Source organism: Lacibacter sp., assembly GCF_035299325.1.
GTDB lineage: Bacteria > Bacteroidota > Bacteroidia > Chitinophagales > Chitinophagaceae > Lacibacter.
Genome location: NZ_DATGWT010000004.1, coordinates 57,672 through 173,014 on the forward strand (window position 1 = coordinate 57,672; position 115,343 = coordinate 173,014).

Here is a 115,343-nt window from a genome sequence, read left to right on the forward strand (position 1 = left end):
CAATTACAGCAACCCTCCTTTTTTAATTCCTTGGGATGTGCAATTCACAGAAGGCTTTCTTGTTGACCAGGAACTGGCACAGTTTATACCATTGGGTGATGTAAAGCATCGTTTCAGGTTAGTGGCTTCTATTCTTGGAGAAATTACACCCGATGGAAAAGTAAACGGAAGCGCCAATATAGTTGCCTATGAGTATGCAAAAAATGAACGGCTGTCAACTTTGCGTAAAGGTGAAAAAAATTACCTCGAAGAATATTTTACCAAACCATATCCTGATTTCAAATTCGATTCGCTTACATATAAAAATGAAAAAAATGACAGCTTGCCCTTAGAAAACCTTGTTCAGTTTCAAGGCAGCCTTTCCAGCAGCGGCGACTATTTATTTTACTCTCCTAACTTCTTAATGGAACTGGAGAAAAACGAATTCATTTCTGACAAACGTTTTACTGATATTGAATTTGGCTATATGCAGTATTACAATATGTTCACTACACTACGTTTCCCGCAAGGTTTTGAACTGGAAGAACTGCCAAAAAATATCCGCATGATTTTACCTGATACCAGTATTTCGCTTCAACGTTTTGTCAGCAAGAATGATAACAGCATTTCTATGCGTTATACCCTTGAAATAAAACGCCCCACTTATTATGCCGATGAATACCTCGACTTCAAAGCATTTTACGCCAAATTGTTTGAAATGCTGAATGAACAAATTGTATTCAAAAGAAAAACAATGCCTGCGCCTAAACCATGACCAAACTCCTTTTTCTCTTATTTTTTATTGGAGGGCAGTCTTTCACATGGTTGCAATCACAGCTTCATCATGTTGCTCGTATCAGAATGAAATGCATGATTTTGTTGATGCTGTTTTTTAGTTTTTACAACCAAACGTCGGCACAAAAAATTCCGTCTTTCGGGAAACTTGACAAAGAGGAATTTGCTATAAAGGAATGCAGTTACGACAAAGAGGCAATTGCAGAGTTTTTAATTGATATGGCAGAAGTACGTTATTACGTAACTGGTAGTACTTTCCTGAATGAGACCACTAATCGAATACGTATTAAAATACTGAATGAAAAAGCGCTGGAACTCGCAAACGTGCGCATTGGTTTTTATAGTAAAGATGGCTGGGAATATATTCGTGCAATTGAAGGATACACTTACAACCTAAACACAAACGGTGAAGTGGAGGAAACCAAGCTGGAAAAAAAATCTATACTTACCCAGCGTGTGGATGAAAATGTGGAGATGATGGTATTTTCAATGCCTAACGTTAAAATAGGAAGCATCATTGAATACCGTTACGAGCACACAAGGCGCAACTACTATGAAATTGAAGATTGGGTATTTCAACGCCCTTACCCGGTTCGTTACAGTGAATACAACGTGGAAATACCATCAAGATTTGACCTTGTTTATCACATTCGAAATACTCTCCCTGTTCAGGATACCACAGAAGACAAAATTAAACGCTTTGTAATGAAAGAAATTCCCGGGCTTTCCAAGGAACCTTTCATGAGCAGTTCAAAAGATTATCTGCAACGTATAGACTTTCAACATCGTTCCCTTTATAGACAGTCACTGGAAACCTCTTGGGAAAAACTGTTATCTCTGCTACTTAAAGACGAATCCTATAGCCAAAAGCTAAAAAAGAGTGTTTACAAAAACACAAACCTTTCGAACGAATTAGAAAAGCTCAGCAATCCGATCGATCAACTGAACTGCATTGTAAACTATGTAAAACGGGAAGTGACCTGGAATGGAAAAACATCAATGTGGGTACAGGAAGGAATTAACAATGTGCTAGACAAACACTATGGCAATAGTGCCGACATGAATCTACTACTCACAAGCCTGTTGAAAGAAACAGGTTTTAAAGCGTACCCGGTTTTGGTTAGTACCCGAAACCATGGGAAAGTGGACACTAGTAAACCTTTTCTTCACCAGTTTAACGATGTATATGTATACACCGAAACAAACGGGAATCCGCATATTATTGACGTTACCAACTCAACCAATCCAGTTACTCAAGTTCCTTGGGACGTTCAGTTTACAGAAGGCTTACTGGTTGACGAAAAAATGGCACAGTTTATAAACCTTGGCGATTTAAAACACCGATTTAAACTTACTACTTCAGTTTTGGCCGACATTAAAGATGACGGAAAGATTACAGGTTCTGCAAGCATTCTTGCATTTGAATATGCCAAATCTGAACGCTTGCAATCATTACGGCAAAGTGAGAAGAAATACCTGTCGGATTATTTTAACACACCCCATCCTAATTTTAAATTCGATTCGCTGAAATACAAGAACAACGAAATCGACAGTTTACCCCTTGAGAATGTTATACAATTCAGCGGGAACTTAAACAGCAGTGGTAATTATCTGTTTTACTCTCCCAATTTTCTAATTGAACTTGAGAAGAACGAATTCATTTCCGATAAACGTTTTACTGATATTGAATTTGGATATACCCAGTATTACAACATGTTCACCACACTTCGTTTTCCCCAGGAATTTGAACTGGAAGAACTGCCAAAGAATACCCGAATGATAATGCCCGATACCAGTATTTCGCTTCAAAGGATTGTAAGTAAGAATGAGAATAGTATTTCCATGCGTTATACGCTGGAAATAAAACGCCCCACTTATTATACCGATGAATATCCAGCCTTCAAAACATTTTACGCCAAACTGTTTGAAATACTGAATGAACAAATTGTATTCAAAAGAAAAACAATACCTAAGCCATGAGAAAACTGAAAGCTCTGCTCGTTTTTATTTTAGTATGTGTAACCGGATGGTCGCAATCCCTCCTTAATTACTCCTCATTAACCTTGCCAGACAGCTTAAAGAAAGATGCTGATGCTGTTTATCATTTAGACGAAACTGTATATGAAATAGAATCACCATCTAAGATGACAATGAAAACGCATAACATTGTCACTGTTCTTACCAAAGAGGGGTTACCACGGCATTCAGTTGTGCGTATAGGAGTTGATAAACTACATAAGCTTGATGAAATAACCGTTAAAGTTTACAACGATTTAGGTATTGAAGTATCCCGTTTCAAAAAAAAGGATTTCAAACTGGAAGGCTCTTTCGATGGCATTTCAATTGCTACTGATAACAAACTATACGAACTTGATTTTCCTGTACCAGGCACACCTTGTACCATTGAAACAGAATACAAACTTGACTTCGAAGCAGTTCTTGATATTCAACCCTGGTTTTTTGGCAGCACCACTGAATCATTTAAAAAAAGTCGCTTGGTCATAAAATCAGCAGTTCCCATTAAATACAAGGCTTATAATTTTAAAGGCGAACCCATCGTAACAACAGAGGGTAAAAAAACAATCTACACATGGGAGATGTCTAACGGCCCCGTACAAAAAAATGAAGTTTCATCCTACGGCTCCTGGGTTTCGATTCCCTGGGTTGATGTATCACCTGTTCAATTCAGTTATGATGGCTACCCCGGTTCATTGGAAAACTGGAAGGAATTTGGCAAATGGACTTATCCTTTTTATGAAGAAACAAATCCCTTCAAACCCGAACGTGTTGAGTTTTTTAAGTCATTAATTAAAGATGCAACTACTGAACAGGAAAAAATTGCTACCCTTTACAGCTATATGCAAAAAGAATTTCGCTATGTAAGTATCCAATTCGGTATTGGCGGCTTTAAGCCTTTTCCTGTTTCCTTTGCCGAACAAAAGAAATATGGCGATTGCAAAGGTTTAACGCATTACATGAAAAATATGTTGCAGGCAGTAGGCATTCGTTCGCATGCAGCACTTATTAATGCCGGCACAAACGAATATCCGGTTGATCCTTCATTTGCTTCAAGCATTTTTAACCATGTAATACTTTGTGTACCTCTTAAGAATGATACAGTGTGGCTTGAATGTACAAGCAAACAAACGCTGCCTGGTATGCTTGGCAACTTTACTGAAAACAGAAATGCCTTGTTGCTTACTGAAAATGGCGGAGTACTAACTAAAACACCAAGCAGTAAAAGCATATTCAACAAGTGGATATCTGCTACCGATGCAGATTTATTTGACGACGGCTCTGCAATACTTACCAGCAAATTATTTGTATCGGGTGAATTCTGGCAATATGTAGATGCTTATGTAAACGGACAAACAAAAGAAGATACAAAAAGAGCTTTGGTAAATGCATTTGGCTACAAAGCACCCGATGATCTCGAAGTAAAAATTCTTTCTGATTCGGCCGACGGTCATTTGGTTGAAATAAAATTAGCATACAACCAGTTTTATGATTTCAAAGCAGGAAGTAAGCATTTCTACCCGCTTCGTCAATATAAATTAAACGATGAAAGCATTAAGCCTGCTGAAACACGAAAGCATGACTTTCTCTTTGATTATCCCTATATCAAAACAGACCATATAACATACAAACTGCCTGAAGGCTTTTTAACAGAAACCGTACCTCCGGTAAAAGAGATCAGGAACGATTTTATTAAATACCAGAACAGCATTCAGCTGAATGAAACAAAAACAAAGCTCAGCGTTGCAACAGAACTGCAGCTGCACAAACACATTGTACCACCCGATAAGTTTAATGAAGTGGCTAACAGTTTTGAAGCCATTAAAAAAGATGAAGGACAAAAGATCGTTCTGAAAAAAGGATAAAAGAAAGCCCCCGTAAACCGGGGGCTTTTACTTGTATGCAGTTGGTAAAGGTTCCTTAGAAAGAATAATATCTTATTTATAAGCTGTGATGACGATACTCAAGATCAGCGCCAATGAAAAGAATACAATGAACAAAGCAAACGGAACATCTTTACGTGTGTAAAACGGGATTGTTTTTTCAAAGCGTTTCATAGAAAATGGTTTTTAATAGTTAAAGAGGTGTTCTAAGATAACGCTTTTTTGCTGAAATGATTGTATTTACAGGGGTTTTGATAGGTTGTACTACAAACTCACGTAGAAATACGATGCCTTATAAAGTCTTTTTCAGCAGCCAATCTGTTTGCAGATCTGTCCCCAACAGGAATTGATGTTCACCAAAACGCTCAAAACCCCAGCGTTGGTAAAATGCAAGTGCACGTTCATTTTTTTCCCATACACCCAGCCAGATCGATTTCATCTGCAGTTCATTTGCTTTATTGATGCATTCCTGCATTAACGCCTTCCCTACTCCTTTTCCTATCGCTTTATCCAATGCATAGATGCGTGCAACTTCAATGGCCTGCTCATGTGCAAGGTTATTCTTTACACGCAACCTTGCATACCCAACCGGCTCCTCGTCAATATAAGCAAGCATGAAAATACCTTCGCTTTGTTCTACTTCTTTCATCAGCTCCTCTTTGGTGAACTGTTCGTTCATAAAAATATCCATGTCTTCTTTCGTATTGTCTTTGGCAAAGGCTTCATAAAAAGAAGTGCGGCTCATATCAGCAATCAGTTCTGCATCAGGAGGACCGGCATATCGTATTGTGACTAAACTCATAGCTTTTTGTTGAGAAGTTAAATTACTGGAATACATTTCAATCAACAACAAAAAATTATCTTTAGCGAAAGACCGATTGATCAAATGGACAGAAATTATTGGGAACGCATTGCACCAAACTACAGTGAAGAAATTTTTGATGTGCTGAAAAACGATACCAGTGGAAAAATCGTGGGCGCCATTGAAGAAGTGGCATCAAAAGAGAAGACGGTTACAGATATTGGTTGCGCAATTGGCAAATGGATCCCGTTACTGGCAACGGCATTCAAGTATGTGGTGGCGACAGATATCTCGGCGATCAATCTCGACATTGCCAAAGAGAAATGTAAAGACTATCCCAACGTGGAGTACCAACGCATGGATATGAGCGCTTACACGTTAACCGTTACTCCCTGCGATGTGGCCGTGTGCATCAACGCCATCCTCACCGATAATTTAAAAAAACGCATCAACTTTTTTCAATCGCTCAATATATGTTTAAACCAGGGCGGCACCCTGATCCTTGTTGTACCATCTCTCGAATCAAAACTCTATACCAACATTATAGCCAACCGCTGGAACGTAGATGATGATCATAAAGAAAAAATTGAATCGGTTGAAAAAGCCTATGCTCTTGCAAAAAACATCAAACAAGGGGTTACTGATATTGACAACGTGCCCACCAAACATTACCTCAAAGAAGAACTTGAACTATTGCTGAAGCTTGATGGGTTTACGGTTGACCGGGTTGAAAAGATCAACTACACCTGGAAAACCGAATTCAACAATCCACCCAAGTGGCTCGATGAACCACACCCGTGGGACTGGATGTGTGTTGCACGCAAAGATTAAAACCAAAGCTTATATCTTCCCTTGCCCTTTACCGTTAGTGGAGGGCTGTCAAGTGTGCTTGTACGAAATAATGCAAATCTTTCTCCTTTGATTTGGCAGGGAATTGCTATAACTTAATCTTTCTTCCCACCCTATCTCAACACTACCCTCTCTTTATTCACATTCTAAAACAACAAAACATGAGAAAGATTTTTCTTCTCTGCCTGCTTGTTCCTATAATTGGAATGAGCCAGAACAACGTGGTTAGTACTTTCAGAGCATTTCCCAAAACAGACAGATTACTGGAATTTGAAAAAGCTTTGGCCTCCCATGCGCAGAAGTATCACACCGGCGACTGGAAATGGCGGGTATTTTATATTGAGACCGGGCCCGATGCTGGTGGCTTTCATATAACGGAAGGACCGCTAAGCTGGGATCAGTTTGATAAACGTGGCGACCTGAGTGCAGAACATACACTTGACTGGGCTAAAAATGTTTCACCACATACAACTGAGCGTGGCACTACCGGTTATTCCGTTTACAACACCGAGCTGAGTAATGTTGCCATTACCGATTACAGCGATAAAATTATCATCACACATATGTTCATTAAACCGGGCATGATCAGAGATGCAGGCGACCTGGTGCGAAAACTAAAAAAAGTATGGGCTGCCAGTAACGAAAGTGTGGCTGTCTACAATGTAAGTCTTTCCGGCCCGCCACAAATTGTAACAGTTAACCGTCTGAAAAATGGATTAAAAGAATTAAGTCCCGGCTTCCGTAAACCAATGGCAGAACGTTTTGATGAAGTGCATGGTGCAGGTGCATGGAATTATTACCTGGCCGATTATGCAAAAGCAATTGAAAGCCGTTGGACTGAGATGCTTAGCCTGCGTGCAGATCTGGGCTCAAAATAATTTTGCTTCCCGTGCCATTAAAAAACTATTATAAAAATCAACGATTACTTTTTATCAAAAAAACAAACAGCTGTCGCTGCAGTTTTTCCAATCACATTTTAAATAAATAACAATGAGAAAGATTTTTCTTATTTGCCTGCTTATTCCTTTTATCGGAATCAGTCAGCCAAAAAATATCGTAAACGTCAATCGTGTGTTTCCAAAAGTTGACAAGGTGCTGGAATTTGAAAAAGCATTAACTACACATGCTCAAAAATATCATGCAGGCGATTGGCGCTGGCGTGTGTTTGAAATTACAACAGGACCTGATGCAGGTGGCTATCATATTACAGAAGGGCCAACCAGCTGGGAAGCAATTGATGGCAGAGGTAACCTTGGAACAGAACATAATAACGACTGGAACAGAAGTGTGTCCATTCATTTAACCGATAGAGGTTCCAGTGCTTACTATGCTTTTATTGATTCGTTGAGCACTGTTGCTATTGGTGATTATTCAGATAAAATTAATATCACACACTATTTTCCCAAAATCGGTTGGGCAGGTAAAGTATATGATGGCATCAGAAATTTAAGAAAAGCCTGGCTGGCAGGTGGCGAAACAATGGCAGGTTATTCTTCAAGTTCATCGGGCTCATTGCAATTTGCTGTTGTTACACGTTACAAACAAGGCCTCAAAGAAAGGGCACCAAATTTCCGTAAGCCAATGAAAGAACGTTATGAAGCGATCAATGGCTCTGACTCATGGGATGGCTGGGTTGATGTTCAAAGAAACTACCTGGATAAAGTTTGGAGTGAGTTATTAATCTACAGAGCAGATTTAAGTTCAAAATAGGAAGCCCACTTCCAAAACAATTTTCTTTTATTAAATAATCAATACAATGAAACAGATTTCTTCCCTATACAAAAAGATCATCTTCAGCTTATTGCTGTTTACATTCCTGATTCCATTACAGCAACTGTATGCACAGATATCAGTTTATCAATACCGTCATGTTCCTGCTGATAAAGTTGAAGAGTTTATTAAACGTGAAACAACTTACTGGAGCAAAGTTGCACAGAAAGCCGTTGATGCAAAAAAGATGACGTTCTGGGGATTGTTTGAAAAAGTTGGCGGATACGATTTGCCTAACTCTTCCAATTTTTTATTCATCAATGGATTTTCAAATATGGATTCTGCATGGAGCGGCGATACGTTTGATCCTGCAAAACTGTTTCCGAAAGTTCCGTATGCACAAATGGAAACCAACTCGTTTACAACTGTAACCAGCCAGATATTTTTCCATGGCGAAGACTGGGCCGAAGCAAAAGGAGTAAATCCGGCAAAGGACTTTAATTATGTGGTGATGAACTATCACCTTTCTGAAAACCCGGCCGGTTTTATTAATGCAGAAAAAACAATCTGGAAACCATTTTTACAAACAGCCATGGATAAAAAACAAACACAGCAAATCGGCTGGGGTAATGCAAGAGTGCTTTCGCCAACAGGTGGCGATATGAAATTCAATACCATTTCATACGATCTGTTCCGCACGTTGCAGGATGCATTGCTTACACCCTGGGCTCCCGATCTTGTAGTGCCTGACAACCTTGAGATGATCGATAAGATGAGAACACAGCAAAGTGCAAGGGTTATATACAGGATTGTGAAAGTGATTTCGAATTAACACCCTCTCCGAGCTACGCTCGTAACCTTCATTCTTCGGTTACCCTAAAGGGAGAGAGTCCGCTGCACAGCCCTTGCTATGCAGAACTTATTTACAAATAGAAAGCTCTCCGAAAATCGGAGAGCTTTCTATTATACATACGTTTAAACAAGATAGGGCTGCGTCAAGCAAACTCCCCTTTAGGGGGTCTGGGGGTTTTCAATCACCATTGCACTTGCTCCACCTCCACCATTGCAAATACCAGCAGCACCATACTTCGCATTATTTGCTTTCAACACATTGATAAGTGTAACAATAATTCTTGCACCACTAGCACCCAACGGATGACCAAGTGATACTGCCCCACCATGGACATTTACTTTTGCAGGATCGAGTTGCATACGTTTGCTGTTTTCAATACCAACTACTGCAAACGCTTCATTGAGTTCCCAATAAGCAATGTCGCTCATTTGCAAACCTGCTTTGGCAACTGCTTTTGGTACAGCTAATGATGGTGTTGTAGTAAACCATTCAGGTGCCTGCTCTGCATCGGCATACGATAAAATTTTAGCAATCGGTTTCAATCCCAACTCCTCTGCTTTTTCTTTACTCATCAACAGCAATGCTGCTGCTCCGTCATTCATTGTTGAAGCATTAGCCGCAGTAACAGTTCCATCTTTTTGGAAAGCCGGATTGAGTGTTGGTATTTTATCAAACTTTACATTGTAAGGTTCTTCGTCTTTTGCAAACACAACAGGATCACCTTTGCGTTGCGGAATTTCAACAGGCACAATTTCATTATCAAACAAACCTTTTTCCCATGCTGCCTGTGAGCGTTTATAACTTTCAATGGCAAATGTATCCTGGTCTTCTCTGCTGATGCCACATTCCTTTGCACATAACTCAGCAGCATTGCCCATTGCTTTGCCATCATACACATCTGTTAATCCATCTTTTGCAAGCCCGTCAATAAAACTTGTGTTGCCATACTTGTTTCCCCAACGCATACTGTCAACATAAAACGGAACATTACTCATGCTTTCCATACCACCGGCAATTACAATATCAGCATCGCCGAGCATGATGCTTTGCGCAGCTTGTGAAATAGCTTTCATACCACTGGCGCACACTTTATTTACAGTTGTACAATTTACTTCGTTGGGCAAGCCGGCAAACTTGGCTGCCTGTCGTGCTGGTGCCTGACCGAGATTGGCTTGTATCACACACCCCATTAATACATCCTGTACTTTGCCTGCATCAACACCTGCTTTTTGCAAAGCGCCTTTAATGGCAATGGCTCCTAACTGTGTAGCGGTTAAACTTTTTAAACTGCCGCCGAAACTGCCCATGGGTGTACGAACGGCGGAGATAACATATACTTCTTTCATCTGGCAAATTAATTTGAGGAGCAAAGATAACGATTGTAAGTTTTAGAAATACATGAACTCTTTTCTATCGGAGTGCCGTCATTTCGACGAAGGAGAAATCTCTACATACTCAGAATGTTGCATTTACCAGTTCGACTATTGCCTTGCCGGTTGAAATCGCAGAGATGTCTCGTTACCTCGACATGACGGCGCAGTTTGTTTAAGTAAACGTATGATCTCAACCTTGCTGAGTCTAGTCATTTCGACGAAGGAGAAATCTCTACAGATTCAGAGTACTGCATTTACTCGAACTGAAATATTTTTTATTTTGGCTGTAATGCTTCCCCATCAAAACCAATACCCTCCCAACCTGTAACCATAAAATTCCGGATGTTGGCATGATTACTTGCATCAGGATGCTGCAACACATCAACACGATAGTAATCACCAAAACAAGCCAGCGTTTCTTCTTTGCTCAACTGTTGCAGCTTGGCGAATGCAAATAATTTACATGAACCGGAATTGGTGCCAGCTTCGTTTACAACACTGCCGTTAGTAAAACGCACCGGCGTAAAATGATAGTTGGCTTCAATTGTTTCCATTGTATCGGCAAACGAAATAGCATCGGGCTGAGTACGGAGTTTCTGTAGAAAATCATCAATGCGCATAGCAGAATTAATTTGGCTGCGAAGATGAAGAGAAATGAGGAAATGAAAAAGTCTGGATCTGCTGTTGTTCAGCTCTGGCGAAACGCCTGCACTACTCTTACCGAAGTATTGCCTTACACAATTCTTCGTTTTTCTTGCATCATTCTCACATTACGGCAATCAGAAGCCAACTATTAGGTTGATAAAGTTACCTTGTAAAAAAACATTTATGGAAAAGCGGGTATTAGGTATTATTTTATCCTTGTTAGGTGTTGGTGGTATTATTTATGCAGCCATTAGTTTTATCAATGGAGGATCAGGCACGGGAAACATAAAACTCATTGCAGCATTTGGAATTGTGGGTGCAATCTTCTTCTTTGCCGGTATTGGGTTAGTGCGAAATACGAATGATAAAGCAAGCTGATTTACTATCCATCTGATTATAATGAATAACAGAACTATTCAGATGCCCACATAATAACATCCCTGAAATCTGCCTTTGCGTTTTTTGTTAAAAGGATCACGGCATTAAGGTCACCCTTTGCTAATTTCAAAATGGATAAACGGGTAGCTTCTAAATTTTCTTCAGATTCAGCCATCACATGATTTAATCCGATTGAAGAAAGTTCATCAGCTACAGCTTTTCTTTCTTCTTCCTGAAAATCACGACTGATTATGTCGAGTATATTCTTATTCATTTTGGGAGAGTTAATGATAAAAACTTGCACTATAGACAAGATATACGAAGCATGCGGCAAAACCAAATGGGAATCGATCTTCCAATTAGCTCTTGGTTGCCAACCTTTCTCAAACTGACCGATAATACCAGCAGGCGTTGAAAGGTTGGCACCTCTAAACTCCCACTCCCCCACAATTGATTACCTTCGCCGTTATGCAAAAGAAACCGGTTTGGCTGGAAGAGGTCCTGGCAAACGTAAAAATCAAAGCGTTGAATGAAATGCAGGTGGCTTCTATGGAAGCACAGGCATCAGAAAAAGACATTATCCTGTTATCTGCAACGGGATCGGGTAAAACACTGGCCTTTCTGTTACCCCTGGTGGAACAGTTACAGGCCGCAGGCAATCAAACAAAAGCACTCATTATTGTGCCATCACGTGAACTGGCCATCCAGATTGAGCATGTGTTTAAAAGTATGCAGCTCAACCTGAAAGTAACCTGTTGCTATGGTGGTCATAAACGGGAGATCGAAGAAAACAATTTAAAGCAGGCACCTGCTTTATTGATTGGTACTCCCGGCCGTTTGGCTGATCATATCCGTCGTGGAAGTATAACGGTTGCAAGTATTGAAACATTAGTACTCGATGAATTTGACAAATCGCTGGAGCTGGGTTTCCAGGAAGAAATGAGTTTCATCATTGGTTCGCTTCCTTCCATTAAAAAGAGAGTGCTCACATCTGCGACAAATCTTGAAGAGATTCCTTCTTTTGTTGGTTTGAACGAACCGCAGAAACTCGATTTTCTTGCGGGCAACGAAGATTCTGATACAGGACTTGCGATTAAAGTGTTACCCAGTCCCGAGAAAGATAAACTCGAAACATTGTTTCGTTTGGTGTGTATGTTGGGTAATCGCTCCACCATCATTTTCTGCAACCACCGTGAATCAGTAGAACGCACCAGCGAACTGCTGAAAGAACGTGATATTCTGAATGTATTTTATCACGGTGCAATGGAACAACAGGAACGTGATGCAGCGTTGTGTAAATTCAGAAACGGCACATCAAACATTCTTGTTACGACTGATCTTGCTGCACGTGGTTTGGATATTGCCAACATCCGTTACATTGTTCATTATCATTTACCATATACTGAAGATGCGTTCACGCATCGTAACGGTCGTACAGCACGTATGGATGCAAGCGGAACTGCCATTGTAATTCTCGGTCCGGATGAAAAATTACCGGCTTATATTCCTGCTGATGCTGAACAGATCGTATTACCTGAAACAGCAGAGATTCCGGAGAAGCCAAAATGGAGCACGTTGTTTATTGCAGCGGGTAAAAAAGACAAAGTGAACAAGGTGGATATTGTAGGCTTCCTGAGTCAGAAAGGCGAGTTGAAAAAAGAAGATATCGGTTTAATTGAAGTAAAAGATTTTTTTGCGTTCGTTGCCGTAAAAAAAATAAAGGCCAACCACACACTTCATTTAATTAAAGATCAAAAGATCAAAGGGAAGAAAGTGAAAATTGCAGTTGCCAAATAGGGCAACAAGGCACAAGGTTCAAGAAAGAAAGCAAGGCACAGGCACTTACGCCTACATTCCTTGAGCCTTGCACCTTGTGTCTTGTGCCTTCATCTTGTTCCTTGTACCTTGCGCCTTGTACCTTTCTCTTTCTTGCTTCTTAAACTATACGCATGAACCTGTTTACTACTCCCTCCACCATCATCATCACCTGTCACAAACGCATTGCTCCTTATCTTGAAAATGAAGTAAAGGAATTGGGCTTTGTAGTGGATGAAGCATTTGTAACCGGTGTAAAGTTGACGGGCACCATCAACGATTGTATTAAACTCAATTTGAATCTGCGTTGTGCAAGCCAGGTGTTGTACAGTTTAAAACAATTCATTGCACATGATGGTGATGATATTTATAAGAACCTGAAAGATTTTCAGTGGGAAAACATATTACCTGATCCCGGTTATTTTTCGGTGACGAGTAATGTTAACAATCCAACCATCAACAACAGCATGTTTGCCAACCTTCGGGTGAAGGATGCTATTGTTGATCGAATAAGAGATAAGCGAGGCACAAGACCATCAACAGGTGCTGAGTTAACAGGTACTGTTATTCATTTGTTCTGGAAGAATGAAGATGCAGAAGTGTTTATTGATACTTCAGGCGATTCATTGGCAAGACATGGTTACAGAAAAATTCCCGGACTTGCACCAATGCTCGAAGGTTTAGCATCAGCAACGATTAATGCAACGGTGTGGGATCGTGTATCGCCATTCATTAATCCGATGTGTGGTTCGGGCACGTTGGCAATAGAAGCTGCGTTGATCGCTACGAACCGCAGACCGGGTTTGTACCGCACCAATTATGCGTTTATGCATGTGCAGGGTTATGATGAGAGTGTGTATGTGAAAGAAGATGCGTTGCTGGAAGAACAAATTATTGACGTGCCTGCTTTAAAAATCATTGCTACCGATTATAGCCCGAAAGCAATTGAGAATGCAAAGAAGAATGCGATAGCCGCAGGTGTACAAAAGTTGATTGAATTTGCTGTTTGTGATTTTGCAGATACAGCCGTTCCAGCCGATTCAAAAGGTATAATGATGATTAACCCTGAATATGGTGAACGCTTAGGCGACATTAAAGAACTTGAAGCAACTTATGCACGCATCGGCGATTTTATGAAACAAAAATGCGGTGGTTATTATGGTTACATCTTCACCGGCAATATGGAGCTGGCAAAAAAGATCGGATTAAAAGCAAAACGCAGAATAGAATTTTACAACAGCACCATTGATTGTCGTTTGCTGGAATATGAATTATATAGTGGCAGCAGAAGAGAAGCGAAGGTTGAGCAGTCTTAACTTAGTGCTGTGCCTTTCTCCTCATTGATAAATTTTATACCTTTATAAAAAATCAGTATGGCCCCACAAATCATTACCGACAAAAAAGGAAGAAAGACAGGGATCATCCTTTCGATTAAGGATTATGAAAAACTTCTGAATGAAAGTGAAGAGCTTGCTGCTGTAAAAGCCTACGATAAAGCAAAAGCAAAAAAGCAAACCTACATTCCGCTCAGAGAAGCCATTAAACTACGTAAACGAAAGAAAAATGTCTCAGCGTAGTTATACAGTTATCATTACAAAAACTGTTCAAAAAACATTATCGAAATTATCTGATCGTGTTGCGTCTAAACTCGAAGCTGCCATGTTATCACTTGAGGAAAATCCAAGACCTAATGGCTGCAAAAAACTAAAGGGCAGGGAAGCTTACAGAATTCGTGAAGGAAATTATCGCATCATTTATGAAATAGAAGATAAAATTCTGCGTGTACTTGTTCTAGATGTTGGTCACAGAAGAGATATTTACGATTGACCCCTTCTTTCTCCCTAACCCACCCCACCCTATCTTTGCCTTTCATGCAAACAACACATTTCCCCATCATTATCATCGGCGGCGGACCAATTGGTTTGGCCTGTGGCATTGAAGCAAAGAAAGCAGGCATCCCCTATCTTATTTTAGAAAAAGGTTGTCTGGTGAATTCGTTGTACAACTATCCATCCAATATGACGTTCTTTTCCACATCAGAACGATTGGAAATTGGTGATGTGCCTTTTGTTTCAGTGAATGCAAAACCAACAAGAGCTGAAGCGTTGGAGTATTACAGGAGAGTAGCTGTTGCATATAAACTCAACATCCATTTGTTTGAAGAAGTAAATACAATTGAACGTACTGCAAACAAGTTCAACATTCAAACAACAAAACAAAACTATACGGCCGATCATATCATCATCGCTTCCGGCTTTTATGATATTCCCTATTTGCTCAATGTAAAAGGGGAAAACTTACCAAAAGTTACACATTACTACAAAGACCCTCACTTCTATGCTTTTCAAAAAGTGATTGTTGTTGGTGCAAATAATTCGGCGGTTGATGCAGCTTTGGAAACATGGCGCAAAGGTGCTGATGTAACAATGGTAATAAGAGAAAAAGAAGTGGGCGAACGTGTGAAGTATTGGGTGCGTCCTGATGTAGTGAATCGAATTGAAGAAGGTTCCATCAAAGCTTATTATGAATCATCGATCATGGAGATAAAAGAACATGAAGTGTTCATTCAAACACCTGGAGGAATTAAAACAATTGAAAACGATTGGGTGATTGCAGCAACAGGTTATCAACCCAACTTATCGTTCCTTGAAAAAATTGGCATTACACTGTCGAACGACGATGTCCGCAAACCGGAGTATAACGAAGAAACACACGAAACAAATGTGCCCAACATTTATCTCGCAGGTGTTATTTGTGGCGGCATGAACACCTCCCGGCTCTTTATCGAAAATTCAAGAGAACATGCCGTTCGCATCCTTCAATCAATTCAGCAAAAAAACTGAGTACAGCATTGTTTAATCAATTCTATTTCCCACTCATCATATTCTCCTGATTCCGGGTTCGGCGTCAGTAATCATTCCCTATTTTCGGGACATTCGTAACTAAACCACAACTCTATCAACATGATCCGATTCGTAATTGCTTTGTTGCTGCTAAGTACTGCAACTTTTGCACAGCATAAAGATTCTGTTATGGTGAGCCGCATCATTAAAGAGGCTACCGAAAATTCTCAACTGAAAAAACTTGGTCTTGAATTGATGGATGGCATCGGGCCTCGTCTTGTCGGCACACCGCAAATGCAGCAGGCACATGATTGGGCCGTTGCAAAATATACCGGCTGGGGTATTACTGCACGTAATGAAAAATGGGGCGAATGGCGTGGATGGCAGCGTGGCGTTACGCATGTTGACATGGTGCATCCCCGTGTAAAAACATTAGAAGGCATGCAGCTTGCATGGAGTCCCGGCACAGGCGGTAAAACGATTACTGCTGATGTGGTGATTGTGCCCGACTTAGCTGATTCAATTGCTTTTCAAAAATGGCTGCCAACGGTAAAAGGAAAATTTGTAATGATCTCAATGAATCAGCCAACCGGTCGTCCTGATTATAACTGGGATGAGTTTGGCACAAAAGAATCCATTGAGAAAATGAAAAAAGAACGCACTGAATTAACAGAAGCATGGAGCAAACGCATCAGCAAAACAGGCTGCACTGCAAGAACATTACCCGTTGCATTGGAAAATGCAGGTGCTGTTGGTGTGGTGATGAGTAACTGGTCGAGAGGTTTTGGTGTGAATAAGATCTTTGGTGCAAACACAAGGAAAGTTCCTACTGTTGATCTTGCATTAGAAGATTATGGATTACTCTATCGATTAGCAGAATCCGGAACCACACCAAAGATCAGTGTGCGGGCCGATTCAAAAGAATTAGGTGTTGTGCCAACTTATAATACTGTTGCTGAAATAAAAGGTTCAACCAAACCAAATGAATATGTCATGCTTTCTGCACACTTCGATTCATGGGATGGCGGCACCGGTGCAACAGATAACGGTACAGGCACATTGGTAATGATGGAAGCAATGCGCATTTTGAAACTGGTTTATCCCAATCCAAAACGTACCATTCTTGTTGGTCATTGGGGAAGTGAAGAACAAGGATTAAATGGCTCACGTGCATTTGTAGAAGATCATCCGGAAATTGTTTCAAACATACAAGCATTGTTCAACCAGGATAATGGAACAGGACGTGTTGTAAATATTTCAGGACAAGGTTTTTTACATGCATACGATTATATTGGTCGCTGGTTGGCACGTGTGCCCAACAAATACAAAGCTGAACTTGAAACAAGATTCCCGGGTGCACCCGGTGGTGGTGGATCAGACTATGCATCGTTTGTTGCAGCTGGTGTTCCCGCATTTTCATTAAGCTCCAACAGTTGGAGTTATGGCAACTACACCTGGCATACCAACCGTGATACGTATGATAAGATCGTGTTTGATGATGTTCAAAACAATGCCATCCTCACCGCCATTCTTATTTACATGGCTTGTGAAGATGAAAATAAAACATCACGTGAACGTATTGTGTTACCTGTTAACCAAAGAACAGGTGAGCCGGGCAAATGGCCTACGCAAACAAAAGCAACACGCAGAGGCGGATTAGATTAATCTCTGACATATACCAAAACATCCCGCAATTGCGGGATGTTTTGGTATAAACAAACTCTGCTGTTTTTATTTTACCGTAACCGCATCACCACTTCCTTTCCTGTCTTCAGCAACATGATATTGTTTTCAACTGCATATCCATCAACCTGATTCAGTACTTCAAGAAAACGATCTTCAAATGCCTGATCGGTGCACATCATTCTTGTAGTAGTGATATTTGAAAATTTAATATCCCCACCTTTCTTTAACTCATAAGTACCTGTAAGTCGGTTACATCCACCGGTACCGCTAATTTGTTTTTGAGAGGGTACAAACATAAGATTTGCGTCTTTCTCCGTACCACTCAGCTGAACCGGTACAGTTTTCAGTTCATACAAAGTCCATCGTTTTTGATCCCAGTTATGATCAGGTGAAAGTTTGGGGCTACAGGAAACAAAGACCAATAGTAGAAGAATAGTCGCAAATACACTTTTCATACAATCAATTAAAGGTTAACAATTGGGTAAAGAAACATCAATTATAACAAAGGCCGGTATTAAATGTTCATGTCTTGTTCTGAGTAAAACAAACAAAAGGATGATTTTGGTCAGACAGAGTGATAATCTTACGCATGAAAAGCCGCAATATGTGCTATTACTTTTACAGTTAAATAAAAATCATGTACTCGCATCCCAACCTTTTGAAGCTAAGGTCAGATGTTTCTAAATTCTGTCCGGCTCTACTTATCACGGGCATCTATCTTACCATCAGTATCATTTGGATACTTTGGAGTGATGCACTGGCAGAAAAGCTCGCCCATAATAATTCGGCCTTGCTTGTTGAACTTCAGAATCAAAAAGGGATCGCCTTTGTTTTACTTTCCAGCTTACTTCTTTTCATGATCAGCCACAGCCTTTATAAACGTTTGCGCCATTCAAATAAAAGCAAAACCACTTTAGAGCAAAAATTTGAAGCGCTGAACGTAGCAGCACGTGGAGGAATGATCGACTACGACACAGAAACAAAAACGGCCATTATAAACGAAAAGATGAGCTTCTTTATGCCCGGTGGCAGGCAAAGAATTGAAAACTTTTTTCAGCGTTTTTTGGAACGCATCCACAAAGCTGATATCGCACGTGTAAGATCTGAATTTGAAATGGCAAACGAAACGGGACAGAATGTGTGGACAACAGAATACCGTTTATTAGGGGTTGATGGAATTTATTATTCAGTATTAAGCAGCTTGTTTCTGATCCGTGATACCGAAACAAACAAGACGCATCGGCTGATTGGCGAAATTCAGGATATCACACAACTTCGAAATTTGCAGGCCGAATATTATAACCAACAATTAAAACACAAACAACGGCTTGCCAGCACCATCATCAAAGCGCAGGAGAACGAACGTAACCGCTGGGCCGAAGAGCTGCACGACAATGTTTCACAACTGCTGACCGTAGTGAATCTTTACCTCAGCAATACCGAGGTGATCAAAGAAAAAAACATTTCTATGATCAGCAAGGCAAAGCAGATGGTTACAGAGGCTCAACAGGAAATAAGGATGCTGTCTGCTACAATTAAACCTCCGCAGTTTTCATTAATGACATTACAGCAATCAATTGAAAAACTGATCGCTGATATCAATCGTGTAAAAAATATCAGCATTGTTCTTATAACAACTGATTTTAATGAAAGCGAACTAAAAGACGAACAACTGCTCATGATCTATCGCATTGTGCAGGAACAACTGAATAATATTATTAAGTATGCAGAGGCAACACAAATAAAAATCACTTTACAAACAAAAAATGACGAGGTGGGCATTGTGATCTATGATGACGGAAATGGGTTTGATAAAAACCAAATGAAAACAGGACTTGGCTTCCGCAATATCCAGAGCAGGTTACAACTCTACAACGGGCAAATGGATGTTGAGTCTGCAGCAGGCAAAGGTTGTAAACTGTCTGTTTCATTTCATATTTGAAAAAAAATCACAATTTAAGAGCAGCTGTTTAGCAATAGAAACACCAAGGCTAAAAAAGACTTAACAAAAGCAAAATTCAAAAACAAGCCGGTTTCATTTGGTTTAATTTTTGATTATAAAGATGTCAATGCAAGTCGTTCAACTTACATTTTATTCACATCAAAAATCAATCACCGATCATGAAGCCTATCAACTATCTATTGACAGCAGGTATCCTTTTATTCATTACAGCCTGTGAGCGGCAAAACAATCCCAATGATTCAGAAAATGGATCAACTCCCGTTTTTCTTTTAATTGATGAAGAAAGTATTGACAATGGAAATGAGCCAAACAATTTCTCTGCAAATGATGTAAACGATCAGCTGGCAAGTGTGGGGTTACGTCAGCAACTTCGCTATTTCCAGGATAATGTTGGCAAAACAATTGACCTCTACACCGGCGATGTGGGCGATGAGGGTTGGCATGCATTAAAAACAATTCCTTCCGGCTGGATAAGCACCGGACCTACAACAAATGGCACTAGAAATTTTTTACAGGCAGGTCCTAAACTTGGTGGCGGCGAAGATGACAAAGAAATATTGTTAGATAAAATTCCTGATGTTACTCCGCTGCGTGCAACAGGTTTATCGATGCTCATTGGCAAAACAATACTGGCCGTTGTTTATGATGGTGATATCAGCATCAATTACTCACCATTAAATGGAAATTTACAAGGTGCTAATCTTGGTATTGTTGCCTTTGATGTACTTTCAGTAACAAAACGTACCGATGGCTCAACATCTTCGTTACCAAAAGTAACTGTACGTATCCGTAATGCAGCTCAAACTTCAAGCGGAATTTTGCAACTTTTTTCAAATGCACCCGTTCCTCAATCATCATCCGAGCCATTTGATGTAAATCCCCCTGCTGCTGCACCTGCGGCAATACTTGTTGCAGCACAATAAGTTCAAAACTTACGTTTTATACTCCCGGCTTATCGAAATGAAAAACTGATACAGCCGGGATTTTTATTTCTCCTTCTTAAGCAATTGTTAAGAGACGCAACATCCTGTTTGCACATGTTAAAACAAATCAGCAGCATATACGCTGAAAATCAAGATCTCTTTGTTGCATATAATGATTTCATTAACAATTCTGCTTTATTCTGGCATGGTCTTTCTATCTATCTGTACATAAAACGAAACAATATTTATTCACCGAAAAGCCAGAAATTATGAAACAGATATTTACAATCCTATCGGTAGCAGCAATTGTTGCAGTGGTAACAGTATCGTGCAAAACAAAAACAGCAACAACTGATCAAACGAATGTTTTATCAGCGGTTGATTCTGCAGAGTTTGCAGCTTTCCAGGAATGGAAAGAACAACAGGAAATGAAAAAAATGAAGGAAGCGACTACCGTTCGCTATGTTGAGCGCAGACAAACTTCAGCCAACACTTCACCTGCTGTTGTTACAAACACAAGACCAGCTAAGAAAAAATGGACCAACGCTACAAAAGGTGCTGTCATTGGCGGCGCAAGTGGTGCCGTTATTGGTGGTGTGGTAAGTAAACGTAACCGTGTAGCCGGTGTATTGGTTGGTGGTGTATTAGGTGCCGGTGGTGGTTGGGCTATTGGCCGTTCAATTGATAAAAAACAAGGCAATTATTAAACAGTCTGAACGTTGAATAATAGCGGAGATCTTTCATCTGATGTTTGGTCTCCGCTTTTTTTGATATAGTCATTGGCATATGAACACTGTCGATATTTTTCTGGTACTACTCATTTTACTGGCAGCTTTTATTGGTTACCGGTTTGGTGCACTACGTTTTATATTGGAACTGTTTAAATGGTCGGCAGCTCTTATTGCCGGTATTCTTCTTTATACAAATACGGTTGATGAAGTTTTTCAGAAATTACCTTCACTAAAGGATTGGTACCTGCCGTTAAGTTTGATTGCCGGCTTTGTGGTTGTGTATATTTTTCTATCAGTGCTTCAACGTATTTTGATGAATGCAACCAACAACGAAAACAACATTCATTTTCTCGACAGAATGAGCGGAATTATTCCGGGTCTTGTGTTGGGTATTGTGCTGAGCGCTGTTACCGCCAGGCTTCTTACCTATTCGGTAATCGACAATATTAGTGCAGAAGCAGAAAAAAGTGAAGTGGCTGCTATGCTTTCTCCTTATAGTGAAATTGCAGAGAAACAAATTAGTCCGATACTTGAAAAAACATTTGACGTTGCCCTTTCTAACGGAAAATCAGAACCGGAAGTTTATGCAACAAATTATTACAGCATCAGGCCAGACCTTGAACAACAGATGTTGCAGCTTGTAAATGCTGAGCGAAAGAAAAAAGGATTGAAACCGCTTGTTGCGGATGAGCAGTTGCGAAAAGTAGCAAGGGCACATTCATCTGATATGTTGCAAAGAGGTTACTTCTCTCATATGACACCTGAAGGAAAAGATCCTTTTTACAGGATGAAGAAAGCAGGTATTACCTATAAAAAAGCAGGAGAAAATCTTGCTTACGCATCAACACTTGCAAATGCACACAGAGGTTTAATGAATTCTCCCAGTCATCGTGCAGCGATACTCAACAAATCATTTGGGCGTGTTGGTATTGGTATTGTTGACGGAGGGCAAAACGGATTAATGATATCACAGGAATTCAGGGATTAAACGGCCAGCTTTTCTAAACCTGGTTTTTCAATTAATGGGAAACTCACACAAAGCTTATTTCTCACCATGGCAGTTTCGCCAAAACGAATACGTCCATTCATATTGATAACCCTGTAATAAACCAGGCTGCTGAGAATATTCTTTTCTCTTTCCTGCACATCATGTTTCACTGCATCATCTTCAATACACAACTCAATATCATTATCCACATTAACCTTTACAATTGCTTTTGTAATCTCTTTCTGCATTTGCAATACCCTTAACCAGGTCTCTGCAATTCTCACACAATTCATTGCTTGCGTAAAACCAACCGATGTTGGATTGCCTGTAATTTTCAATTCGATTGTAAACGAATATTCATACCTGTGCAGGAAGAGAAAATTTTCCAGCATGTCCTTAATTGATACAGCTTCAAGCGTTGTAGGGCTGATGCTGTAGGAAAGATTTTTTACTTCTGTCAATGCGTTGCCGATAGCTTCATCAGCATCCTGCATATGCTGTAATCTATCCGTTTCATTTGCCAATGCCATATTCAAATAAAGGCGGCCGGCGGCCAGTTCCTGGGCAATATTTTCATGCAATTCTTTGGCAACCGATAAATTCTCCTCATCCCTCTCCTGAATAAATTGTTGAACAGTTTGATCTTTTATTTTGATGAGCTGGGTAGTTCGTTCTGCAATCAGCTTTGTCTTTAATCTTAACTCCAGCAATTTCGTTACTTGTTTTGATAATATTTCTAACGCACGCAGTTGCTGCTCATTCAGCTTACGTGGTTGCTGATCAAATACACAAACGGTTCCTAAATTCTGACCGTTAGGAGAAATGATGGGCGCTCCTGCATAGAAGCGGATATTGGCTTCGCCCGTTACATAGGGATTATTGAAAAACCGTTCATCTTTCAGAGTATCCTCAATCACCATCAATTCATCACCTAATATTGCATGTGAACAGAAAGATAAATCACGGCTTGTTTCTGTTTCCTCAATACCCTGCCTTGATTTAAACCATTGACGATCCCGGTCAATCAGTGTAATGAGCGACACCGGACAATCACAAATTTGTGCAGCAAGTTCACGGAGATCATCAAACTCCTGTTCTTCGGGAGAATCAAGAATATCGTAAAGCTGAAGATCGAGCAATCTCATCTCTTCCAACTTTGGTCGTTCTGCTATCTTCATAGTTCTGACTTTTTATACGGATATGCGTTCAAAAACACACATACGTATCGGTTTTACAAAAAGGATGTTGCATCCTTTACATGATTTTAAGAAATAAGCAGTTTCACTTATATCACCTAAGCAGCTGATTGGGTTGGATCAAGTTGCGGAAACATTACAGTATCCATTATAAATGGAGTTAGATATTTCCTTGTTGCAAAGCTCTGCCTAATAGACGTTAGAACATGGTTGAAAAAGTTCAAACAAACATATTTTTTTCATAACTAAGAGATAGCACTTATGGAATGCAAAACAAAATGCGACAAAAAATGGTTCATATACTTTTTAACTATCATGCATCAGCTTAATACCGGCGTTTTAAACCTGTTGTATTATAGATTTACAAAAGTTGATTTTAATGAAATGGGTTAAAATCTTTGCTTGAACTTACCGGATTCTTTACCTATCTTATTGGAGCAAACCATTCTACAAACATCAAAAAAACTTACAGTTATGCCAATTGTAAAAATAATTGAAGTGATTGCTTCGTCAGACAAAGGAATTGATGATGCTATTCGCCAGGCCGTGGCCGAAGCATCAAAGACAGTGCGGAATATTGATTCCGTTTATGTACAGGATATTAAAGCACATGTAAAAGATGGCCAGGTAACCACCTTTGGATGCGTGTGTAAAATATCGTTCAGAATTGAATAAGCAGAACTCCCAAAAAAAGAAGCACAGAAAGCTGAATTACGAATCATCTTTCTGTGCTTTTTTATTTATAATCGGCTTGAATTATTCTTCTACTCAATCTCGGTTGAATCTTCCGGCAAATGATCATACTCGCCTTTCAATGCATACCAACCAAAGATCACAAGGCCAATAACGATCGGTAAAAAAATACCGATAATGATAACCCACGGAACAGGATTGTTAATATCCTTCTTTCCGGCGCTGTCAATATTATACCATGCAGCAATCAGGAGTAAAATAAAAATTAACGGACCGGCTATTATCCACACAAGTCCTGCATATCGTTTTAACTTGTTCATACTTCAATCGTTTACGTTTGGATCAATTTTGTTGTTGAGATACAAAGCGCCAATAACAAAACATAATGACGCTACTATTATAGGATACCACAGCCCTACCAACGGATCAGCAGGGAAAGAAGTGGTGAGCAATAAACCAATAAAAGGTACCAACCCACCAAATACGCCATTACCGATGTGATATGGCAACGACATAGAAGTGTAACGGATCTTTGTTGGGAACAACTCCACAAGAAATGCTGCAACAGGACCATACACCATTGTTACAAAAAATATCTGTATAAACACAAGCCATACAAACTTCCAGAACACCGGCTTTGGTAGTTGCCGATCGGTATATTTTGTTATTGGCTTTGCTACAATAGCATCGCCTTGTTGTCTCACAGTATCTCTTACCGTTTCTGTATAAGCCCAGCCATTTGCAGAAGCATACGATGTAGTGATGGTGCGAACAAATCCGTTGGTTGTACCAATTGGTACAGCTTCAATTTTTGGTTTTGCGGTTACTTTAAGATCTACAAATTCAATTTTTGTATGATCAACACTGTCAAGAAAACTCTGATAAATGGGCCGGTAAAACAACACACCCAACAACATACCAATGAGCATGATCCATTTACGACCGATCTTATCACTCAACCATCCAAAGAAAACAAAGAAGGGCGTTGCAAACAGGATAGCCCAGAGCAAAATGGTTCTGCTTTGTCCGAATTCAATCATCACTCTTGTTTCTAAAAAATTCTGAGCATAAAACTGACCGGTGTACCAGATAACACCCTGCCCCATTACTGCACCAAACAATGCCAGCAATACCATTTTGAAATTTGCTTTATGGCTGAAACTTTCTTTTAATGGATTAACAGATGTTTTCCCTTCATGCTTCAATTTGGCAAACAATGGCGATTCCTTCATCTTCATTCGTATGTAGATAGAAACACCCACTAAAAGAATAGATAACCAAAAAGGATAGCGCCATCCACCCCACTCTGCATCAAACGCTTCATTGCTCATGCTTGATTTCACCAACAGTATAACACCTAATGCAACAAACAAACCTAATGTTGCAGTGGTTTGTATCCAGCTTGTGTACAATCCACGTTTATTGGCCGGCGCATGTTCGGCCACGTAAGTAGCAGCACCGCCATATTCGCCACCTAATGCCAGGCCTTGTATCAATCGAAGTAATAAAACAAGTATGGGCGCTAATACCCCAATTGTTTTATAACCGGGAACAAGCCCGATTAAAAAAGTAGCGCTGCCCATCAGTACCAGTGTTAAAAGAAAGGTGTACTTGCGACCGATAAGATCACCAAGACGACCAAATAATAATGCACCAAAAGGACGCACAATAAACCCGGCCGCAAAAATGGCCAGTGTGCTGAGCAAAGCAGCTACATCATTGCCTTCGGGAAAGAATTGAACTGAAATTGTTTTGGCAAGCATACCAAAAATGTAAAAGTCGTACCATTCAATTAAGGTACCCATCGAGGAAGCAGCAATTACTTTCCAGATGGAAGAGGAAGCAGTCGGTTGATTCATGCAAGGAAGATAAGTAAAAAACAGAATTACAACCGTTCTGCAACATCAGCACGGCAAAAGAAAAAACCTTACAAATGTTCGCAGAATCAATTGAAAGTTTAATCGTTATGTGCTCAACTTTGTTTTCACTACGTAAATAACTTTTGCACAAAAGTAGTTTTACATGAACAGATTTTTTGCTTTGGCATGGTTTTTTGAAGTAAACGTTTTAAAATCTCATACTCATGAAAAAAGTAATGTTCATTTGCTCGTTAGTATTAATTTCTTCAGCACTGTTATTTGCTGCATGTAAGAAAAGTAAAAACAATACTGAATTAAAAATTAATCTCACGGATGCACCTTATAATGCACAACAGGTAAACGTTGATATTAAAGAAGTGAATGTAAACTTCAATGGCGATTCTACCGGCTGGATAAAACTTGAAACAGCAGCAGGTATTTATGATCTGTTGAAATTACAGAATGGCGTTGATACATTTCTTGCTGCAGGCACTGTGCCAACCGGTACACTTAAAGAATTACGCCTGGTGTTGGGAACACAAAATACAATTATGATTGATAGCATTATTTATCCTTTAAGTACACCAAGCAGCCAGCAAAGTGGTTTGAAAATAAAAATCAACCGCAGTCTTGCCGCCGGTCTTGATTCTTTGCTTGTAGATTTTGACGCTGCTCTTTCCATCAGTAAGGATGGAAGCGGTAACTATATTCTACAGCCGGTGCTGAAACTAAAATAGGTTTTCCTTCTATATATCAGAAAGCGACACCTGTAAGTGTCGCTTTTCCATTTTCAATACGTTTCTCTTTAACTGTACTCTGAGATTGAAAAGGAAAAGTTAACCGGAACCGATGCATGTGTGAAAGTTGTAAGAGTATCATCAGATCATGTAATGTATTTACAGCTAATGAAACTCATATTTGTAAGGCAACATTAATTTTCACAACAAAACAATTTTATCATGGAAAAGCATCAAACAAACAAAGAAATTAAAGAAGATACAGTCAATGCATTGAAACAAAAGACGAATCAGGATTTTAATGGTAAGAAACCTTTATCGAATGATCCCGATTTAAAAGAAAAAACACCTGAAACAGAAGTACCCGGTATTGGAGATGATAAAAAAAAGAACCCCGGCGAAATAATTGGAGAAAATGACAAGAAAGCTGGTTCTGAAGAAGAGTATAAACCAGAGGCGCCGGTAACTGACGAACCAATCAATCCAAGGCCGGAGGAAGGTATTGATGGTGACTCAGATGCCCCCGCCATCATCAACAAAGAAGACGATACCAAAGTTTTTTGAGCTTTAAATTCTATTTCACATCTGCTTAAGATCAGAAATAAGCAATTACAATAAACCTTAAATATTAAAGACTATGAACATAACAAAATATATAAGCATACTGCTCATTTCAATGACTTCAATGTTGAGTTCATGCCAACTGGTGGAAGGTATTTTTAAAGCCGGGATGGGCTTCGGGATTTTTATTGTAATTGCAATTATTGCTCTTATCGTCTTTTTAGTTTTTCGCTTAGGAAGAGGTAAAAAGTCATAAAAACAGAGTTCAACAAATGAATTCCTTAACCTCTGATTTAGATTAAGTAAATAACGAGTCTTGACATTTAAAAAATTACATTATGCAAAAGAAACCTGACAGTGAGTCAAACAAAAAAAACGTTGCCGCAGACAAAAAACAGCAAAAGGGCATGCAGTCTTCGCAACTCATGAAATTATTTGAAACTGAGTTGAAAGATATTTTCTGGGCTGAGAAAGCTTTGACAGAAGCAATTCCCAAAATGATTGCAAAAGCAACATCAGAAGAATTGATCGTTGCATTGGAAAGCCATCTTGAAGAAACGAATGAGCAGGTTAAACGTCTGGAACAGGTTTTCAAATCAATTGATATGAAGCCAACAGCAAAAAAATGTGAAGCAATGGCCGGACTTATGAAAGAAGCTGAGGCTATTATTGAAGAATGTGAGCCGGGTGCCATGTGCGATGCCGGTATTATAGCAGGTTCTCAAAAAATTGAACATTATGAAATTGCATCCTACGGCACATTGCGTCAGTTTGCAGAAACACTTAAGTTAACAGAAGCAGCTAAACTATTAGAGCAAACATTGGATGAAGAAAAAGGGGCGGATGAAAAATTAACTGAAGTTGCAGTAAGTGCCGTAAATGTTGAAGCAGCCGAACTTGAAGGTGTTGCTGTAGTTTAAAACTGTATACCATTGATATGAATAAACTATTCAGAGGATTAATTGCAGGATATGGCGCCAAGAAACTTGGCGGCGGCTGTTTAAGCACCATCCTGATTTTTATTGTGATTTGGGTAGTACTTGGAAAATGCAACTGATTCTGTTATTGCATTTAAATAAAAGATCCTGCGTTAAATAACGCAGGATCTTTTATTTAAACCAACTCTTTGTTAAGCCATTATTTCTTCCTTCGCTACCTTACTGTAATCATCAGCAAGTTTGCGTTGTACTTCAAATGGCAATGGCTCATAATCGAGAAAATGCATCCGGAATTTTGCACGGCCCTGTGTAAACGAACGCAGGTTGCTGCTGTAATCCTGCATCTCTGCCAATGGAACTTTAGCGATCACTTTTGTGAAATGGCTTTCGGTATCCATACCTTCCACCATTGCACGTCGTGTTTGCAGATCGCCAATAACAGCACCGGTGAGATCTTCAGGACAAAGCACTTCTACGTGATACATTGGTTCAAGTATCTGCGGATCGGCTTGTTGAAATGCCTGGCGGAATGCCTGCAACCCGGCGATCTTGAACGAAATATCATTGCTGTCAACGGGATGCATCTTTCCATCAAACACACATACCCTAACATCACGCACATAAGAGCCGGTAAGCGGTCCTTCGTTCATTTTTTCCATCACACCTTTTAAGATCGATGGCAGGAACCGAACATCGATAGCACCACCAACGATACAATTGTAATAAACCAATTTGCCACCCCATGGTAAATCATGCACTTCCCTGCCCCGGACATTAAGGTCTGCGGGTTCAGGCATTCCTTCATACCAGGGTTCAATACGTAAATGCACTTCGCCAAACTGTCCGTTACCACCACTTTGTTTTTTATGACGGTACATACTATCGGCACTTCGACGTATTGTTTCACGGTAAGGAATGCGAGGACGTGTAAACTTCACTTCAAGTTTATGTTGATGTTCAATTTTCCATTTGGCAACAGCTAAATGCATATCGCCCTGGCAATGGATCAATGTTTGTTTTAACTCTTGTGATACTTCCACTTTAAACGTGGGGTCTTCATGGCGAAGATCGTGTAAAGCTGCAGCCAGTTTTTCTTCTTCACCTTTCTTTACGCTTTCAATAGCCATTGTAAGGTTTGAAGCCGGGAACTCAATGGGAAGTAACTCAATATCTTTTCCTTTTTCGTGCAGCGTATTGTTTACATGCGTGTTTCTAAGCTTCAACGTTGCACCAATATCACCTGCAGTGAGTTCATTTACCTGTGTGCGTTTATTTCCTTCTACAACAAACAACTGGTTCATCTTTTCCGCAACACCGGTTGTTTCATTCACCAGTTCCATTCCTGATTTAATGGTGCCACTGTAAACTTTAAAAAAAGAAAGCTCGCCAACATGTGGCTCACTTACCGTTTTGTAAATAAAAATACAGCCGGGGCCATTTTCATCACAGGGCAATGTTGATCCTGCTTTTGTTTTTTGCGGAGGCATTTCATTGGCACTGGGGCACACATTATCAATAAAGCCCATTAATCGGCCACTACCCATGTTGCGTTCTGCAGATAAACAGAATAACGGAAACAGATCATGATGAATCATTGCTTTTTTCATTCCTGCTTTGATCTCATCTTCATCCAGCTCACCTTTATCGAAATATTTTTCCATTAATGTTTCATCATTACCGGCAACGGCCTCAATCAATTCTTTGTGTAAGTTATCAGCTCTCTCTTTTTCATCATCCGGAATAGGTAATTTTTCCGGTTTGCCGCCTGTATCTTTAAATTTATACATCGTCATGCGCAGCACATCAATAATTTCATGAAACCCTGCGCCCTGTTGTCGTGGATATTGCACCACTGTAATGTTACTGCCAAAATGAGCTTTGGCTTCTGCAACCGTTTTTTCGAAATCGGCCGTTTCATCATCGAGTTTATTCACCGCAAAGATCATGGGTGTTTTAAACTGCTCGGTGTAATCCCAGATAATATCTGTACCCACTTCCACTCCACGAGTGGCATTCAGCAACATTACACCGGTATCGGCTACACGTAATGCACTGATCACTTCTCCAACAAAATCATCATAACCGGGCGTATCAATAATATTGATCTTATAGCCACGCCATTTGCTGTGTAAGAGTTTTGAAAAAACGGAATTGCCTCTTTCCTGTTCAAGTTCATGATAATCGGCAACAGTATTGCGTTCTGCAACTGTGCCTCTGCGGTTGATAATGCCTGCCTCGTATAACATGCATTCCGCTAATGTTGTCTTACCGGAGCCGGCGTGGCCCAGCAAGACAATGTTTTTTACGTGTGAGGTATCAAAGTCTGCCATAACATTCAATTTTTAAAATGTAAACAATCACCTGCTTACATGGGCATGTAAGTACAAGCGTAACCGTACAGGGAACAGATAGAATTTGAATGGGTGGCTGTGAATGTCTTTGATAGATGTAGTAAAGGCAATATGCTTATGCCTTAGCAACGAAATTTCTGAAATCGCTTCTCAGTTCATTTAACGTATGTTCCAGTATTTCGTATTGACCGTGCAGTTCTTCATGTTCCTGCAATGCTGCTTCAGAAGGATGACCGCTTGCCGGATCTTTTTCAACCTGTAATCTTCGGTCGTGGTTTTTGATGGCCTGTTTCAGATCGTGGATGTTGATCTGTTGAATGTAAAACTGGTTGTGATAGTGTTCCACTTCGGTAAGGACTTCCTTGTCTTTTTCTCCGCTTGCCATGAGTTGAAGCTGATCTCTCAGTTGACTCATTTCATTACGGTAGGAACGCAAATGCTCCCTCCAGGAGCTGCATTCCCTGTTAAGCTGTGTTGTGTCTGTTGAAACCATGGGAAACAGTTTTAATAGTGAATAAATAAGATATCATCAAAGAGCTAAATAAATTTAGTCAATACATCCGATAAAACCTATAAAAAAACAGATGATTTACGCACAAAAAGAAAACAGTATTTATGCATAAAATACGGTTTGGAACGTTAATTTAGCGCTCAATTAATTTCTATGAAACCAAACTGCTTACTAACCGCTCTTGCACTGATGTGCATCATTGGCCTGCATGCCCAGGATCAGCAACTGAAAAAACCCGAACTCATTTCGTACAACATCAGTTTTTCTGATTACCGTTTGCCTCAACTCATCAGTGATTCAACAGCCGGCAAAGCTTTCAACCAAGGCGACTGGTATAAACCAGGCAACAAATCATTTGGTGTTGGTTTAAGTTACTGGCGTGGACTCACGCAAAAGATAGATGCTTCAGGTACCATCACAGGAACGTTCTCCAACTTTCCTGCCAACTTTGTAAAAGATGATTCAGTAGGTCAGGCGAAGTTCAGCACACAACTCAATGCTTTATTGCACATAAGGGCCTTTAAAGACAAGGCTCCTGTAAACCCTTTTTTAACTGCAGGGTTAGGCGTTGGTTATTTCCCCGGCAAGATCGCTGCTTATGCACCAGTAGGAGTTGGCTTGCAATTCCGTTTTAAAGAAGGGTCTTATTTTTTCATGCAGGCACAATGGCGAAAGAAATTAACGGATGGCATTAATAACGATTACCTGCATTACAGTTTCAGCTTTGCACAAGACAACCCGTTTGAAAGAAAGAAAAAAGTTACAGAAGCCCCTGTAGTAATTCCGGTTGAACCTGTATTACCCCCTGATGGAGATGGTGATGGCTTTGCCGATGCAAATGATAAATGTCCTGACGTAAAAGGAACACTTAATGGTTGTCCTGATACGGATGCTGATGGAATAACAGACAAAGATGATCAATGCCCGAACGATAAAGGCACATTGAATGGTTGCCCCGACAGTGACAATGATGGCGTGGCTGATAAAGATGATAAGTGTAAAGATGTGGCAGGACTTGCCCGTTATAACGGATGTTTAATTCCTGATACGGATAATGATGGCGTGAATGATGAAGAAGATAAATGCCCCAATGAAGCTGGCATTACTGCAAACAGCGGTTGCCCTGAAATAAAACAGGAGATCAAACAGAAAATAGAATTTGCAGCGAAGAATATTCTCTTCCAGTTTGCCAGCGATGTTCTTTTAAAATCATCATTTGCTTCGTTGAATGAGGTGGCCAAGGTATTACAGGAGAATCCTTCGTTGAAACTGAACATTGAAGCACATGCTGACAATGCCGGAACGCCTGAACGAAACATGATGTGGAGCGAACGCAGAGCAAAAGCAGTAGCAGATTACTTCATCAGCAAAGGTATTGCTGCGGAACGCATTACCTACAAGGGTTATGGCGATACCAAACCAATTGCTGACAACAAAACAGCAAAGGGAAGAGCGCTCAACAGAAGAGTGGAAATGAAAGTAGATTATTAAACTATTATCCCGGTATGAAAGCGACAGGTAATTGCCTGTCGCTTTTTTGTTGATAGATATCTGTATTTAAGCATAATTGGCATAAGGCTTGCACACACTGTCATATCGAACTACAATACAGTTCAAACCTTCCCACTCTGAAGACTGCCTCTATCAATTTCATCATCATTAAAAACAAACAAATGAAAAGAACACTTCAGTTATGTGTAATCCTGTTCGCATCTGTGCTGGTGCTGGGAGCAATGTCCTGTAAAAAGAAATTAAAAGACACCGATATACAGGCAAGTATAGAGGCCGTGCTTTCTGCTGATGCCGATATGAGGAGTACAATGGTAACAGTACAAGATGGCGTTGCCACCATCAGCGGCGAATGTAAAGATGAAGCCTGCAAAGCAAAATGCGAAGCAGCAGTAGCAAAAGTAGAAGGTGTAAAATCAGTAGTGAACAATTGTACCGTTGCTCCTCCTCCAGCCGTTGTACCGCCTGTAAATGATGCTCTTTCACAAGCTGTGGCAGATGCCGTAAAAGATTTCCCGGGTGTACAAACTTCATTAACAGATGGCGTACTTACATTGACGGGTGAAATCAAACGGTCTGATTTGCAAAGTTTGATGCAGCGTTTGAATGCACTCAAATCAATGGGGATCACAAAAATTGAGTCATCAGGTTTAATAAAAAAATAAACAAGGAGGAAACATCTTATGGCATTACAGGATAAATACAAAGAACTTACCGATGCTGCAGCAGCTTCAGGTGTAAACAATCTGCAAATACGTGAGCAGGATAAAGTATTATACATTGATGGCGAAGCAACAGGTACAGTAAAGCAACAGTTGTGGGATATTTATGAGAAGCTGGATCCTGATTACTCATCAGGTGATCTGATGCTGAACATTAACAGCGTAGCCGGAGTTACAGACGGTGCTAAACTGAAAGTAACCACCAACAACAGCAATCTCAATATCCGCAGCGGCCCAAGCACTAATGATGAAATTGTTGGCAAAGCGGCCCGTCATGAGATCATTACATTGCTGCGCAAAGAAAACGATCAGTGGTGGTATGTTAAAACAGATGATGGTGAAGAAGGCTATTGCTATACACAATACCTCACACCTGTGCTGTAACATCCGCAACAAATAAAACAGCAACGGCTTTCAATTGAAAGCCGTTGCTGTTTTATAAAAAAGACAAACGATGCTCTTTTCTTCTGCAGGTTTACTTGATAGTTAGTGATCTGCTGAGATTGAACACTTGCGATGTGAATTTTTAATATAATTCATGTTGAAGGCTGTTTATCGAAAAGAAAACTCTGCACTATTGTTCCTGATCAGTAAATTCATTTTGCCAAAATCGAAAAAATTATCATCAACATTATCTGAAAGTTTTAATGTGAGCTTTTCAACTTTGAATGCGTTAAGTTTATTATTTACGATGTAAGAGATAGTTGGCTCATTAGTCTTGATAAACTTATTCTCCTTTTTAAGGTATCCCGTAAGTTCCAAAACAGGAGTAAGATCTTCTAGTTCCTTTTGCGTAATTGCTAAGTCAATGGAAACAATGCTTTCAAACAGTTTCTTCCCTTTTACAAACTCTCTCGCAAGGAATTGATTCATACTTAATTCTGCAGAATCACCATATCCCCATTTCCGATAGCTTTCAACCGAGTACGAACTCAACATCGGTATAAGATGATTATTCTGTTTTTTACGGAGGTTGCTGTGATGACGATAAATAATCTCTGTCAATTTAAAATCCGGACCTTCGAAATCATAGGAAATAATAGAGTCGTTCTTAACCTTCTGGAAATTCTCTTCCAGTATCTTTCCCTGCCCCGGTCGTCGAGTTTGAAAGATCAAATAGGCAGTGCCAAGCTGGGTAGCAAAATAGCCTCTGGCAGGATTAAAATGAATGAAACTGTTTTGCCCAAAAATATAATAGCTAAGCACCATCGGGGAAGGCATCATGGTATCATATGTAAAAGGAGCAAGCTTATTCCTGATAAAGTCGTTTGCGACCAGTTTTTCAAATGAAGCCGAATCGATGATAATTTCAATGTGGCTAAAGTCGGACTTTATGTTTTGCGTAAAACAGGTAGTACCCGTAAGCAACAGAAGAATAACGATGATTGATTTCAACTTTGTAAGTTTTTTCATTAGTTCTGGTTTAAATGACTGCTAACGTTCGGGTATTTGCGAAGGCAGGAAACTCGTGCACTTTCAATTCCGTCACAAATATCCAATTGAAAATATGTTATTGAAGTTAAGACCTTTTGCCGGGCTTTATATAACAGGTGCTAATCTCTCTGCCAAACTCTACATTCGCTGAACTCTAATTTCAAAAGGTTGATTTCGCCTTGGTGGTGTCTCCACGAAAAAAAAGGCCGTGGCTTATAATGATCGTATTACTGCTCCTGCCGCCGAAAAAAACCTTCTCTACAATTATTGATTTTTGAATAACTGTATCGTATAATCAAGCAACGCAGTGTTGCCATAAGCACCATGGCCCGGAACAATCAATTTCAAATCGGGATAGGCTGCCTTAATTTTTTCAACTGTACCCGACCAGGCTGCAATATTTGCATCGCCCAAAAAGCCCTTCGTAGCATCCACTTCTTTAAGCAAACAACCGCCAAACAAAATATGATCCGAAGGAAAATAACCCACCACATTATCCCTTGTATGTCCCTCACCAAAAAATTTCACAATCGCTTTTTCATTACCAATGCTTAACACAATTGAATCTGTAAAACTGTTTTGCGGAATGGTATAGTTCCTGGCTGTTGCCAGTTCAATGGTTTTTGCATTTGCATACGAAGGAATGGCATTTGCATGAAACGCCTTAAGTCCTCCCAAACAATCATCATGAAAATGCGTAGGCACAATCGCCTTGATCTTACACTTCAAGGAATCGTTGATCCATTTGATCAACTCTGCTGCGCTTGTATCGTTGGTTGGCGTATCGAACACAATTGTTTCGTTGCTGTTTCTTACAACCAAACCGTTACAAGGCACATTCCCGAAATCGTTGGTTTGCAAATATGATACATGTACAAACGAATGGGCGGCAATTTGGGTAATGACCAGTCGATCCGACTTGTACACCTCTTTGGCTTGAAACGTTTCCTGTTTTGGAGAACTGCATTGGAGATTGGTTGCTGCGATGATAAAAGTCAGTAATGATTGAAGAATAAGGTTCATGTTGTGTTGTTGTTGATGATTGATTTGGCCGATGCTTTGAGTTGAGCTGCAAATTTATTCTTTGCAGACTTCGGTTAACGTTAAAACAGATAATAAATTTTGTTTTGCAAATTCGCCGATGAAATCGGAATGATTTTATTCAGCAAAAAGCGATCCAATAAGGTGGAACACTTGCGCAAAAAAACGCACAACTCTTTCGAATTGTGCGCTGAAGAAATTGTAAACATCTGTAAATAAATTACAGTCCCGATTTTAATGCATTCAACACGGCCTCATAGGCTTTCTTTTTTGCTCCCGCCGGATTATAAAGAAGTGGATAATCGGCACCATTTTTATAGCGCCAGCTTTGATTATCCAGCAGGCCCCAAATGGTTACACCATAACGCTGTGGCTTTGGCACATGCCGCATATACGATGTAATGATATAATTGTACATCTCTGCCTGCGCATTTTCCAGGTCCTGGGTAAATACCAAACTGGTTGCATTATTGGTATTCACACCAATGTCCAGTTCAGAAATATGCACCAGCAAACCGGTAGCTGCCAGTTTTATAAAATGATTATCGATCTGATTCTTGTTGGTATTAAGGCTCACATGCATTTGCGTGCCGATACCATCTACTTTCGCTCCCCTTCCCCTGATCTCTGCAACATATGCAATCAGCGAATCAAGTTTGGCAACAGAAAATTCAAGGTTATAATCGTTGATAAATAATTTGGCTGTGGGATCAGCTTCCGCTGCATAGTTGAATGCTTTCACTCCAAAATCACGACCCAGGTATTCACTCCACACAAATACATCATTCGCTGTAGCATTGGCAGTATTCGTATTGTTTCGGATGGCGCCAGCAGGACCATCGGCAAACATTTCGTTGATCACATCCCATCCACGCACCTTCCCTTTAAAATGCCCGGCGATCTGTTGAATCGTTGTTTTCAGCAAGCTGTCCACTTTTGCATAATTGTTGGAAGCGCCACCGGCAGGAATTAATTCGTTTACACTTACATCATCTATAAAATAAGTATTGCTGTTGCGTCCCATATCAAACGATAGACGGGTTTGTTCCTGGTTAGCAGTAATTAGCCACGTTACCTGTTGCCATGCGGTGCCGATAACCTGATCGGCTTGGTACAAGGAAGAGGGCGACAGGGTTGAAAGCCTGATGGAACCATTTGCTGCCGACGCTTTTACCCAATAGCTGATCTGGTATTGCTTTCCTGCTACTAGTGTAATAGGATCAGACGCCACTTGCACACGCCATTGCTCTGTTGTGTAGGCAGCAGGATTCACTACTTTCAACGAGCGTGTACCTGTTCGTACTTCCGCTGCGCCTGTGCCAACAGTTATTGTAGCTGTTCCCGCAGGATTACCCGAGTTCAACACAGTGAAATTCGTAAAACTTGTTGCGTCACCATTTTCAAAACCGGAGTTTTGTGCAAGGTTTGTTGTACTAAGAGTTGAAGAACTTAACAGACTTCTGTAATACGTCCCTTGTGTTTGTGCATGCCATGCTAATACATGACCGTGAATCTGGATGTTTGCCGCTTGTGCCGCAGCAACCATGGCATCAGCTGTACTGAAATTATACCCGCCCGAACTATTGACAATGGCATTATTTTTCATTTCATTTTCAAACGTGATCCCGTTAAAATCCCTCTTGAGTATGCCGGACGACAACGTATTGATCATAAAAGATCCGTTACTTGCCGCTGCAGCAATGGGAAATGAAGCCACCGATTTTAATGCTGCCGATTCAACCACGGGCTGAGGTGTTGCTGTGGTTCCCGCTTGCCCCGTTTTCTTTTTACAGGAAGAGAAAAGTGCTAACAGCAAGATGAATCCACAAATTTTTCTTTTCATATCAGGTATTCTGTTTTTAAGTGTGGAGTGAATTTATGTATTAAATGTTTGCAAACATGATTGTGTTGAATAATACTATGCCTGAGTGGTAGACAATTGTATTCTGCCGGCTGCAAATTATCCATTGCTTGTGATCACTTGCACTGAATAGTTGCATGAAAAAGTTAACATCAAACCTGTGAACTATGCAACAAATTCCAAAAGTTGCATAACAGTTTTACTCGTTTGATGATTCACCTTTAATACATGGTAATTACATCGATCATGCAACTTACCATTAGCATCAATTAATCACTAAAACAAATGAACGATGGCAACGAAAACAAAAAATGCAAGCGCCGGAAAAACTCCTGCTAAAAAGAGTGCTGCCAAAGAGTTGGAAGATCTTTTTGAAGACAGTTTAAAAGATATTTACTGGGCGGAAAAAGCGCTCACCAAAGCATTGCCGAAAATGCAGAAAAATGCAACATCCCCGAAATTAAAAGAAGCAATTGCATCACATCTTGCAGAAACAATGGAACATGTTGCACGCCTGGAAGCCTGCTTTGAGTCGATCGGCAAAAAAGCAGTTGCAAAAAAATGTGATGCCATGGAAGGCCTGTTGAAAGAAGGCGTAAGCATCATGGAAGAAACAGCACCCGGGGCCGTAAGGGATGCGGGGATCATTGGTGCATCACAGAAAGTAGAGCATTACGAAATTGCTACCTACGGAACACTGGCTGCCTTTGCAAAAGTGCTGGATCAAAAAACAGCGTTGAAGAATTTATTACAAACATTGAAGGAAGAAAAGAAATGTGATGAATTACTTACCTCCATTGCAGATACAGAATTGAACACAGCGGCAATTAAAAATTAGTCCTTATAAAGCGTTCATCAGTATGATTGTACGCCGGAATTTTTTCGAAAGGTTGCCTCGTAAGGAAGGCAACCTTTTATCTTTTCTATCAGTAAATCATTTGTTATGAAAAAGAAAAACACATCTCCAAAAGCAGGTTCCATTAAAACAGAACAGCTTCTGCAACATACAACCATCAACAACGATGAAGCACTCACTACCAACCAGGGATTAAAAATTAATGACAATCAAAATTCGTTAAAGGATAGTGAAAGAGGTGCTACTCTTCTGGAAGATTTTATTCTGCGTGAAAAAATTACGCACTTCGATCATGAGCGGATACCTGAACGGATTGTACATGCACGAGGTTCAGCAGCACACGGTCATTTTGAATTGTACAAAAATCTGAGCAAGTACACGAAAGCAGGATTTCTAAACGACACCACAGTGAAGACGCCGGTGTTTGTTCGATTCTCAACTGTTGCCGGTAGCGCAGGTTCTACCGACCTGGCAAGAGATGTAAGAGGTTTCTCTGTTAAGTTTTATACGCAGGAAGGTAATTATGACCTTGTGGGTAATAACATCCCCGTCTTCTTTATACAGGATGCTATGAAATTTCCTGACCTTGTACATGCAGTAAAACCCGAACCCGATCATGGTATGCCACAGGCAGCTTCTGCACATGATACGTTTTGGGATTTTATTTCATTGATGCCCGAATCATTGCACATGATCATGTGGGCCATGAGCGATCGTGCAATTCCCAGAAGTTTGCGGATGATGGAAGGATTTGGCGTGCATACGTTCAAATTAATTAACAAAGAAGGCAAATTTCATTTTGTAAAATTTCATTGGAAACCTTTGTTAGGTGTTCATTCCGTTTGTTGGGATGAAGCCACCCGCATCTCCGGTAAGGATTCTGACTTTCACCGAAGGGATCTGTATGAAGCAATTGACAGCGGCGCTTTTCCTGAATGGGAATTAGGACTGCAGATCATCCCGGAAGAAGATGAACATAAGTTTGAATTTGATTTGCTTGACCCCACTAAACTTGTTCCTGAAGAACTAGTGCCTGTAACCATTGTTGGTAAGATGACGCTGAACAAAAATCCGGATAACTTTTTTGCAGAAACAGAACAGGTAGCATTCCATCCCGGCCATATAGTTCCCGGTATTGATTTCAGTAACGACCCTTTGCTGCAGGGAAGATTATTTTCTTATACTGATACACAATTGAGCCGGCTGGGCACACCTAATTTTCATGAAATTCCCATTAACCGTTCCATCAACGAAGTACACAACAATCAACGTGATGGCATGATGCGGCAAACCATCAACAAAGGAAAAGTGAGTTATGAACCGAATACACTTGCTGCCGGTTGCCCGTTCCAGGCATCTATGAAAGATGGTGGTTTTACATCGCACAACCAACGTGTAGACGGACAAAAAATAAGAACAAGAAGTAAAAGTTTTGTAGATCACTATTCGCAGGCAAAATTATTTTTCAATAGCCAGACTTTGCCTGAACAGAAACATATGATCGATGCACTAACTTTCGAGTTATCGAAAGTAAAAACAATAGCCATAAGGGAAAGAGTGGTTGGATTACTGAATTTTATAAACAAAGATCTTGCAAAAAAAGTGGGCGACAACCTTGGCATTAAACCAGTGAAACCCGAAAGCCCGGTCAATCACAGTTTTTCTGCAGATGCCGACCCAAAAGATGTTCAAAGCAAAGAGTTTGAAATGACGTTGAAAAAGTCGGATAAATTGAGCATGGCCAATACAGTTAAGAACAGTATTAAAACTCGAAAAATTGCTTTCCTGATTGCAAATGGTGTGGATGCTAAATCAATAAATACGTTCACTGCCAAATTAAAATCAGCAGGAGCAGTCGTGCAGTTCGTTGCAAACAATATGGCCACGGTACTTGCCGACGATGACACTGAATTTACACCCGATCATTCTTTACTCAGTACAAGCAGTGTATGCTTTGATGCGGTGTATATAGCACCCGGCAAAAAATCGATCGATGCATTGAAAGCAGAGCCCGCTGCTATTTTCTTTGTAAACGAAGCATACAAACATTGCAAGGCTATTGGATTTGGAAAACAAACAGAAGCATTCAGTTCTTTAACAAATGTAAATACCACCAAAGGAAAAGACCCGGCTGTTCTGTTTGAAGCAGGTGCAGGCTTTGCAAAAGATTTTATTACGGCCGTTGCTAACCACAGGGTCTGGGAATTGGAAGACGCAAGAAACAACCCGGCATAAGACTAATAAATTAATGAACGGGTTGAGAAAATTTGCAGAAAGCCGTTAATCTGTTTTAGCAGTTGCTTTTCAGCTTTCGAGTGAATAAAAAAGAGCGGAGATATTATCTCCGCTCCTTTTTCCTCTGCCCGTGGTTTAATGAAGTATTCTTTTGAACAGAGTTAACAGACTTAGATATGTCAACCGAATTGGAAGAGTCAAGATAAAAGCAATTGATATAAGTTTGAAGTTTGTCATAGCATTGCCGCTAACGGTTTGAGTGTTGCCGCAGTTGGCGATTTCGGAGCACTTCACTGTCAACCTGCACAAAAGTTTGACAGGAGCACTCAGCTTCAATTTTGCACGTCACGGCCAATTTAGGCAACACGCTGTTAGCGGTAGCTCTTCAATCTTTCGTCAAAGCCTGAATTTTTCAAATGCCGTCCCATTAAATTTATATGCACCGTTTTCATGTGTCCCAAGCCACAGGCCACCATTTTTGTCTTTGTAAATACTGAATAAGGTAATGTCTTTTGCGTTTTCTTGAACCGCATAATGAGTAATTTTTGTACCATCGTATTTCCAAACGCCACTGCGATAGGTTACAAACCACAAATTATTATTGTTGTCTTTTACTGTTGATAGATACTCATTTAGACCACTGGTATTCTTTCCATCTAAGCTACCTATACTTTCGTGTCTTATATAAAACTTACTGCTTTTTAAAATTGTGCTGTCGTAAACACTATAACGGTTTTCGGTATTAAACCAAAAGTCCCCATTTTGGTCTTCCGTGATTGAACGTACTCCGTTTGCACCTTCGTTGCGAAATTCCGTCACATCTTCTTCTGTAATCCATTTAAATGATTTTCCATCGTATCGGCAAACACCAACAGGGTTTGTACCAAACCAAATATTTCCTTTTTGGTCTTGATAAATACTATAGATTTCAAATGGATTTGGATGGCTTGGTGGTTTTGGTAATGTCAATTCATAAAAATTATCACCATCAAACCGATATACTTTTTCAGTTTGGTAAGCATTTCTAAACCACAAATCATCAGGTTGAAGCTTCCATTCATTGCTTTTAGTTACTGTAATTGTAGTAAATGATTGCCCGTTGAATTTAACAATTGTCGATTGAGGGGAACAGCTAACGAAGTAAATATTCCCTAATTTATCTTCTTTAATTTCATCGACTCTATTGTTTGACAAACCGTGTTTTTTTGTAAAATTAATCAAAGTCTTTCCATCATATTTATAGACTCCTGTTTCCCAACTGCCAAACCAATAAACGTTTTTCTTGTCTTGGTAAACAACCATTATACTGTTTCCAAGTTCCTTTACTGTGTCGCCATTTGCAAATTGGTTTGTGTTATTTTTCTTATCAGCTGTCTGTCCATTGCACGAAGTCAATAGAGTTAATATGCTCAGAAATAAAAGTATGTTTAATTTCATTGTTTTCATCTTAATTATAGTGTGTCTTCATAGAGTTACCGCTAACGGCCAGAGCTTGCTGCTGTGCTGGTATTTTATAATGTCCAGCCCGAAGCCGCTGTTGATTGAAAAACTGATGATGAAGATAACAACAAAAGTTGATTGCAATCTGTCGGCTGGATATGGGCTGACAGCGATATGAAGCTGAGAATATATTCGTCTGCCAGCATAGCAGCAAACTCTCTGTTGGCTGCTGTCATTTGTCTTCAATCATTCCGATAATTGCACATAGCCAAGGAACATCAATAGTTGTCCATGATTTTGATTCTGTCGTCCAAACTTTTAAGCCTTTCGGGTATCCTAAGTTTGACCCAACTTCTCCATATTCAACAGCTACTGCACTTTTCGATACAGATTGTATTGAGCACCAGAATCGTCCAATTTCCGATTCATTATAACGAATTATTCGACCATATTCTTTTGAGAAATAATTGTCTGTTGAAAAACCAAACCCAAATTGATAGGAAGGATATGGCAAAAGCCTACTGTTCATAGTATCAATGATGTATTCTTTTCCCGAACTTGTTCGATAGATAATATTATGAATTCCGTCTGTATAGAACTTGTCATTCAAAATACCGGAATTTATAGAGTCTAACTTTGTAAATAGAAGGTCGTTATTTTCAAGAGTATTAAATTTTCTTATCGAAACTTCAGAGTATACCTCCTCTTTTATTGGGTAAATAATTTTGTGTACGGTGTACAAGAAGCTTGTATTATCTAACCAATATGTACGGATTGTGGGAAACTGACTTCCACCTTTAAGGTTAGGCCCATTACCTGCATCTGGAACAATTATTTTATCCTTGTATCCATTTCTTTTGAGGATTATTTTATATGGCAACACACTTCTGTCGACATATAAGCCTTGTTTTTGGTCTGGAGAAAAACTAATATCATAAATACGCTCTTTGTGATTTACAAATTTATATTCGCTGGTTTTCAGATTTAAGTGTAAAAAACCTGTACCGGTAAAAATATTATTTCGATAAAACACAAGAGTATCACCAGAAGATTCAACGAAATTGTCACTTTCTTCAATAACAAGCGTTCCGGTTTCAATATCTATTACATTACCTGTCCCAGAAATAATATAACGGTCTTTGTATATAAAGTTTTCGCCAAGGTCGAACCGAACATAAGAGCCTGGAACTCCCTTCTTATTTGTAGGAAATCCAGCTATGGTGTCTTTCGAAAACAAGACGCCGTTTACAAACTTGTATGCTATTAAATAAGTAAAATTCCCAATTTGGGGTGAGTCAACTCTATATTCAGCAGTTATAAGAGTTAGCTTATTAACTTCCTGAGACTTACAAAACTTAGAAAGAAAAAGAAATGATATGACTAAAAGGGTTCTCATGATTGCAGCCAACGAACAGGGCTTTATGCAGGTTGGGAATTAGTATTCCGTCCGCCCACAACCGCTGCTGATTGAAAATATAAAGTTGAATTTAAGAACTAAAGTTGAAAGTTGATTGTCCAGCCCGAACCACAGCTTGGATTTGCAATTTGTTGATGTTTGCTGGTCGTGCCCAACTTGCATAAAACCCAATGTTATGTGCCGGTAATGTCCTCAATTTCTTTTGCAAAGTATTTTTCTACCAAGCTGTAGCCAATCATATAATTCACAGAGTATGTTTTGTCGTCAATTGTGAATGGTTTAGCGTTTTTGAATTTTACTCTTGTCGACTGTAAATCTGCTACGAATTTTTGTCGCTGTGTTGGCAGAATAAAAAAATAGAAGTTGTCAAACTTAACTATGTCAAAGTAAAGTGTCTGTTTATTAGATTTTAGAACAACTGTATTATTATTTCTTATTGTCCACGAGCCGCTGTCAACCGTGAACCTTGCCATACAACTAAAGTCAATTTTACGAAAGGTCATATTTGAGTCGAGCCGAAAGTTGTAACCGCCAAAACCGTCGCTGATGTAAAAACCACCTACGATGTCTTTCCATGCAATTGAATCTGCAACTGTCAAACCATCAATATTTTTATAAGCAGCTTCTTTCGCCACTTGTCCATACAAAAGTGTCGAAAAGAATAGGGCAATTATTGTCAATGCTTTTGTCATAGTGAGGTGTTCAATTTACTGGCACATAACGGGCAGGTATTGCTGCAGGTGGGATATTTTATAACGTCCAGCCCGGAACTGCTGCCCAATTGAAAATATAAAGTTGAAGTTAACGACAAAAAGCCAAATAGATTTTCGTCTGCCCGAACTAAAGTACAGCGATGCAAACAGCCGAAGTTTCAACGTCCAGCCCCACTTGCAGCAATACCAATGTTGTGCGTTCGCTTTTTGTCCACCGACAAAAAGTGAACGCTATGCTATAAGCTGTACTCTTCATAAAATGCAGTCTTGCTCTTTTTGTCGTACCATAAATATTGCCAATACTCGGCTTCTTTACCAACTTTATACGGTTCTAACAATTCAATTTTGTCTTTGTCCCACCATTTGAATTCGTCTAAAAAAAATAATCCATCATCGTCTTTTGAAGTCGTCATTTGCATTTTCTTAGTGGAAATTATTTTGTTAATGGTTGATTTGTCGCAGCTAAATGAAATCAAAACTTTATAGTCAGCACCCAAAAAGTCACCATATGCATAAATGTTTTTTACATCGTCTGTCAAGTCAACTTGCAAATGCTCTTTAAAACGCTTTTTGTTATTTTCTGTGTCTGGCTTGCCATTGTCATAAGTTGGAAAAGCTTTGTCAACGAGTTGGTCTTTTTTATCTACAATTTTTTGCTTTGTCTCGCTAATTTTTTCTTGCGTTTTGTCAACGACATCGTGCCCTTTTCTTTTGAGTCTATCACAAGAGAAAAGTGTTATCAAAAAAGCAATTGTCAATATGTAAGTAGTTAAACGCAATGTCTGTTTAAAGTGACGCACAACGGAAAGGCATTTGTGCTGTTGGGGACTTCATTTGTTCGTCGCCCCCGGCGACGAATGCCGAACTTTGTTTCTAAAGATAAAAATTTGTTCTGTTGCCAGATAGCATTTGGTCAGCTTGTACAAAAGCCCAACAGCGTTACTGCTGTTGAATGACGCTTTGCGTCGCCCCCCCCCAATAGCACAAATGCACCTGTTAGCCGCATTAGGGTAATACAAACTTTACTCGCATAGAATCCACGTCACTTTTTTTGGGTAACATAATGTGGCAAAACACTGGCTTCATTTGTCCGTCAACGGAATCTTTTTCGTATTGCTGTTTGTAGTCGCCGGAGACTAACGGATTACTAATTGAAGGAACTACCTTAAAGGTTTGCCCTGAATAAGAAGATTTGAAATGGTACCAATCGGATAAGTTGACTTGGAACGCCACCGTTTCACCACCGTGAAGCGTAAAATATTTTTCAGGTGTGCTTTCTGGAATTATGATCTCTTCTCCTTCATCGTAAGGGTCATAGGTTTTAAACTTACCGATAGGTTTTGAAAAGGAAACCTGCTCAAAGCTTTCAGCGTTGAAAATCGAGAAACAAGGAAAGGCCATTTTGCCGTTAAAGGGAAACAATGGCTTGTAAAGTAGAACCGAGTTTTTAGAAGTGTTTGAAATACGGAGGTCTGCAAGAATGGTTTCTTTGTTTTTAGGGTAAACTTCAAGGGTAACATGCAAGAAATCGGCGTCCTTGTAAATGGTTGATGGTGTCCGTTTATCGTTTCGTCCACATGAGTATAAACAGATGAATGCGAGAATTGGAATTAAAAACTTCATGAAAAGGAGATTTGCAGAGTTGCGGCTAACGAGCAGGTATTTGCGAAGGCTGGGAAATAGACTTCCGCCAGTCTGGCTACCTGAAGCTAAATTTATAATTAAAAGTTGATGATTTGCACATAGCTAAATAGATATTCGTCTGCCCGATATGAAGCCAAAGTGAAAAACAAAAGTTGAAACACGGCTTCCGTCTGCCCAGCTTTTGCAAATACCAATGTTACATGCCGTATTAATTCAGTCGGATTTTAACCTGTTTGCCATTCTGTAAGCCAACTGCAAAAATTGTGTCACCTTCAGCTTCTGTTTGCACTTTGTCAAATCCTTCTTTTATAGGAATGTTTCCTGCTGTGTCAACAAGATACCATTTGCCATCATCTTTCATAAAAGTTCCATGATAATAATTGTACTCACCAAGTCCTCGATAATTGTCAAGCGGTAAAATAAATTGTCCACGATAATTTATTAACCCCCATTTCTTGTTTTTTGAAGCAATAGCTACATCATTTTTGAAACGATATACGGTGTCAAACGTTTCACTGATTATTTTTTGTCCTTGTTTGTTGAGTAATGAAAATTGATTATTGTCTTTCACGACTGCTGTTCCTTTGTAAAATGGATATGCCGTCTTGAAGGTTGGTTTTAATATCCAGTTCCCAGTGTTATCTAAAAAGCCGAATAGACTGTCCAGCCTAACAAGTGCTGAATTATCGGAGATAGTCAGGTCGTCAAATTTTGGTCGAGAAACAATTATACCGCTTGTAGTTATAAGTCCATACTTTTTGAAATTGTAGCCAACAACGTCGCCGCCTTTCAACCTTTCGCCACCACTGTCAATACGTACAAGGTTATCAACTTGCCAATCTTCTATGTAGTCAAATTGAGCAGGAAGTATAACGTTCATGTTTGTGTCAAGCAAGCCTTCCTTTCCATTTTCTCTGTAGATGTAAGCAAAGGTGTTACCGTCGTAACCATGAATGCCCGTAATATCTTTCTGCGGTCTGTCACACGAGATAATGAACGAAAGAAAAAGTAGAGTGACTGCTCTCATAATATGGCATGTAACGTTCACAGCTTTGCGGACGGCGGGGCAATTCTTTGACGTCGCCCCTGGCGACGAGTGGTGAACGGTGATACTAAAGATAAAATTTTATTCAAAAGCTTAATAGATAAATGTCAGCCGGTACAAAAGCTAAATAGAATTAAGGTGCTGAACGACGCTTTGCGTCGCCCCCGCTGACGCAAAACTGAATGTTGTACGAATGGTGTCACTCTGCTGTTAGAAAAAAAGCAATGTAGGGTCTGTATTCAAAGTCCTTTTCTTCAAACTCAACTGTTTTATTAGTTTCATCGATATTTAAATAAAGCTCTGCATATTCGTCTTCTCCAGTACCTTCAAAAAAGATTTTAATATAACTTATAGTCTCAAGCCTTTTTGCCCCGTTACCTTTAAAAGTGAGGTCATTTAGTCCAGTATAGTTGCATGTAATTTTATTCGTAAACTTTAAATTGCTTTGCAAATTGAGGCCATAGATTGAGTAAAGTGTTTGTAGAAAATTGTCACTGGTGTCACCAAGTGTCCTGAAAATTACTCCAGCGCCAAATTTATCTATATTGATAGGAATTTCTAATTCAAACCCAACTGGCAGTCCATTGTCAACTGAACAAACTTTATAAACATATGCCGTGTCGTTGATTGATTTGTTAACTATTTGGAGCTTAAAATTTCCACCCCAATCCGTCTGTTTGTCAATAATTATTGTTTGCAAAGTGTCAATGTTTGCTTGATTTCGTGTACTTTCTTTGCAATTAGTAAAGAAAATTGTCAGAAGTATTGTGCCTCTAAGAAGTTTAGTCATGGTTGAGTGTCGAAAGTTGCGTACAACGTTGACGGCTTGCTGCTGTGCTGGCATTTTATAATGTCCAGACTGGAGCCGCAGCCGATTGAAAAACTGATGATGAAGATAACAACAAAAGCTGGTAGAATTCCGTCAGCTGGATATGGGCTGATAGCAATATGAAGCTGAGAGTATATTCGTCAGCCAGCATAGCAGCAAACCGAATGTTATAGGCATACCGCTACTTGTCGAACATTGAGCCATCTTTTATTTGATGCGAAAAATTATACTTAATCAACAGTGCATTTAAAAATTGTCGGAAAGATTTGCTCATGCCGTCGCCGAGATAATAAGGTTTGTCACCTTGCCCTTGTTTGTCTTGATGTTGTGCAGGAATGTCAATGTCTGAACGGAGAGCATTGCAGTCCATGCAAACTAAAATGTGTCTTACGATTTTACCTTTTAGATAATAAACTATTCCTAGGTGTGGGTCAAAGCACATGGCAGTAACTTGTCCATAAGATTTTTTGTCACCAACTTTTTTGTTGAAAGTATTTATTGTCGCTGTGTCAACCTGAATTTGCTTTTTGATTTTTACCGTGGTTATTAATTGCCCTTTTTTGTCAACCAAAGAAGGGTCTTCACCAAGTGGTTGATAGTCGTACATTATCACTTTGTCGAACTTAAGAGATAGAAAAGGATTTTTTGTCTGTCCGTTTGAGGAAAGAGCAAGTGTCAACAATAAAAGTAATGAGATGATACGCATAGTGTGTCCAATTGCGGTTGCCTATAACGAGCAGGTATTGCCGATGGTGGGGAATTTTATATTCGTCCGCCGGAACTGCAGCTTGGCTTTTGATAAAGTTAAATATTAAGAACTAAAGCTGGGCTCTATTCGTCGAGCCCGAACCGCAGCACAGCAGAATTACCGCTGCTGATTGCTCCAATGTCAAGCCCCATTATTGGCAATACCAATGTTGGCTGCAGGCCTTCAAGTCTTTTCTTTCAAAATAATTGCGACAAGAATAGGCCAACTTAATTCTGTCACTATTACAACAAATGATAAAAGATAATCAATCCAATTTTTTTTCTCGGTGTAAAAGTACCGTCCCCCTCGCCAAGTTGCTCTAAATTCTCGTCCGCTTAATTTCCATGAAAGTAGTCCAGCAAAATTAAAAACTATAATAGCTACAATTGGTAATGTCAAAAAGCCATAATTCAAATTTGAAAATTGTCCACGATTTGAAAAAAGCAAATAACCTAAAAAAATAAGTGTAGCGATTCCGATATTCAATAACTGATATCGTCTAACAAGTCCGTGGTCAATCAAATAAATAAGCAGTCCACTAAAAGCATAGCTATAAATTAAAATGGTAATGTCTAAAGCTGTCATTCGTAATTTTCTTGATATATAGGGTGTGTCTGTGCTTGCTGCCAACGTCAAGGGCTTTATGCAGGTGGGCAATGTTGTTCCGTTGAGCCCGGCCTACTGAAGCCGAATAAAGTTACTAAAGTTGAAAATACATATATCGACGCAGCGAAGCAAGTCGAGCCGGATATGAAGCTGGGATATGCACTGAAGATGAATGACGCATTCCGTCTGGCCCACTTGCATAAAACCTGCTGTTGTATGCAGACATTCTTTGTCAAACCGATTACTTTTTCCATTCTTTAACTTCAAAAGACTTTACAGTCGAGTCTTGGTCAAAATGCAATAGTAGAGTTTGGGTATAAATTGGGTCAATGTCGCTACCATAGTCTTCGTCAATTTTATATCCAATGTTCATTGTACTGTCTAAGGAATGTTGAGGTTGTCCGAGTAATGAAACTATGTCCTGATAACTTTTTCCTTTCAGAGGAATGTTCTTTGATAAGTCGTCAACCATTGATTTTCTATTTGGGAAAGTCATTAAGTCCGCAACCTCTGCCCATTTTTCTTTGTCAAATTTTTTCTGGGTCTGGCAAGAATAAAGTGTCACTGCGAATAAAGCTGAAATAAAATACTTAGTCATTTGCTTTTTGTCTTTTTAGGTTTGAAAATAAACGTTCGGCCAAAAAAGCATAAAAGACTGTGTTCAATAATAGTCCTGAATAAAAAGTCGCTGCAGTCCGATTGAAAAAGTCCCAAAACAAAGCATGTGTCGGAAAACGAAATACTTTAAAAAGAGAAGCAAGGATAGAGCTGTTAATTGTTCCTTCGTCGTATGCCCAAGCACCAAAGAATGATACAATAGTCAACAGACCAATTGCAAAAAAAGAAATTGTCAACGCTGCACAATTTATAGGGTGTCTTAGCATTTTGAGGTGTCGATATGTTTGCATACAACGAGCAGGGCTTTATGCAGGTTGGGAATTAGTATTCCGTCTGCTGATAACCGCTGCTGATTGAAAATATATTGTTGAATTTAAGAACTTAAGTTGAAAGTTGTTTGTCCAGCCCGAACCACAGCATGGATTTGCAATTTGCTGATGTTTGCTGGTCATGCCCGACTTGCATAAAACCCAATGTTATATGCTGGCCAATTTAGAGATAACGTAAATTAAACTCAAAGCCTGTATCTCTATATTGTTTTAAAAGCTCATTCTTAAATGACTTCGCTTCCGCCGCACTAAGTGTCGGATATATACAGCGAAAAAAAGCAATGTTAACTGGAACTGGCTCAACAACACAACCGCTATGAACATTGTAGGTTTGATTGTCATTTAAATGCTTTTTAAATATTTCTATAAGCCCGATATAATTTTTATCTCTTAATGCTTGGAATGACAGGGATCTCACTAAGGCATTTCCATGCTCTGTTAATTTTACCAATTGGTTAGTGTCTGCCCATTTTTTCAAAATGCTCAAGTAATCAGGTTGCGTTGATTCTCTTCCTTCGATTCCGATATGCTTCGATTCCAAATTTTGTAAAGCTGATATGTCAGAAACTAAATTGTTCAGTGCGATTTTGTCACGGATAGAATCAGGCTGATTCATGAAGTTGTCTGATACTTCCAAGTCGTCTACGATTGAATGCTCCTTTGTCAATTTTACTTTATCATAGAGAAAGTATAGGCAAATGCCTACAATTAGTAATAGAGCTATATTTCGAAGAGTGTTCATGGCTTGCATATAACGAGCAGGGCTTTATGCAGGTTGGGAATTAGGATTCCGCCTGCCGACAACCGCTGCTGATTGAAAATATAAAGATGAATTTAAGTACTAAAATTGAAAGTTGTTTGTCCAGCCCGAACCACAGTTTGGATTTGCAATTCGCTGAGGTTACATTATAAAGCCCTACTTGCATAAAACCCAATGTTGTGCGTTCGCTTTATTCGTTAAGTATTGTTATTCGATTGCAACCACTGCACCACCAAAATTTCTTTAAAGTGTCCTCCAATTTGCTCTCTGTCTTTTTGTGACAATTAGAACATTCTCTTTCTAATGATTCATCTTCAAAAGCAGTGTATCCGCATTCATAACAACTCCATCTTATCAACGGCGATTCTTCTTCGCCAATGCTCCATGTAAAGGAATCTAGCTTGCAACTTGGACAGATTTGTGTCGCCATAATAGTCTTACCGTTGATTTACTTTTTTTTGTTCAAAAACAAAATACCTATTTGAACTAGTCCTAATGCCACAATTATCCAAAGTCGTTTTGTAGCATGTGTAGAATTTGCTTTTGTATTGTTCCTTATTATGTCAATGTTTGTCTTTGCAATAGATTTTAGAGAATCAATATTCTGAAGACGGTCGACTTCCATTTTCTTCATATTGGTTAGTCCATTATTTTTTGTCGCAGCTATGTCGAGTTGGAAAGAGCTGTCAATAAACATCCAAACCAGTAGACCCAAGGAAAGTAAGACTAAAATGTTCCTAATTGTCATATTAGATGTTATGAAATAAGGGTTGTCTAAAGTGACGCACAACGTTGGGGCTTGCTGCTGTGCTGGTATTTTATAATGTCCAGCCCGGAGCCGCAGCCGATTGAAAAACTGATGATGAAGATAACAACAAAAGCTGATAGAATTCCGTCGGCTGGATATGGGCTGATAGCGATATGAAGATGAGTTTATATTCGTCAGCCAGCATAGCAGCAAACCTCGCTGTTAGCTGCATACCCTTCGTCACTACGAACAGCAGGATGTTCCCAATTGCATTGGTGGACATTTTACTGTCCCGTAACTACAATAAACACAACAGTCACCTTCTTTTGGTTTAAGTCGTGTCTTGCAATTTGAACACTCATAAAAATATTGGCAAGCATCTGTTGGCATTGTTTCTTCTTGTCTGTGTCCACAAACAGGGCAAGTAATAACAGATTGAAGTATGATAGTTTTTTCCATTAGTTGTTGATTACTGATTGAGAAGTTACTTTATAGCCAGTTTTATTAATGACGGATACAAGGCTGTCAACGGAAGTTTTACTGTTGTCAAACTTAACAAGGCTGCTGCCTTTTTCATAAGAAGTATTGAACTCAATCACTCCCGATGTTTTTGAAAGTTCGCTGTTTATATGTTCTGTACAGCCTTCGCAGGTCATACCTTTTATTTTAAATTCTGCAGTCTGTATATTGCTTTTATCAACAATAATAACTTTTGCTTCCTGAGGCTTTGGATAAAATATTTTTGCGTAATAAGGAAATGCAATTAACAATCCTGCAACTACTGTAACGATAGCTAAAAATGCTTTTGATTGCCAAAATGATTTTTTATTGTCTGCCTCACAGTCGCAGTCAATTTGTTTTTGCGGTTTGAGTTTTTGATACCAGGCAAATGCAAAAACTGCAATTGTCAAACCGATTAAATATGGACGATACGGTTCAATCCACGAAAACGAGGAAGCAAGTCCACTTGTACCACCTAAGAAAGCCAAAACTGGTGTTATGCAACAAAGGGAAGCCGCAACTGCTGTCAACAGACCTGCAACCCAACCTTTACTATTTTTTGTTGTCGTTGTCATACTGTCGCCAAATTTTGTTGATTAATAAATTTAAAAAACGGTCTTAAAGTTTTTAGATGTTCGCTGCGTAAAGAATAGAAAATAGTTTGCCCTGCTTTTCTGGCTTCAATGATGTTACCGTCTTTTAGTTTGCGAAGATGTTGAGAAATGGCAGGAATACTCATTCCCAAAATATCGCTAAGGTCGCAAGGGCAAAGTTCATTTTCCTCTTCAAGCAGAAACAGTATTTTCAGTCGCACTTCGTTGCCTGCTAAAGCAAGAACCTGTCCCAACTGCAAAAATGATTTTGAGTTAGACTTTAATTTTTCTCGGCAGCTTTTAATTTGTTCTATGTCTGCCTGTAACCTTATGCAAGTGTCGTTTGCCATTGTCAAATTTGTTTGTCGGGTCAAATGTAGCAAAGATTACTTATTTAAGCAAATACTTAAATACAAAGACATCAGCAACGTTACAAGATGGTTTTGAAGTGTCGCAAAAAATGTCCGATTGAGTTAACGGGAAGTGTCCTACAGGGTTGCAGCTAACACGCTAATATACGCAACTCCTTCCAAAAACAATTTTTCCAACTCTTTGATTTTCATCGTTTGCTATATGCGTTTTTCAGATTGTTGGGTTGCACAATTGCCCGCCTATAAAAGCCCCTTTTCAAATAAATCATCAAGGGGGCTTGCAATATTCACCAATTGCTTTCTTGCCACATGCACATAGCGCTCGGTGGTGCGGATATCGAAATGCCCTAAAATATCCTTGATGTATTTGATGTCAACTCCTTTCTCTAATAAATGTGTTGCAAAACTGTGTCGTAAACCATGAAACGTTACATGCTTTGGTATATTGGCTCGTTTTTTTGCGTCAATGAATATTTGCTGAGCACTTCTGGTGCTGTAAGCTGTCCCTTGAATTTGTCCTTCAAATAAATAAACTTTCGGACGGGGTGCCTGTTGTTTTAAATAGTTTCTGAGTATATCCAGCAACACAGGGCTGAGATTCACATACCTGTCTTTTTTTCCTTTTGCCTGTTCAATATAAATGGTCATCCTGGTTGAATCAATATCTTTTTGCTTCAGGTTTACCACTTCGCTTACTCGTAACCCCGCACTGTAAGCTGTAAAAACAATGGCCTTGTGTTTCAGATTCGTAATTGCTTTAAATAACCGTCCGATTTCTGTTTCGCTCAATACTTTGGGTAGTTGTAATTGTTTTTTTGAACGTGGGATCTCCCAGAAAAACTTTTCCCGCTTCAACACCTGTTCAAAATAAAACTTCACCCCGTAGGATTAAAAAAAATCCGCAATCTGTTTTTTAAATATATTTTTCCATTACCCGATTTTAAATACTTTTCTCTGCGTGTTGCATCTTGTTGATTTCTGCAGCCTTCAAAATAAATTAATTGCAAGGGTCTTCTATTCTTTGTTGAAGTTACTTTGCCTTGATTATGTAATTCGAGTCTAATTTTCAGATCAGAAGTATATCCTGTGTAGAAAAGATTGTCTTTTTCACTTAACAAAACATATACATAGTAATACATAGAATTATTTTTTTAATCCAACGGGGTAAAGTGCATTTAATCTGCTATGCAATGTATTTTCACTCAGCTGCAACTTAACTGCACAATACAACATATAACGTTTCAAATGTTCGGATGTTAAGTCCTGTACATTCCTGTCGCCAAGTAATTGCAGTAACTGCATAAATTCATTGCGGTAGGTTTGTAATGTACTGCTGCTGTATTTTTTTAAGGCCAGTTGCTCGAGGCAGCGTAATAATTCTGTTTTGTTGTTTGCTGATAGCCGGATGGACGATGTTTGTACTTTCTGATGCTGTATGCTTAATGCAGTTGCAGGTGCAAGTCCGCATTTTTTACGGTTCTCTTCCGTATCGGGTATATGCCATCCTTTGAGGGTATTACTCCAGCGGGCATCGGGTACTTTTTTAACACGCTCGTTCCAGGTTTTGTTATGTGCAAACTGCACAAGTATGCGGGGTTTGTTGCGGTGTATTATAAGTTGGTAGGCGATGGTTGCCATAATAGCAGGTGTTTACACTGCACAACTAATATCTTAATTCTTTTGCAGAAAAGAAACCCGGTAAACAAAAAAAGTCCGCCGTTGTTAACGGCGGACGTTCAATCTTTTTCTTTTTTTATTTACTAAGCATTTTTTCAAGCAATGCAACCTTCTCTTTTTCTGCAGCAAGTAAGCGTTCATAAAGATTCTTATTCTCTTCTAGTGCTTCAACATATTTCTCTAATGGGTTAAACGTCGGTGAATAGTTTATTAATCCATAGGTATTATGTAGCGTGCTAGAGATTATATTAATTGCAGCTTCTTCACTGAAATTTTTTATTGCGTCAACTGGCACTTTTAATGCCTTGGCAACCTCATCCAAAATGGCCGGCTCAATTTGCTCTTTTGCTTCAAGCAAAGAAATCTTCTTTTGGTTCCAGTCATCACCAAGTGCATGTGCCAATGCTTCCTGCTTTATACCAAGCATTTCACGAAAACGTTTTACATTTCTTCCTTCATGTATGGTCTTTTCTGTCATAACGCTAAAGTAATTATTTCTGCTTGTTTAAAAAATGGTATTTGCTTTTCCATGAACCATCAACAATCAACTATCAACCATCAACTATCAACCATGAACCATCAACCATCAACCATCAACCATGAACCATCAACTATCAACCATCAACTATCAACCATCAACCATCAACCATGAACCATCAACCATTCTTCCCCTTCAAAAACTCCTGTATCGCATATTGAAACACACTCTTCCCTTTCTTTACCTTTTTTGCATACTTCGCTCTTAACGCAGAATCATTATTGATCGATTTTGCATAAGCAACCGCTTCCGCAAAGCCGTTTCGTTGCGCTTTCTGCAGCTCACTCGGTACCACCTTGCTCATATCAGGGTAACGGGTCACCACTGTTTTCTTACCATATTGCTTAAATACAAGTTGTTTGCCGATCTGGCCTCTCAATCCTTTTGTAAGACTGTTATTGCTTGTTCTTGCCATAAATCCAGGTATTTGAATAAACAAGATAAACAATATAACACGCAAATGCAAGCATCCTTCGCTCATCCTTCGCTTTTTAAGCCACTGTTAAGCCTGTTTACAGGCTATATTCCCCCTGCTTAAAGCCCCTCAAACTACCTGAAGGCATTTTGCAGAAAGCTGGCAACCCTTATCCACAGCTTTTCCGGGATCAGCATAAAACAAAGAGGCTGCCTTTCCGGGCAGCCTCACTTACTATCAGCATCTTCTTTCTATTTGTCTTTTACTTCTTCAGCTTCGGTTACATTACCTTTTACTTTACCGAGGTATGTAGGCAAATCCATACCGGCCATATCAAAAATATCTTTCAATGGTGGTACTGATTTGTAAAGACCACTCATAAAGTTGGCAGTAGAACCTTTGCCATCAGCACCTTGTCCGCCACCGTCCCACACGGTTACTTTATCGATCTTGATATTCTTGATGGCTTCCGTTTGCAGTCTTACCAACTCCGGTAATTTATCAACGATCAATAACAGTACTGCATCTTTCGGATCATTACCTGCCGATTTCACAATGCGTTCCAAACCATCTGCCTGCTTGGTTAAAATTTCATACAAACCTCTTGCTTCCGCTTCCAGCTTTGCATAAATGGCATCAGCCTCACCTTTTGCTTTTTCACGCAACTGTTCAGCAGCAGCCTGTGCTTCAATAATGAGTTTTTGTTTCTGAATATCAGCTGCTACTACAATCGTTGCATTTTGTGAAGCACGGTCTCTTTCGGCACGTGCTTCTTCCGATTTCTTTTCAGCGAGGTAAGCTTCTTCCAATGCTTTTGCTGCCTGTACTTTTTCAGCAGCCATCGCTTTTTTCAACGCTTCTGCTTCACGTTCCCTTCTTAATGCATCTGAATTAGCGATCTCGATCTTTGATAAGTTTTCCCCTTGTACCGCAATTGCATTTGCTTCTGCTGTTTTTACACGGGTATCTCTTTCAGCTTCTGCTTTACCAATATTTTCATCTCTGTTGGCACCGGCAATTTGAATTTCTTTTTCTTTCACCGCCATCGCCACATTAATATCTCTGTCACGTTGTGTTTCGGCCACTTTAATATCACGTTCTTTTTCGGCCGTTGTTTTACCGATATCACCGGTACGCTCCTGCTCTGCCACACGGATCTTGGCTTCGTTGATAGCTTTTGCTGCAGCTTCTTTACCTAACGCATCAATATAACCGCTTTCATCTTTAATATCGGTTACGTTTACGTTGATCATTTTCAAACCGATCTTGTTCAACTCTGCTTCAACGTTACTGGCAATGTTGGCCAAAAATTTATCACGGTTGTTGTTGATCTCTTCAATATCCATCATCGCAACCACCAAACGCATCTGTCCGAGGATAATATCTTTTGCAAGATCATGTACAGAAGGACGTTGCATGCCCAGCAAACGTTCTGCTGCGTTTTGCATTACACTTGGTTCGGTGGAAATACCAACGGTGAAACGGGAAGGCACATCCACACGAATGTTTTGCTTACTCAATGCACTGGTAAGATTTACCTCAATGGAAATAGGTGTGAGATCAAGAAATGAATAGTCTTGAATGATGGGCCAGATAAAAGCTGCACCGCCATGAATACATTTTGCTGTACTCGAGCCTTCTGCATTTTTACCAACCTTACCATACACAACAAGAATACGATCCGATGGACAACGTTTGTAACGTCTGAACATCGAAAAAATAAGGATAAACACAAACAGGACTGCCCCTGCAACAACTAACAATAAATACTCAGCCATAAAATTCAGGTTAATTTATAGATCAGGAAAGAGATGATGTTACGATTAACACACTGTCGTTTACAACAGCAATTACTTTTACCAATTTACCGGTAGGAATTTGTTCTGCATCATCGGTAATAGCCTGCAGTTCGTGCAAGGAACCCTGCACTTTAATATGTACTTTACCAAAACCTCCACGGTTTGCGGGAATGAATAAATAAGTTTCTGCAATCAATCCAATCGCATTTTTTATTTGCAAAGTTCCGCTTTGCTTTAATCTGCTCATACTGCGAAACAGGAAAGCCATAATAAGAACAACAACAGAACCGGCTGCAAACGCAAGCGCAATGGTTAATCCTTTACCCAACCCACCGCTTATACCGGCAATACCCGTCCAGCCAAAAAACGTAAAGAAGGCGATCATGTTTTTAATAGTAAAGAATTGATAACCTACACCATGATCATCGCCCACAGCTTCATCTGCATCACCGGAGCTGGCATCGCCATCGCCACCTGCAAAAGAGATGACCAATTGAATAAGAAATAGGAGGGAAAACAAAAGTGCAAATGCCCAGAATGTTTTGGCAAACAAATCCATCCCTTGCCACCAGGAAGAAATATCAAGCAATACCATGTCGTGTTTTTTAGAAGTTGGAGTTCGAATATAAGAAATCTGGGGAAACAGATAAAGATAATCAACGGGAAAAGGTCCGGGGTTTTAAAAACCCCGGACCTTTATTGAAACTCTGCGCTTGTCCATCACTCATCATTCATTACTCATCACTCATCATTCATCACTCATCCCTCATCATTCATCACTCATCACTCATCATTCATCACTCATCACCTTTTAAAACCTACCTTTACCGCAAATCACTTCATTGACAATTCACACATCACTCCCCTTTATTGCAGAAGTTGCGGCTGAAAAGCAGGAAGAAAATCTCCGGTTTGTAAATTTCTTAAAAGAACGCAACAGCGAAGAAGTTGATGAAGAAGTGCAACGCCTTAACCAAACGATAGAACCAAAGATCGATTGCACAAGCTGCGGCAACTGCTGCAAAAGTTTAATGGTGAATATTACCGCCGAAGAAGCCGACAGGGCTGCGGCACGTTTACAAATTACACGTGAAGTATTTGATGAACAATATGTGGAGAAAGGAAGTCATGAACTCATGATCATGAATAAAATGCCTTGTCATTTTCTTGCGAACAACGCCTGCACTATTTATGATGTGCGATTTGCAGGTTGCAGAGAGTTCCCCGCTTTACACCTGCCCCAGTTTACGCAACGGCTATTTTCTGTAATGATGCATTACGAACGCTGCCCTATTATTTTCAATGTAATGGAAGAGTTGAAAACCACAACCGGTTTTCAACAAAATGCTTCCTGATCTCTTGCAGCTATGCATCATTTATTGTAACTTTTTCGCTTTAAATTACTTTACATGAAACTCAAGCTGCTTTTACTTGCATTACCTGCTTTTGTTACTGCATTGCTTGCTGTGCAGTTTACTGATCGCTATCAAACTGCAAAAGAAATAGCAAAGCTGAAAAAATATAAACTGGAGAATTCTATTCGTTGCAGTCCTGATTGGGATGCATTAAAAGATGTATTGGACGAAGTGGATATTCCACCAATTCCCGGTGCCGGTTCTTACAAATGGAAGATCACAACTGCAAACGATAGTGCCCAGTTTTATTTCAACCAGGGAATTAATATGTACTACGGCTTTCATATTATTGAAGCCATGGCATCGTTTAAAAAAGCAGAGAAGTTCGATCCAGATGCAGCCATGATTCATTGGGCAAAAGCACTGGCATACGGACCCAACATTAATGATCTTGGTTATGCTGCTTCACCCGATGCTCTGACTGCTATTCAAAAAGCAACAGAACTTTCCGGCAATTGTACGGCTGTTGAAAAAGGATTGATCCTTGCACAAGCTGTTCGCTATTCAGCTGACAGCACGCAAACAAGAGAGCACCTTAATCAACTGTATGCAGATAATATGCAAAAGCTGTATGAACAGTTTTCAACCACAGCAGATGTTGCTGCTTTATATGCCGATGCTTTGATGCTGCAACATCCCTGGGATCTTTGGTACAGTAATGGTAAACCAAAAGAATGGACACCACGCATCAGAACCGTACTTGAAAAATTATTAGCTACTGCTCCACTTCATCCCGGTGCCAATCATTATTACATACATGTGATGGAACCTTCGCCTTATGCATCGCTTGCTACAGCAAGTGCCGACAGATTGGGAAGTCTCACACCGGCTTTATCGCACATGGTACATATGCCTTCGCATATTTATTTACGCACGGGTAATTACAGTAAAGGAGCTGCAGTAAATGAAGAAGCAGTAAAGAGTTATAAAAATGTGTTACAACTGTTTGCTCCTGCCGCCGGTGCAGATTTTTTGTATGTGATTCATAACCTGCATATGCAAACCAATCATGCCATCATGAGTGGTAATAAGAAGTATGCCATTGAAAGTGCAAAGCAAACTGCAGCCAGCATACCAGCCGATTATTTATTGATGGAAGGAGCACTCGGCAATTACCTTCAATACATTTACTATACAAATATTTTGGTTGATGTTCGCTATGCACGTTGGGATGCTTTATTAGCAATGACACAACCACCGGCAAAACAGGTTTACTCAAATGTGCTGTATCATTTTGGAAAAGGAATAGCCTATGCACATCAACAAAAACTAGCTGATGCAAAGAAAGAATACGGTTATTTAAGCGATCTCTTAAAAGACAGTACACTTTCATTACCTTTTGCACCTTTCTCTCCGTCCATTGATGGTGCTACTGTTGCGGCCAATTTACTTGCCGGCACAATTGCACTTGCACAAAAGAATAATAAAGCTGCCATTGAAAACTTCAGCAAAGCAGTTGCAACAGAAGAACAAATGGTGTATAACGAACCAAGAGATTGGTTACTCAACCCAAAACATTACTTAGGTAACGCTTACCTGCAACAGAAAGATTGGAAAAAAGCAGAGGAAGTTTTGCTCAGCGATCTGAAGAATAACAACAATAACATCTGGGCTATGACGGGCTTACACTTGGCTTATCTTCAACAGGCAAAACTAAAAGAAATAGCTGCATTGCAGCCGCAACTGAAATCAGCCATTGCCAATGCCGATATAAAAATTAATGCCCCTGTGCTTTAAGGAGCAAGACCTGCTTTTACAAAATCGCTCACCAGGTAACTGATGAGTTTTCCTGTGCCTTCACTTTTACGTCCATCACTTAAAAAGCTGGCCCCTTCGCAAATGTGGAGGTAGGCAGCTTTTGCATCAGTGGCTGCAAAATTGATGTATTGTCTTGCATGCAGCTTCCCAATACCAGTTGGCGTAAACGCACTGCTGAGTGTATGCTCAATAGAATCAAGATCAAGTTCCAGACCTGTATACGTATCTTCAGTAAAGCCGGTAGCATGTGCTACTGCCTGTATGAAATTCCTTTTTTCATGGATGAAAATATCTTCGTAGGTAATCAGATCGAAGAAAGGATTGTTCACAATATCAATCCATACATTCTGCGGAATATAATTTTCATGCACGCCGATTACACAATACTTCTGCAGGTAACCATCTTCTTCTGCATAGCGAAAAGCATTACCACTGTGCCGTCCTTCAACCGGACGATAATCAGTATGCGCATCAAGATTAATACAGTTGATCTGTGCCAGTTGAACCTTACCTGCTTTGTGTAACCCTTTTGCTGTGCCTTTAATAAGCGGATACGCATTGTTATGACCACCTCCAATAACTATCGGGATCTTTCCATATGTTGTGATCAACTTTGCCAGCGATTCAACCTCTTCATCTATTGAATGTACAGCATGACGGTAGGCATCCAGTTTTTCTTCATGGCCATGCGCATTTTCTTCAATCACCGATTCAACATGTGAAAAATCAAAATGACCGAGCAACAGAATTTCATCGCCCTGTAAAAAATCATTGCTTTGAATATTGAGGAAAGCGGTGAGAAAAGGGAACCATGCAGTATCGGCTCCACCCAGACCTTCATTTGCTTTTACACCAATATCTTCCGGTATACCAAACAATGCAAACTTCGCTGTTGATTCCTGCAATACTTTCTCGAACTGTTCACGGCTGTGCGGCAACTGTACCCGTTCTCCTACCTTGGTTTCAAAACGACGGATCTTTGTTAATGTGAGTACATCTTCCTTGTTGTAAAAACGAAATGACTGCATATGGCTGATTTGATTGGTATTGAAAGATAACTTATTTCAGCACATATTCCGTCAGACGAAAAATTCTCCCCCGATCATCACTTTGTCAATAAGATTACTGCCAAACGCATAAGGTAAATAAGCAATGGATGGAATGGAACGGGTAAAGATGAGGTTCGCTTTTTTGCCCACGGTAATGCTGCCCACTTCATGCTGCAGATCCATGGCAAACGCTCCGTTGATAGTGGCAGCGTTGATGGCTTCTTCCGGTAACATTTTCATACCAATACAACTCATGGCCACCACAAGATTTATATTACCGCTGGGCGATGAGCCCGGATTATAATCGCTGGCTAAAGCAATGGCGGCACCGGCATCGATCATTTGCCGGGCTGGTTGAAATGGCATACGCAGGAAAAAAGCAGCTGTTGGTAATAATGTACCGATGGTATTTGATTGAGCAAGACTTTGTATATCTGCATCCGTCATTGTCTCAAGATGATCAACGGAAATGGCATTGAGCTCGATTGCTTTTTGTAATCCGCCAATACTGTTGAGTTGATTGATATGCAGTTTGGGTTGCAATCCATATTTCATAGCGGCCTTACAAATCTGTCCCATTTCATCAACAGAGAAAAAACCATTCTCACAAAACACATCAACAAAATCAGCAAGGCCTTCATCTGCAATTACGGGCAGCATTTCATTAATGAGAAGATCGATATAGCCCTGGTGATTATCCCTGTACTCTAACGGATAAGTATGAGCGCCAAGGAATGTTGACTTTACAGGTATGGGTGATGTTTCTTTCAACTGCTGAATAACACGCAGCATCTTTAACTCCGCTTCTACCGACAACCCATAACCGCTTTTTATTTCAATGGCACCTGTGCCAAGGGTGATCAACTCTTCCAATCGTCCCCATGCAAGCCGGAGTAACTCAAGCTCTGAAAGCTTTGCCAGTTTATTTGCAGAGTTTAAGATACCTCCACCTTTTGCAGCAATAGCTTCGTAACTCATTCCTTTCAGCTTATCAACAAACTCTTCTTCCCTGCTTGCAGCAAAAACCAAATGCGTATGGCTATCGCACCAGGCAGGCAACACCAGTTGTCCGGTTGCATCCATACGATGTTCCATAGTATCGGCCCACGCACCAAGATTTTTCATTTCGCCATAAGCAGCAATCAATCCATCGTTAATAAGCAGGTAAGCATCTTCAATAACAGGCAATGTGGCCAACGCTTTTCCACGCAACAATACACTCTCTTCATGCACACCCACCAGCTGTTTAATATTTGTAACAAGCAGAGTCATGCATTAAAAGTAACGGATTTATTAGTTTAACCCGTTAGTGGCGGCTATTTAAAAAACTGACTTAGCAAAGGCTCATCGAGCCGAAATGTTAGTAGATGTATAATACAGCAAAGGTTAGTTTAGCTCCGTAGGAGCGATATGTTTTTATATCTCGCTCCTACGGAGCTCTAAAACATTACAACATCTGGTTTCCTATTAACATATCGCCTCTATGAGGCTATAAAATTTAATTCAGTAAGTAGCTTCCTTCAGCAAAAAAGAAAGCCCCGCCAAAAAAGGCAGGGCTTTTGAGCTATAAGGAACCATTACTGTTTCGCTGCTGTAACTGGCTGCAATGGAATTGCCACACCATCAACAATATGAACAATACCGTTTGTAGCCATAATATCCGCATTGGTTACAAACATAGAATTGCCCATTTCATCTGTTAATTTCACTTTACCATCTTCTACTGTTGCTTTTAATTTACCACCACTTAACGTTGGAAGTTCAACAACTCCATTACCAAACTTAATTGCATTCATGAGTGTAGTTGAATTCCAGGTGCCACCTACCATATGGTATTTCAATGTTTTTGCCAGCTCTGCTTTATTCTTCATCAATTTTTTACGATCTGCCTCAGGGATCTTGTCAAACGCTGCATTTGTTGGAGCAAAAACTGTGAAAGGACCATTCAGTTGAAATACTTTCAGTACGTTGGCCGTATTGATTGCTTCAACGAGAGTTGTATGTTCTACAGAACCTGTAGCAACACCAACAATATCAGATGTGGCTACAGCCGGCGGAGGAGCTACGGGTGCTGTAACAACAGGAGTTGTATCAACCTGTGCATTAACGGTTACAATAGATGCAATCATTACGAATGCGGTTGAGGTAAATGCGAGAAAAATCTTTTTCATTGTGTTGAATTTATAAGTTTGATAATACTTGATTACATAATAGCAAAAGCTGCAACGTTATAGTTTCAGCAACTATACACATACATATATTCTTTCAGGGAAAGAAGCCTTTTCAGGCATACTTATACACGGGGAAGATGGGAGTTGAATGATTCGTACGAAGTTCTTTCCATGAAAAACAATAACCATGCCAGCAGAAAATAATGTGCATTACTTCCCTGATTGTGATTTTCTGTTTAAGTTCGTTTCCATGCAATTATTTTCTAATTTTCTTTGGCCACATAGCATATCCAGGAAAATTATCTTCGCTTTTACTATAAATTAGCTTAACAACTTTTCGGGATAAGTTATGATACAGTTCACAGCAGTTATACAGAAATATAAAACCATGGGCGAAAAAACCGGGTGGACTTATATTGAAATTCCTGATGGTGTTCCTGAGCAATTGAAACCCGGTCACAAGAAAGAATTTAAGGTAAAGGGCAAACTGGATGACTATGCGTTTAAACAAATGCCACTCTATCCTGTTGGCGGCGGCAAATTTATTATGGCCCTGAATGCTGATGTACGCAGAGCAATTGCCAAACGACAGGGTGCAACGGTTGATGTGAAAATTTCAGCCGATAACAGTGCCTTTCAATTCAATCATGATCTGATGGAATGCCTGAAGGATGAGCCCGCAGCACTTCAACACTTTAACAGCCTCACCGGCTCTCATCAGCGATATTTCAGTAAATGGATCGATAGTGCCAAAACAGAACCTACAAAAGCCAAACGTATTGCCATGGCCGTAACTGCATTGGCCAGGAAAATGGGCTACCCGGAAATGATCAGGGAAGAAACCGCCAAAAACAAACTATTGCGTTGAGTTTATCAACATAACAGCTGTTAGTTGTTAATAAGAATGAAGCTGCATAAGGCTTTCAGAGGGTTACTTTTTCCCGATTCGGGTATAAAGAGCGGGAATATTTATTTCCATGTCATCATCTCAGCAACTGCTTAACTGAAAAATGCCCGATGTTTGACAAAACACTTAAAACTTTAAACAAAGAAAAATGGTACAAAAAACTTACTTCAAGACAAAGGATTACTGCAAAGTGAAATTCTCATTTAAAGTTGAAAATGCTGAAACCATCGAAATTCTTGGTCTGAACAGCGATTGGCAAAATGCTGTGATCATGAGCAAAAAGAAAGACGGAACGTTTAGTGCAGAGGTGAATCTTCCGAAAGAAACCAAGCACGAATTCAAATACTTAGTAAATGCTACTGAATGGGTGAATGAACCCGAAGCCGATGAACAACAACCGAACGCCTTTGGCGGCAGCAACAGCGTGATTGTGCTGTAATTAATTCCCTTTTAAACAACGATTGCCTATAACCGGCAGTTTTTCAACAACCGAATCACTGTAACGTTACAGGCATGCCCCTACGTAAACAAATCTTATATAAAAAGGAAAACGAAGCCCCTGCAAATTGCAAGGGCTTTATTTTTTGTTATCGTTTGTTTTCCTTCTTCTTCAATCGTTGTTTGATGAATTTTTCAAATTCCACTGCATGAAACACGATAGCAGAAACACCGATACAGATCAACAACTCATTTAAGGAAAGCGGTTGTGTTTTAAATATCTTATTTGCAAACGGCAAATAAATTACGCCAAGCTGCAACACGAATGTCAACAATACTGCTCCCAGCAACTGCAGATTGCTGAACAATCCCTGCTTGTATAAATATTGCCGGTCGCTTCTGATCGACAACACATGACCCAACTGCGCCAGCGATAATACTGTGAACACCATCGTTTGCCAATGTGAACCGCTGTGATTAATCGCCCAAGCCTGTATGCCCAATGTAACACCGGCCATCAATAAACCCACCCACAGAATATGGTAGCCGATTCCATCCGCAAATAAACTTTCATTTGTTTTGCGTGGCGGACGACTCATAATATCCGCTTCTTCTTTTTCACTCGCCAATGCCAAGCCCGGTAAACCATCGGTTACTAAATTGATCCACAAAATATGGATCGGTAATAATGGAATGGGTAATCCAATTAACGGCGCAAGAAACAGTGTCCATATTTCTGCACCATTACAGGTCATGATATACTTTACAAACTTGCGGATATTATCATAGATGCGTCTCCCCTCTTTTACTGCTTTTACAATGGTTGCAAAATTATCATCCAGTAAGATCATGTGTGATGCTTCCTTGCTCACATCGGTTCCGTTGATACCCATCGCTACACCAATGTTGGAAGCTTTTAAGGAAGGCGCATCGTTCACACCATCACCCGTCATGGAAACAAAATGATTTTTGCGTTGCAATGCTTTTACAATATTCAATTTTTGCTCAGGCGATACACGTGCATACACACGGATCTTTTCTACCTGCTCATCAAAATCTTCTGTAGAAATTGCTTTCAATTCTTTACCCGTCATCACCAGATCATTCTTTGTTAAGATACCGATCTGTTTTGCAATGGCTGATGCAGTTGCAGGATGATCACCAGTGATCATCACCACATGTATTCCTGCTGCTTTGCATTCCTGAATAGCAAGTTTTGCTTCTTCACGTGGAGGATCGATCATACCCGCCAATCCTGCAAAGATCAAATCAGTTTCCACCGATTCGTATGTGAATGGCTCGGGTAATACATCTACAATTTTAAATGCGTATGCAATTACACGAATACCATCCGATGACCACTGATCAGCTTCATTTAAAATGGATGTTGTATCAGTATTGGCTTGCAATGATGCCGTGATCGATTCAACCGCACCTTTTGAAATAACAAGAAACTGTTGTTGAAAACGATGAACAGTGGTCATGCATTTCCGGTCTGAATCAAATGGTAATTCTGCCACACGTGGTAAATGCTCCAACACTTGTTGCAATGGTTGTGCAGGATGTTGTTGAATAAAATAATCGACCAACGCAAGTTCAGTCGGGTCACCTACCATTGTACCATCTTCCGCCTCTTTCACATCATGATTCAACGCCATGGCAATTTCCAGCATGCTCATGTTTTCCAGTTGCATACTCTGCTGCTCATCGCCATGCACCTGTACCACTTTCATTTTATTCTGTGTAAGTGTCCCCGTTTTATCGGAACAGATATAGGTAACCGATCCCAATGTTTCAACGGCAGGTAATTTGCGGATGAGTGCATTCACTTTTACCAATCGCTTAGCACCCATCGCCAATGCAATGGTAATAAGCGCAGGCAATGCTTCCGGAATGGCTGCTACTGCCAGTGAAATGGATATGAGTAACATGTTCAATGGTTCTTCACCACGTAACAATCCAATCCCAAATAACAGTAAACAAATAAACAGAATGATGTAGGATAGCTTACGACCAAAATCGGCCATTCGTTTTTGCAAAGGTGTTGCTGCTTCATCTTCCTGCAACATGCGTGCAATGAGTCCGATCTCTGTTTGCATACCCGTTGCAATGACAATTCCCTTTGCACGGCCATTGGTGACCAATGTACTTTTGAAACCCATATTCAGCCGGTCACCAAGAGAAAGATCAACTTCTTTCATTCGCTGCTCGGTTTTTTCGGCGGGCACCGATTCACCTGTGAGCGCTGATTCATCAATTTTTAAACTGAATGTTTCGATAAAACGAAGATCAGCAGGCACCACATTTCCTGCTTCTAATAATACAAGATCACCCGGAACCAATTCTGCTGAAGGAAGTGTAACCGGTTTTCCATTCCGCAACACCTGCGCCTGGAATGCAGCAATTTTCTTCAACGCTTCCATTGCTTTTTCAGCACGATACTCCTGCACAAAACCAACCACCGCATTGAGTAACACGATCACCATAATAATGATGGTGTCTGTAAGATCGCCTGCAATACCTGCAATGATAGCGGCGGCGATCAAGACCAAAATCATAAAATCTTTGAACTGATGAAGGAACAATACCCAGGCCGGTTTTTTCTTTTTCACCAGCAGCTCGTTGGGGCCGTATTCTGCCAGTTGCAATTGTGCCTTTTCATTACTTAACCCATCAGGTGATGAGCCCGTCACTTCAATTACTTCTGTTGCTTCAAGATGATGCCAATTCATAGTCGTAGGTTATGTGTGAATACAGCAGAAAGGTACAACACAAATAATTGTACCAGTTACATGATATTGGTATCTGTCAAAAATAAGAGTCGTAAAATTAAAGGTGATTACTTTGGCTTTTTCAGAATAGCAACAGTTAAACGGCTGATGCAAATCAGCTTCTCTCGTTCATCATAAATTCTAATATCCCACACATGTGTGCTGGCACCAATGTGAATTGGCGTAGTGATGCCGGTGACTAAACCACTTCTAACTGAACGGATGTGATTGGCATTGATCTCAATACCAACACAAATAAATTTTTCAGGATCAATCACGTGGGCACTTGCAATACTGCCCAATGTTTCTGCTAATACGCAACTGGCACCGCCATGCAACAAGCCATAAGGTTGATGTGTGCGATGATCAACAGGCATAGTTGCTTTAATGAAATCTTTACCGGTTTCAGTAAACCTGATGTCAAGTGTTTCAGCCATTGTACGTTTACCTAGTGCTGATAGTTCTTCTATTGACAACTCTTTATTAAACCAGATAGCATCCATTGTCAGAACTATTTTTGATTAGAGACCGCTTTATTTACCACATCCGGTAAAAATGGAGATGCATCTCCCCCGTTACGGATTACATCACGTACGAGTGTAGATGCTACCGAAGTATATTGAGGCAAACAGGTAAGAAAGATCGTTTCAATATCATGATCAAGACTGCGGTTCATATCTGCAATCGCTTTCTCGTATTCAAAATCATTTACGTAACGGATGCCACGCAGAATAAATTTTGCTTTTACTTTCTTACAGCAATCAACTGTAAGACCTTCATAAAAAACAGCTTTCACTCTTGGCTCGTCTTTAAATATTTCATTGATCCAGCTGATCCGTTGATCTTCACTGAACATGGGCACTTTCGCTGCATTACGCCCAATACCGATATACACTTTGTCAAACAGATCAAGTGAACGATAAATAATATCGAGATGACCGACAGTGATGGGATCAAAAGTTCCCGGGAACAAGCAGATACGTTGCATGCAGTTGATTTAGAAACCGAATATCGAACGAATAACCCAAATAAACAAAGCCAACACGTAATTCACGCAAACGAACGCTGTACAAACACCCCGTAAAGAGGTATTTTATTTCTAATGTGTTGTTTGTAATTTTCTGCAAACAAACCTAACCATGAGCAACCGCAGTATTTCCAAAGTACGAATCCTCAGTATTGACGGAGGAGGAATAAGAGGCATTATCCCCGGCACTATCGTTGAATATCTTGAAACACGTATACGTGCCGTTACCGGCGATAAGAATGCAAAAATCGGTGAGTACTTTGATATGATCGCAGGCACAAGCACTGGTGGTATTCTCACCAGCATTTACCTGATGCCCGACGATAAAGATCCGGGCAGAGCAAAATTTTCCGCTACCGATGCTTTGCAACTTTACATGCAGCATGGCAACAAGATCTTCAATAAAAACTTCTGGCAACAGTTTAAGAATTTCAGTTTCTGGAATGAAAGTTTTCCTTCCGATAATCTTGAAAAACTTTTACAGGATTATTTAGGCGATACCACATTGAGCCAAATGATCAAACCATGTGTGATCACTGCTTATAATTTTTATGAACGAAGGGCGGCTTTCTTCAACAGTGCCAACTCAAGACGCATTGGTGGTGAAGTGCGTGATTTTAAAATACGGAATGTGGCAAGAGCAACCAGTGCAGCACCCACTTATTTTGAACCGGCAATGATCTACAGTTTAAGTGAAGCACCGCAATATTTAATTGATGGCGGTGTATTCGTCAACAATCCGGCATTGTGTGCCTATAGTGAAGCAAGAGGTTTGAACTTTAATGAGGATCGTGTGCTTTATGGAAAGTATAAATTACCCAAGCCTGATAAGCCTGCTGCTAAAGACATGTTACTTATCAGCATTGGAACAGGCAGCAGTAAACGGAAATATGAGTTTGAACAATTACGAAATGCAGGTTTAATCAAATGGTTGCCTGTGCTGATCGACATCATGATGAGCGGCAATAGTGAAACAGTACATTACCACCTCACCCGTATGTGGGATACGTTGGATGATGCAGATAAACCTGATTATTACCGTTTAGAACCAGATCTGAAAACTGCATCACCGGAAATGGATAATGTTTCGAAAAGGAATTTAAAGTTGTTGAAAGAAGCCGGAGAGAGTTATGTGTTTGAACATACAGAGCAACTGAATGAAATTGTAGATAAGATGTTGTTGTATAATTAACGATTCATCTTTTATACAAAGTAAAGAGCCGAAACAAAAGTTTCGGCTCTCTGTTATAAATGATAATCTCTTAATTCAAATTCCTGAAATCCACCGGCACCAGTTTACTTACCCCCGCTTCCTGCATGGTTACACCATAGATCACATCCACTGCTCCCATTGTTTGCTTGTTATGGGTTACAATGATGAACTGTGAATTGTTACTGAACTGGCGGATCATGTTGGTGAACTTACCTACGTTGGCATCATCCAATGGAGCATCAACCTCATCAAGAATACAGAACGGAGCAGGCTTAATGAGATAGATCGCAAACAACATGGCTGTTGCTGTTAATGTTTTCTCACCACCACTCAACTGAGAGATGCTGCTTGGGCGTTTACCTTTTGGTTTCGCTATAATGTCGATACCGGTATCCGCAAGGTTCTCAGGATTTTCCAACACCATATCAGCTGTATCTTCTTCCGTAAACAAGGCCTTAAATACTTTCTGGAAGTTTTCCCGCACCTGATTAAAAGTTTCAAGGAAACGTTGGTTGGCCGTTGCTTCCACTTCCTGGATGGTTTGCAGCAACGATTCTTTTGCAGTTACAAGATCATTCTTTTGTTCAAGAATAAACTCATAGCGCTTGCGCATTTCTTCAAATGCTTCGATCGCCGTGGGGTTTACTTCACCCAGATTTTCCAAACGCTTTTTCATACGATCAACCTTGGCTTGTAATTCTTCCAATGGTTCTTCGCCTGTGCGTTCTTCTTCAATTACTTCTTCAAGATTTACTTTAAACTCAACCAGTAAACGTTCTTTGGTTCCGCTTAACTGCAACTTCAGTTCAGTGAGTTTATCTTTTATTTCATTGAGCAAATGATCAACCTGCTCTTTCTCTTTTTGTTTGTGACGAAGCTCGCTTTCCTTTTCACCCAACACATTACGCAGATTATAGTAATACTGATCTGCTTCGTTGAGTTTGCGCTCTTCTGTTTCTTTATTCTGTAACAATGTTACCAATCCATCCTGCGCTTCCAGCAACATCACTTCGCTTTCGTTGATCTGGTTAGCCGCTTCTTCCAACGCTGCTGAATTGGTGGTGATCTGTAATTGCAGATCCTGGAATTGATTTTGTTTGAATTCAAATTCCTGTTTCAACGCTGTTACACGACTTTGCTGACGGGTAACATTCAGGTTATAATCGTTGTACGATTGATTGGCTTCGTTGTATTGTTGCTCAGCAGCGGTAAACTCCTGTTCAATTACTTCCAGCTTGCTTGAAAGTTCTTCTAACTGTGAATTGTATTTCTCCAGTTCATCACGATACACCTGTTGATTTTCCATTACTTCTTCCTGCTGCAGTTCAAGGTCTTCCAAACGCTTTACAGCATTGGTTTCCATGCCTCGCAGGTTTTCCATACGGTTGTCAATTCCATATACCTGGTTCACCAATTGATTGATGGCTGCTTCGGTTTGCTTGATGGCATTTTCTTTCAGCTGCTCATTAAATCCGATCACTTCATTGTGACGCATTTGAATGGCATGCTTCAGATCCAACACAACTGTTTCCTGTGCTAAAATTTCTTCGTGTAAACGTTCAAGATTTTTTGCACGGCCGAGTTTCTTTCCTTCAAACAAACCAACACTACCACCACTCAATGCATATTTCCCTTTGAAGAACTTACCACTCTTCTCCAATACCACACCATCAAAATCGGATGGTAAATTATTTTCATCATCAGCAATCACTACCTGACCTAACAGATAGTTGATAAGCGATTGATATTTTGCTTCCACTTCAACAACACTCAATGCAGAAATAGTTCCTGCAGGAACATTGTTCAACACTGCCTGACCATTAAACTGATCGAGCATAAAGAAGTTTGCCTTTCCTTTCTGGTTGGCATGTAATAAGTGAACGGCTTTTAACGCATCACTCATATTACCAACTACATAATAGTTAAGGTATTGTTCCAACAGATTTTCAACTGCTGTTCTGTATTCTTCTTTACAATAGATCACATCACTCAACAATGGAGATTCAACATTCCATTCAGGGTTGTTGTGTAAGAATTTCACACTGTCGGGATAACCTTCCATTGAGTCAACCAGACTCTTCAACAGATCATGCTCGTTCTTTTTTGAATCGAGTTTCCTGTTTTCATCAGCCAGTTGATTACGTAAACCTTCGAGTGCTTCCTGAGTTTGCAGTATCTGATCTTTGGTAAATGCATGTTGTTCTTGTAACTGTTGTAATTCTTCACGACAGTTATTCAACTCATATTCTTTCTGCTGCTTTTCTTCCTCGAGTTGATGTAGTTGTTGCTTACGGTTTGTTTGCTCTTCTTTTAACTGGAAGATGGTACGCTGTAAATTTTGTACTGATGTTTCGCCAACAGCCACATTCTTCTCTGCTTCAAACTGACTGCGTTGAATCGCTTGATTTTCTTTACGAATCTCATCGATTCCACTACGCTTTTCATCAAACACTTTACGAGTGCTTTCAACGGCACTGCGTAAACTATCTAACTGTGAACCTAGATCATTCAACTTCGCATCTTCTTCTGTGATCTGCAGCTGCGTAAACTCAATGCTTTCTTCAATTCCTTTTAACTGTCCGCCTGCTTTTTGTAAAAAGTCGTTTAGACTTGTTTCTTTTTCTTTCAGGTAATGCAAACGCTGCTGCGCAAGATTCTTTTCGTTTTCTTTCGAACGCAAAGTCTGAAGCATATCGTTGAACGCATGCTGCATCGTTTGCAATTCTTTTTCCTTTTCGATAAAACCAACTTTCTCCTGCTCAATCGCTGCTTCTTCCGTAGCGATCTTTGCCTCGAGTTCTACTTTTTTATTTACTTCAGCATCGTGCTGTTCATTCAAGTCTTTCCAGGTAAGATTAAATCCTTCCAAAGCAGCCTTCGCCAACTCAATACTCACTTCACGATAATCTTTTTTGATCTCGTAATACTTCTCTGCTTTCTTGGCCTGGTTCTCTAATGTTTTTAACTGGTTGTTGATCTCGAACAACAGATCTTCAATACGTGCCAGATCCTGTTCGGTTGCATCCAGTTTATTCTTCGCTTCTTTCTTTCTTGTTTTGTAAATGGTAATACCGGCAGCCTGCTCCAACATGCGGCGACGGCTGTTCTCCTTATCCTTGATGATATCATCCACCATGCCCAATTCTATGATGGCATAGCTATCGGTACTTACACCGGTATCGAGGAAGAGGTTCTGGATATCCTTCAAACGACATTGCACATCGTTGAGACGGTATTCACTCTCACCACTTTTATAAAACTTACGGGTAACGGTTACGGTACTGAATTCGGTGGGCAGTAGGTTACGGGTGTTCTCAAACGTCAAACTCACTTCGGCTAAACCCGAAGCGCTTCTTGTTTTGGAGCCATTAAACACCAGGCTCTCGAGGTTTTCACTACGGAGATGACTGATCTTTTGCTCACCAATTACCCAGCGGATACTATCAATAATATTACTCTTGCCGCAGCCATTGGGGCCAATGATGCCGGTTACACCCTCATCAAAACTAACCACAGTTTTATCGGCAAAACTTTTAAAACCCTTGATTTCTAAGCTCTTTAAACGCACTATTTTTCAATTTAGGAAGGCGACAAATATAGGAGATTAAGATTGTAATAAAATTTTACCCTTTTTGCTTCTTATCAACAGTTTTCCATAGGTTTTCAACAAGTGAAAGCTTTTGTTTGTACTATGGCTGCTTTGTCTTAACTGGAGATATTGGTGTGTTTTTTGGGTGTGAGCAGCAGGTTTTCATGGCGTCTTCGTTGCCACGTGCAGACGCCTTGGTCTGCATCCCGACATTCATCGTCGGGACTCGCTTGTGCTGTATCGCTTTCTGCAACAGGGAGTACTTTACGTCAAAACCCACGCTGCAATTTCAACCCACTTCAGAAAGAACTATTTTGCAGCACAACGGTTATTGAACATATGTATGCAGTTTTAACCATCATTCGCTATAAAAAACGCTTCATCTATTTCGCTTTGCTAGCCATGGCCATCCATCGGCTGCCATTCCTGTTTCGAAAAGACGTTCATTTTTCAAAAACATTGGGGTGCGGCAAAGGCGGCACCTTCAGCAAAACGCCCGACTGGCAGCAATGGGGATTATTAGTGGTGACGAATGACGAGGCATTAACTGCCATCTCCGATCAGCAAACATTACAGCAAAAAGCCTACGGCAATTTTATCCGTGGCTGGTGGAAATTCTTTGGCTGCGAAACCTGGACGGTGCTGCTGCAGCCCATCGAAGCACATGGAAGCTGGGATGGAAAACAGGCGTTTGGTGCTTTGCCCGCCAAATCGGATTATGAAGGCAGGATCGCCGTGCTTACCCGGGCCACCATTCGCCCAAGCAAACGCTCCCGGTTTTGGGAACATGTGGAAGCCGTTTCGAACGATATGCGGAAAGCTGATGGCTTCCGGTTTTCGGTAGGTATTGGCGAATCGCCGTGGTTACGACAAGCCACCTTCTCCATTTGGGACAGCAAAGAACAGATGAAACAGTTTGCTTACAAAATGCCACGGCATACCGATGTGATCCAGAAAACAAGAAAAGAAAATTGGTATAGTGAGGATATGTTTGTGCGGTTTAAGGTGCTGACGAGTTGGGGAACGATTGAAGACGTTGCACCGCTTAGCTAGACACCCACTCGCTCAAAAGCTGTAATCTTGCAGTCAATAACATGTCCACTCCAACACACCGTTATTTCATCATCAACAAACCATACGATATGGTTTCGCAATTCGTCAGTTCGCATGATGTGCGGTTGCTGGGCGATCTTGATTTTGAATTTCCGGAAGGCACGCATGCCATTGGACGTTTAGATAATCATTCAGAAGGCTTGCTGATACTCACTACAAATAAAAAAGTGACACGTCTGCTGTTTGATCCCAAGAAAAAACATGAACGTAGTTACCTCATCATGGTAAAAAATACTGTTACACCTGAACTGCTGGAACAATTAAGAACAGGTGTTTCCATTCCTGTTACAACCGGTGAAGACTACATCGCAGTACCTACCTCCATTGAAATCGTGGAGAATGTAAAGGATCATTATATACACATGGATGATGTGCGCCAGCAATACCCGCACACCTGGATGCTGATGACGTTGACCGAAGGTAAATTTCACCAGGTACGAAAAATGTGTTTGGCCATTCACCGTCGTTGCCTGCGTTTGATCCGTATTTCCATTGGCAACTTAAAACTCGGCGACCTGAAACCCGGAGCCGTTAAAGAGATGAATGAGAAAGAGTTTTTTGAGTTGATCGGGATTGAATATCGTGCATAAACTTGTATTTCCGACTTTCACTATCGGTTTGCCACTCATCGTTCATTACTCATCACTCATTTTCCTTATCTTGCAGTATGTTTTTACAGAAACATATCACTACAAATAATTTGCTGCCATATTTCCTCAACCTGATCGCTGCAGGTGAAGGCAGTTTGCCCGATTACTAATTCACTTGTTCCAACTTGTTTTCAGTATAACTGTGCGTTAAAATTCGTATTCATTTTTTTTGAATGAACGACAAAACGTTTCAAGCTGAACAACTCCCTGATTTCACTATATTCAAGAACAAAACACTTATCATTTAAATATTTCTTTTATGGCTCAACATAATTATTACGTTGAAAACGAATTAGGACGATTGCGGAAATTAGTCATTCATAGTCCTGATGGCGGTATTGGAAAAATCATCCCGGGTACGTTTGCCGATAACCTCTACGATGATATTGTACACCTCAACAAAATGCAGAAAGAGTACAATCATTATGTAAAACTCTTACTCTATTTTCTCGATCGTGAAAAAGTAAATTACATCAACCAATACCAACAAACGGCTGACGAAGAAAAAAAGTCGTGGTGTTATATTCCCGGCAAAGATGAATATTTCAACAGCGAAAAAGTACTTGACACGCAGCAACTGCTGGCTGAAATTATCAAAGATGAAAAAGTAAAGCTCCGGTTGATCTCAGCGATATGTTCTTATGAAGAATCAAGTTATGCCATTCAGCAGGTATTGGAAAATATTAATGATGCTCCACTGCTTGCAAAAATTTTCATCACCGGAATTCTACCTGCAGAAGCAATGGGCACGCAGGAGGATCAATATATCTTCCCTCCTATTCCCAACTTCATTTTTACACGTGATATCGGCATCATGGTGAAAGATCATATTCTGTTGAGCCGCATGGCCACTGTTGCAAGAAGAAGAGAATCGTTGCTCACCAAATTCTTATCGCTCTACTATTTCTTTAAAGATGAGCCGCAAAAAGTTATGGAGATTATTGAAGAAAGCGACTTCTTTTTGTATGAAGAAGAAGAACGCAAACATCGCATCATTACCATTGAAGGTGGTGACGTTATGATGATCCATCCCAAACATTTTGTGATCGGCTGCAGTATACGTACCAGCAGCAGTGCAGTAAACGAAATGGTGCATACATTATTCAGCAAACCTGAACTGGGCATTGAAAAAGTTTCAGTTGTAAAAATTCCAAAGAACCGTGCACAGATGCACATCGATACCATCTTTACACAGGTAAAACGAAATGTATGGGTGTTGTACGGTCGTTTCAGCGAACGTATTTTACGTGCAGAACACATCAGCCGGCACAGTTATGTCAACAAGCTGTCGCACAATCCCCGTCAGTTGGAAATGGAGCAGGTGGAAATTCTGCAATTCCAGAAACCAACGAACGAGCCGTACATTAAAACAAAAGATTACAGTATTCACAAACGGCTTCCCGGTATTGAATCACTATTAAGACAAATAAGTGTGGAAGATTTCGGCGCCAACCCGGAAGATGTAAAAATTATTTACAGTGGCGGCAACCTGTTTCCACACGATGAACGTGAACAATGGACCGACAGCTGTAATGTAGTTGCCGTGAAAGAAGGTGTGGTCATTGGTTATGATCGCAACGATAAAACAGCAGATGCATTTAAAGAAGCTGGGTTCAATGTTCTCACCACCACCGAAGCGTTTGAGCAATTCGAAAAGGGTGTAGATCCTGAAACAATCGAAAACACGTTGATCTTGTTACCAAGTGCTGAATTATCAAGAGCAAGAGGCGGCAGCCATTGTATGAGTATGCCGTTGTTGAGAGACAAATTATGAGTAATGAATAATGAGTGATGAGTTTCCGAACACAATCGTCACTCATTTTCAAATTCTCAAATTTTCAAATTTTCAAATTGTAATTTGATGCAAACAACATCGCATTTATTAATGATCAAACCCGTTGCTTTTGATTTCAATGCTGAAACAGCTGTGAACAATGCCTTTCAGCAGGAAGGCAGCAATGAAAATGCACAGCAAAAAGCCGAAGCTGAATTTGATGGCTTTGTACAAAAACTGACTGCTGCAGGTGTGGATGTTACAGTTGTGCAAGACACGCCGCAACCGCATACTCCCGACAGCATCTTCCCAAACAACTGGATCAGCTTTCACCAGGATGGCAGCATTGTACTATATCCCATGTATGCTATAAACAGAAGGGCCGAACGTAAACAACATGTACTTGATACAATTGCTGCAAAGTTTGATGTGAAGAAACAAATCGACTTTACCTCAAAAGAAAAGGAAGACCTTTTTTTAGAAGGTACGGGCAGCATGGTATTAGACAGGGATAATAAAATTGCATACGCCTGTCTTTCACCACGTACTGATAAAACTGTATTTGAAGAATGGTGCAGTAAGATGAATTACAAGCCTTGCAGTTTTTACAGCGTTGATGAAAACGGCGGCGAAATTTATCACACCAATGTCATGATGTGCGTGGCCGATCAATACGTAGTGATCTGTTTAGACAGCATTCGTGATGCGACAGAGCGGGATAATGTTTTTGACACAATCACTGATAGTGGCAAAACAATCATCGAAATTTCTTACAAACAGATGAATCAATTTGCAGGCAATATGTTGCAGGTTGAAAACAAAACCGGTCAGCGTTATTTAGTAATGAGCAGCCAGGCTTACAATGCATTAACCAGCCGACAAATACAGGAATTAGAAAGCTTTAACCCGATCATTCATTCCGATCTTACTACCATTGAAACAAATGGCGGCGGAAGTGCAAGATGTATGATGGCAGAAGTTTTTCTTCCACTAAAAAAGTAATCAGCAATTAATACAGAGCCGGTCAATCATTTTTATTTGACCGGCTTTTTCATTGCCTGCAACTGCTTCAACACTGCTTTTTCTTTCACGTCGATATCTTTCTGCACCAGCGCAAATGCTTTATTGAATTGTTGCTTTACAGATTTGTCTTTGCTTAAAAAGAATTGTCCATCTGCCAACCATGCAAGCAAATCAACTGCATCATGCCAAGCACCGATCTTCTCCTGCAATTGATCGAGTCTTTTATATGCTGCAACCGTCAGCACTTTTATTTTATCCTGTTCGGCAAGCCAATGATGAGCATACAACAATTGCTTGATGAGTTTACGCAATCCATGCCAACCTTCCTTTGCAACAACTTGCGACCGCACTTCAACTTCTCGTTTCAGCGCTAATACATACCGGCTTAAATCCTTCTCTTCAACTTCTTTCAAGTATCTATCAAGTTCAACACTGATAGATTTGAGTAATTTAAGATGATCTTTTTTTTGAGTAACAAACAATTCCTCCTCTTCCCTGATCTTCTGCTCCAAAAATGCATGCTGAATTAAAATCAGGAATTGCTTACCCTTCAGCCAATCAAAACGCAATTGAGCTTCACGCAAAGAACCTGCTGCATGAAAAACAAGTTGAAGTTTTTTGCGAAGTGATTTTATTTTCCTGGGGTTGAGAGTGCGTAGATAATCAAGAACAGCCTTTACTTTCTTAAGACCCACTCTCAACTGATGCAGTACTTCTTTATCGGAGGCAGAATTATATTCTTCCAGTAAATGGAGAGCAGAACTCATCTGTTTTTCAGCATATATTCTTAACTCACTCATGACCTGTTCTTTTTATAAACAATTCATCTACGCTGCAAAGTTCTGCTAAAGTCCGAATACACGCTTCAAACCATCTTCGAGTTTAACAGGCACATACCCTAATTCTTTTACTGCTTTTGTAATAATGAAGCCGGTCTTTGGCGGTCGTTTAGCCGGTTCAGCAAAGGATGCTGCTGTTACTTTTTCAATTAAGCCTTCATCGAGTTGTAAGAGGTTGGCAACAGTTACTGCCAATTGATAAGGCGTACACATTTCCTTACCAGAAATATGATATACACCCTTTGCATGTTTCATCAATACCAGAATAATTCCTTTCGCCAGGTCTTCAACATAAGTGGGTGTGCGAAACTGATCATCCACCACTTTAATTTTTTCTCCGGCACTGAGTTTATCTTTCACCCATTGTATAAAATTTGGTCGTCCGCCGGGAATCTTTCCACCATACAACAACACTGTTCTTACAATTGCCCAATGCAAACCACTCATCGCTACCATTTCTTCGGCCAGCAATTTACTTTCGCCATAATCATTAACAGGATTTGGTGTTGCTCCTTCATCATAAGGACCATCTTTTCCATCAAACACAAAATCAGTACTTACATAAATAAAATAGGAACGTGATTTCTTTGCTGCACGCAACAACGTTCTGGTAGCAGCAACATTAATTTTCCAGCAGGCAGTTTTATCGGCATGGCAATCGTTTGGTTGCGTAAGAGCTGCTGCATGGATTAAAATATGCGGCGAAACTTTTTCAACAAGTGCCTGTGTTCTTTTATGATCAGTAATATCGAGTTGATGATACGTAACTCCGTTTTTTTCGCCATACGATAAACGGCTTGGGCCTTTCCCTGTGGCATGGATCATAAACTTTCCCTCGTCAACCAATTGACGAATAAGATGCTGACCTAAAAGTCCGTTGGCTCCTGTTACAAACACTTTCATGCTTTAAGGATTAGTTGTTTCAATAGCCATTTTAATGCCCGTGAAAGTCATTTTCAGTTTTGTAAATGAAGCTTGGAATTTGGGCATTCGTTGATTGAATATATGAAATGCTTTTAAAGATCAGTTATTTTGAAAAAATCCTGTTTTCACAAAAAATCACGCAAACCCTTACTGCTTTTGACTTTGTGCATTAATGAACTGTGCTGCAAACGTTTGAAAACTAGCAGCGAACAAGCGTTATCATTGCATTTCCTTATTTTTGGCTCTTCAAAAATCGGAACCGTCTGTAAACCGATACAACCATTGATCAACACCTGCATTCTACTAATTTGATTTATAATGAGCAAAAAAGTTACAAAGATTGGCGTTTTAACCTCAGGTGGCGATGCTCCGGGCATGAACGCAGCCATCCGTGCCGTTGTACGTACCGGTCTCTATCATAATATGGAAGTGTTTGGTATCATGCGTGGATACCAGGGCATGATCGATGACGACATTGTGCCCATGCACAGCCGAAGTGTTGCAAATATTATTCAACGTGGCGGCACCATTCTCAAAACTGCCCGATGTGTTGAGTTTTACGAACCGGAAGGACGCAAAAAGGCTTACGAAAACTTAAAGAAACACGGCATCGATGGTTTAGTGATCATTGGCGGCGATGGTAGTTTTCGTGGTGCACAAAAATTCTCTAACGAATTCGACATCCCTTGTATCGGTTTACCCGGCACAATTGATAAAGATATTGCAGGCAGCGATTTTACTATTGGTTTTGATACAGCTGTAAACACAGCTATTGAAGCAATTGATAAGATACGTGACACAGCCGATGCGCATGACCGTCTGTTCATTATTGAAGTGATGGGTCGTGATGCAGGATATATTGCATTGCACAGTGGTATTGCAACAGGTGCTGAGCATATCCTCATCCCTGAAACAAAAACCGATCTTGAACTGGTGGTTGATTCGCTCGAAGAAAAAGAGCGTCGCAAAAAACTGGTGAACATGATCGTGGTGGCTGAAGGCGATGAAACCGGCGGAGGTAACGAAGTGGCTGCTATTATTAAAAAGCGTCTTCCCCATCTTGATACAAGGGTTTGTATTCTCGGCCATATTCAACGTGGTGGTTCACCAACATGTCTCGATCGTTTAATTGCAAGTCGTCTTGGTTATGCAGCGGTTGATTCATTAATAGAAGGAAAACATAATACCATGATCGGTATCATGAATAACAAACTTCATTATACTCCACTTGACAAAGCTGTGAAGGCAAAACAGCGCATCAGTGATGAGTGGATGAAGATCGTGAAGATTCTTGCGAGTTAAGTGAGAGATTTGCAATTTGATGATTTAAAGATCTGCCCATGTGGCAAGAAGCAAAACGGTTGTCTAAAAAAATGTAAAGCACTTAACTGAAATTAAATTAAACATTTTCAAATAACTACTTATGTCGAAGAACGTTGCAAAATATTTACATACTGAAATGGATAAAGAAGCGGGTAAACGGCACATGAGCAGCCACCGTACAAAAATTGTTGCTACAGTTGGTCCTGCATGTGACACATATGATAAACTGTTGGAGCTGGTAAGATCCGGTGTAAATGTTTTTCGTCTCAATTTTTCGCATGGTGCACATGAAGACAAAGCTCAGATCATTGAACATATCCGCAACATCAATAAGAATGAGCCATATAACATTGCCATACTTGGTGATTTACAGGGACCAAAACTCCGTGTAGGTGAAATGGAGAATGGAGGTATTGATGTGGCCGAAGGCGATATCCTCACGTTTACGAACGAAAAACTCATTGGTACTAAAGAACGCATTTACGTTTCTTATCCTGATCTGCATAAAGATGTAAAACCAGGTAACATCATTTTAATTGATGATGGCAAACTGGAAGTTAGAGTTGTGGGTATCACCCGTGAAAAAGATGTGCAGGTGCAGGTTACACTGGGCGGAAAGCTTTCTTCTAAAAAAGGGATCAACTTACCTGATACAAAAATTTCTTTACCGGCTTTAACAGATAAAGATCTTGCTGATCTTGAATTTATCATTGACCAGGAATTGGATTGGGTAGCACTTTCATTTGTACGTAATGTAAAAGACATCATCATTCTTCGCAATAAACTCGATGAACGCAAGAGCAAGAGCAAGATCATAGCCAAAATTGAAAAGCCTGAAGCTGTTGCCAACATCCGTGATATCATTATCGAAAGTGATGGCATTATGATTGCCCGTGGTGATCTTGGTGTTGAACTTCCTGTTGAACAGGTTCCATTGATTCAGAAAGACATCATCCGTAAATGTATTCACCGTGCAAAACCGGTGATTGTTGCTACACAGATGATGGAAAGTATGATTGATCGTGTAAAACCAAATCGTAGTGAGATCACAGACGTTGCCAATGCCGTACTTGAAGGTGCTGATGCAGTGATGTTGAGTGGAGAAACTGCAACAGGCAACCATCCTTCTTTGGTAGTTGAAACAATGGTGAAAATTATTGAAGAAGTTGAAAGCAGTTCTTACTACCGTTACGATCGTGAAGAAGATCTGAAACCGCAACCACACTCTCCTTCTTTCTTAAGTGATGCGATTTGTTATAATGCCTGCGAAATTGCAAAAGACGTTAATGCAAGGGCTTTGATTGGTATGACACAAAGTGGTTACACCGGTTTTATGTTGAGCAGCTTCCGTCCGAAATCGCCGTTGTTCATCTTTACAAAAGAACGCACATTGGTGAATCAGCTGAGTCTTAGTTGGGGCGTTCGTGCCTTTTATTATTCAGAAGAGATCAGTGTGGATGATATCATCAACGACCAGATCAATATTTTGAAAGAAAGAGGATTTGTAAATCCGGGTGATATTGTGGTGAATACCGGCAGCACGCCTGTTCATCTTCATCTGCCAACCAATCTTATCAAGCTTACCGTTGTTGATTAATAGCTTCAACAACTTATATAAACTGAAACGCTCCTTTTATCAGGGGCGTTTTTGTTTAGTTCGTATTTTCATGTTTGATGCAACATCTCAGTTTCATACAAATTAATGAATCATCTCTATTGATCTCGTTTGGAGAACTGATTCATGAATATGTGCATGCACGTGTAATGCAGGCGAAAGCTGCAATTGAAGCAAATCCGTTCCCAGGCTTTGTAGAAACGGTGCCTGCATATACTTCACTGGCTGTTTATTACAATCCGGTTTTAGTAGAGAAAAAGAATGAATCAGTTTCAGTAACTGTTCTTCAATCAGTGCAGCACTTATTAGAAACAGTTGCGGCTGATCAGCTTACTTCATCAGGAGCGTTAGTTGAAATACCGGTTTGTTATGATCCTGTCTTTGCACCTGACCTTATCACAACTGCAGATGCATTAAAATTATCAGTTGAAGAATTGATCAATATTCATGCTGCCAAAACATACAAGGTATTCATGATCGGGTTTACTCCCGGCTTTCCTTATATGGGTACTGTTGATGAACGCATTTTCACACAACGTAAAACACAACCACGCTTAAGAGTAGAACCGGGTTCTGTTGCTGTTGCAGGTAACCAAACGGGCATCTATCCATTTGCTACTCCGGGCGGCTGGAATATTATTGGCCGCACGCCCTTGCTTTTGTTTGATCGCCACCGATCAAATCCATTTTTATTAAAAGCAGGTGACGAAGTAAAATTTAAACCAATCAGTAAAGAAGAATTTGAAACCCTATCGATGGTTCATACTAAGCAGAGTTGAAGTAATAATGAATAAACCAATCATCCATATTGAACAATGCGGCTTCCTAACTACGCTGCAGGATACCGGCAGAACAAACTACCTGCAGTTTGGTGTGAGCAAAGGCGGCGCAATGGATATGCATGCAGCACAACTTGCCAACACACTCATTGGCAACGAAACATCAGCAGCTGTTTTAGAGATCACCCAATCACCACATCGCTTTCGTTTTATGCAAGACACTCTTGTTGCATTTACAGGTGGTGGTCTGCAACCACAATTACAGGAAACTTTATTACCAATCAATCAATCTTTTTTTATTCCGGCAGGTACAACAGTTGAATGTAAACTTCAACTACCAGGCTTTCGATTATACATGGCCGTGGCAGGCGGGTTTAAAGCTGATACTTTTCTTAACAGTTACTCTACTGATCTTTTGGTTAAATCCGGTGGTTACCAAGGCAGGCCCTTACGAAAAGACGACATACTGAAACAACACAAAGAACTATCTGTTTTACAACAACGACTGTTGAACGTTTTAAAAGCTGGTGCAACAGTTGAGATCAATCATGAAACTGCATCAATAACAAACAATATCATTCGTGTGTTGCAGGGAGTTGAATGGGATTATCTTGATGACAAATCAACACAACTGTTCTCACAAGCTTCTTTTACGATTGGTCCGCAAAGCAGTCGTATGGGATATCGGTTAAATGAAAAAATATTAAAGACCAACAGAAATTCTGAGATCATCTCTTCGCCAGTAACACAAGGAACAGCTCAGTTAACACCGTCGGGAGAAATGATCATTCTTATGGCCGATGCACAAACAGTTGGTGGCTATCCACGCATTGCACAGGTATGTGCTGCAGATCTTTCTTTACTGGCTCAAAAGAAACCGGGCGACAAAATTCAATTTCAAATAGTAAGTTTACAGGAAGCAGAACTATTGTACATGAAACGTGTGGATGATCTGAAGCGGGTGAAAGAAGTGTTACAATCAAAACTTGCTTAAAAAATAATGCGGTGAGCCACCCGCTGTATTTGGGGGTTGCTCACCGGCAATAAATCACAAACTATAAATGGTCTGACGGCCTGAGGGCCGTGCCGACCAATGTGTAACATGAAATCAATTGATCTTAATTGTGATCTTGGCGAAGGATTAACTACTGATGAACAGATCATACCGCTCATCAGCAGTGCAAATATTGCCTGTGGCTATCATGCAGGTGATGTTGATACAATGAAACGCACCATTGAATTATGTCTGCAATACAACGTGGCTATTGGCGCACATCCTTCCTGGCCTGATAAAGAATATTTTGGTCGTACAGAAATGCAGAAGACAGCAGAAGAAATTTATAACATTGTAACTGCACAACTTTTGCTCATCGCTCAAATCGCAAAAGAACAAGGCGTAAAACTGCATCATGTAAAACCACATGGTGCATTGTACAATCAATCAGCGAAAGACAGAACGATTTCAGCAGCTATTGCAAAAGCAGTTTATGATTTTGATTCTTCTCTTATTATGTTTGGTTTAAGCGGAAGCATTTCATTAGCGGAAGCAGTAGCCCTCGGTTTACAAACTGCACATGAAGTATTTTCTGACCGCACTTACCAGGATGATGGCAGCTTAACTCCCCGCTCTCAACCCAATGCATTAATTACTGATGAACAAACATCGCTGCAACAGATATTACAAATGATCAACAGCAATACAGTCACGAGTGTAACAGGAAAGATCATTAACTTAAAAGCGGATACCATTTGCATACATGGCGACGGCAGCAATGCTGTTGCTTTTGCGAAAATAATCTCTTACGCATTAAAACAGGCACATATTGACATCAAAGCAAACTAACTGGAAACTACTTGGTGGCAAAGGTGCGGGCGCTGCTTTTCTAATGGCAACATCAGCAATCGGGCCCGGCTTTCTTACACAAACCACTGTGTTTACACAACAGTTGATGGCGAGCATGGGCTTTGTGATTCTTGTGTCGGTGATCATTGATATTATTGCTCAACTCAACATCTGGCAAATACTCACAGCCAATAATAAACGTGGTTCAGAACTGGCAAACGAAGTTGTTCCCAACAGCGGCCATGTGCTTACAGTATTGATCTGTATTGGCGGATTAGCTTTTAACATCGGCAATATTTCAGGTGCAGGTTTGGGATTGAATATTTTGTTTCCGGTGAGTGTTGAAACAGGCAGCATTATCAGTGCAGTAATTGCAATTATTATTTTCCTATCGAAAGATATTGCAAAATCAATGGACCTGTTTGTGAAAATTCTCGGCATGGTAATGCTTGGCCTCATGCTCTATGTAGTGTTTTATGCAGCGCCGCCTCTTGCAACAGTTGCTCATCGAACGTTTGCGCCTTCCGTCATCAACTTCACTTCTATTGTAACATTGGTTGGAGGTACAGTTGGTGGCTATATCACGTTTGCAGGTGCACATCGTTTACTGGAAGATAAATCAACAGCAATCAGCATGCAGCAAGTGAAACGAAGTGCTGTCAATGGCATTGTATTAACTGCCTGTATGCGTATTTTATTATTCCTTGCTGTGTATGGAATCTTAAACCAGGGTTTTCAGTTGAATGAAGCAAATCCTGCTGCATCTGTGTTCCAGGCTGCAGCCGGCACATTGGGTTATAAGATATTTGGTGTTGTGTTATGGTGTGCGGCCATTACTTCAGTTGTGGGTTCTGCCTTCACTTCCATTACATTTTTAAAAACGTTGCATCCTGTTTTCACCCGCCAACAACGGCTCTCTACCATTCTGTTTATTCTTATATCGACAGGTATTTTTTTACTGTGGGGCAAACCCGTATTTATTCTTATTATAGTCGGAACACTCAATGGTTTTATTCTTCCGTTTTCGTTGGGATTGATGTTATGGGTAATGATGAAACGAAAGTTAGCGCATTATCAGCACTCTGCGTGGTTACTATGGAGTGGATGGATGGTTGTTGCAGTGATGTTATGGATGAGCGTGGTGACGTTTATAAATGAAATACCAAAGTTGTTTTAAAAAGCCTTCATGGCCATTGATTTATTTTAATGAATAACCCTGCAACACATAGCATGTTTTACATCGCTGTTCTTTGTTCACCTGAGATCGACAAAAAAATACAGGCGTACAAATTATGGATGCGTGATCGTTTTGGCTGTACCGTTGCATTAAAATCGTCAGCACACATCACACTTATTCCTCCATTCTGGTTACACAATGAAAAAGAACAACAATTGATTGATACAATTCATTCATTTCAAACAACAATCCCCCCCTTTAACATCCATCTTCAGCAGTTCTCTCATTTCAGCAACCGGGTTATTTTTGCTGCAGTTGAAGAAAATCATCAATTAGGTAGTTTACGAAAAGCTGTGGAAGATCACTTTATGAAATCATTCCACGATGAAATAAAACCCGATGATCGTCCCTTTCATCCGCATGTTACCATTGCCAACAGGGATATAAAACCCGGCGACTTTATCAAAGCCTGGGATCATTTTAAAAGGCAACATTTTGATGAGCAATTTGAAGCATCTGCAATTTCGCTGCTCAAATTGAACCCCGGAAAATGGAATGTAATTGCCGAACAGATTTTTCAAATGGGGTGAACCCAGTAAGAACAGGCGGGTGACTCACCATGTGCAACCGATTGTACTGAATACATAACCGGCGAATAGGTGTCACTCAAATTCAATAACTTTCAAGCCTAAATCGTAAGGCATGAGAAAACTTGCATTCACAGTACTATCGCTGTTCCTTTTTTTATCACTCAGTTCACAAACATTAAACCAGCAGGATTCTGCTTGGATACGTGATAACTATACAAAGAAAGAGATCATGATCCCCATGCGGGATGGTATTAAACTGTTCACTGCTGTTTACACACCAAAGAATAACAGTGAAGCACATCCCATTTTAATGAATCGCACACCGTATTCCTGCGCACCTTATGGTGAAAATAATTTTCGTGCATTCTGGGATAACCAGTGGCGTTATTATATGCGTCGTAATTACATCATTGTTATACAGGATGTGCGTGGCCGCTGGATGAGTGAAGGCGAGTTTATGGATGTGCGTCCCTTCAACCCCAACAAAAAAGGAACTGAGTTTGATGAAGCAAGTGATACGTATGATGCGATTGAATGGTTGACAAAAAATATCCCGAATAATAATAAGAAGGTGGGCATCTTTGGCATTTCATATCCCGGTTTCTATTCCACCATTGCAGCCTTGAGTAATCATCCATCGCTTGTGGCAGTTAGTCCGCAGGCACCCGTTACCGATTGGTTTATGGGTGATGATTTTCATCATAATGGCGCTTTCTTTCAAATGGATGGATTTTCATTCTATTCATCTTTCGGCAAGCCACGTCCAAAACCAACAACAGTTGGTTCGCCGGGTTTTCAATTCCCTACAAGAGATGCTTATAAATTTTATTTAGAAGCCGGCTCCACAAAAAATCTTGCAACACTTATTGGCGATAGTATTGCTTTCTGGCATGAGATGTATAAACATCCTAACTATGATGATTGGTGGAAAGCCCGTAACATCCGCAACTTCGTCAATAATGTTCCAACGCATACAGCAACACTTGTTGTAGGTGGATTGTTTGATGCTGAAGATTGTTTTGGTGCATGGCGTACGTATGAAGCCATTGAAAAGAAAGCAAAGAATAACAACCGTATTGTGATGGGTCCATGGTATCATGGTCAATGGAGCAGAGGCGATGGAACCAGTTTAGGCAATGTAAAATTTGGGAGTAATACTTCTACTTATTATCAAAACGAAATTGAATTGCCTTTCTTCATGCATCATCTTGAAGGTAAAGCAAATATTGATCAACTTGCAGAAGCAACGATTTTCTTTACCGGCGAAAATCAATGGCGCAAGTTTACACAATGGCCTGCTGCCAATGTAAAAATGACGCCGATGTTCTTACAATCAAATGGTGGCTTAAGTTGGAACAAACCAACTTCTTCCAATAGTTCTTCAGAATATGTGAGCGATCCTGCAAAGCCTGTTCCATACACAGAAGATGTGCACTTCAGCAGAACCATTGCTTACATGACCGATGACCAGCGTTTTGCTAATCGCAGAACAGATGTACTTTCATTTCAAACAGAAATCTTAACAGAAGATATTACACTTGCAGGAACAGTGGTTGCTGATCTGCTCACAAGTATCTCTACAACTGATGCAGATTTTGTGGTGAAACTCATTGATGTATTTCCGAGTGACTTTTCCTATCCCGGCAATACATCAGCAGCTGGTCGCTTAGGTGGTGGAAGTTATCCAATGGGCGATTACCAGATGCTGGTGCGTGGCGAAGTAATGCGTGGACGTTTCCGCAACAGCTTTGAAATACCTGCTGCTTTTACACCTAACAAAGTAGAGAAAGTAAAATTTGAATTGCCTGATGTGGCACACACATTTAAAAAAGGGCATCGCATTATGATACAGATCCAAAGCAGTTGGTTCCCGTTAGTGGATCGCAACCCGCAACAGTTTGTAAATATTTATGAAGCAAATGCAAAAGACTATATCAAGAGTACAATCAAAATATGGCATGATGCAAAGAACGGATCAAACATTGTGTTACCTGTATTAAAGTAAAGTCAATCATTCATTATAACTCTTAACAAAATCAATCCAGCAGATGAAAAGGTTTTTATCGATCATGCTTGCCTGTTGTTCGCTAGTCGTTTCGGCACAGGAGATCAACATTATTCCACAACCATTCGAAGTGAAACAACCTCAGAAAGGAAGTTATACCTTGAAACAAAAGATCACATGGAGCAGTAACTTCCCCGATGGTGAGGGCACAAATGCTGTTACAAACTATCTTGCAGAATACTTAAAGAAGTATTACAACATTGAAGCAGTAAAAGCAAAAGGCGGCAAAGCTGATATTGTTTTTTCTTCAACCCGCATGCCTACGGGTGGTGCATTGGCTTATCGTTTGAACGTTAGCAAAAGCGGTATCCGCATTGAAGCAAATTTCGATGAGTCAGCTTTTCATGCCGTACAATCATTGATTCAATTGTTGCCTGTTCAACAAAACGGCACCGCTGCAATTCCTTATGTACAGATTTACGATAAAGCCCGTTTCGATTATCGTGGAATGCATCTCGATGTAGGTCGTCATTTTGAACCTGTTTCTTTTATCAAGAAATATATCGACTACCTCGCTTTACATAAGATCAATGTTTTTCATTGGCATTTAACAGAAGACCAGGGATGGCGCATTGAGATCAAAAAATATCCGGAGTTAACAACTATCGGCAGCAAACGTAATGGTACCATCATTGGCCGTTACCCCGGAAAAGGCAACGACAACAAACCTCATGAAGGTTATTATACACAGGAAGAAATTAAAGAGGTGGTAGCTTATGCAAAAAGCCGTTTTGTAGAAGTTGTTCCTGAAATAGAATTACCCGGTCATGGCAGTGCTGCTATTGCAGCGTATCCTTCGTTAAGCTGTTTTCCTAACCGTACAACAGAGATTCCGTTAAACATGGTTTCAATGAAAACGGTACAGGAAGCGCAAAAAGGCCGTGTGAAATTTGTACAGGAAACATGGGGCGTGTTTGATGATGTGTTCTGTGCAGGTAAAGATGAAACATTCAAGTTTCTTGAAAATGTGTTGGATGAAGTGATCACGATGTTCCCATCGAAGTATGTTCACATAGGAGGCGATGAGTGCCCCAAAACTCATTGGAAGCAATGTCCTAATTGCCAGAAGCGCATGAAAGAGCTGAAGCTGAAAGATGAACATGAACTGCAGAGTTATTTTATTCAGCGCATTGAAAAATATCTCAACGCCAAGGGTAAAACAATTATTGGTTGGGATGAAATTCTTGAGGGCGGACTTGCACCAAATGCACAGGTAATGAGCTGGCGTGGTGAAGCAGGTGGTATTGCTGCTGCAAAAGAAAATCATTATGTGATCATGACACCGGGCAGCCACATGTATTTCGATCATAAACAAACAGCTAATGAAGATTCAGTAACAATTGGTGGTTTTACAACGGTGCAAAAAGTATATACTTACGAACCAATTCCAAAAGAATTACCTGAATCGCAGTGGAAGTTTGTGCGTGGTGCGCAAGCTAATGTTTGGACCGAATACATGAACAACAGCAGTAAAATTGAATACATGATCTTCCCACGTATGGCTGCATTGAGTGAAGTATTATGGACAGCAAAAGAAAAAAGAAACGCTGCTGATTTTGAAAAGCGTTTGCTTGTTCAGTTTAAACGCTACGACATGTGGGGAGCGAATTACAGTAAAGCGTACTTTGATCCGAAGTCAACTGTAGAAGCAAAAAAATAATTGTACAAGGCACAAGAAAGAAATCTAGATACAAGGTCCAACTAAAAAAAAGCCCAAGCTCGTTTACGAACTTGGGCTTTTCTCTTATATGTTGGTACTTCTTGAACCTCTTGCCTTTGAAGTTTATTTCAAAATTTCTTCCAGCTTTTTCTCCAATGCCTCCCCTCTTAAATTTCGTGCAATCACCACGCCATTCGGATCGAGTAACATGTTAAATGGAATACCTAAAATGCCAAACTGTTGCGAAGCTGCATTTTCCCAACCTTTCATATCACCAACCTGTGGCCAGGTATATTTATCATCTTTAATTGCTTTCAACCATTTGTCTTTGCTTTGATCGAGCGATACGCCGAATATTTCAAAGTTCTTCGGCTTATACTTTTCGTATGCCTTTACAAGATTGGGGCTTTCTGCCCTGCAAGGCCCGCACCAGCTTGCCCAAAAATCAACCAACACATACTTGCCACGAAGCGACGAAAGTGAAATATTTTTTCCATCAGCAGTAGGCTGTATAAAATCAGCTGCAACTACGCCTACCATTGATTTCTTTCCAATGTTGATACTTTCCTGCAATTGCTTTCCCTTTTCTGAAGCACGCAGGTTTTCATTCAACAACAAGAACAATGGTTCTGCTTTTGCTGCATCCATATCGAAACCCAAAGCCTGCTCTGTCATGTATAATGAAACAGGTGAGGCAGGGTTATTTTTTACAAATTTCAACTGCTCTGCATAGATCAGATCCTGGTGAACCCTGAACATTTCCATCAGCTGATTAGCTGCTGTGCTGTTTTTCGCTTTATTGTATTCATAATACACATCACCGATCTTATCTTCCAGTTCCTTTAATGATTTTGTTTGCTGTTGATATTTGTAATAATCATTTACAATAGCTGAACCTTTAACTTCCGCTTCGCTCAACCATGTTTTCGAAACGATCGTAATAGTTCCTGCATCAAGAAAAAAAGTAAGATTGCTACGGCGATACTCGGTCATATCAAATCCTTTACCTGCAGGTGGGTTTGCTTCCTGCAACATCAGGGTGGCCATCACCGGCTCATCGATCTCACCACTAATGGTGAACTTTCCGTTTTCAACTTTTGCTTCTTCTGCTCCATTCCCATTATTCCAGCTCAGCAAAACATTGTATTTTTTCGTTGCAGGCGGTAATGTACCGCTTACTGTAAATTTCTTTTCCTGTGCTGTTGCATTTACAAAAGCAAATACAAGCACAATCAACAACAATTTTTTCATGCTTACTTTATTTGAACAATTCTTCTAAACGTACCAGTAGTTCTTCTCCACGAAGGTTCTTGCCAATAATTTTTCCATCAGGGGCAATGAGAAGATTTTGTGGAATAGACGTGATCTTATAAATACGGGCTGCTTCGTTACTCCAGAATTTCAGATCGCTTACCTGCGTCCATGCTAACCCATCCTGTGCAATAGCTTCTAACCATTTACTGCGGTCACGGTCAAGCGAAACGCCCAACACGGTAAAATTCTTTTCTTTGAATTTATGAAAGGCTGCAACAAGATTAGGATTCTCCATACGGCAAGGTCCGCACCAACTCGCCCAAAAATCAACCAATACATATTTGCCACGAAACGATTGGAGTGATATTGGATTACCCGATGTATCAGCCTGTGTAAAATCAATTGCTTCGGTACCAATTGCACCGATCTTATTTTCTTTTACAATTCCTCCCACCATGCGGCCATAGAAACTTTTTTGTGCTGTTTCAGAAAGCTTTGCATAATTAGAATCCAACACGTCAGCCTGTTGAAATACACTATAGATCACATACAGTAACAAAGGTGTTACCGGCGATTGATTATTTTTCAGAATATACGTATCGGCAGAACTGTTAATCTCGGTTACAAGATTGCGCACAAGATTGTAAATAGAATCCTGTTTGCTTTGCATGGCAGGGTTCTGCAATTGCTTACCATAGCCATCGAGTTTCATAAAATAAGGGTCGAACTGCTGACGAAAACGTACAAACTCATAATTCGTTTTCGATCCGTTCACTACAGCTTTCTGCAAAGAATCAACATGCGCATTAACAGTTACGACAGATGGATCGAGAAAAATGCCAAGGTTCTGTTTACCCCCTTCAACGCTTAACACATAGAGCGCTGTTTCAGTAATATTGCCTTTCAGTTCAAACTTTCCTTTCTTAACGGTTGATTCAGCAAGCGCTTCAGTGTCCTGCCCATCCATGCGCAAACTTACCTTTGCATTTTCCTTTGCACCCCTGATCGTTCCTTTGATCTGAAATGGCTGTTGTGCCTGCAGTTGCAGTGCAACACTCATCAACAAACATATCGTTACAATAAACTTCATATTAATCTGCATGCGAATGACGTTGTTTCAGTACGTAGATCACATCCTGCAAAGAAACATTTTTCGCCCTTAATAAAACGATAAAATGGAAGAGCAGATCTGCTCCTTCGTTTAAGAAAAGCTCCTCGTTATTATCTTTTGCTTCAATAATAATTTCGGTTGCTTCCTCTCCTACTTTCTGTGCAATTTTATTGATGCCTTTATCGAACAGGCTCTTTACATAGCTTTTGCCATCGGTACTTTTCCTGCGTAATTCGATGATCTCTTCTAAATACGATAAAAAGTCGTCGCTGTGATTTTTTTCGCTCCAGCAAGTATCTGCACCGGTATGACAGGTTGGTCCCGCAGGCTCAGCTTTGATGAGCAATGTGTCCTGGTCACAATCGAGTAACACCTGTTTTACTGATAAAAAGTTGCCGCTTTCTTCACCCTTTGTCCATAACCGTTGTTTGCTGCGGCTGTAAAACGTAACCTTTCCTGTTTCTTCCGTTTTAATAAATGCATCGTTATTCATAAAACCAAGCATCAATACTTTACTGGTTTTATAATCCTGGATGATGGCTGGTAACAGTCCGTCGTGGTATTTCGAAAAATCTGGTTTCAACGTAGTTGATTTTTTATTTTTTATTTGATAGAAACACTGATGACGCTGATTTAAAAAGATACAACCGATCAAAATCAAATCCGTTTCATCTGCACTTTCCGTGTTATTTGTGACTCTATTTTGTTGCTCCGCAAAGCTAAATCCTTACTGCAACATTTCTCTCCTTCAAATAAGCTTTCAGGTCAGCAATTTCAATTTCTTTAAAATGAAAAATACTGGCCGCTAATCCTGCATCGGCATAAGCCAGTTCAAAAACATCTGCAAAATGCTGCATTGTTCCTGCACCACCACTGGCAATTACCGGAATTGGTAACTCAACCGACAGTTTCTTGGTAATATCCAATGCAAACCCCTGTTTGGTGCCATCGTTGTTCATGCTGGTGAGCAATATTTCACCTGCCCCCAGATCAACACCCTGCCGTGCCCAGTCCACACATTTCATATCGGTTTTGGTGCGGCCACCATTCAGGTACACATACCATTCGCCGTCTTCTTCTTTCTTGGTATCGATTGCCAATACACAACATTGACTGCCTGCAGCCAATGCAATATCATTGATGAGTTGAGGATTTTTAAAAGCCGCTGTATTTACACTTACTTTATCAGCACCGGAATTGAGCAGTACGCTCATATCTTCCACGGTGCTGATGCCACCACCAACCGTAAACGGAATGTTCACATGTCGGGCTATACGTTTCACCAGTTCGCTTAAAGTTTTGCGCTTCTCAACTGTTGCAGTAATATCAAGGAAAACCAGTTCGTCGGCCCCTTGCTGAGCATACAAAGCACCCAGTTCAACGGGGTCGCCTGCATCACGCAGGTCAACAAAGTTGGTACCCTTTACCGTGCGGCCATCTTTTATATCTAAACAGGGAATAATTCGTTTCGTCAACATAAAATAAAAAAGGCTTCAAGTTAAGTTGAAGCCAAGCTCTTTGCAAAGATAATGCTTATGGTTTGGGTGAACTATTTTGTAATACCCGCCCTGCCCCCAGCAGTTTCCGGCTCCAGTAGGTTTCGTTCAGATCACTGATCATAACCCCGCCCGATGTGGATGCATGCACAAACTTATTATTATGCAGGTACACACCCACATGCGATACTCCCCCACGTGTATTGAAAAATATAAGATCACCTTCTTTCAAATCGTCCATTGGTATCCAGGAAGCTGCTTCTTTCTGCTCACGGGCTGTGCGTGGCAACTGCATGGCAAAAACACCCATCATTAAAGTTTGTACAAAAGCAGAGCAGTCGATCCCTTTTTGGGTGGTACCGCCCAAACGGTAAGGCGTACCCCACCAGTTATCGATCAGCTCGTATAAGGATTTATTCTGGATGGTTTCTACCGGCACATCCAGACGGATGGCATATTTGAACTGAGAGAGCGAAAATAATTCGAGTGATGAGCTGTAAGTAGCAACATCCTTTGTTTGAAAAATACTTGCCTGCTGGGTTGATGTTGAGGAGCCGGTGCGTACACGTTTGTATTCAGGTCGCACCTCATTTTTTTCTTCAACTGTTGTTGATGCGGTTGAAGTTTGTTTCGGCTGAAACGCATTCTTTACCGCACTGCAACTGGTGAGCAGTAGTATGGCAGACAGATATGTAAGCAAATGTCTAATCATGGTATTGAATTTTTCCAACGGCGCAAAAGTACCGATGCAGCCCCTTTTTAGCAAGAAACGAGCCAAATCGTCTATCCGTTAAAGATAGTTATTGAGGGCTTGCTGACAAATTTTCACCTGTTGTTTTATCTAAAACGCTCATTTTGTGGATTTCTTATTCACTTTTTTTCGATTCAGAACAACGAAATTTGACGCCTGACTATGAGCAAATTTTCGCATTTACACGTTCACACTCAATATTCTCTGCTCGATGGAGCCGCTTCCATCGGTTCATTATACAACAAAGCCATCACTGACGGCATGCCTGCGTTGGCCATTACTGATCATGGAAACATGTTTGGTGCCTTCCAGTTTGTGGCCGAAGCCTACAAACATAAAAATGAAGATGGCTCACTAAAAGTGAAGCCCGTTGTTGGCTGCGAATTTTATTTAACCGAGAACAGGCATATAAAAAACTTCAGCAAAGAACAGCGTGATCATCGTTACCACCAGGTGCTGCTCGCAAAAAATGAACAGGGCTATAAGAATTTGGTGAAGCTTACATCGCTTGGTTTTATTGAAGGCATGTACAGCAAGTACCCACGCATTGATAAAGAACTGATTCATAAATATCATGAAGGATTAATTGCTACCACCTGCTGCCTTGGAGCCATGGTGCCGCAGATGATCCTGAATAAGAGTGAAGAAGATGCAGAGAATGAATTCAAGTGGTGGCTGAATATTTTTCAGAAAGATTATTACGTAGAGGTACAGCGGCATGGCATGGCTGAGCAGGATAGAGTAAACGCTGTATTGCTGAAGTTTGCAAAGAAGTACAATGTAAAAGTGATCGCCAGTAATGATTCGCATTATGTTGATCAAACCGATTTTAATGCCCACGATATTTTGTTGTGCATCAACACCGGTGAAAAACAAAGCACACCTGCCCTGCGTGAGTTTTCTGATGATGATGTGAATGTAAAGAACAAACGCTTTGCATTTCCTAACGATCAATTCTATTTCAAGACAACAGCAGAAATGAAAAAGGTATTTGAAGATGTACCTGAAGCCATCGACAATACCAATGAGATCGTTGACAAGATCGAAGTACTGAATCTCAAGAAAGATATTTTGCTCCCCGCCTTTCCGATTCCGAAAGAATTCCAGGTGCATGATGATGCGAATCTGAACCAGTGGGAATTTTTAAAACATCTTACTTATATCGGTGCAAAAGATCGTTATCATGAAATAGAAGAAACCACAAGAGAGCGCATCGACTTTGAATTATTCACCATTAAAACAATGGGCTTTGCCGGTTACTTCTTAATTGTAAGTGATTTCATTAAAGCTGGTCGTGATATGGGTGTGTTTGTTGGGCCCGGTCGTGGTTCAGCAGCAGGTAGTGTGGTGGCTTATTGTATTGGTATCACCAATATCGATCCCATCAAATACAATTTGCTGTTTGAGCGTTTCTTAAATCCTGATCGTAAATCAATGCCGGATATTGATACGGACTTTGATGATGAAGGACGACAAAAAGTAATTGACTATGTAGTTGATAAATATGGAAAGGCACAGGTGGCACAGATCATCACCTATGGTACCATGGCTGCTAAAAGTAGTATTGCCGATGTTGCCCGTGTAATGGATCTTCCATTGGCAGAGAGCCGTGCATTATCGAAATTAGTTCCTGAACGTCCTGGTGTTTCTTTGAAACGTGTGTTGCATGCGCCCTTCACCGGTGAAAAAAGTTTAGCAGAAAAAGAAGCCTTTGGTCCGGATGAATTGGAGATGGTAAAAAAAATCCGCCAGGTTTATGCCGGCGATGATCTGCCATCAAGAATTTTGCACGAAGCAGAAATCTTGGAAGGTTCTGTTCGTAACACGGGCATTCACGCCGCAGGTATCATCATTGCACCAAGAGACTTAACAGATCTCATCCCGGTTTGTACATCAAAAGAATCGGAACTCTGGTTAACACAAATTGAAGGAAGTGTAATTGAAGATGCAGGTGTAATCAAGATGGACTTTCTTGGTTTAAAAACACTCAGCATCTTAAAGAATGCATTGCAGCTCATCAAACAAAATCACGGCGTTGAAATTGATATTGATACCATTCCGTTAGATGACGCAAAAACATTTGAACTCTATCAACATGGTTCAACCATCGGTACATTCCAGTTTGAAAGTGTGGGCATGCAAAAATACCTGCGTGAATTAAAGCCCGATCAGTTTGGTGATTTGATTGCGATGAACGCTTTGTATCGTCCCGGTCCTATCGCATACATCCCCAACTTTATTGATCGTAAACATGGTAAGGAAGCCATCAGTTATGATCTTCCTGAAATGGAAGAATACCTTGATGAAACCTATGGTATTACTGTTTACCAGGAACAGGTAATGTTGCTGGCCCAAAAACTAGGCGGCTTTAGCAAAGGTGATGCGGATGTTTTGCGCAAAGCCATGGGTAAAAAGCAAAAGGCTGTACTCGATAAAATGAAAAAGCAGTTTATTGATGGTGCTTCTGCCAAAGGACACCCTGCTGATAAACTTGAAAAAATATGGACCGACTGGGAAGCATTTGCTCAATATGCTTTCAACAAATCGCACTCTACCTGCTATGCATTTGTTGCTTATCAAACAGCTTATTTAAAAGCACACTATCCCGGTGAATACATGAGTGCTGTGTTGAACAACGCCGGCGCTATTGAAAAGATCACCTTCTTTATGGAAGAGTGTAAACGCATGGGCATTAAAGTACTTGGCCCTGATATTAATGAATCACAAAATGGTTTTGCCGTGAACAAAGCGGGTGAGATACGTTTTGGTTTAGGTGGATTAAAAGGTGTGGGTGAAGCAGCGATCGATAGTATTATTGAAGAACGTGAAAAGAAAGGTCCTTATAAAGATGTGTTTGATTTTATCAAACGTGTGAATCAGCGTACGGTTAATAAAAAATCATTGGAAAGCCTGGTGTATGGTGGTGCATTTGATTGCTTCAAAGAATACCATCGTGCACAATATTTTCATGTAATGCCGGGAGATACGGTGAATACATTGGAACGTATCATCAACTTCGGCAACCGTTTCCAGGCAAATGTGCAAAGCAATACCAACACCTTGTTTGGTGAAAGCATGATGATGGAAATTCCTACACCCAAAATTGTGAACTGTGAAGAGTGGACATTAACAGAAAAACTCGATCATGAAAAAGAGATCACAGGTATCTTCATCAGTGGTCACCCGTTAGATCATTTCAAATTTGAGATGCAGCATTACAAAATCACACCACTTAGTGATTTCAATGAATTTAAAGAAGCCATCCTTTTACATGCAAATCCATTCCAGACATTCCGTTTGGCGGGTTTGGTTACTGCACACAACCAACGTGTAACAAAAACAGGCAAGCAGTTTGGTATTTGTATGATCGAAGATTATACAGGTAATACTGAGTTTGCATTGTTTGGCGAAGACTTTGTAAAATTCAAAGATCACTTTACGCCTGGCGCTGTTGTGTTCATCACCGGTGTATTCAAAACACGCTGGAACAAAGACGATGATTTTGAATTCAAGATCAACCAGGTATTGCTACTTGAAACAGTAAAACGCACGATGACCAAACAACTCATTGTTGATATTGAACCCCGTTTCCTTACTGAAGAGATGGTCAACTTTATGGAGACGAACGTAAAGAAGAATCCCGGCAAGAGTAATCTCAAATTCAACTTATACGAGCCGAAAGACAATTGGAAAGTAGGTATGTACACAGTGGAGAAAGGGTTTGAGATGAATGACGAGATGGCATTGTTCCTGCTGGATAAACCGGAATTGAATGTTACTGTTGTAACAGCATAAATATTGTGCAGATGAATAAACCAGGTCAAGGCGAAAATTTAAGCTAACTGATTATTGTCAGTACATTTTCATACTTATTCGGAATAAATCTTATTACTTTCGCTTAACAGATGAAAAAGCTCGTAATAGCCATATTATCTTTTCTCTACATCAGCACCTCAAGTGGGGCCACTTTGCAAATGCATTATTGCATGGACAAACTGGTTGACTGGAGCATTGGTCATAACGATGGGAAGAACACCTGCAATAATTGCGGGATGGAAAAAGATGGCAAGGGCAAGAATGATTGCTGCAAAGACGAACAAAAGCAATTGAAGATCGAAAAAGATCAGAAAGCTGCAACTGCATTTCAATTCACGCTTTCATTGGCAACAGCCTTACCTGTATCTTATCCTGTTTACAACTTATCAAGCATCGCTTCTGTAACAGAAGAATTCCCGTTAAGCAATGCGCCTCCCCGAAGTTCTCAGACGGCTGTCTATATCCGTAACTGCACATTCCGTATTTAAATTCTTTCCGTTTGTATAAGCCGGGCAATTGTATTGCCGGGCTATTGGTATTTCCATATACCTCTTCTTATTCTTCACATTAAAAACAACAAACATGAAAACGTTTCAATTACTGTTGATGGCAGTATTCACCATCGTTTCTGTAAACATAGTTGCGCAGGAAAAAGCAGGCAAAAAAGATAAAGGATCTCACCCCACATTATATACCTGCCCAATGCATGATTCTGTTGCTGCAAAGAAACCTGGCAACTGTCCGGTTTGCGGCATGAAGCTGGAGCTTTCTAAAAAAGAGCAGATGAAGAAAGACGTAACAAAAAGTTACAGCTGTCCGATGCATGCCGATGTTACCAGCGATAAGCCCGGCAAGTGTCCAAAATGCGGAATGGATCTGAACAAGTCGAAAAAAGAACAAATGAAAACAGAAGTAACAAAAAGTTACAGCTGTCCTATGCATGCAGATGTTACAAGTGATAAACCCGGCAAGTGCAGCAAATGTGGAATGGACCTGGTGAAAGCAAAAGAAAAAACAAAAACAGAAGTTGCAAAAACATATGTATGCCCGATGCATGCAGATGTTACAAGCGACAAGCCCGGTAAATGCAGCAAATGCGGAATGGACCTGAAGAAGAAAGAGCACAAGCATTGATCAGTTCAAAAAAGAACAGGATGTTGAAGAGTGCGACGCAACAAAAGGTGAATAGCACCACTTCAGCCGGATACAAAAAATAAAAAATATGGTTCGAAAATTAATTGAACTGGCCTTACGTAACAGGCTTGTTGTATTGTTGGTAGCAGCAGGCCTGTTTGCCTACGGCATTTACTCGATCAACAAAAATCCGATCGATGCGATTCCTGATTTGAGTGAAAACCAGGTGATCGTTTTTACGGAATGGATGGGACGTAGTCCACAGGTAATTGAAGACCAGGTTACGTATCCATTGGTGAGTAACCTGCAAGGCATTCCGAAAATTAAAAACATCCGAGGCTCGTCGATGTTCGGGATGAGTTTTGTGTATGTAATTTTTGAAGACAATGTTGATATCTATTGGGCGAGAACAAGAGTTTTGGAGCGTTTGAATTTTGCACAACGATTATTGCCGCAAGGTGTAACACCTTCGCTTGGCCCTGATGGAACAGGTGTTGGTCATATTTACTGGTATCATCTGGATGCACCCAAAATGGATTTAGGTGAACAACGTGCATTGCAGGATTGGTACATCAAATTCGCTTTGCAAACAGTACCCGGTGTTGCCGAAGTAGCATCGTTTGGAGGATTTGAAAAACAGTATCAACTCGTAATTGATCCGGTGAAGTTGCAGTATTACAATATTTCCCTGATGGATGTAATGAACAAAGTGAAGAGCAACAACAATGATGTGGGCGGACGGAAATTTGAAATGGCAGACATGGCTTATATCATTCGTGGATTAGGCTATATCAAAAACATAACGGATGTAGAAAATATTGCACTCACAAACTACAATGGCATCCCTGTTCGTGTAAAAGATATTGGTTCCGTGCAAATGGGTGGCGACTTACGTCTCGGCATTTTTGATATGGATGGGAAAGGTGAAGTGGTAGGTGGCATTGTAGTGATGCGTTACAATGAGAACGCCAATAAAGTAATTGCCGCAGTAAAAGAGAAGATGAAGGAAGTAGAAAAGGGATTGCCTGACGGTGTCACTTTTAAAACTTCATACGACCGCAGCACATTAATTCAGGAAGCAGTTGAATCGGTAAAAGGCACTTTGATCGAAGAGATGATCGCCGTATCAATTGTTGTACTGCTCTTTCTTTTTCATTGGCGAAGTGCAGTTATCATTCTTATTCAATTACCCATTTCAGTTGCAGCAGGTTTTATTTTCCTGGAAATGTTTGGCATCTCATCGAACATCATGTCGCTCACAGGTATTGCATTGGCCATTGGTGTAGTGGTTGATGATGGTATTGTGATGGTGGAAAATGCCTACCGGCATATCAGTGAAGCACAACTCGCAAAAGAAAACGCAATAGACAACAGACAATAAGCAAACCACATGAAACTATTTAAGCAACATAAAGATCCTTTAACGGCGGCTGAAAAGATGGAGATCATCGAACGTTCGTCGAAACAGGTTGGGCCGGGTGTTTTCTATTCAACCATCATTGTGGTAGCATCTTTTCTTCCCGTGTTTTTATTAACCGGTATGGAAGGAAAACTCTTTCATCCGCTGGCTTGGACAAAAACATTTATCCTGTTAATTGATGCGGTACTCGCCATTACGTTGATGCCCGTATTGATCTCCTTTTTTCTGAAAGGCAGATTAAAACCCGAAAGCGCAAACCCCATCACCAGAACTTTAGAAAAAATCTATACGCCCATTTTAAAATGGTGTTTGAGATGGCGCAAAACAACTATCGCTATTAATCTGATTGCATTGGCGGTTGGTATTATTATGATGACGAGACTGGGTTCTGAATTTATGCCGCCGTTAGATGAAGGTTCTTTATTGTTCATGCCAGTTACATTGCCGGATGTTTCTAATTCGGAAGCAAAACGCCTATTGCAGGTGCAGGACAAATTGATTCGTACAGTTCCGGAAGTAGCACATGTGTTGGGCAAGGCGGGCCGTGCAAATACTGCAACAGACAACTCTCCTATCAGTATGATCGAAACCATTATTCTCTTGAAACCAAAAAGTGAATGGCGGAATAACATGACCAAAGATGCGATCATCAATGAACTGAATGCGAAAATGCAAATACCGGGTGTTACAAATGGATGGACACAACCCATCATCAACCGCATCAATATGCTTTCAACAGGCATACGTACTGATGTGGGATTGAAAGTATACGGACAAAATCTCGACAGCATTTATGCATTTGCACAAACCATCAAGCGACAACTGGAAGGAATTGATGGCGTGAAAGATCTGTATGTTGAACCAATCACCGGTGGTAAATACATTGACATTGCAGTGAAGCGTGAAGAGATCGGACGATATGGTTTAAGTGTTGATGATGTAAATCTTGTAATTGAAAGTGCATTGGGCGGTATGAAACTTACGACTACCGTTGAAGGTCGTCAACGCTTTTCAGTGAATGCACGATACGGACAGGATTTCCGTAACAACCTCGAAGCATTAAAACGTTTGCAGGTGCAAACGATGGACTTCGGTCCCATTCCTTTAGAAGCAGTAGCCGATATAAAATTGAGTGATGGTCCGCCGATGATCAATTCAGAAAATGCAATGTTGAGAGGAACAGTTTTGTTCAATGTGCGTGAGCGTGATTTAGGAAGCACTGTAAAAGAAGCACAGGAACGATTGAACCAGATGATCACGAAATTACCCAAAGGATATTTTTTAGAATGGAGTGGCCAATGGGAAAATCAAATCCGTGCAAACCAAACATTAAAAACCATTTTGCCTATCGTACTCATCATCATATTCATGGTACTGTACTTCACGTATCATTCCTTTAAAGAAGCAGCAGTCACCATGCTCACTGTTCCATTTGCATTGATCGGCGGTGTATTTATGGTGTATTTCTATGGCATTAATTTGTCAGTAGCTGTTGCTGTTGGTTTTATTGCGCTGTTTGGAATGGCGATTGAAACAGCCATGCTGATGACCATCTATCTCAACGAAGCCATGCAGAACATGGTGGCCAAACATGGTAACAGCAAAGCAACCATTACACCCGCCATCATCCGTGAATTTGTTATTGAAGGATCGGCAAAACGATTACGTCCCAAGCTGATGACGGTATCAGTTGGACTATTTGGCTTATTCCCTATTCTTTGGGCAACCGGTGTGGGCAGCGATATCATGCGACCGATCACCATTCCTTTGATTGGCGGAACCATTTCATCCACCATCTATGTATTGCTCATCACGCCTGTGATTTTTGAAATGATAAAGGAACGTGAATTAAAACGTAACGGTAAAATTGAATTGATCGATGTTAAAGAATAAACTACTTCCGGTAATGTTTGCCCTTGCTGCACTCAACAGCAACGCTCAAACAATAAAACTCGATGCCATCATTGACAGCATCACTGTATCGCATCCTGTTGTAAGAATGTACAACAACGAGATCCGTTCAATGGATGAAGCGGCGAAAGGTGCAAGGAGCTGGATGCCACCGGAGTTCAGCAGTGGTTTATGGATGACTCCTTATAACCCATCTCGTTGGAAAAAAATGGATGACGGCATGGGAGGCCTTAAAGAAGGTATGGGTCAATACATGATCGGAGGGCAACAGATGTTTCCCAACAAACAAAAACAAAGTGCAGATGCGAAGTATATGGAAGCGATGTCCTCTGTTGAAAAAGAAAAAAAGAATGCTACGCTGAATGAACTGATTAATGATGCCAAACAGCTTTACTACGAATGGATCATTTTAAAAAAGAAACTTGCTATTCTTGATCAGAACGAGAAGCTACTCGAGTTCATGATCAAAAATGCAGAAATCCGTTATAAGAATGGATTGGAGAAAATCAGTGCCTACTACAAAGCCAAAGCTGCATTGGGCAATGTGCAGAATATGCGATTGATGTTTGAAAGCGATATTAAAGAAAAACGGATCCGCATCAACTCCCTGATGGGTCGTAATGCCATGATCAATTTTGATATTGACACCACTTTTCAATTGAATGATTATTCATCGATGGTATTCGACAGCACTCTCCTCTACAACAACCGTAGTGACCTGAAAGCAATTGATAAAAACATTACACTTACCTGGCTGAAACAGGAAACAGAAAGACAAAGTCTGAAACCGCAATTCGGTATTCGATACGAGCACATGTTTGGTTTTGGCGGATTGCCCATGCAGTTTTCATTGATGGGCATGATGAAGCTTCCGCTTACCAAATGGTCGTCGAAAATGAGCAAGGCAAATGTTGAGAGCTTGAAATGGAAAGCAAGTGCATTGCAATCGCAAAAAGAAATGATGCTGAATGAATACAGCGGCATGGCCTATGGCATGCGTAATGAACTGGAGCTAAAACGAAAACAATTGAAGCTGTACGATGACAACATTATTCCTGCCTTAAAGAATAATTACAAAACCATGCAGCTGGGTTATGAACAGAACACCGAAGAACTCTTTATGCTCTATGATGCATGGGAAACATTGTACATGACTCAACTGGAATACACTGAGTTACTCAACCAGGCATTGAAACTGCAGGTAACGATTGAACGGTTGATTGAAAAAAAGTAACAGAGAAGGTACAAGGCACAAGAGACAAGGTTCAAGAAGAAAAGACAATAAAGTAATACAGATGAAGCAGAAACTATTTTATATAATCGGATCATTCCTGTTGATATTGGCAATTGCCTGTAACAACAATGATCCGCATGCAAACCACAAGCAGGAACTTGTAAAAGACATGTACACTTGCCCAATGCCACAAGATTCGGTGTTCAGCGATAAGCCGGGCACTTGTCCCAAATGTGGAATGGAATTGGTGAAGATGGAACAACCTGCCGCACAGCAAGATCATGATCATGAAAATGCAGCGGCAGAATATACTTGTCCCATGCATCCGGATGTAATTAAAGACAAACCCGGCTCCTGCCCTATTTGCGGAATGGATTTAGTTAAAAAAGAAACCGGTGGCAGTGCATCAACTGAAATTGGATTGGATGCCTTGCTCAAACCGACCAATGAGTTTGTTGTGTCTTCTATTCCTGTAACAACAATTGAAAAGAAAGAAGAGCATATTAACATAGAAGCGTTGGGAACCATTGCTTACGACACGAGAGAAGTTGGAACGATTTCAGCAAGAGTGAGTGGGCGAATTGAAAAACTCTATGTGCGTCACCGTTACCAGAAGATCAGCAAAGGGCAACGCATCATGGATATTTACAGTCCGGAAATTTTAACTGCCCAGCAGAATTTATTATTCCTGTTAAAGAACGATCCGGAAAATAAAAGCTTTATTGAAGCAGCGAAGCAAAAACTTTTACTTCTTGGCATGAGCAGTCAGCAATTACAACAGGTATTGCAAACAAAAAAAGCATCATTTACCATTTCAGTTTACAGCAATTACAGCGGACATATTCATGAATCAGCCGGCGCATCCATGAATACAGCACCTGAAAAAATGAAAGACATTTCGCAATTAACAGAGGAACTTTCATTGAAAGAAGGCATGTACATCAATAAAGGCCAATCAGTTTTCATTGTCTATAATCCAACGCAGGCATGGGCACTGTTAAATATTTTTGGCGACAACCAGGGCCTAGTTAAAAAAGGAAACAGTGTGCATGTTATTCCCGAAACAGCACCGAACAAAGGTTTCAGGGCAAGCATTGATTTTATTGAACCCTTCTACCGGAAAGAAAGTAAAACCTTAACGGCAAGAGTATATTTTAATAACAGCAGTTTGAAAATTCCGATCGGCAGCCAGGTAAGAGCAGTCATCAATGGCAATTCAAAAGATGCTTATTGGTTGCCGAAAGAAGCCGTGTTATCGCTCGGGTTAGATAAAGTGGTGTTTCATAAAGTGGATGGCGGATTTAAAGCACACAAAGTGAACACCGGCATTTTACACGAACAACATATTCAAATCATCAGCGGATTAACAGCAACAGACTCTGTTGCGGTGAATGCACAATATTTAATGGACAGTGAAAGCTTCATTAAAGTAAAACAATAATTATGCGACATCTTTTTATACTTCTTCTTTTTGCTTCAGTTCTTACTTCGTGCAAAGACAAAGCAATTACAAAAACAGAAAGCGATGTGTACTACACCTGCTCCATGGACCCACAAGTAGTAGAACAAAAGCCGGGCAAATGCCCCATCTGCAAAATGGATCTTACGCCTGTTAAGAAAAGTAATGGTGCTAAGAAAGATGAAATACAGTTGAGTGATCAGCAGATACAGTTGGGCAATATTCAAACCGATACGATCCGCACCGGAACTATTGGCGACAGGTTAGTATTAACTGCCAGTCTCAACTTCGATCAGATGAAAACCTCATCAGTAAGTTCAAGAGTAATGGGCCGGATAGAAAAACTTTATTTCAAAAATCTCGGTGATTATGTGAGCAAAGGAGCAGCTTTATATGCGATCTACAGTGAAGATCTCAACAATGCCAAACAGGAATATCTTCTTGCATTGGAACAGAAGAAAACATTTGCAACAGAAACAGTCATCGACTTTGAACAATTATTACAAAGCGCCAAAAACAAATTATTACTATGGGGATTGAGTGAAGCGCAGATCAATGAACTGGCGAAGACAAAAAAATCAACACCACTTACTACATTCTTCAGTACAGCGTCGGGCTATATTACCAGCATGGAAATTCGTGAAGGCGATTATGCAATGGAAGGAGGAACCATTGTAAAGCTGGCCGACCTCTCAACACTATGGGCCGAGGCACAGGTGTATACGTCGCAACTTTCAGAAATTGATCTCAACGGAACAGCAACTGTTCAATTGCCCGATATGGACGACAAAGACATAAGAGGGCGAATTGAATTTGTAAACCCCGAGATCAACCCCGATACAAGGATCAATCTCATCCGTGTATCCATTCCCAATACCGGCAACTTGTTAAAACCCGGTATGCCGGCTTATGTGGTATTAAAAAGCACACAACGTAAATCACTCACCTTACCAATCGATGCAGTGATCAGAGATGGGAAAGGTGCAACGGTATGGATCAGAACCGGTGAACATTCATTCAAAAGCAAAATGGTGGAGGTGGGATTGGAAAGCAATGATCGCATTGAAATAAAATCAGGCTTAACGGCTGGTGATGTGGTAGTGATGAGTGGCGCTTACCTGTTGCACAGTGAATATGTATTTAAAAAAGGCGCAGACCCGATGGCGGGGCACAACCACTAAAAAAATGTAAGTATTATTGTGCTTCCGTTAAAGCGTGTCGTTTAAACCAATACAAGAAATGAAACCGATTTATAAAATAGCAGTTGCCTTCTTGTTTTTGCTGGTAAGCTGTAAGGAAAAAGAATCATCTAGCAACAAAGACAAACCAACTTTTGTAACAAAAGTTGAATCAGAGTTCGATAAAATAAAATTAACCGAACTTGATGGCACGCCAATTGACCTGCAGCAATACCAAGGCAAAACCCTCTTTATTAATTTCTGGGCAACCTGGTGCGGCCCTTGTATACAGGAAATGCCTTCGATTCAAAAGGCGAAGAACAGTATGAAAGATGAGGATATTGTGTTCCTGTTTGCATCAAACGAAGAAGTGGAAGCAATTGAAACGTTTAAGAAAAAGCAGCCGTACGATTTCCATTATGTACGGGTAGAAAACCTGGAGCAACTAAAAATTATGGCCTTGCCAACTACTTATATTTTTGATTCAAACAAAAAACTTGTTTTCTCAGAAATGGGGTACAGAAAGTGGGATAGTAAAAGTAATATTGACTTAATTCTTAACGCCGGAAAATAATATGTACAAACTGATCACTATCCTTTCGCTGATTGTTGTATTTGCATCATGTGCAGATAAAACAACCGAAACAAAAACCATTGGAACAGTAGTAACACTCTCCTCTCCTGCTGCCGATTCATCTGCAGAACCTTATTTGTTTACTGATGCAAAGGGCATCGTTCATTTATCATGGGTGCAGAAAAAAGGAAAAGAATCATCGCTGCATTTTTCTGCACTTGTAAATGATCAATGGACAGCACCCGTTACCATCAGCTCCGGAAACAATTGGTTTGTAAACTGGGCCGATTATCCTGTTGTATCTTCTGATGCTGCCGGCAATATGCTTGCACATTTTTTAGAAAAAAGTGATACGGCAAAATTCACTTACGATATTAAGTTGGTTGCATCTGCAGATGCAGGTAAAACATGGGGAACGCCAACCACTTTACACGATGATGGCAAGAAAGCCGAACATGGTTTCGTTTCTATCACTCCTTATAATGATCAGTTTATTGCAGCCTGGCTCGATGGAAGAAAAACTGCAATGGAAGGAGATCACAGCAGCCATGATGGACATCATGGTGAAATGACATTAAGAGGAGCACTGCTGGATAAGAAAGGAACAAAAACAAAAGAATGGGAACTCGACGGAAGAATATGTGATTGCTGCCAAACAACTATTGCCATTACGGATAACGGACCAATCGTTGTTTACAGAGATCGTTCCGATAATGAGATCAGGGATATGTCCATCGTTCGTTTTGTAAATGGAGAATGGACACAACCGAAAACCATCTTTCCTGACGAATGGAAAATTGCCGGTTGTCCGGTGAACGGGCCAAGAGCCGATGCTGTTGGAAATAATTTAGCGATTGCATGGTTTTCTATGAAAGACAAGAATGCTGAAGTGAAAATTATTTTTTCTACTGATGGTGGCGCTACATTTCAACAATCGATCCGTATTGATGAAGGCAAAGCAATTGGCCGTGTTGATGTTGTGATGATCGATAAAGAAACAGCAGTGGTTAGCTGGATGGAAGGATCTACCATTAAAGCAATTAAAGTAAATGCTGATGGTTCAAAAGGACAGGCTATTGTTGTTGCTGAATCTTCCGATGCAAGATCAAGCGGTTTCCCGCAAATGACGAAGGCAGGTGATAAATTGTACTTTGCATGGGCCGATAATAAAGCAAAAACAATCAAATTGGCAAGTTTAACTTTATAAAAAAACTCCGGCTTTCAGAAAGCAGGAAGGTTTGTTTAACCTATTCATTGTTAGTTTTCCCTGATCGTTCCACCAAAATCTACAGATGAAGAATGAAAAATCGAGCGTTAACGGCCCTTTAACTGTCATTCTTGTAGTACATCCTGTCGTTTTTTATTTGTGAACAGCTGTGGATAATGACATAACATCAGATTAACAGGAATGGGCTTAAATTTGTCCCTTCATTCAAAAAAAATTAAAAGGATATAAATTATGGCACTCCAATTTACAGATGCAAACTTCCAGAGTGAAGTAATCAGTTCAGATAAACTCAGCGTAATCGATTTTTGGGCAGAATGGTGCGGACCATGTCGTGCAATCGGGCCGGTTATTGAAGAATTGAGCAAAGAATACGATGGTAAAGTAAAAGTGGGTAAAGTAAACGTTGACGAAAACCCACAGGTTAGTATGAACTACGGTATTACTTCAATTCCTGCGATCCTATTCGTGAAGAATGGTCAGGTAGTTGACAAATTAGTAGGCGCACAGCCAAAAGGCAACTTCGTTAAGAAGATCGAGCAACACATGTAAGATTTTAGTACAACGATCATAGAAACCCGTTTCAGTTTTGAAACGGGTTTTTCATTATTGGTCGACACCGAAGGTCAGACCGAAAAATGAAAAACTATTTTGTTACCGGCATTGTTACAACTAGCAGCGTCCCTTGCCACGCTCGTTTCATGGTTCTGTATTTCATGGCGTCATTGAAAAGTTTAATAGTCTTTATTGAATGAAGCCAACGTACCACACACTTCATAGCTTGTGCTTTTAGCATCTCTGGTTTCACATCAAATCCATTTCTTTATTCACATTCATTCAACATTCATTAAACCAACTACAGTTTATAAGATCAATTAATTAATTTCAAAGCATTAATACCGACAATACTTTGTTTTAAAGTAACCAGTCGACTCATCTAACACTTAAAACGCTCCCATGAGTACAGAAACCCTCACCCCAAGCATTGTAACCGGCCATTACGGATTTGCAGATGTTCACCTGCATCCCGACTCAAATCATAAGCTCTTACTTGCAACCAAGGCATTTCAACCCGGCGATGTGATCAGCAAATTCAGCGCAAGTGAAGTGCATGAAGTTCCATCACGTTACACCGTTCAGGTAAATGAACAGGAACACATTATTCTGCATCCTGAATTCCTGCAATACATTAACCACAGTTGCAACCCCAATGCATTCTTTAATACCAGTACAATGGAATTAGAAGCATTGCAACCTATTGCGGCAGGCGATGAGTTTACCTTCTTTTATCCATCAACTGAATGGTTCATGGCCGATCCTTTTGCATGCCATTGCGGTGAAGTAAATTGTATTGGTGTTATAAAAGGAGCAAAAGAATTATCAAAAGACCTGTTGAAACATTATCGCTTAACAGCATTTATTGAATCGAAAGTGAATGAAATAAACGATTAATCTATACATTTACTTATGGTTTCTAACCCATTTCCTTCACTTCCTTCAACCGAACATCCGCTCTTCATTTGGGTACTGGCCCCGCATCTCCAAACCAACGATGCAAATCTCGATTACTACTATGATTTTACCCAGAGCATTGATGAATACACAAAGGTGTTTGGTGAATTAAATCTTAATTGGAAATGGCAACCAGTTACGCAGGATAATTTCAAAAGCATCATTGATGATATCGCTGCTACCACTTCTTTTCAAACACCCATCGTTCTTAATTTATGTGATGGTGATGAAGTGAATGGCACACCGGGCGTTTCCGTTATCCACTATTTAAAAGAAAAGCAACTCATTTATACAGGAGCCGATGCTCCGTTTTACGACAATACTACTTCAAAGATCATTATGAAGGAGTTGTTTGATAAAGCAGGTATTGCACATGCGAAGTGGGTTCCTATTCATCATGCCAAGCAAAAGCTGAGCGGCATTTGCAATTATGTTGGCACACCATTGATTGTAAAGCCTGCCGTTAGTGGTGGAAGTATGGGTCTTGGCGTAAAGAACGTAGTGCACAATGATGAAGAGCTGAAAGCATTGGTAAAAGAATTGTTTGATGGTTACCGTGGCTGGGATTTCTCATTTGGCGGATTGGTAGCTGAAGAATTTATCAATGGTCCAGAGTACACCGTTTTTCTTTCGGGCTCCCATCAATCACCAAGAAGCAGAAGAGTATATCCACCGGTTGAACGTATTTTTCATAAAGACTTACCCGATACTGAAAAGTTTCTTTCTTTCGATCGTTTATGGGAAACCTATGAACAGGAAAAACCTATTGGCGAGTTCGAAGACTTTTATCAATACAACTTACCTCCTATCGGCTTACAGAAAAAGATCATGGACCTGAGCTGGAAAGCTTATTGTGCAGTTGGAGGTACGGGTTACGGCCGTATCGATATTCGTATGGATAAGGCCACCGGCAAATTGTATGTACTGGAAGTAAATGCACAATGCGGATTAAGTGAAGACGAAAACTATACTTCCATTGGTGCTATTGTTCGTTTAAGTAATCAATCTTACTCCGGTTTAGTTCTGCATATTTTACAAGACGCTATGCAGCGTCATCACAAAAAACAAAAAAAGGCAGTGGCTGTGCGTTAACAGCATGATGGTTTATGAAGATCTGTGTACTGCAACCCGACTATTCTACTTCTGCTGTTGATTACCAATATTACGATCCTGCAAGGAATTTATCGCATTTATTGCCGCATGTTCAGTTCGATCATGTATTGCTCAACAAACTCACTACTTATAAACAACTGCTTGAGTTAAGCAAGAAAGGTTATGACTGTTTTGTAAATCTCTGCGAAGGTTATCTCGAATGGGAAGTACCTTCCATTGATGTAATCTATACATTAGAATTACTCAATCTTCCGTTCACCGGGCCAAACACATTACTCTACGATCCGCCAAAAGAATTGATGAAGTATGTAGCATATACCGAAGGTGTAGCTACAGCAAACTATGCTTTGATCGATACAGTTGAACAGTTAGAGCAGCATGTAAATCATCTAAATTTTCCGTTGTTTGTAAAACCATCGAAAGCGGGTGATAGTCTGGGAATTGATGAACATTCAGTTTGTCATACTATTGAAGAGTTACAACAAAAAGCAGCAACGGTATTACAGGAATATCCCCAACTGCTGGTTGAAGAATACATTGCCGGCAGAGAGTTTACGGTACTGGTTGCTGCTGATGCAAAAGATGATAAGAAGTGTAAAGTCTTCCAACCCATTGAATTTATTTTTCCTGAAGGACGAACATTTAAAACATACGCTCTTAAAACATCGGAGCTTCATCCCGAAAGTAATATACCTGTTACGGACACAAACATCAGGCAACAACTAACGGAAGCGGCCCAACGCATTTTCAGAAGTTTTGGCGGTGTTGGTTATGCACGTATGGATTTTCGTATGAACGAAGCAGGGAAAATATTCTTTTTAGAAGTAAACTTTACCTGTTCGGTTTTTTATACGGATGGATATGAAGGCAGCGCCGATTATATAATTAAGGCCGATGGTATTGGCCAGGCTGGTTTTCTGCAACACATCATTGAAGAAGGTATTGCACGCCACAAACGCAAGCAGAAGAAATATCTCATGAAAGGTAATTCCATTGCCGGCTTTGGTATTTATGCCACCTGCCCCATTGCTGAAGGTGAAGTGATCTTTAAAGGCGAAGAACGTCCGCAGCGGATCGTTACCAAGCAGTTTGTAGAAGCAAACTGGCTGCCTGAAGAAAAGCTGCTCTTCAAACATTACGCTGTGCCTTTGAGCACTGAAGTGTATGTTTTGTGGGACAATAACCCATCTGAATGGGCGCCACAGAACCATTCGTGCCGACCTAACACTGCCTACAAAGGGCTCAACCTGGTTGCCCTCAACCCTATTTTGCCCGGCCAGGAGCTCACAATGGACTATTCCGACCTGCTCGATGATTCAGCTGAAACATTTGAATGCCAGTGCGGTACACCCGATTGCCGAAAGATCGTTTCCGGTCGCAAAGGCAATTCTGTCACACAAAGGGAACAAATTAACAGGCCTCACTGACAACCCATCAACCTAACTTTGCCCTTATACTAATCCATACGCCGGGAAAAAGAAATCTTCTTTTTCGCTAAACCCCGGCAATTCTGCACAGTCTATTTTGAGGATTTTTAAAAGGAAGGAACAAGTATGCCTGGTAAATGGGTTATCCAAACAATTGTAAAACAGTATAAGTATAAGCTGCTGCTCACCTATGCGCTTTTTGCGGTGGAGATGCTGGGTTTATTGATGCGCCCTTACTTTCTTGGAGAAGCGGTGAATGATCTGCTTAAAGGCTCTTACGTTGGTTTGTTTTACCTCGCCGGTGCTCATTTGCTATGGGTTGTTACAGGCACTATCCGCCACCGTTACGATTCACGTACTTACTCTGAGATCTATACCTCGCTTGTGGTAAAACTCATGAGCAAGCACAAACAAAAAGATCTTTCTAAACTCAGTGCGCATTCAACCTTATCAAGAGAATTTATTGATTTCCTCGAGTTTGATCTTAATTACATTATTGAAGCCGTGTACAATATTGCCGGCTCTATGATTCTCTTATTCTTTTATGATACACAAGTAGTGTTGCTTTGCTTATTGATGTTGGTGCCAGTTACCATTACCAGTTATATCTATGGCAAACGCATGCGCAGGTTGAACAAATTCAAGAATGATGAATTGGAACAGCAGATCAATGTGCTGGCAACAAGAAACCCATTACGCATCAACGAACATTACAACAAACTCCGAAAGTGGCAGATCAAGATCAGCGATCAGGAGGCATGGAATTTTGGTGTAATGGAATTACTGGTGATGCTGATTATCACTGCTTCGCTTTTAACGGTATCATCGGTAAACGGGAAAACATTGCTGGCTGGCGATATGATCGGTATCTATACCTACATTCTCAAATTTGTAAGTGGGTTAGATACGGTGCCGTATATGATCCAACGTTTTGCAACATTGAAAGATATTCTGCATCGTGTAGAATTGAATACAGAAGATGAACATGAATCAGAGCCGATGGTTGTTACTGCGGCTTAATTTTAATACAGTTGTGAGTTGAAAGTTCTGAGTTCTTAAGTTCTAAGTTGGAAGTTCGCTGTTGGATTTTGTTTTCTGGATTTTGGATTTTGGATTTTACTTCTTGCGCCTTGAACCTTGCTCATTGTACCTTATTTCTTTTCAATCACTTTCATATCAGGCAACACCGACATTACCAATAAAATCAGAGAAGCGGCGAAATAAACATATAGCCAAACAGTGGTTTGCGGGCACTCGCCGTTACGGCAAGTAGAAAGTAGTAAGAGATTACGTAATGCCCAGGCAAAGTTGATAGCAGCGGCAAATGGGTTTGCCCGCTTTGCCCATAATTTCGGTACAAGAAAAAAAATCGTGGTTAACCCAATCATGAACAGGTTCATTAAAACCGGCATTCCAAATCTTGTTACTTTTTCAGAACCGAAACCGGTGACTACAGCATCAATTGAGGCGATAGATATCCAGGGAAAA

At 40.3% G+C, this 115,343-nt stretch carries 111 protein-coding genes and 1 pseudogene (2 of these 112 cut by a window edge); 62 read left to right on the top strand and 50 right to left on the bottom strand.

Annotated features, from left to right (window positions below):
• The 3 genes in view from VK159_RS02000 to VK159_RS02010 are tightly spaced (each overlapping or abutting the next) and all read left to right on the top strand, a layout consistent with a single transcriptional unit that may run on beyond the window.
• Positions 1-754, top strand: the final stretch of a protein-coding gene (locus VK159_RS02000) for a DUF3857 domain-containing protein (protein WP_324228465.1). 1,172 nt of this gene lie to the left of the window's left edge; only the last 754 of its 1,926 coding nucleotides appear in the window; the start codon falls outside the window, past its left edge; it ends in the stop codon at positions 752-754.
• Positions 751-2,754, top strand: a complete 2,004-nt coding sequence (locus tag VK159_RS02005) for a DUF3857 domain-containing protein (protein WP_324228466.1) — start codon at positions 751-753, stop codon at positions 2,752-2,754. The genes VK159_RS02000 and VK159_RS02005 overlap by 4 nt, the downstream gene beginning before the upstream one ends.
• Positions 2,751-4,655: a DUF3857 domain-containing protein gene (locus VK159_RS02010; protein ID WP_324228467.1), complete on the top strand. Its 1,905-nt coding sequence runs from the start codon at positions 2,751-2,753 to the stop codon at positions 4,653-4,655. The genes VK159_RS02005 and VK159_RS02010 overlap by 4 nt, the downstream gene beginning before the upstream one ends.
• 310 nt (positions 4,656-4,965) lie before the next feature.
• Here VK159_RS02010 and VK159_RS02015 read toward each other — a convergent pair whose 3' ends face one another.
• The gene (locus VK159_RS02015) at positions 4,966-5,475 is read right to left on the bottom strand and encodes a GNAT family N-acetyltransferase (RefSeq protein ID WP_324228468.1); all 510 of its coding nucleotides are present in this window, start codon (positions 5,473-5,475) and stop codon (positions 4,966-4,968) included.
• A gap of 84 nt (positions 5,476-5,559) precedes the next feature.
• On the opposite strand from VK159_RS02015, the gene VK159_RS02020 reads away from it, so the two are divergent.
• The 4 genes from VK159_RS02020 (at position 5,560) to VK159_RS02035 (ending at position 8,866) form a co-directional block, all read left to right on the top strand.
• Entirely contained in the window at positions 5,560-6,306 is a 747-nt protein-coding gene (locus VK159_RS02020; protein ID WP_324228469.1) for a class I SAM-dependent methyltransferase, read from the top strand.
• 179 nt (positions 6,307-6,485) lie between these two features.
• Positions 6,486-7,202, top strand: a complete 717-nt coding sequence (locus VK159_RS02025; RefSeq protein ID WP_324228470.1) for a hypothetical protein — start codon at positions 6,486-6,488, stop codon at positions 7,200-7,202.
• Between the two features lie 112 nt (positions 7,203-7,314).
• Entirely contained in the window at positions 7,315-8,034 is a 720-nt protein-coding gene (locus tag VK159_RS02030) for a hypothetical protein (RefSeq protein ID WP_324228471.1), read from the top strand.
• Between the two features lie 46 nt (positions 8,035-8,080).
• Positions 8,081-8,866 (top strand): hypothetical protein, encoded by a 786-nt coding sequence (locus tag VK159_RS02035; RefSeq protein WP_324228472.1) that lies wholly within the window; start codon positions 8,081-8,083, stop codon positions 8,864-8,866.
• Between the two features lie 179 nt (positions 8,867-9,045).
• Here the strand turns inward: VK159_RS02035 and VK159_RS02040 are convergent, their stop codons facing one another.
• Positions 9,046-10,233, bottom strand: coding sequence for an acetyl-CoA C-acyltransferase (locus tag VK159_RS02040; RefSeq protein ID WP_324228473.1), 1,188 nt, complete (start codon positions 10,231-10,233; stop codon positions 9,046-9,048).
• 302 nt (positions 10,234-10,535) lie between these two features.
• The gene (locus VK159_RS02045) at positions 10,536-10,880 is read right to left on the bottom strand and encodes a HopJ type III effector protein (protein ID WP_324228474.1); all 345 of its coding nucleotides are present in this window, start codon (positions 10,878-10,880) and stop codon (positions 10,536-10,538) included.
• 208 nt (positions 10,881-11,088) lie between these two features.
• Between VK159_RS02045 and VK159_RS02050 the strand changes: the two genes are divergently transcribed.
• On the top strand, positions 11,089-11,283 hold the full coding sequence (locus VK159_RS02050; protein ID WP_324228475.1) for a hypothetical protein: 195 nt from the start codon (positions 11,089-11,091) through the stop codon (positions 11,281-11,283).
• A 34-nt stretch (positions 11,284-11,317) separates the two neighbouring features.
• On the opposite strand, the gene VK159_RS02055 is transcribed toward VK159_RS02050, so the two are convergent.
• Positions 11,318-11,557, bottom strand: coding sequence for a hypothetical protein (locus VK159_RS02055; protein WP_324228476.1), 240 nt, complete (start codon positions 11,555-11,557; stop codon positions 11,318-11,320).
• A 194-nt stretch (positions 11,558-11,751) separates the two neighbouring features.
• On the opposite strand from VK159_RS02055, the gene VK159_RS02060 reads away from it, so the two are divergent.
• The 6 genes from VK159_RS02060 to VK159_RS02085 all read left to right on the top strand — a co-directional run bounded on the left by VK159_RS02060 (position 11,752) and on the right by VK159_RS02085 (position 17,606).
• Positions 11,752-13,080: a DEAD/DEAH box helicase gene (locus tag VK159_RS02060; RefSeq protein WP_324228477.1), complete on the top strand. Its 1,329-nt coding sequence runs from the start codon at positions 11,752-11,754 to the stop codon at positions 13,078-13,080.
• A 152-nt stretch (positions 13,081-13,232) separates the two neighbouring features.
• On the top strand, positions 13,233-14,414 hold the full coding sequence (locus VK159_RS02065; RefSeq protein WP_324228478.1) for a THUMP domain-containing class I SAM-dependent RNA methyltransferase: 1,182 nt from the start codon (positions 13,233-13,235) through the stop codon (positions 14,412-14,414).
• Between the two features lie 57 nt (positions 14,415-14,471).
• The gene (locus VK159_RS02070) at positions 14,472-14,675 is read left to right on the top strand and encodes a hypothetical protein (RefSeq protein ID WP_324228479.1); all 204 of its coding nucleotides are present in this window, start codon (positions 14,472-14,474) and stop codon (positions 14,673-14,675) included.
• Positions 14,662-14,925, top strand: coding sequence for a type II toxin-antitoxin system RelE/ParE family toxin (locus tag VK159_RS02075; RefSeq protein WP_324228480.1), 264 nt, complete (start codon positions 14,662-14,664; stop codon positions 14,923-14,925). Before VK159_RS02070 ends, VK159_RS02075 begins: the two co-directional genes overlap by 14 nt.
• A 44-nt stretch (positions 14,926-14,969) precedes the next feature.
• Positions 14,970-15,941 carry a YpdA family putative bacillithiol disulfide reductase gene (locus tag VK159_RS02080; RefSeq protein ID WP_324228481.1) on the top strand — a complete coding sequence of 324 codons (972 nt, stop codon included), beginning with the start codon at positions 14,970-14,972 and terminating at the stop codon, positions 15,939-15,941.
• Between the two features lie 120 nt (positions 15,942-16,061).
• Positions 16,062-17,606: a M20/M25/M40 family metallo-hydrolase gene (locus VK159_RS02085; RefSeq protein WP_324228482.1), complete on the top strand. Its 1,545-nt coding sequence runs from the start codon at positions 16,062-16,064 to the stop codon at positions 17,604-17,606.
• 71 nt (positions 17,607-17,677) lie between these two features.
• Here the strand turns inward: VK159_RS02085 and VK159_RS02090 are convergent, their stop codons facing one another.
• The gene (locus VK159_RS02090) at positions 17,678-18,082 is read right to left on the bottom strand and encodes an META domain-containing protein (protein WP_324228483.1); all 405 of its coding nucleotides are present in this window, start codon (positions 18,080-18,082) and stop codon (positions 17,678-17,680) included.
• A 182-nt stretch (positions 18,083-18,264) separates the two neighbouring features.
• Here VK159_RS02090 and VK159_RS02095 point away from each other — a divergent pair, with 182 nt between their 5' ends.
• The 4 genes from VK159_RS02095 to VK159_RS02110 all read left to right on the top strand — a co-directional run bounded on the left by VK159_RS02095 (position 18,265) and on the right by VK159_RS02110 (position 22,232).
• A complete protein-coding gene (locus VK159_RS02095; protein WP_324228484.1) occupies positions 18,265-19,569 on the top strand; it encodes a sensor histidine kinase in 1,305 nt (434 codons plus the stop codon).
• Positions 19,570-19,748: 179 nt separating this feature from the next.
• Positions 19,749-20,513 (top strand): hypothetical protein, encoded by a 765-nt coding sequence (locus VK159_RS02100; RefSeq protein ID WP_324228485.1) that lies wholly within the window; start codon positions 19,749-19,751, stop codon positions 20,511-20,513.
• 269 nt (positions 20,514-20,782) lie between these two features.
• Entirely contained in the window at positions 20,783-21,220 is a 438-nt protein-coding gene (locus VK159_RS02105) for a glycine zipper domain-containing protein (RefSeq protein WP_324228486.1), read from the top strand.
• A gap of 79 nt (positions 21,221-21,299) precedes the next feature.
• On the top strand, positions 21,300-22,232 hold the full coding sequence (locus tag VK159_RS02110) for a CvpA family protein (protein WP_324228487.1): 933 nt from the start codon (positions 21,300-21,302) through the stop codon (positions 22,230-22,232).
• Here VK159_RS02110 and VK159_RS02115 read toward each other — a convergent pair.
• The gene (locus VK159_RS02115; protein ID WP_324228488.1) at positions 22,229-23,410 is read right to left on the bottom strand and encodes a GAF domain-containing protein; all 1,182 of its coding nucleotides are present in this window, start codon (positions 23,408-23,410) and stop codon (positions 22,229-22,231) included. The genes VK159_RS02110 and VK159_RS02115 overlap by 4 nt on opposite strands.
• Positions 23,411-23,902: 492 nt before the next feature.
• On the opposite strand from VK159_RS02115, the gene VK159_RS02120 reads away from it, so the two are divergent.
• Positions 23,903-24,103 (top strand): dodecin family protein, encoded by a 201-nt coding sequence (locus VK159_RS02120; protein ID WP_182806155.1) that lies wholly within the window; start codon positions 23,903-23,905, stop codon positions 24,101-24,103.
• Positions 24,104-24,192: 89 nt separating this feature from the next.
• On the opposite strand, the gene VK159_RS02125 is transcribed toward VK159_RS02120, so the two are convergent.
• Positions 24,193-24,441 carry a DUF6814 family protein gene (locus VK159_RS02125; protein ID WP_324228489.1) on the bottom strand — a complete coding sequence of 83 codons (249 nt, stop codon included), beginning with the start codon at positions 24,439-24,441 and terminating at the stop codon, positions 24,193-24,195.
• A 3-nt stretch (positions 24,442-24,444) separates the two neighbouring features.
• Positions 24,445-25,980 (bottom strand): MFS transporter, encoded by a 1,536-nt coding sequence (locus VK159_RS02130; protein WP_324228490.1) that lies wholly within the window; start codon positions 25,978-25,980, stop codon positions 24,445-24,447.
• A 224-nt stretch (positions 25,981-26,204) separates the two neighbouring features.
• Here VK159_RS02130 and VK159_RS02135 point away from each other — a divergent pair, with 224 nt between their 5' ends.
• The 4 genes from VK159_RS02135 to VK159_RS02150 all read left to right on the top strand — a co-directional run bounded on the left by VK159_RS02135 (position 26,205) and on the right by VK159_RS02150 (position 28,198).
• A complete protein-coding gene (locus VK159_RS02135) occupies positions 26,205-26,717 on the top strand; it encodes a DUF4382 domain-containing protein (RefSeq protein ID WP_324228491.1) in 513 nt (170 codons plus the stop codon).
• A gap of 222 nt (positions 26,718-26,939) precedes the next feature.
• Positions 26,940-27,281 (top strand): hypothetical protein, encoded by a 342-nt coding sequence (locus VK159_RS02140; protein ID WP_324228492.1) that lies wholly within the window; start codon positions 26,940-26,942, stop codon positions 27,279-27,281.
• Between the two features lie 73 nt (positions 27,282-27,354).
• Positions 27,355-27,534, top strand: coding sequence for a hypothetical protein (locus VK159_RS02145; RefSeq protein ID WP_324228493.1), 180 nt, complete (start codon positions 27,355-27,357; stop codon positions 27,532-27,534).
• 82 nt (positions 27,535-27,616) lie between these two features.
• Entirely contained in the window at positions 27,617-28,198 is a 582-nt protein-coding gene (locus tag VK159_RS02150; protein WP_324228494.1) for a ferritin-like domain-containing protein, read from the top strand.
• A gap of 209 nt (positions 28,199-28,407) precedes the next feature.
• Here VK159_RS02150 and VK159_RS02155 read toward each other — a convergent pair whose 3' ends face one another.
• The gene (locus VK159_RS02155; protein WP_324228495.1) at positions 28,408-30,546 is read right to left on the bottom strand and encodes an elongation factor G; all 2,139 of its coding nucleotides are present in this window, start codon (positions 30,544-30,546) and stop codon (positions 28,408-28,410) included.
• A 136-nt stretch (positions 30,547-30,682) separates the two neighbouring features.
• Positions 30,683-31,060 carry a hypothetical protein gene (locus VK159_RS02160; RefSeq protein WP_324228496.1) on the bottom strand — a complete coding sequence of 126 codons (378 nt, stop codon included), beginning with the start codon at positions 31,058-31,060 and terminating at the stop codon, positions 30,683-30,685.
• 171 nt (positions 31,061-31,231) lie between these two features.
• On the opposite strand from VK159_RS02160, the gene VK159_RS02165 reads away from it, so the two are divergent.
• The 3 genes from VK159_RS02165 (at position 31,232) to VK159_RS02175 (ending at position 33,693) form a co-directional block, all read left to right on the top strand.
• Positions 31,232-32,569 (top strand): OmpA family protein, encoded by a 1,338-nt coding sequence (locus VK159_RS02165; protein ID WP_324228497.1) that lies wholly within the window; start codon positions 31,232-31,234, stop codon positions 32,567-32,569.
• Positions 32,570-32,751: 182 nt separating this feature from the next.
• Entirely contained in the window at positions 32,752-33,252 is a 501-nt protein-coding gene (locus tag VK159_RS02170; RefSeq protein WP_324228498.1) for a BON domain-containing protein, read from the top strand.
• Positions 33,253-33,270: 18 nt separating this feature from the next.
• Positions 33,271-33,693, top strand: coding sequence for an SH3 domain-containing protein (locus VK159_RS02175; RefSeq protein WP_324228499.1), 423 nt, complete (start codon positions 33,271-33,273; stop codon positions 33,691-33,693).
• A gap of 168 nt (positions 33,694-33,861) precedes the next feature.
• Here the strand turns inward: VK159_RS02175 and VK159_RS02180 are convergent, their stop codons facing one another.
• From VK159_RS02180 to VK159_RS02190, 3 genes are all read right to left on the bottom strand, one after another.
• Positions 33,862-34,722, bottom strand: a complete 861-nt coding sequence (locus VK159_RS02180) for a DUF5829 family protein (RefSeq protein WP_324228500.1) — start codon at positions 34,720-34,722, stop codon at positions 33,862-33,864.
• A gap of 285 nt (positions 34,723-35,007) precedes the next feature.
• Positions 35,008-35,766: a subclass B1 metallo-beta-lactamase gene (bla, locus tag VK159_RS02185; protein WP_324228501.1), complete on the bottom strand. Its 759-nt coding sequence runs from the start codon at positions 35,764-35,766 to the stop codon at positions 35,008-35,010.
• A gap of 238 nt (positions 35,767-36,004) precedes the next feature.
• Positions 36,005-37,627 carry an endo-1,4-beta-xylanase gene (locus VK159_RS02190; RefSeq protein WP_324228502.1) on the bottom strand — a complete coding sequence of 541 codons (1,623 nt, stop codon included), beginning with the start codon at positions 37,625-37,627 and terminating at the stop codon, positions 36,005-36,007.
• Between the two features lie 310 nt (positions 37,628-37,937).
• On the opposite strand from VK159_RS02190, the gene VK159_RS02195 reads away from it, so the two are divergent.
• Together VK159_RS02195 and VK159_RS02200 are read left to right on the top strand one after the other, a co-directional pair.
• A complete protein-coding gene (locus tag VK159_RS02195) occupies positions 37,938-38,483 on the top strand; it encodes a ferritin-like domain-containing protein (RefSeq protein ID WP_324228503.1) in 546 nt (181 codons plus the stop codon).
• 105 nt (positions 38,484-38,588) lie between these two features.
• Positions 38,589-40,736: a catalase gene (locus VK159_RS02200; RefSeq protein WP_324228504.1), complete on the top strand. Its 2,148-nt coding sequence runs from the start codon at positions 38,589-38,591 to the stop codon at positions 40,734-40,736.
• Positions 40,737-41,132: 396 nt separating this feature from the next.
• Here the strand turns inward: VK159_RS02200 and VK159_RS02205 are convergent, their stop codons facing one another.
• From VK159_RS02205 to VK159_RS02290, 19 genes are all read right to left on the bottom strand, one after another.
• On the bottom strand, positions 41,133-42,173 hold the full coding sequence (locus tag VK159_RS02205) for a ligand-binding sensor domain-containing protein (protein ID WP_324228505.1): 1,041 nt from the start codon (positions 42,171-42,173) through the stop codon (positions 41,133-41,135).
• Between the two features lie 235 nt (positions 42,174-42,408).
• A complete protein-coding gene (locus tag VK159_RS02210; RefSeq protein ID WP_324228506.1) occupies positions 42,409-43,584 on the bottom strand; it encodes a hypothetical protein in 1,176 nt (391 codons plus the stop codon).
• Between the two features lie 182 nt (positions 43,585-43,766).
• Positions 43,767-44,285, bottom strand: a complete 519-nt coding sequence (locus VK159_RS02215) for a hypothetical protein (RefSeq protein WP_324228507.1) — start codon at positions 44,283-44,285, stop codon at positions 43,767-43,769.
• Between the two features lie 257 nt (positions 44,286-44,542).
• Positions 44,543-45,064 (bottom strand): hypothetical protein, encoded by a 522-nt coding sequence (locus tag VK159_RS02220; protein ID WP_324228508.1) that lies wholly within the window; start codon positions 45,062-45,064, stop codon positions 44,543-44,545.
• A 247-nt stretch (positions 45,065-45,311) separates the two neighbouring features.
• Positions 45,312-45,929: a hypothetical protein gene (locus VK159_RS02225; protein WP_324228509.1), complete on the bottom strand. Its 618-nt coding sequence runs from the start codon at positions 45,927-45,929 to the stop codon at positions 45,312-45,314.
• Positions 45,930-46,158: 229 nt separating this feature from the next.
• Complete coding sequence (locus VK159_RS02230; RefSeq protein WP_324228510.1) at positions 46,159-46,977, bottom strand: WG repeat-containing protein; 819 nt, start codon at positions 46,975-46,977, stop codon at positions 46,159-46,161.
• 217 nt (positions 46,978-47,194) lie between these two features.
• Positions 47,195-47,785, bottom strand: a complete 591-nt coding sequence (locus VK159_RS02235; RefSeq protein ID WP_324228511.1) for a hypothetical protein — start codon at positions 47,783-47,785, stop codon at positions 47,195-47,197.
• A 220-nt stretch (positions 47,786-48,005) separates the two neighbouring features.
• Positions 48,006-48,530, bottom strand: coding sequence for a hypothetical protein (locus VK159_RS02240; protein ID WP_324228512.1), 525 nt, complete (start codon positions 48,528-48,530; stop codon positions 48,006-48,008).
• A gap of 225 nt (positions 48,531-48,755) precedes the next feature.
• Entirely contained in the window at positions 48,756-49,202 is a 447-nt protein-coding gene (locus tag VK159_RS02245; protein ID WP_324228513.1) for a hypothetical protein, read from the bottom strand.
• A 217-nt stretch (positions 49,203-49,419) separates the two neighbouring features.
• The gene (locus tag VK159_RS02250; RefSeq protein WP_324228514.1) at positions 49,420-49,776 is read right to left on the bottom strand and encodes a hypothetical protein; all 357 of its coding nucleotides are present in this window, start codon (positions 49,774-49,776) and stop codon (positions 49,420-49,422) included.
• Positions 49,769-50,032 (bottom strand): hypothetical protein, encoded by a 264-nt coding sequence (locus VK159_RS02255; protein ID WP_324228515.1) that lies wholly within the window; start codon positions 50,030-50,032, stop codon positions 49,769-49,771. Before VK159_RS02255 ends, VK159_RS02250 begins: the two co-directional genes overlap by 8 nt.
• 256 nt (positions 50,033-50,288) lie before the next feature.
• On the bottom strand, positions 50,289-50,741 hold the full coding sequence (locus VK159_RS02260) for a hypothetical protein (protein ID WP_324228516.1): 453 nt from the start codon (positions 50,739-50,741) through the stop codon (positions 50,289-50,291).
• Between the two features lie 1,135 nt (positions 50,742-51,876).
• Positions 51,877-52,092, bottom strand: coding sequence for a GDCCVxC domain-containing (seleno)protein (locus tag VK159_RS02265; RefSeq protein WP_276505010.1), 216 nt, complete (start codon positions 52,090-52,092; stop codon positions 51,877-51,879).
• The gene (merTP, locus tag VK159_RS02270) at positions 52,092-52,709 is read right to left on the bottom strand and encodes a mercuric transport protein MerTP (RefSeq protein ID WP_324228517.1); all 618 of its coding nucleotides are present in this window, start codon (positions 52,707-52,709) and stop codon (positions 52,092-52,094) included. Before merTP ends, VK159_RS02265 begins: the two co-directional genes overlap by 1 nt.
• Complete coding sequence (locus VK159_RS02275) at positions 52,706-53,077, bottom strand: ArsR/SmtB family transcription factor (RefSeq protein WP_187256061.1); 372 nt, start codon at positions 53,075-53,077, stop codon at positions 52,706-52,708. The genes merTP and VK159_RS02275 overlap by 4 nt, the downstream gene beginning before the upstream one ends.
• A gap of 261 nt (positions 53,078-53,338) precedes the next feature.
• Positions 53,339-53,977 (bottom strand): tyrosine-type recombinase/integrase, encoded by a 639-nt coding sequence (locus VK159_RS02280; protein ID WP_324228518.1) that lies wholly within the window; start codon positions 53,975-53,977, stop codon positions 53,339-53,341.
• A complete protein-coding gene (locus VK159_RS23635) occupies positions 53,974-54,237 on the bottom strand; it encodes a GIY-YIG nuclease family protein (protein WP_414672812.1) in 264 nt (87 codons plus the stop codon). The genes VK159_RS02280 and VK159_RS23635 overlap by 4 nt, the downstream gene beginning before the upstream one ends.
• Positions 54,238-54,241: 4 nt before the next feature.
• On the bottom strand, positions 54,242-54,736 hold the full coding sequence (locus VK159_RS02285; protein ID WP_324228519.1) for a phage integrase N-terminal SAM-like domain-containing protein: 495 nt from the start codon (positions 54,734-54,736) through the stop codon (positions 54,242-54,244).
• Between the two features lie 115 nt (positions 54,737-54,851).
• A complete protein-coding gene (locus VK159_RS02290) occupies positions 54,852-55,253 on the bottom strand; it encodes a helix-turn-helix transcriptional regulator (protein WP_324228520.1) in 402 nt (133 codons plus the stop codon).
• Between the two features lie 51 nt (positions 55,254-55,304).
• Between VK159_RS02290 and VK159_RS02295 the strand changes: the two genes are divergently transcribed.
• On the top strand, positions 55,305-55,427 hold the full coding sequence (locus tag VK159_RS02295) for a hypothetical protein (protein ID WP_324228521.1): 123 nt from the start codon (positions 55,305-55,307) through the stop codon (positions 55,425-55,427).
• A 4-nt stretch (positions 55,428-55,431) separates the two neighbouring features.
• Here the strand turns inward: VK159_RS02295 and VK159_RS02300 are convergent, their stop codons facing one another.
• The 3 genes from VK159_RS02300 to VK159_RS02310 all read right to left on the bottom strand — a co-directional run bounded on the left by VK159_RS02300 (position 55,432) and on the right by VK159_RS02310 (position 58,122).
• Positions 55,432-55,728: a hypothetical protein gene (locus tag VK159_RS02300; RefSeq protein WP_324228522.1), complete on the bottom strand. Its 297-nt coding sequence runs from the start codon at positions 55,726-55,728 to the stop codon at positions 55,432-55,434.
• 251 nt (positions 55,729-55,979) lie between these two features.
• Positions 55,980-57,506, bottom strand: a complete 1,527-nt coding sequence (locus VK159_RS02305) for a flotillin family protein (RefSeq protein ID WP_324228523.1) — start codon at positions 57,504-57,506, stop codon at positions 55,980-55,982.
• Between the two features lie 22 nt (positions 57,507-57,528).
• Positions 57,529-58,122, bottom strand: a complete 594-nt coding sequence (locus tag VK159_RS02310) for a hypothetical protein (protein WP_324228524.1) — start codon at positions 58,120-58,122, stop codon at positions 57,529-57,531.
• 104 nt (positions 58,123-58,226) lie between these two features.
• Between VK159_RS02310 and VK159_RS02315 the strand changes: the two genes are divergently transcribed.
• From VK159_RS02315 to VK159_RS02325, 3 genes are read left to right on the top strand one after another with little or no spacing between them, the layout of a single operon-like run.
• The gene (locus VK159_RS02315) at positions 58,227-58,373 is read left to right on the top strand and encodes a hypothetical protein (RefSeq protein WP_324228525.1); all 147 of its coding nucleotides are present in this window, start codon (positions 58,227-58,229) and stop codon (positions 58,371-58,373) included.
• Complete coding sequence (locus VK159_RS02320) at positions 58,370-58,882, top strand: YkgJ family cysteine cluster protein (RefSeq protein WP_324228526.1); 513 nt, start codon at positions 58,370-58,372, stop codon at positions 58,880-58,882. Before VK159_RS02315 ends, VK159_RS02320 begins: the two co-directional genes overlap by 4 nt.
• A gap of 54 nt (positions 58,883-58,936) precedes the next feature.
• Positions 58,937-60,679 carry a hypothetical protein gene (locus tag VK159_RS02325; protein WP_324228527.1) on the top strand — a complete coding sequence of 581 codons (1,743 nt, stop codon included), beginning with the start codon at positions 58,937-58,939 and terminating at the stop codon, positions 60,677-60,679.
• Here the strand turns inward: VK159_RS02325 and VK159_RS02330 are convergent.
• The 3 genes from VK159_RS02330 to VK159_RS02340 all read right to left on the bottom strand — a co-directional run bounded on the left by VK159_RS02330 (position 60,676) and on the right by VK159_RS02340 (position 63,920).
• On the bottom strand, positions 60,676-61,728 hold the full coding sequence (locus VK159_RS02330; protein ID WP_324228528.1) for a formimidoylglutamase: 1,053 nt from the start codon (positions 61,726-61,728) through the stop codon (positions 60,676-60,678). The genes VK159_RS02325 and VK159_RS02330 overlap by 4 nt on opposite strands.
• Positions 61,729-61,779: 51 nt before the next feature.
• Complete coding sequence (gene hutI / locus VK159_RS02335; protein ID WP_324228529.1) at positions 61,780-63,021, bottom strand: imidazolonepropionase; 1,242 nt, start codon at positions 63,019-63,021, stop codon at positions 61,780-61,782.
• A 305-nt stretch (positions 63,022-63,326) separates the two neighbouring features.
• Positions 63,327-63,920 (bottom strand): fasciclin domain-containing protein, encoded by a 594-nt coding sequence (locus tag VK159_RS02340; protein WP_324228530.1) that lies wholly within the window; start codon positions 63,918-63,920, stop codon positions 63,327-63,329.
• Positions 63,921-64,269: 349 nt separating this feature from the next.
• Here VK159_RS02340 and VK159_RS02345 point away from each other — a divergent pair, with 349 nt between their 5' ends.
• Together VK159_RS02345 and VK159_RS02350 are read left to right on the top strand one after the other, a co-directional pair.
• Entirely contained in the window at positions 64,270-64,788 is a 519-nt protein-coding gene (locus tag VK159_RS02345) for a YdeI/OmpD-associated family protein (protein ID WP_324228531.1), read from the top strand.
• A 187-nt stretch (positions 64,789-64,975) separates the two neighbouring features.
• Positions 64,976-65,266, top strand: coding sequence for an isoamylase early set domain-containing protein (locus VK159_RS02350; RefSeq protein WP_182806128.1), 291 nt, complete (start codon positions 64,976-64,978; stop codon positions 65,264-65,266).
• Positions 65,267-65,414: 148 nt separating this feature from the next.
• Here the strand turns inward: VK159_RS02350 and VK159_RS02355 are convergent, their stop codons facing one another.
• The 3 genes from VK159_RS02355 to coaD all read right to left on the bottom strand — a co-directional run bounded on the left by VK159_RS02355 (position 65,415) and on the right by coaD (position 69,024).
• Positions 65,415-67,997, bottom strand: coding sequence for a cation-translocating P-type ATPase (locus tag VK159_RS02355; protein WP_324228532.1), 2,583 nt, complete (start codon positions 67,995-67,997; stop codon positions 65,415-65,417).
• Positions 67,998-68,104: 107 nt separating this feature from the next.
• Positions 68,105-68,539, bottom strand: coding sequence for a hotdog fold thioesterase (locus tag VK159_RS02360; RefSeq protein ID WP_324228533.1), 435 nt, complete (start codon positions 68,537-68,539; stop codon positions 68,105-68,107).
• An 8-nt stretch (positions 68,540-68,547) separates the two neighbouring features.
• Positions 68,548-69,024 (bottom strand): pantetheine-phosphate adenylyltransferase, encoded by a 477-nt coding sequence (gene coaD / locus VK159_RS02365; protein ID WP_324228534.1) that lies wholly within the window; start codon positions 69,022-69,024, stop codon positions 68,548-68,550.
• A 151-nt stretch (positions 69,025-69,175) separates the two neighbouring features.
• Here coaD and VK159_RS02370 point away from each other — a divergent pair, with 151 nt between their 5' ends.
• The gene (locus tag VK159_RS02370; RefSeq protein WP_324228535.1) at positions 69,176-70,255 is read left to right on the top strand and encodes a patatin-like phospholipase family protein; all 1,080 of its coding nucleotides are present in this window, start codon (positions 69,176-69,178) and stop codon (positions 70,253-70,255) included.
• 70 nt (positions 70,256-70,325) lie between these two features.
• Here the strand turns inward: VK159_RS02370 and smc are convergent, their stop codons facing one another.
• A complete protein-coding gene (smc, locus tag VK159_RS02375) occupies positions 70,326-73,844 on the bottom strand; it encodes a chromosome segregation protein SMC (protein ID WP_324228536.1) in 3,519 nt (1,172 codons plus the stop codon).
• Between the two features lie 360 nt (positions 73,845-74,204).
• Between smc and VK159_RS02380 the strand changes: the two genes are divergently transcribed.
• The 4 genes from VK159_RS02380 (at position 74,205) to ctlX (ending at position 78,404) form a co-directional block, all read left to right on the top strand.
• Positions 74,205-74,918: a spheroidene monooxygenase gene (locus VK159_RS02380; protein WP_324228537.1), complete on the top strand. Its 714-nt coding sequence runs from the start codon at positions 74,205-74,207 to the stop codon at positions 74,916-74,918.
• A gap of 41 nt (positions 74,919-74,959) precedes the next feature.
• Positions 74,960-75,568, top strand: coding sequence for a pseudouridine synthase (locus tag VK159_RS02385; RefSeq protein WP_324228538.1), 609 nt, complete (start codon positions 74,960-74,962; stop codon positions 75,566-75,568).
• A gap of 319 nt (positions 75,569-75,887) precedes the next feature.
• A complete protein-coding gene (locus VK159_RS02390; RefSeq protein ID WP_324228539.1) occupies positions 75,888-77,402 on the top strand; it encodes an arginine deiminase family protein in 1,515 nt (504 codons plus the stop codon).
• Positions 77,403-77,489: 87 nt separating this feature from the next.
• On the top strand, positions 77,490-78,404 hold the full coding sequence (gene ctlX, locus VK159_RS02395; protein ID WP_324228540.1) for a citrulline utilization hydrolase CtlX: 915 nt from the start codon (positions 77,490-77,492) through the stop codon (positions 78,402-78,404).
• 32 nt (positions 78,405-78,436) lie between these two features.
• Here ctlX and VK159_RS02400 read toward each other — a convergent pair whose 3' ends face one another.
• Both VK159_RS02400 and VK159_RS02405 read right to left on the bottom strand, forming a co-directional pair.
• Positions 78,437-79,225, bottom strand: a complete 789-nt coding sequence (locus tag VK159_RS02400) for a CHAD domain-containing protein (RefSeq protein ID WP_324228541.1) — start codon at positions 79,223-79,225, stop codon at positions 78,437-78,439.
• A gap of 45 nt (positions 79,226-79,270) precedes the next feature.
• Complete coding sequence (locus VK159_RS02405) at positions 79,271-80,167, bottom strand: NAD(P)-dependent oxidoreductase (protein WP_324228542.1); 897 nt, start codon at positions 80,165-80,167, stop codon at positions 79,271-79,273.
• 339 nt (positions 80,168-80,506) lie between these two features.
• On the opposite strand from VK159_RS02405, the gene pfkA reads away from it, so the two are divergent.
• The 9 genes from pfkA to VK159_RS02450 all read left to right on the top strand — a co-directional run bounded on the left by pfkA (position 80,507) and on the right by VK159_RS02450 (position 91,240).
• Entirely contained in the window at positions 80,507-81,490 is a 984-nt protein-coding gene (gene pfkA / locus VK159_RS02410; RefSeq protein ID WP_324228543.1) for a 6-phosphofructokinase, read from the top strand.
• Between the two features lie 121 nt (positions 81,491-81,611).
• Entirely contained in the window at positions 81,612-83,108 is a 1,497-nt protein-coding gene (pyk, locus tag VK159_RS02415) for a pyruvate kinase (protein WP_324228544.1), read from the top strand.
• Between the two features lie 77 nt (positions 83,109-83,185).
• Positions 83,186-83,905, top strand: a complete 720-nt coding sequence (gene pxpB / locus VK159_RS02420; RefSeq protein WP_324228545.1) for a 5-oxoprolinase subunit PxpB — start codon at positions 83,186-83,188, stop codon at positions 83,903-83,905.
• A 7-nt stretch (positions 83,906-83,912) separates the two neighbouring features.
• Positions 83,913-84,899: a biotin-dependent carboxyltransferase family protein gene (locus VK159_RS02425; RefSeq protein ID WP_324228546.1), complete on the top strand. Its 987-nt coding sequence runs from the start codon at positions 83,913-83,915 to the stop codon at positions 84,897-84,899.
• 108 nt (positions 84,900-85,007) lie between these two features.
• Entirely contained in the window at positions 85,008-85,748 is a 741-nt protein-coding gene (locus tag VK159_RS02430) for a 5-oxoprolinase subunit PxpA (protein ID WP_324228547.1), read from the top strand.
• The gene (locus tag VK159_RS02435) at positions 85,729-86,925 is read left to right on the top strand and encodes an NRAMP family divalent metal transporter (protein WP_324228548.1); all 1,197 of its coding nucleotides are present in this window, start codon (positions 85,729-85,731) and stop codon (positions 86,923-86,925) included. The genes VK159_RS02430 and VK159_RS02435 overlap by 20 nt, the downstream gene beginning before the upstream one ends.
• Positions 86,926-86,978: 53 nt before the next feature.
• Complete coding sequence (locus VK159_RS02440) at positions 86,979-87,515, top strand: 2'-5' RNA ligase family protein (RefSeq protein ID WP_324228549.1); 537 nt, start codon at positions 86,979-86,981, stop codon at positions 87,513-87,515.
• A gap of 112 nt (positions 87,516-87,627) precedes the next feature.
• Complete coding sequence (locus tag VK159_RS02445; RefSeq protein WP_324228550.1) at positions 87,628-89,520, top strand: CocE/NonD family hydrolase; 1,893 nt, start codon at positions 87,628-87,630, stop codon at positions 89,518-89,520.
• A 43-nt stretch (positions 89,521-89,563) separates the two neighbouring features.
• Positions 89,564-91,240, top strand: coding sequence for a beta-N-acetylhexosaminidase (locus VK159_RS02450; protein WP_324228551.1), 1,677 nt, complete (start codon positions 89,564-89,566; stop codon positions 91,238-91,240).
• Between the two features lie 123 nt (positions 91,241-91,363).
• Here the strand turns inward: VK159_RS02450 and VK159_RS02455 are convergent, their stop codons facing one another.
• The 5 genes from VK159_RS02455 to VK159_RS02475 all read right to left on the bottom strand — a co-directional run bounded on the left by VK159_RS02455 (position 91,364) and on the right by VK159_RS02475 (position 95,813).
• Positions 91,364-92,491, bottom strand: coding sequence for a TlpA disulfide reductase family protein (locus VK159_RS02455; RefSeq protein ID WP_324228552.1), 1,128 nt, complete (start codon positions 92,489-92,491; stop codon positions 91,364-91,366).
• Positions 92,492-92,498: 7 nt separating this feature from the next.
• The gene (locus VK159_RS02460; protein WP_324228553.1) at positions 92,499-93,596 is read right to left on the bottom strand and encodes a TlpA disulfide reductase family protein; all 1,098 of its coding nucleotides are present in this window, start codon (positions 93,594-93,596) and stop codon (positions 92,499-92,501) included.
• Positions 93,586-94,212 (bottom strand): bifunctional phosphoribosyl-AMP cyclohydrolase/phosphoribosyl-ATP diphosphatase HisIE, encoded by a 627-nt coding sequence (gene hisIE / locus VK159_RS02465; protein ID WP_414672814.1) that lies wholly within the window; start codon positions 94,210-94,212, stop codon positions 93,586-93,588. The genes VK159_RS02460 and hisIE overlap by 11 nt, the downstream gene beginning before the upstream one ends.
• Positions 94,213-94,324: 112 nt before the next feature.
• Positions 94,325-95,083 carry an imidazole glycerol phosphate synthase subunit HisF gene (gene hisF / locus VK159_RS02470; RefSeq protein ID WP_324228555.1) on the bottom strand — a complete coding sequence of 253 codons (759 nt, stop codon included), beginning with the start codon at positions 95,081-95,083 and terminating at the stop codon, positions 94,325-94,327.
• A 55-nt stretch (positions 95,084-95,138) separates the two neighbouring features.
• Positions 95,139-95,813 (bottom strand): C40 family peptidase, encoded by a 675-nt coding sequence (locus VK159_RS02475; protein ID WP_324228556.1) that lies wholly within the window; start codon positions 95,811-95,813, stop codon positions 95,139-95,141.
• Positions 95,814-96,014: 201 nt separating this feature from the next.
• Between VK159_RS02475 and dnaE the strand changes: the two genes are divergently transcribed.
• The 14 genes and pseudogenes from dnaE to VK159_RS02545 all read left to right on the top strand — a co-directional run bounded on the left by dnaE (position 96,015) and on the right by VK159_RS02545 (position 114,875).
• A complete protein-coding gene (gene dnaE, locus VK159_RS02480; RefSeq protein WP_324228557.1) occupies positions 96,015-99,647 on the top strand; it encodes a DNA polymerase III subunit alpha in 3,633 nt (1,210 codons plus the stop codon).
• 110 nt (positions 99,648-99,757) lie between these two features.
• A complete protein-coding gene (locus tag VK159_RS02485; protein ID WP_324228558.1) occupies positions 99,758-100,156 on the top strand; it encodes an HYC_CC_PP family protein in 399 nt (132 codons plus the stop codon).
• 94 nt (positions 100,157-100,250) lie between these two features.
• Positions 100,251-100,802 (top strand): heavy metal-binding domain-containing protein, encoded by a 552-nt coding sequence (locus VK159_RS02490; protein WP_324228559.1) that lies wholly within the window; start codon positions 100,251-100,253, stop codon positions 100,800-100,802.
• A gap of 88 nt (positions 100,803-100,890) precedes the next feature.
• Positions 100,891-104,115: pseudogene (locus VK159_RS23730) on the top strand (efflux RND transporter permease subunit).
• Positions 104,102-105,367: a TolC family protein gene (locus VK159_RS02500; RefSeq protein WP_324228560.1), complete on the top strand. Its 1,266-nt coding sequence runs from the start codon at positions 104,102-104,104 to the stop codon at positions 105,365-105,367. The pseudogene VK159_RS23730 and the gene VK159_RS02500 overlap by 14 nt, the downstream one beginning before the upstream one ends.
• 61 nt (positions 105,368-105,428) lie before the next feature.
• Positions 105,429-106,808, top strand: coding sequence for an efflux RND transporter periplasmic adaptor subunit (locus VK159_RS02505; protein WP_324228561.1), 1,380 nt, complete (start codon positions 105,429-105,431; stop codon positions 106,806-106,808).
• 2 nt (positions 106,809-106,810) lie between these two features.
• Positions 106,811-108,007: an efflux RND transporter periplasmic adaptor subunit gene (locus tag VK159_RS02510; RefSeq protein WP_324228562.1), complete on the top strand. Its 1,197-nt coding sequence runs from the start codon at positions 106,811-106,813 to the stop codon at positions 108,005-108,007.
• Between the two features lie 58 nt (positions 108,008-108,065).
• The gene (locus VK159_RS02515) at positions 108,066-108,578 is read left to right on the top strand and encodes a TlpA disulfide reductase family protein (protein ID WP_324228563.1); all 513 of its coding nucleotides are present in this window, start codon (positions 108,066-108,068) and stop codon (positions 108,576-108,578) included.
• A gap of 1 nt (position 108,579) precedes the next feature.
• Positions 108,580-109,785 carry a sialidase family protein gene (locus tag VK159_RS02520; RefSeq protein ID WP_324228564.1) on the top strand — a complete coding sequence of 402 codons (1,206 nt, stop codon included), beginning with the start codon at positions 108,580-108,582 and terminating at the stop codon, positions 109,783-109,785.
• 252 nt (positions 109,786-110,037) lie between these two features.
• Entirely contained in the window at positions 110,038-110,355 is a 318-nt protein-coding gene (gene trxA / locus VK159_RS02525) for a thioredoxin (protein ID WP_182806069.1), read from the top strand.
• A gap of 405 nt (positions 110,356-110,760) precedes the next feature.
• Positions 110,761-111,255: an SET domain-containing protein-lysine N-methyltransferase gene (locus VK159_RS02530; RefSeq protein ID WP_324228565.1), complete on the top strand. Its 495-nt coding sequence runs from the start codon at positions 110,761-110,763 to the stop codon at positions 111,253-111,255.
• Positions 111,256-111,270: 15 nt separating this feature from the next.
• Positions 111,271-112,407, top strand: a complete 1,137-nt coding sequence (locus VK159_RS02535) for a hypothetical protein (RefSeq protein ID WP_324228566.1) — start codon at positions 111,271-111,273, stop codon at positions 112,405-112,407.
• Positions 112,408-112,421: 14 nt separating this feature from the next.
• A complete protein-coding gene (locus VK159_RS02540) occupies positions 112,422-113,855 on the top strand; it encodes an SET domain-containing protein-lysine N-methyltransferase (protein WP_324228567.1) in 1,434 nt (477 codons plus the stop codon).
• Positions 113,856-113,981: 126 nt separating this feature from the next.
• Positions 113,982-114,875, top strand: a complete 894-nt coding sequence (locus VK159_RS02545; RefSeq protein ID WP_324228568.1) for an ABC transporter six-transmembrane domain-containing protein — start codon at positions 113,982-113,984, stop codon at positions 114,873-114,875.
• A gap of 131 nt (positions 114,876-115,006) precedes the next feature.
• Here the strand turns inward: VK159_RS02545 and VK159_RS02550 are convergent, their stop codons facing one another.
• Positions 115,007-115,343: the 3' portion of a hypothetical protein gene (locus VK159_RS02550; RefSeq protein WP_324228569.1), read on the bottom strand. 59 nt of this gene lie beyond the right edge of the window; 337 of the gene's 396 nt are visible here — the last part of the coding sequence; its start codon lies off the right edge, out of view; it ends in the stop codon at positions 115,007-115,009.

What these genes read in the sequence shown, in the direction of transcription:
- VK159_RS02155 (WP_324228495.1), bottom strand. Translation starts at nt 30,546, where the DNA reads ATGGCAGACTTTGATACCTCACACGTAAAAAACATTGTCTTGCTGGGC.
- VK159_RS02140 (WP_324228492.1), top strand. Translation starts at nt 26,940, where the DNA reads ATGGAAAAGCATCAAACAAACAAAGAAATTAAAGAAGATACAGTCAAT.
- VK159_RS02510 (WP_324228562.1), top strand. Translation starts at nt 106,811, where the DNA reads ATGCGACATCTTTTTATACTTCTTCTTTTTGCTTCAGTTCTTACTTCG.
- VK159_RS02430 (WP_324228547.1), top strand. Translation starts at nt 85,008, where the DNA reads ATGAAATCAATTGATCTTAATTGTGATCTTGGCGAAGGATTAACTACT.
- VK159_RS02085 (WP_324228482.1), top strand. Translation starts at nt 16,062, where the DNA reads ATGATCCGATTCGTAATTGCTTTGTTGCTGCTAAGTACTGCAACTTTT.
- VK159_RS02485 (WP_324228558.1), top strand. Translation starts at nt 99,758, where the DNA reads ATGAAAAAGCTCGTAATAGCCATATTATCTTTTCTCTACATCAGCACC.
- VK159_RS02260 (WP_324228516.1), bottom strand. Translation starts at nt 50,741, where the DNA reads ATGAATCAGCCTGATTCTATCCGTGACAAAATCGCACTGAACAATTTA.
- VK159_RS02180 (WP_324228500.1), bottom strand. Translation starts at nt 34,722, where the DNA reads ATGAAAAAACTTACAAAGTTGAAATCAATCATCGTTATTCTTCTGTTG.
- pxpB (WP_324228545.1), top strand. Translation starts at nt 83,186, where the DNA reads ATGCAACATCTCAGTTTCATACAAATTAATGAATCATCTCTATTGATC.
- VK159_RS02070 (WP_324228479.1), top strand. Translation starts at nt 14,472, where the DNA reads ATGGCCCCACAAATCATTACCGACAAAAAAGGAAGAAAGACAGGGATC.
- VK159_RS02135 (WP_324228491.1), top strand. Translation starts at nt 26,205, where the DNA reads ATGAAAAAAGTAATGTTCATTTGCTCGTTAGTATTAATTTCTTCAGCA.
- VK159_RS02020 (WP_324228469.1), top strand. Translation starts at nt 5,560, where the DNA reads ATGGACAGAAATTATTGGGAACGCATTGCACCAAACTACAGTGAAGAA.
- VK159_RS02540 (WP_324228567.1), top strand. Translation starts at nt 112,422, where the DNA reads ATGAAGATCTGTGTACTGCAACCCGACTATTCTACTTCTGCTGTTGAT.
- VK159_RS02025 (WP_324228470.1), top strand. Translation starts at nt 6,486, where the DNA reads ATGAGAAAGATTTTTCTTCTCTGCCTGCTTGTTCCTATAATTGGAATG.
- pyk (WP_324228544.1), top strand. Translation starts at nt 81,612, where the DNA reads ATGTCGAAGAACGTTGCAAAATATTTACATACTGAAATGGATAAAGAA.
- VK159_RS02100 (WP_324228485.1), top strand. Translation starts at nt 19,749, where the DNA reads ATGAAGCCTATCAACTATCTATTGACAGCAGGTATCCTTTTATTCATT.
- dnaE (WP_324228557.1), top strand. Translation starts at nt 96,015, where the DNA reads ATGAGCAAATTTTCGCATTTACACGTTCACACTCAATATTCTCTGCTC.
- VK159_RS23635 (WP_414672812.1), bottom strand. Translation starts at nt 54,237, where the DNA reads ATGTATTACTATGTATATGTTTTGTTAAGTGAAAAAGACAATCTTTTC.
- VK159_RS02230 (WP_324228510.1), bottom strand. Translation starts at nt 46,977, where the DNA reads ATGAGAGCAGTCACTCTACTTTTTCTTTCGTTCATTATCTCGTGTGAC.
- VK159_RS02225 (WP_324228509.1), bottom strand. Translation starts at nt 45,929, where the DNA reads ATGAAGTTTTTAATTCCAATTCTCGCATTCATCTGTTTATACTCATGT.
- merTP (WP_324228517.1), bottom strand. Translation starts at nt 52,709, where the DNA reads ATGACAACGACAACAAAAAATAGTAAAGGTTGGGTTGCAGGTCTGTTG.
- VK159_RS02005 (WP_324228466.1), top strand. Translation starts at nt 751, where the DNA reads ATGACCAAACTCCTTTTTCTCTTATTTTTTATTGGAGGGCAGTCTTTC.
- VK159_RS02190 (WP_324228502.1), bottom strand. Translation starts at nt 37,627, where the DNA reads ATGAAAAGAAAAATTTGTGGATTCATCTTGCTGTTAGCACTTTTCTCT.
- VK159_RS02145 (WP_324228493.1), top strand. Translation starts at nt 27,355, where the DNA reads ATGAACATAACAAAATATATAAGCATACTGCTCATTTCAATGACTTCA.
- VK159_RS02195 (WP_324228503.1), top strand. Translation starts at nt 37,938, where the DNA reads ATGGCAACGAAAACAAAAAATGCAAGCGCCGGAAAAACTCCTGCTAAA.
- VK159_RS02110 (WP_324228487.1), top strand. Translation starts at nt 21,300, where the DNA reads ATGAACACTGTCGATATTTTTCTGGTACTACTCATTTTACTGGCAGCT.
- VK159_RS02065 (WP_324228478.1), top strand. Translation starts at nt 13,233, where the DNA reads ATGAACCTGTTTACTACTCCCTCCACCATCATCATCACCTGTCACAAA.
- VK159_RS02390 (WP_324228539.1), top strand. Translation starts at nt 75,888, where the DNA reads ATGGCTCAACATAATTATTACGTTGAAAACGAATTAGGACGATTGCGG.
- VK159_RS02310 (WP_324228524.1), bottom strand. Translation starts at nt 58,122, where the DNA reads ATGGTATTGCTTGATATTTCTTCCTGGTGGCAAGGGATGGATTTGTTT.
- VK159_RS02015 (WP_324228468.1), bottom strand. Translation starts at nt 5,475, where the DNA reads ATGAGTTTAGTCACAATACGATATGCCGGTCCTCCTGATGCAGAACTG.
- VK159_RS02530 (WP_324228565.1), top strand. Translation starts at nt 110,761, where the DNA reads ATGAGTACAGAAACCCTCACCCCAAGCATTGTAACCGGCCATTACGGA.
- VK159_RS02125 (WP_324228489.1), bottom strand. Translation starts at nt 24,441, where the DNA reads ATGAACAAGTTAAAACGATATGCAGGACTTGTGTGGATAATAGCCGGT.
- VK159_RS02030 (WP_324228471.1), top strand. Translation starts at nt 7,315, where the DNA reads ATGAGAAAGATTTTTCTTATTTGCCTGCTTATTCCTTTTATCGGAATC.
- VK159_RS02345 (WP_324228531.1), top strand. Translation starts at nt 64,270, where the DNA reads ATGATACAGTTCACAGCAGTTATACAGAAATATAAAACCATGGGCGAA.
- VK159_RS02385 (WP_324228538.1), top strand. Translation starts at nt 74,960, where the DNA reads ATGTCCACTCCAACACACCGTTATTTCATCATCAACAAACCATACGAT.
- VK159_RS02130 (WP_324228490.1), bottom strand. Translation starts at nt 25,980, where the DNA reads ATGAATCAACCGACTGCTTCCTCTTCCATCTGGAAAGTAATTGCTGCT.
- coaD (WP_324228534.1), bottom strand. Translation starts at nt 69,024, where the DNA reads ATGCAACGTATCTGCTTGTTCCCGGGAACTTTTGATCCCATCACTGTC.
- VK159_RS02055 (WP_324228476.1), bottom strand. Translation starts at nt 11,557, where the DNA reads ATGAATAAGAATATACTCGACATAATCAGTCGTGATTTTCAGGAAGAA.
- VK159_RS02080 (WP_324228481.1), top strand. Translation starts at nt 14,970, where the DNA reads ATGCAAACAACACATTTCCCCATCATTATCATCGGCGGCGGACCAATT.
- VK159_RS02050 (WP_324228475.1), top strand. Translation starts at nt 11,089, where the DNA reads ATGGAAAAGCGGGTATTAGGTATTATTTTATCCTTGTTAGGTGTTGGT.
- VK159_RS02450 (WP_324228551.1), top strand. Translation starts at nt 89,564, where the DNA reads ATGAAAAGGTTTTTATCGATCATGCTTGCCTGTTGTTCGCTAGTCGTT.
- VK159_RS02160 (WP_324228496.1), bottom strand. Translation starts at nt 31,060, where the DNA reads ATGGTTTCAACAGACACAACACAGCTTAACAGGGAATGCAGCTCCTGG.
- VK159_RS02120 (WP_182806155.1), top strand. Translation starts at nt 23,903, where the DNA reads ATGCCAATTGTAAAAATAATTGAAGTGATTGCTTCGTCAGACAAAGGA.
- VK159_RS02235 (WP_324228511.1), bottom strand. Translation starts at nt 47,785, where the DNA reads ATGACTAAACTTCTTAGAGGCACAATACTTCTGACAATTTTCTTTACT.
- VK159_RS02405 (WP_324228542.1), bottom strand. Translation starts at nt 80,167, where the DNA reads ATGAAAGTGTTTGTAACAGGAGCCAACGGACTTTTAGGTCAGCATCTT.
- VK159_RS02300 (WP_324228522.1), bottom strand. Translation starts at nt 55,728, where the DNA reads ATGGCAAGAACAAGCAATAACAGTCTTACAAAAGGATTGAGAGGCCAG.
- VK159_RS02535 (WP_324228566.1), top strand. Translation starts at nt 111,271, where the DNA reads ATGGTTTCTAACCCATTTCCTTCACTTCCTTCAACCGAACATCCGCTC.
- VK159_RS02350 (WP_182806128.1), top strand. Translation starts at nt 64,976, where the DNA reads ATGGTACAAAAAACTTACTTCAAGACAAAGGATTACTGCAAAGTGAAA.
- VK159_RS02205 (WP_324228505.1), bottom strand. Translation starts at nt 42,173, where the DNA reads ATGAAATTAAACATACTTTTATTTCTGAGCATATTAACTCTATTGACT.
- VK159_RS02175 (WP_324228499.1), top strand. Translation starts at nt 33,271, where the DNA reads ATGGCATTACAGGATAAATACAAAGAACTTACCGATGCTGCAGCAGCT.
- VK159_RS02515 (WP_324228563.1), top strand. Translation starts at nt 108,066, where the DNA reads ATGAAACCGATTTATAAAATAGCAGTTGCCTTCTTGTTTTTGCTGGTA.
- VK159_RS02250 (WP_324228514.1), bottom strand. Translation starts at nt 49,776, where the DNA reads ATGACTAAGTATTTTATTTCAGCTTTATTCGCAGTGACACTTTATTCT.
- VK159_RS02010 (WP_324228467.1), top strand. Translation starts at nt 2,751, where the DNA reads ATGAGAAAACTGAAAGCTCTGCTCGTTTTTATTTTAGTATGTGTAACC.
- pfkA (WP_324228543.1), top strand. Translation starts at nt 80,507, where the DNA reads ATGAGCAAAAAAGTTACAAAGATTGGCGTTTTAACCTCAGGTGGCGAT.
- VK159_RS02265 (WP_276505010.1), bottom strand. Translation starts at nt 52,092, where the DNA reads ATGGAAAAAACTATCATACTTCAATCTGTTATTACTTGCCCTGTTTGT.
- bla (WP_324228501.1), bottom strand. Translation starts at nt 35,766, where the DNA reads ATGAACCTTATTCTTCAATCATTACTGACTTTTATCATCGCAGCAACC.
- VK159_RS02445 (WP_324228550.1), top strand. Translation starts at nt 87,628, where the DNA reads ATGAGAAAACTTGCATTCACAGTACTATCGCTGTTCCTTTTTTTATCA.
- VK159_RS02275 (WP_187256061.1), bottom strand. Translation starts at nt 53,077, where the DNA reads ATGGCAAACGACACTTGCATAAGGTTACAGGCAGACATAGAACAAATT.
- hutI (WP_324228529.1), bottom strand. Translation starts at nt 63,021, where the DNA reads ATGACTCTGCTTGTTACAAATATTAAACAGCTGGTGGGTGTGCATGAA.
- VK159_RS02370 (WP_324228535.1), top strand. Translation starts at nt 69,176, where the DNA reads ATGAGCAACCGCAGTATTTCCAAAGTACGAATCCTCAGTATTGACGGA.
- VK159_RS02520 (WP_324228564.1), top strand. Translation starts at nt 108,580, where the DNA reads ATGTACAAACTGATCACTATCCTTTCGCTGATTGTTGTATTTGCATCA.
- hisF (WP_324228555.1), bottom strand. Translation starts at nt 95,083, where the DNA reads ATGTTGACGAAACGAATTATTCCCTGTTTAGATATAAAAGATGGCCGC.
- VK159_RS02305 (WP_324228523.1), bottom strand. Translation starts at nt 57,506, where the DNA reads ATGGCTGAGTATTTATTGTTAGTTGTTGCAGGGGCAGTCCTGTTTGTG.
- VK159_RS02460 (WP_324228553.1), bottom strand. Translation starts at nt 93,596, where the DNA reads ATGCAGATTAATATGAAGTTTATTGTAACGATATGTTTGTTGATGAGT.
- VK159_RS02115 (WP_324228488.1), bottom strand. Translation starts at nt 23,410, where the DNA reads ATGAAGATAGCAGAACGACCAAAGTTGGAAGAGATGAGATTGCTCGAT.
- VK159_RS02505 (WP_324228561.1), top strand. Translation starts at nt 105,429, where the DNA reads ATGAAGCAGAAACTATTTTATATAATCGGATCATTCCTGTTGATATTG.
- VK159_RS02035 (WP_324228472.1), top strand. Translation starts at nt 8,081, where the DNA reads ATGAAACAGATTTCTTCCCTATACAAAAAGATCATCTTCAGCTTATTG.
- VK159_RS02170 (WP_324228498.1), top strand. Translation starts at nt 32,752, where the DNA reads ATGAAAAGAACACTTCAGTTATGTGTAATCCTGTTCGCATCTGTGCTG.
- VK159_RS02475 (WP_324228556.1), bottom strand. Translation starts at nt 95,813, where the DNA reads ATGATTAGACATTTGCTTACATATCTGTCTGCCATACTACTGCTCACC.
- VK159_RS02425 (WP_324228546.1), top strand. Translation starts at nt 83,913, where the DNA reads ATGAATAAACCAATCATCCATATTGAACAATGCGGCTTCCTAACTACG.
- VK159_RS02545 (WP_324228568.1), top strand. Translation starts at nt 113,982, where the DNA reads ATGCCTGGTAAATGGGTTATCCAAACAATTGTAAAACAGTATAAGTAT.
- VK159_RS02500 (WP_324228560.1), top strand. Translation starts at nt 104,102, where the DNA reads ATGTTAAAGAATAAACTACTTCCGGTAATGTTTGCCCTTGCTGCACTC.
- ctlX (WP_324228540.1), top strand. Translation starts at nt 77,490, where the DNA reads ATGCAAACAACATCGCATTTATTAATGATCAAACCCGTTGCTTTTGAT.
- VK159_RS02240 (WP_324228512.1), bottom strand. Translation starts at nt 48,530, where the DNA reads ATGCGTATCATCTCATTACTTTTATTGTTGACACTTGCTCTTTCCTCA.
- VK159_RS02095 (WP_324228484.1), top strand. Translation starts at nt 18,265, where the DNA reads ATGTACTCGCATCCCAACCTTTTGAAGCTAAGGTCAGATGTTTCTAAA.
- VK159_RS02355 (WP_324228532.1), bottom strand. Translation starts at nt 67,997, where the DNA reads ATGAATTGGCATCATCTTGAAGCAACAGAAGTAATTGAAGTGACGGGC.
- VK159_RS02400 (WP_324228541.1), bottom strand. Translation starts at nt 79,225, where the DNA reads ATGAGTGAGTTAAGAATATATGCTGAAAAACAGATGAGTTCTGCTCTC.
- VK159_RS02295 (WP_324228521.1), top strand. Translation starts at nt 55,305, where the DNA reads ATGAACCATCAACAATCAACTATCAACCATCAACTATCAACCATGAAC.
- VK159_RS02440 (WP_324228549.1), top strand. Translation starts at nt 86,979, where the DNA reads ATGTTTTACATCGCTGTTCTTTGTTCACCTGAGATCGACAAAAAAATA.
- VK159_RS02215 (WP_324228507.1), bottom strand. Translation starts at nt 44,285, where the DNA reads ATGACAAAAGCATTGACAATAATTGCCCTATTCTTTTCGACACTTTTG.
- VK159_RS02150 (WP_324228494.1), top strand. Translation starts at nt 27,617, where the DNA reads ATGCAAAAGAAACCTGACAGTGAGTCAAACAAAAAAAACGTTGCCGCA.
- VK159_RS02380 (WP_324228537.1), top strand. Translation starts at nt 74,205, where the DNA reads ATGTATGCAGTTTTAACCATCATTCGCTATAAAAAACGCTTCATCTAT.
- VK159_RS02325 (WP_324228527.1), top strand. Translation starts at nt 58,937, where the DNA reads ATGAAACTCAAGCTGCTTTTACTTGCATTACCTGCTTTTGTTACTGCA.
- VK159_RS02165 (WP_324228497.1), top strand. Translation starts at nt 31,232, where the DNA reads ATGAAACCAAACTGCTTACTAACCGCTCTTGCACTGATGTGCATCATT.
- VK159_RS02285 (WP_324228519.1), bottom strand. Translation starts at nt 54,736, where the DNA reads ATGGCAACCATCGCCTACCAACTTATAATACACCGCAACAAACCCCGC.
- VK159_RS02060 (WP_324228477.1), top strand. Translation starts at nt 11,752, where the DNA reads ATGCAAAAGAAACCGGTTTGGCTGGAAGAGGTCCTGGCAAACGTAAAA.
- VK159_RS02330 (WP_324228528.1), bottom strand. Translation starts at nt 61,728, where the DNA reads ATGCAGTCATTTCGTTTTTACAACAAGGAAGATGTACTCACATTAACA.
- VK159_RS02455 (WP_324228552.1), bottom strand. Translation starts at nt 92,491, where the DNA reads ATGAAAAAATTGTTGTTGATTGTGCTTGTATTTGCTTTTGTAAATGCA.
- VK159_RS02200 (WP_324228504.1), top strand. Translation starts at nt 38,589, where the DNA reads ATGAAAAAGAAAAACACATCTCCAAAAGCAGGTTCCATTAAAACAGAA.
- trxA (WP_182806069.1), top strand. Translation starts at nt 110,038, where the DNA reads ATGGCACTCCAATTTACAGATGCAAACTTCCAGAGTGAAGTAATCAGT.
- VK159_RS02360 (WP_324228533.1), bottom strand. Translation starts at nt 68,539, where the DNA reads ATGGATGCTATCTGGTTTAATAAAGAGTTGTCAATAGAAGAACTATCA.
- VK159_RS02490 (WP_324228559.1), top strand. Translation starts at nt 100,251, where the DNA reads ATGAAAACGTTTCAATTACTGTTGATGGCAGTATTCACCATCGTTTCT.
- VK159_RS02340 (WP_324228530.1), bottom strand. Translation starts at nt 63,920, where the DNA reads ATGAAAAAGATTTTTCTCGCATTTACCTCAACCGCATTCGTAATGATT.
- VK159_RS02040 (WP_324228473.1), bottom strand. Translation starts at nt 10,233, where the DNA reads ATGAAAGAAGTATATGTTATCTCCGCCGTTCGTACACCCATGGGCAGT.
- VK159_RS02045 (WP_324228474.1), bottom strand. Translation starts at nt 10,880, where the DNA reads ATGCGCATTGATGATTTTCTACAGAAACTCCGTACTCAGCCCGATGCT.
- VK159_RS02075 (WP_324228480.1), top strand. Translation starts at nt 14,662, where the DNA reads ATGTCTCAGCGTAGTTATACAGTTATCATTACAAAAACTGTTCAAAAA.
- VK159_RS02090 (WP_324228483.1), bottom strand. Translation starts at nt 18,082, where the DNA reads ATGAAAAGTGTATTTGCGACTATTCTTCTACTATTGGTCTTTGTTTCC.
- VK159_RS02105 (WP_324228486.1), top strand. Translation starts at nt 20,783, where the DNA reads ATGAAACAGATATTTACAATCCTATCGGTAGCAGCAATTGTTGCAGTG.
- VK159_RS02290 (WP_324228520.1), bottom strand. Translation starts at nt 55,253, where the DNA reads ATGACAGAAAAGACCATACATGAAGGAAGAAATGTAAAACGTTTTCGT.